Here is a 113,180-nt window from a genome sequence, read left to right on the forward strand (position 1 = left end):
AGGACGGGAAGTAGGAGACGAACGCGTACGGGACGCCCGACTTCTCCGCCGCGGCGCGGGCCGCGGCGGCCGCCGGGAGGAGTCCCGTCGCCACCACCAGGTCGCTGCCCTCGGCCACCGGGGCGACCGTGTCGTACACCGACGCGAACAGCGCGGCGGCACGCTCCCGCATGGTCGGGGGGAGCTTCGTCGGCTTACCGGTCAGGGCGTCCGTCGCCAGTACGCGCACGGACTGACCGATCGCCACCAGTGGGACACCGACCCCGGCCAGCAGCTCCTCGAAGTCGGGCGGCGCGCACACCGACACCTCCACGCCCAGCTCCCGCAACGCCACCGCCAGGCCCGCCATCGGTTCCACGTCCCCGCGCGATCCGTACGTCAGCAGCACAACACGCATCAGCGACTTCCTCGTTTCCGCAGGTCCCGGGCTCAGGCCGACGATTCTGCGGCACGAGGGGGGCCTTGCCGCAAGGCCCCCGGTGCGCTATACATTGAATATGGCAAGGGGTGTCCGGACCTCCTTGCCTTTCGTGTTTCCGGGGCACGTCTCAACCCTGAAGGGATGTCCGGTGGTCGTGTGCCGGGTCCGCGGGGCAGACGAAGACGTTGAACGTTCCGCCCCGGCCCACACTGACGTGCGTGGGGTTGAGGACCTCGTCCTCCAGGGGAATCCAGCTGCGGGTGCCGCCGTGTTCTGTCGGGCGGATCGCCAGCAGGAGTTCCATGGGCGTGCCGCAGGGACAGACCATCGGGTGCGGGCCGGTGACACCCCAGTAGGCGTATCCGCCCACCTTCCAGCCGGCGGCCACCGCGAAGTCGGCGTCGTAGCCCAGGGATTCGTCGGATTCCCCTTCCTCCTCCCAGAGGCTCTCCTCCCACTCCTCGATCCTCGATCCTCGACTGAAGGTCCTCGTCGAGGAGTTCGGGCCACTCGTACTCCACGACCCCCGGCTCGGGGTGCAGTACGCAGGGCTCGGGGACCAGTCCCTCGTAGCCGACCACCGCTGGGAGCGGCGGGTTCGTGAGTACGGCGTCCAGGGCGGCCGTGGAGTCGCGCCGGCGCAGGTGGACGGCAGGGGCGTGCGGGAAGCCGTGGGCCTCGAAGGGGCACCACAGCACCTGGAGGAGGTCGAGGCCGGGCGGGGCCGGGAGGTTCGGCACGTCACGGGCGTACAGCTGGGCCAGCGGGAGCAGCGGGACGGGGTGGGTGGCTTCGATGTCCGGGAGTTTGTGACGCCGTTGCAGTGTCGTCAGCCGCTCGCGTTCCTCGTCGGTGAGGGGGCGGTCCTTCGCCTCCGCGTGGAGACGGCGTTCCTCGTGGATGTCCGCGATCCTGCGGCCCTTGTTCCTGCGGTGCTCCTGCGTGCAGGTCGGCCAGGGCTCGTCGGCGGGCCACAGCAGCGGGCCGCCCACCGAACTGTCGTACGGCGTCGGGGTGCCGGGGCGGGGGTGGAGGCGGGTGCAGGTGCCTCGGTGTGCGGCCAGTTCGGGGAACAGGGTCTCGATGTCGAAGGGGCGGGGCGGGGTCGTGCGGGTCATCGCATCGGCTTGTAGTAGCCGAGGATCGCCTGGAGTCCCGCGAACCACTCGCGCAGGCGGTCCTTGGGCTTCGCCTCCACCGCGCACTCGTAGAACTGGCCGCTGTGCAGGACCACCGCCACGACCAGGGCCTTGCCGTTCGGGGTCGCCTTGTAGTGGACGGTGTGGATCTCGGGCCAGCTGAACTCGGCCTCCGCGCCGCGCATTTCGAAGGCGACGCCGGACATGTCGATGACCACGGAGTTGTGGCGGTCGACGGCCAGGAACTCCGGGCCGGCCGGGACCGGCACAACGGGCTGGGGCTGGGGCGCGTACTGCGGGGGCGGGGGGCCGAAGGCTCCTGGTGGTGGGCCGTAGGGCGGCGGCTGGGTCATCGGTGTCCCCCGGTGGGTGTCTCGTACAACTGTCGTGCGACCTCGGTACCGCAACCTACCCGTGAAACATTTCCCCGGGTCCACCGCATCAGTACAAGTGAGGACGGTGCGCGCCGGGCACCCACGAGCAGGGGGAACACATGAGACAGGTCCTTGCGGACCAGTACGCGGAGTTCGCGGCGGCACGGGCGGGGCATCTGTACCGCTCCGCGTGCCTGCTCACCGCCGGTGACACGCATCTCGCCGAGGATCTGGTGCAGGAGGCCCTGGGCCGGCTGTACATCAGCTGGCAGCGGGTGAGCCGGGTCGGCAACCCGGCCGGGTACGCGCAGACCGTGCTCACCCGGACGTTCCTCGCCCACCAGCGGCGGCGCAGCAGCACCGAGCGGGCCACCGACTCCCTGCCGGACCGGGCCGCCGCCGACCCGCGGGACGTGCCGCTGCGGCTGACGCTGCTGGAGGCGCTGGGGCGGCTGCCCGCCAAGGACCGGGCGGTGGTCGTCCTGCGCTACTGGGAGGACCGTTCGATCGAGGAGACCGCCGACGCGATGAACGTCAGCTCGGCGGCGGTACGGACCCGGTGCACACGGGCCCTCGGGCGGCTGCGGGAGCTGCTGGGCGAGGACCTCGGCGAATACGCCCGCTTCTGACGACGCCCTGGCCCCCTGACGCCCCTTCATTTTCCGTCCCTACGACCTCACTTCACTCAGACCTCGCGGAAACGGTGGTTTGCCATGCCCGTACATCAGCACAGCGATCCCTTCGAGGACCGTGTCGCCGACGAACTGCGCGCCACCGGTGGGCAGTTCCACGCCGACCCGGCCGCGCTCACCTCCGCCGGACTGGCCCGTGGGCGACGGCTGCGGCTGCGGCGCCGGGCGGCCGTCGTGGGCGGCGCGGCGTCGCTCGCGCTCGTCGGGGTGGGCGGGGCGCTGCTGCTGCCCGGCGGGGGTGCGGACGCGGAGAAGGCCTCGGTGGGTTCGACGCCGAGCAGGGCCACGTCCGCCGCGCCGGTGTCCGACCAGGAGCTGATCGGGACGTTGGAGAAGCTCCTCGGACACGGGAAGTTCAGTCAGCAGAGCGGCAGCGGCACGGCGGCCAAGTTCGGCCCGGTGGCGCAGCTCGTGTGGGACGACGGGCACGGGGGTTCCCTCGTCGCCGTGAGTCTGCGCAGGGTCGCGCCGGGCAGCCCGCAGGCCCGCGCGGTGACCGAGTGCCCGGACCCGGTGTACACGAAGCAGGACAGCTGCAAGACCAGTCGGCTGACCGACGGCTCACTGTTCACGTTCTTCCAGGGGTACGTGTACGCCGACAAGAGCGGGAGCCCCAAGCGGTGGACCGCCGACCTGGTGACTCCCAAGGGGGAGCACGTGTCGGTGAGCGAGTACAACTCCGAGTCGGAGAAGGGCTCGCCGGTCACCCGGACCGATCCGCCGCTGAACGCCGGGCAGTTGAAGGAGCTGGCCTCCGCACCGGCGTGGCTGACGGCGATCGCCGCCATTCCCGGCGAGGCGCCCTCGCCCGAGCCGGAGGAGACCGTCTCCTCCCGCAATGTCACCGCGGTCCTCACCGGACTTCTCCCCAAGGGTGTGAAGGTGGTGACGCCGGGTCAGGTGGAGGGGACCGAGTTCGGTTATGTCGTCGTCGACGACGGCCACGGAAAGAGTCTCGTCCAGGTCAACGTCCAGTCGAACATGGGGGACATGGCCTCGACCGAGGCCTTCAGCGGCGCCGAGACGCTCGGTGACGGCACGCTCGTCGCCGAGCGGAAGAGCGGGGGCGACAAGGGCGTCACGGGCCAGGCGATGTGGACCGTCGACACCCTGCGGACCGACGGTTCGCGCGTGGTGATCAGCGCCTTCAACGCGGGCACCCAGCACGAGGCGCCGACCCGCCAGACCCCGGCCCTGTCCATGAAGCAGCTCCGGGCGATCGCTCTGGACCCCACCTGGTTCCAGTAGCCCGCCCGGCGGTCAGAAGAACTCCGACCAGGGCTGATCCCAGATCTGCTTCACGCACAGCACCAGGAACAGCAGCCCGGCGATCACCAGCATCGCGTTGCTGACCAGGCCGTTGCGCCATTCCGTGGGGGTGCGTGAGGAGTTGAGGAGCCAGATCAGGGTGCCGGCGAGGAAGGGGAGGAAGGCCGCGCCCAGGACGCCGTAGAGGATGATCAGGCGGAAGGGCTGGCCCTGGAAGAGCAGGACGATGGGCGGGAAGGTCAGCCACAGCAGGTACGCGCGGAAGGGCCAGGAGCGTTCGCGCGCACCGGAGGCGACCTCCTCGCCCTTCGCCGTCTCCGTCGAGCGGTAGCGGGCCACGAAGTCGGCGAACATCAGGCTCACGCCGTGCCAGACGCCGATGAGGGAGGTGAAGGAGGTGGCGAAGAAGCCGATCAGGAAGAACTTGGCGGTCGCCGCCCCGTACTCCTTCTCCAGGATGTCGGTGAGCTGGATGAGGCCCTTGTCGCCGCTGGCGATGGCCACGTTCGCCGAGTGCAGCAGCTCCGCGCCGACGAAGAGCATCGCGATGACGAAGATGCCGGTGGTGGCGTAGGCGACCCGGTTGTCGAGCCGCATGACCTTCATCCAGCCGGTGTTGGTCCAGCCCTTGGCGTTGACCCAGTAGCCGTACGCGGCGAGCGTGATGGTGCCGCCGACTCCGCCGATCAGACCGAGGGTGTTGAGGATCGAGTCCTTCTCGTCGGGCAGGACGGGGAGCAGGCCCGCGAAGGCGTCGGGCAGGTTCGGGGTGACCCGGATCGCCAGGTACACGGTCACCACGAACATGACGCCGACCAGGACGGTCATGACCTTCTCGAAGACCGCGTACTTGTTGAACCAGACGAAGACCAGGCCGACCAGGCCGCAGGCGATCGCCCACCACTTGAGGTCCATCACGTCCGGGAACAGCGCCTGGAGCGGCAGCGCGCTCGACGACATCGCCGCCGCGCCGTACACGAAGCCCCAGATCACGACGTAGACCACGAAGAACCAGGTGGTCCAGCGGCCCAGGCTCGCCCAGCCGTCGAACAGGGTGCGGCCGGTGGACAGATGCCAGCGGCCGGCGGCCTCGGCGAGGGATATCTTCACGAGGCAGCCGATGACGGCGGCCCACAGCAGGGTGTAGCCGAAGTTGCTGCCGGCGATGAGGGTGGCGACCAGGTCGCCGGCGCCGACGCCGGTGGCCGCGACGACGATGCCGGGGCCGATGTACTTCCAACTGGACTTGCGGGGTGTGGGGGTGGTCGATACCTGGGTGTCAGTGGGGTGTCCCGTGGTGTCCGCCATGAAGGTCAACAAACCGCAAAGATCCAGCACTGACAAGAGGGCGGGCCCGTCCGCCGGCGCACGATTCGCGCCACCGCGTCTTTATTCGCCCTTGACCTGCTCATGCCATGAGTCGACGATGAGCCGCACACCCGCACCACGTACGTCGCACTGAATCGCCACTCCCCACTCCCACAAGGAGACTTCATGCGACTTCGGACACGAGGCTCGGGCGCCCGGGGCGGCAGACGCACCGCCGCCTTCGCCGCCCTGCTCGCCCTGGCGCTCGCCGCGCCGCTCACCTCGATGGACGCCTCCGCCGACAGCGCCGCAAAGGCGGCCCCCTCCGCGGACGACGTCCGGCAGTACGAGATCCACCAGCACACGACTCCGGTGACCCGCACCGCCATTCAGCAGACCGGGGTCACGGTGGACGAGGCCGACGAGGAGACCGTGGTGGTCTCCGGCCGCGCCGACCAGATCAAGAAGCTGCGCCGACTCGGGTACCAGGTCCAGGCGTTGGGCACTGCCCCGGACCGGCTGGCCGAGGACGAGATGCGGCTGTACGACTTCCCGTCGGCCGACTCGCGCTATCACAACTACGCGGAGATGACGAGCGCGATCAACTCCGCCGTCTCGGCCCACCCGGACATCGTGAGCCAGCGCGTGATCGGCACGTCCTACCAGGGCCGGAACATCGTCGCCATCAAGATCAGCGACAACGTGGCGACCGACGAGTCCGAGCCCGAGGTGCTCTTCACGCACCACCAGCACGCGCGCGAGCACCTCACCGTCGAGATGGCGCTCTATCTGCTCGACCAGCTGACCTCGGGCTACGGCACCGACTCACGCGTGACCAACCTGGTCAACAACCGTGAGATCTGGATCGTGCCGGACCTCAACCCCGACGGCGGCGAGTACGACGTGGCCACCGGCTCGTACCGCTCCTGGCGCAAGAACCGGCAGCCCAACTCCGGTTCCTCGTACGTCGGTACGGACCTCAACCGCAACTGGAACTACCGGTGGGGCTGCTGCGGCGGCTCGTCCGGATCGACGTCCTCGGAGACGTACCGCGGGTCGGCCGCCGAGTCGGCTCCCGAGGTCAAGGTCGTCGCGAACTTCGTGCGCAGCCGTGTGGTGGGTGGAGTTCAGCAGATCAAGGCCGGCATCGACTTCCACACCTACAGCGAGCTGGTGCTGTGGCCGTTCGGGTACACGACGGCCGACACGGCGACCGGGATGACCACGGACGACCGGAACGCGTTCGCCACGGTCGGGCAGAAGATGGCCGCCAGCAACGGCTACACGCCGGAGCAGTCCAGCGACCTGTACATCACCGACGGGTCGATCGACGACTGGCTGTGGGGCAACCAGAAGATCTTCGCCTACACCTTCGAGATGTACCCGACGTCCAGTTCCCAGGGTGGGTTCTACCCTCCCGACGAGGTGATCGCTCGGGAGACCGCCAGGAACCGGGACGCCGTGTTGCAGCTGCTGGAGAACGCGGACTGTATGTACCGGTCCATCGGGAAGGAAGCCCAGTACTGCGGCTAGCTAGTCGGACTCCTCGAAGTAGGCGTCGAGGACAGCGTCCAGCTGCTCCTCCCACTCCTTGAAGTCCGCCCTGGCCGCCGCCTCGATCTCGATCGGGTACCAGCGGCGGTCAGGGGTGTGGACCGTGATCGTGAATCGCTTGCCGAAGCGGGGGGACTCCGTCTCGACCGCGCCGATCTCGTCCCACCCGAACTCGCACCGCTCCTCGTCGAGGCTCAGGCGTACGCCCTTCGCGTCGGCGACGATCCTGGCGCGGCGGTCGGCGGCCTCGAAGACGGGGCCGTCGGCCGCCGCGTCCTCGTCCGCCTCGGCCTCTTCGGCCGCCTCCGGTTCCTCGGGGGCGGCCTCGTCCTGTGCGAGGGGCTCCTCGGCGTCCTCCGGCTTGGCGTCCTCGGGCTCGCCGGACACGGGTGAGGTCAGCCCGGGGATGAAGGCCGGGTCGAATCCGGCGCCTTCCAGGGGCTTGCTGCTCGAACCTATGCGCTGCTCCACGGTCGGAAGTATGGCGGACAAAGCTGTGCCGTGGGGCGGCGGGGGCGAATGAGGCCGCCCTCCAGCCAGCTTGCTGAAACTTGCTGCAAGTTCTTGCCAGTCGTCGCGGGCGGCTGCTTGACTCACCAGGCCTTGGCCCCTGAGAGGAACGAGCCGACCTCATGAGCACCGAGACCGACGTCCTCGTCCTGGGCGGCGCGGGCGTGGACACCGTCGTCCATGTCCCGGAGCTGCCGCTCCCCTACGCCGACAGCTACATGATCCGGCCGGGCATCGTGACCCGCGGCGGCCAGAGCGGCGACTTCTTCGCGCTCGGCACGCACTCCCTGGGGCTGCGCACCCACCACATCGACCTGCTCGGCGACGACCCCGAGGGCGACCTGGTCCGGGCACTGCACCGGGACCGTGGCATCGGCCTCACCGAGGTGTTGTCCGCCGCGGGCACCAAGCGCGCGGTCAACCTCGTCTCCCCGGACGGGCGGCGCCTTTCGCTGTACGACGACACCCGCAGCCAGGAGTCCGACCGGCTGCCCGAGGACACCCTGCGCACGCTGGCCGCCGACAGTCGGCACGCCCATGTGGTGATCACCCACCCGTGCTCGTACGCCCTGCCGGTGCTGCGCGAGTCCGGGGTCACCATCTCGACCGACCTGCACAACTGGGACGGCGCGAACCCGTACCACGAGCCGTTCGCGCTCGGCGCCGACCTGGTCTTCCTGTCGACGACCGCGCTCGCCGACCCGGAGGCCACCATGCGGGACATCGTCGCGCGCGGCCGGGCCCGGATCGTCGTCGCCACCGCCGGGGCCGAGGGCGCGTATCTGCTGGTCGACGGGGAGATCACGCACGTGCCCGTGGTGGCGCCGCCGGCCCCCGTGGTCGACTCCAACGGCGCCGGTGACGCCTTCGCCGCCGCGTTCCTGCTGGGCTGGCTGGACGGCGCCGACCCGCTGCGCTGCGCCCGGTACGGGGCGATCGCCGGCGCCCACGCCTGCACGGTGCCCTCGACGCGGGCCGACGCCATCGGACGCGAGGAACTCCTCGCCCGGGTCGCGGAGTTGGACGCCGCCGGGGAACGGAGTTGAGGGAGCGGAGCGGCACCCCTGCCTGAGGGTGCCGTGCCAGACTTCCGGCCATGGGGACGATCTACGCGTTCATGGCGGGCGTCAACGCCTACCCACCGCATATCGCCACACCCCTCTCGGGCTGCGTCAACGACGTGGGCGCGGCCCGGGAGTTGCTGGAGGAGCGGGGCGGGGACAGCGTCGAGGTGCGGACGGTGCTGGACGGCGCGGCGACGGTCTCCGTCGTCGAGGACGGCATCCGCACGTTCCTCGGGTCGGCCGGGGCCGGGGACACGGCGTTGTTCTGGTTCTCGGGGCACGGCAGTGAGCGGGTGGCCACCGGTGCCGAGCTCCTCGTCGAGGCGACGGGTCTGAGCCAGGCGCTGGTCTGCGTGGACGGCCCGCTGTCCGACAAGCGCCTGGGCGTGCTGCTGGACGAGGTGGCGAGGCGCGGGGCGCAGGTGGTGGCGGTCCTGGACTGCTGCTACTCGGGCGGCGCGACCCGCGAGGACCGGATCCCGGCAGATCTGACCGCACGCTGGGCGCCACCCCGCCCGGAGTGGCCCGCCCCCCGCGACGCGGCCCCCGCTCCAGGCACCGCGCGGCATCTCCTGCTGGCCGCGAGCCGGCTCGATCAGCTCTCTTACGAGGGTTGGTTCGACGGCCGTCGGCACGGCGTCTTCACGCACGCCCTGCTGGACGCGGCCCGCACCGCGGGCCCGGACGCCACCTACCGCCAGGTGCTGGCGGCGGCGGACGCGCGGGTACGGCGGTCCGGCGGCCGGCAGCAGCCGGTGCTGTTCCCGGAGACGGCCGAGACCGCCGACCTGCCGTTCCTGGCGGGCGCGGGGGCGACCGCGGTCGGCGACCATCTGCTGCGGTGCGGTCCTGAGGGGTGGGAGGTGGACTGCGGGACGGTGCACGGCCTGCGGGGCGGGGCGGACGCCGGGGGCACGGAGTTCGGGGTCATCGGGGACGGGCGGGTCGTCAGGGCTCGTGCGGTGCGGGCGGACCGGTCGCTGGTGGAGCCGGTGGACTGGACACCGGACCTCGGGCGGGCCTACCCGGTCAGCCCGACGGCGCTGGCCGCACCGCCCGCGACGGTCAGTGTCGAGGGCGCGGACGCACGGCTGCGCGCGGCCGTCACCTCGTACGCCACCCCGTTGCTCCAGGTCGTGGACTCCCCGGAGGACTTCGGCGACCTGCACTTCCGGGTGGTCGCGGCGGGTGGCGGCACGGTGGAGGTGCTGGGGCGGGACGGGACGCGGTTCGTGGATCCGCTGCGGCTCGGCGCGCGGCCGGCCGACCGGGACGGCTCACCGGCGGCCGCGACAGCGTCGTACGACGGCAGGGTGGTCGTCGACTGCCTTGCGCACCTGACCCGTTGGCACCGGCTCCGTGATCTCGGCTCGCGGCCGTCGCTCCTGGACAACCAGGTGCGGGTGGAGATCGTGCCCTGGGGCGGTGGGGGCGCGCTGGTACCGGACGGGCGGGGGGAGATCGTGTGCGCGTACGGGCCGGACGGGGAGCCGCCGTCGGTGTCCGTGCGGCTCACCAACCGTTCTCAGCGGCCTCTTTGGTGCGTGCTGCTCGATCTCACCGACAGCTATGCCAGCGACCCGGTGCTGTTCCCGGGCCACTTCATCGGGCCGGGGCGGACGGGTCACGCCCTGGACGGGGAGCCGGTGCGGCCGGCCCTGCCCGAGTCCAGGGCCGTCAGGTCCGGTGCGGAGGTACGGGACTGGCTCAAACTGATCGTGGCGGAGGGCGAGTTGAACACCGTGCCGTTCCGGATGCGGGCGTGGAACCAGTGGGCGGGCGGCATGGACGAGGACGTCCTGCGCTTCGGCGCACCCTCCGGCGGACGCGACCTCGGACCGGCCGGCCAGGGCGCGGCGGGCCGCTGGGCCACACAGACGATCACCCTCAGGACGGTCGTGCCGTAGCGGGTACCTAGGGCGCCAACTGGACGTAGTACGGCTGGAGTACGGAGTTCAGCCACTCCCGCCCCTCGGCCGTGTCGAAGTCCACGGCGTCCCCCTCCTCGGCGCGCAGCGCGCCCTCCGGGCTGCGGTCGCCGAACAGCACCACCGTGCGGTCGGCCGGCTCCCGCTTGGACGCCCACAGCAACCCCTGGGCCCAGGGGTCGGTGTGGTGGCGGATCCAGTGGGCCCAGTCGCGGGTGTACGGGTACTCGTGGGCCTCGGTGTGCACGAGCCAGGTGTCCTGGTGGACGGCGGCCAGGTCCTGGGCGCTGACCAGCGGCAGGACGTCCACGTCGGCGGCGAGCCGCAGGGTGCTCAGCCGGCGGCCCTCGACGGCACGGCGCGGCAGCAGCCGGGGACCGCCCGCGGGGTCGAAGGGCAGGGAGCGCAGCAGGGTCTCGCAGACGGCGGCCGTGGGGCCGAGGCCGGCGTAGAGATAGCCGTAGGGGTCGCAGGAGGTGGCGTCGAAGCGGCCGCCTCCGTACAGGCAGTGGGAGGGTCTCGGGTTGAAGCCGGCGGCGGGGCGGTGGGAGCCGTGGATGCGGTAGAGCGGGGTGCCGCGGGTGAGCGTGACCTTGCCGGGGGTGCCGGTCAGGGCGTCGGGCGGCCGGTAGTTGGGCACGTTCAGTCACTTCCCATCCGGCTGATCACTTCCCGTCCGGCAGATCGTTTCCCACCCGGCGGCTCACTCTCCACTGCTCATCAAGAACTGGGCGACGTCCGGGAGTTGTCGGTCGTGTTCCGTCCCGAGCAGGCTCACCGGGGTCGTGCCGAGCCAGGCGTTGGCGGACAGCCACCAGTCGGCGGCACCCCACGGGTCGCGGTCGGCGGCGAGGAGGGCGTTGACCTCCAGGACGACCAGCCAGGGCAGGGTGTCCTCGGAGAACTGGAAGCGTGGCAGACGGAGCCGTCCACCGGTGCCGGGCAGCCGGATCAGTTCGGGCGCGAAGGGGGCGCCGCCGCGTCGGAGCAGGGTCTCGGCGTCCAGCGCGGGCTCGGCGAGCAGCCGTTCGCGCACCGGCCCGAGGACCGGGCCGACCATACGGTGTCCGTCGATGAGCAGGACCGCGAGATCCTCGGCGTCGAACCCCTGCACGGTCGGCCGCCCGCTGATCTGCGGTGTGGCCGGCGTGCCGGTGAACCGCGCCCCGGTGTCCGCCCCGAACTCGTCCGGCAGCCACGCCGCGAGCAGATCGGCGGCCTGCCGGGCGGCGGCGTACCGCAGCCGCTCGTCCCGTGTCCGGTCCCGTACGACGGCGACCAGGCCGGTCAGCCGCTCGCGTTCCGCGGTGCCGAGGCGCCCGGAGACCCGGTCCCAGCGGGCCGCGGCGGCGGCGAGGACGACATACGGGTCGTCGGGCGCGCTCATCGGCCGCCCTCCGCGGGGGCGTCGCTGGTCAGCAGCCGTTCCAGGAGGTCGGCGCGGGCGTGGCGGCGTACGACGAAGTGGATCTCCCAGTCGGCGCCGCGGGCGAGTTCGGCCTCGACGGCGGCCCACAGCGCGCCGAAGCTCTCCAGCGGGGTGAGTCCGCCACGCCCGGCGCCCAGCAGGGGCAGACAGACGGACCGCAGCGGCGGGTCGTGCGCGCCGGCCTCCTCGGCGAGCAGCGCGAAGACCCGGGCGACGCCTCGCGTGATGTCGGCGGGCTGGACGTCGTAGTCGTTGGTCTCGGGCCGGGGTACGGCGACGGCGACGTGGTAGATCCGCCGGATGCCCTGGCCCTGAAGGGCGCCCGCCGAGGTGACGGCGACCGTGCCGGGCTGTGCCGCCCGGCCGGGAGACCCGTGCCGGGCGGTCCAGCCCCGTAACTCGTCGTCGATCCTGTCCTCGACGAGTCCCCCGACGGGGTCTCTGCGCGCCCCCGCGCGCCGCAGCGTGGCGGAGACGGACGACTTGTAGGGCGCGGGCAGCGCGAAGTAGGTGTTCGACGGCGAGACGACGACATCGATGTCCCGCAGCAGGTCGACGGAGTGGACGTGCAGCGTGACGGGGACGGTACGGCGGTCGACGCGCGGGCGCAGGGCGCGATGGGCGGCGGGCATGCGTGCGTACGACGGTGAGGGGGTCGGTGTTTCCCCGGCCCCCTGGACGACGAGCTGGACGACCTGTTCGGCGACCTGCCCGAGGACCATGAGCTCGTGGTGCTTGCGGAACCGCTCGACGCTCACCCCGTACACCTGGGCGGCCCGTCTGCGCCGGTCGGCGGCCGGCCAGTCGCGGGTGCCCTGGGCGAGCCCGAGGCTGTACTCGGCGGCGGTCTGGAGCGTGCCGCCGCCGATCCGCGAGACGGCGAGCCGCAGCACCTTCTCCACCGGCCCCCCTGGCGACTCGCCGTCTCCCCGCGGGAGTTCACGGGCGGCCCCGGCGAGCGCCGGTACGTCGAGTGCGCGCAACCTGACGACTCCGGCCCGCCGCACCTTCCGCACCTCCGCCAGCACCGCTCCGTGATCGGGCACGTGAGGAGACGGCGGCATGACGATCAGGATCGCACCGCCGCCGCCAGCCTCACAAGCCCGCCCCGTACACCCATTCCAGCGCACGCCCCGGTCGCGAACGGGTCGCGGCCGGGGCGAACTCAGGTCGTTCTCAAGGCAGTTACGACACCACCAGACTCAACACAGCCGCCATCACGAACCCCACCACCGACAACACCGACTCCAGCACCGTCCATGTCTTCAACGTGTCCCGTTCGCTGATGCCGAAGTACTTCGCGACCATCCAGAAGCCGCCGTCGTTCACGTGCGAGGCGAAGATGGAGCCGGCGGAGATGGCCATGATGACGAGGGCGACGAAGGCCTGGGAGTGGTCGGTCTCGGCGAGGAGGGGGGCGACGATGCCGGCCGTGGTGACGATGGCGACGGTGGCCGAACCCTGGGCGACCCGCAGGACCACCGAGATCAGGTAGGCGAGGACGATGACCGGGAGGCCGACGTCGTTGAAGGTGTCGGACAGGGCCTGGGCGACGCCGCTGGCCTTGAGGACGGCACCGAAGACCCCGCCCGCACCAACGACCAGGAGGATGTTGCCGACCGGCTTGAGCGAGGAGGTCGACACCGTTTCCAGGGACTTGCGGGACCAGCCGCGGCGGATGCCGAGGAGGTAGTACGCGAGGAGCAGGGCGATCGTCAGGGCGACGAAGGGGCTGCCGAAGAACTCGACCACCGAGCGGAGCGTGGACGGGTCGAGGGCGATCGAGGAGAACGTCGCCGCGAGGATCAGGACCAGCGGCGTACCGATGATGCCGAGGACCGTGCCGAGCGGAACGGGGTCCTCGCGGGGCACGACGCCCTGCGCGCGCTGCTCCTCGATCACCGCGAGCCGCGCCTCCGCCGCCGCCTCGACCATGTCCTGCGGTACGGCGACGAAGATGCGCTTGCCGATCCACGCCGAGAACGCCCACGCGGCCAGCACCGCGGGGATGCCACAGACGACGCCCATGAGGATGACCCAGCCGAGGTCGACATGGAGCAGCCCTGCCGCGGCCACCGGACCGGGGTGCGGCGGCAGGAAGGCATGGGTCATCGACAGGCCGGCCAGGAGGGGCAGACAGTAGAGGAGGATCGACTTGCCGCTGCGCTTCGCCGCCGCGTAGACGATGGGCGCCAGGACGAAGATGCCGACGTCGAAGAAGACCGGGATACCGAAGATCAGGCCGGTGAGGCCCATCGCGAGCGGCGCCCTCTTCTCACCGAAGAGGTTGAGCAGCCGGGACGCCAACACCTCGGCCCCGCCGCTGACTTCGAGGATCGCGCCGAGCATGGTGCCGAGGCCGATGATGATCGCGACATGGCCTAGGATGCCGCCCATGCCGGACTCGATGGTGGACACGGCGTCGCTGCGCTGGACGGTGCCGAAGAGTTCGGTGACCGAGAGACCGGCGAGCAGGCCGACGGCTATGGACACGGCCAGCAGCGCCACGAAGGGCTGGATCCTGACCTTGATGATGAGGAACAGCAGCAGCGCGATGCCGAGGGCGGCGACAGTCAGCAGACCGGCGGTGCCGTCGATGAGGAGGAGCAGTCCACCGGTGTGGGGTGGCGCCTCGGTGGGGGTGGTCGCGGCGAGCGGAAGGGACATACGGGGGTCCTCTGCGTAAGAACATGGAGCTTTCGGGCAGGGCGGATCGCGGCATGGCCACCCGTGGGGGGCCATGCCGTCTGCTTACGGCGTGCGGGAGTTGAGAGGGGTCGGCGTCAGCCTCGGCCTCAGCTTCAGCCGAGGACGGCGAGCGCGTCGATCTCGATGAGGAGCCCGGCGGGGAGACCGACGTAGACGGTCGTACGGGCGGCAGGCGGCTGGGTGAGCCCCTGCTCCTCGAAGTAGGTGTTGTAGAGGGCGTTCATCTCGGCGAAGTGGTCGACGTCGGTCAGATAGACGCGGATCATCATCACGTCGTCCCAGGACGCGCCGCCCTCCTCCAGGATCGCCTTGACGTTGGCGAGGGTCTGGAGGGTCTGCTCCCGCAGGGTCGGCCCGGCGGGCGTCGGGGCCTGGCCCGCCACCGCCGGCAGGAATCCGACCTGCCCGGCGACCTGGAGGATGTTGCCCTTGCGCACCCCGTGCGAGAACTTCGCGGGCGGGGTGGTGTGGGTCGTGGGGGTGAGCGCGATCTTCTCGGTCATGGGGTGACTTCCTTGACGGGGGTTCTGCCGGAGTACTCCCCGCTGATCGTGTCCGCCGTGCGGCGGACCAGCGGGAGCAGGGTGAGGAGTTCGTCGGCGGTGACGACGACGTTCGGCGCGGAGACCGACATCGCGGCGACGACCCGGCCGTCGGCGCCGCGGATCGGTGCGGCGACGCAGTTGATGGACTCCTCGTGGCCACCGAGGTCCGTGGCCCAGCCCTGTTCGCGCACCCGCTCCAACTCCTTCAGGAAGGCAGGGGCGTTGGGTGTCGAACGGGCCGTGTACAGGGGGTAGTCGAGCTTGTCGGCGAGAGCGCGGCGCTCGCCCTCCGGGAGGTCGGCGAGCAGCAGCTTCGCCACGGCGGCGACCGTGATGGCGACGGGCTTCCCGATCCGCGAGTACATCCGCACCGGGTAGCGGCTCTCCACCTTGTCGATGTAGAGGACGTCCTCCTCCTCGTACACGGCGAGGTGGACGGTGTGGCCGACCTGTTCGTTGAGGCGTACGAGGTGGGGGTGGGCGATCTCGCGGATGTCGAGGTTCTCCATCGCCTCCTGGGCGAGGGCGATGAGCCGGGCGCCGAGGCGGTAGCGCTGGTCGGACTGGCGGTAGACCATGCCGTGTTCATGGAGCGTGCGCAGCAGCCGCAACGCGGTGGACTTGTGCACGCCGAGCCGGTCGGCGACCTGCCCGAGATCGGCGGGGCCCTCGGCGAGCAGCGGCAGGATGCTGAGCGCGCGGTCGACGGTCTGACTCATGGGGTGCGTACCTCCTCCGGGGCCTGCGCGGCTTGCGTCCAGCCGGGGCCGAGACGAAGTCTCTCCCACGCCGGCTCATCGAGAGCGACCAGCTGATCGGCGTGTGCGCGGGAAGGGGGCGTCGCGAGATCACCGGGCACGGTGAGGGCGGCGGCGGCCCAGAGGTGCCCGGTGCGGAGGCTTGTGCCCACGGGGAGCCCCCGCAGGAGGCCGGACAGGAACCCGGCGGCGAAGGCATCACCGGCGCCGGTGGTGGAGACGACGTCGACGGTGGGGGCGGGTTCGAAGGTGCGGGAGGTGGGGGTTGCGGTGGGGGCCGTTTCGCTCGCCCGCGCTTGCGGGGTGCCGCTGCGCCCACCCGTGCCGCCCCAGCGGCACGACTGCCCGCAGCTGGGCGGATGGGCGGGTGCCGCCCCTGCGGCCTGCGGTGGTGACTCCGGGGCGCTGACCGACCCAAGGGGCGCGGGGAACTGCGCGACCAGCCCCCTTCGGCCCGCAGCCGACACAAAAGCCGTAGCCCCCTCTGCTCCTTGCTTCACCACCAACACCGCCGGCTCCGGCAACACCTCACGGACCGCCGACGGCCCACCCGTGACCCCCCACACCTCCTCCGCCTCGTCCTCCCCCACGAACACCACATCCGCCCCGCGCGCCAGCTCCCGCAGCACCCGAGCCCCGTCGGCGTCGCGCCACAACCCCGACCGGTGGTTCACGTCGAAGGAGACGACCGGACGTCCCTCACGCGGCGCCGTAAGTGATTGCATCAGCTCCAGGCAACCGGAGGACAACGCCGCCGTGATCCCCGACAGGTGCAGCACCCGACCCGCACCCACCTCCACGTTCCCCACCGTCATCGCCGACGCCGCCGACCCCGCCCGGTAATAGGCGACCTCGTGCGCGGCCGTCCCCCGCTCCCCCGCCGTACGGAAGTACACCCCCGTCGGCCGCGAAACGTCCCGTCGCACGCCGCTCACATCCACGCCGTACGACCCGACGGTCTCGACGAGGTGGTCCCCGAACCCGTCCGCGCCGACCCGGCTCACCCACCGCACCGCATGACCGGCGGCGGCCAGCGCACAGGCCACGTTGGACTCCGCGCCCCCGATCGCCCGGTCGAAGGACGGCACGTCGGCGAGGCGGCCCGGCCGCGTGGGCAGGAAGGTGACCATGGACTCGCCGAGCGAGACGACATCCGCGACGTCGGGGGCGTTCACGATGGTCATGGCTCCTCGTCGTCTCGGGCCCGGGCGGCTCCATTGACCCGGCGTTGGCCAGGATGTTAGACACCAGTAAGCGACATACGCAATGGACGTTGCAGAGCATGCAACTGACCTGATCAGGGAGGCCCCGTGTCCCTCGACACCGGTACCGAAGCTCTCGCCCGCCTCGCCGAGGAACGGGTCGACCACCGCTTCAAGGGCCTCCCCCCGGACGCCGACGGCCTCACCGTCGCCGAGCTGGCCGCCCAGCGCCGCAACCTCTTCACCGACGGCTTCACCACCCCGGTGCTGGCCCTCTCCGCCGAGCGGCTCGAACACAACCTCCGGCTCATGGAGACGTACGCGACCCGCCACCACCTCGCCTTCGCCCCGCACGGCAAGACCTCCATGGCGCCCCAGCTCTTCCAGCGGCAGATCGAGCACGGCGCCTGGGGCATCACCCTGGCCGTGCCGCACCAGGTCCGCGTCGCCCGGGCCTACGGCATCCAGCGGATCTTCCTCGCCAACGAACTGACCGACGCCGCCGCCCTGCGCTGGATCGCCGGTGAGCTGGCGACCGACCCCTCCTTCCGGCTCGTCTGCTACGTCGACTCCGTGCGCGGCGTCGAGCTGATGGACGAGGCGCTGCGCGGGACCGTCCGGCCGGTGGACGTCGTCGTGGAACTCGCCGCGGGTGAGGGCGCCCGTACCGGTGTCCGCACCGAGGCGGAGTGCGCGGCGGTCGCCGACGCCGTCGCGGGCACCGACACCCTGCGGCTCGTCGGGGTCGCGGGATACGAGGGCGAGGTGCCCCAGGCCGATCCCGAGCGGGTGCACGCCTGGCTGCGGCGGCTGATCGCGCTCGCCGTCGACTTCGACAAGGCGGACCGCTTCAAGGGCGTGACCGAGATCGTCGTCAGCGCGGGCGGCAGCGCCTGGTTCGACGCGGTGGCGGACGTCTTCGCGCAGATCCCCGAACTCTCCCTCCCCGTACTGAAGTTGCTGCGCTCCGGCGCCTACGTCTCGCACGACGACGGGCACTACCGGAAGATCACCCCCTTCAACCGGGTCCCGGAGGAGGGCGCCCTGGAACCGGCGTTCCGGCTCTGGTCGCAGGTCGTCTCCCGGCCCTCCGCCGAGCAGGCCTTCGTCAACGCGGGCAAGCGGGACGCCGCCTACGACCTGGATCTGCCGTTCGCCCAGGTGGTACGCCGGGAAGGGACGGCGGAGCGGCCCGCGACCGGGATCGAGGTCACCGGACTGTCCGACCAGCACGCCTGGCTGCGCACCGCCCCCGGCGCGGACCTGGAGGTCGGCGACTGGCTGAGCCTCGGCCTCTCCCACCCCTGCACGTCCTTCGACAAGTGGCAGCTGATCCCGGTGGCCGAGGCGGACGGCACGGTGGTCGACTACATCCGTACGTTCTTCTAGGAGGTACGACCGTGGAGGAACTGGTCATCCGGGACGCGGACGTCGTCGACGGCAGCGGTGCGCCCTCGTACCGCGCCGATGTGGTGGTCGACGGCGGCCGGATCGTCTCGATCGTCAAGGAGGCCGCCGACGCCGGGTGCCAACGCCCGACAGCGCGGCGTGAGTTGGACGCTGAGGGGCTCGTCCTCTCCCCCGGCTTCATCGACATGCACGCCCACAGCGATCTCGCCCTGCTGCGCGACCCCGACCACAGCGCGAAGGCCGCGCAGGGCGTCACCCTCGAAGTCCTCGGCCAGGACGGGCTGTCGTACGCCCCCGTCGACGACCGCACGCTCGCCGAGGTGCGCCGCGCCATCACCGGGTGGAACGGGTACGGCGACGACATCGACTTCGACTGGCGGACCGTCGGCGAGTACCTCGACCGGCTGGACCGGGGCATCGCCGTCAACGCGGCCTACCTCATCCCCCAGGGGACGGTCCGGATGCTCGCCGTCGGCTGGGAGGACCGCGAGGCGACCCCGGCCGAGCTGGACCGGATGCGGCGGCTCGTCGCCGAGGGCATGGAGCAGGGCGCGGTCGGCATGTCGTCCGGGCTGACGTACACGCCCGGCATGTACGCCAAGGACGCCGAACTGACCGAGCTGTGCCGGGTGGTGGCGTCGTACGGCGGCTACTACTGCCCGCACCACCGCTCCTACGGGGCGGGCGCCCTTGAGGCGTACGAGGAGATGGTGGCCCTGACCCGGGAGGCGGGCTGCTCGCTCCATCTCGCCCACGCCACCATGAACTTCGGTGTGAACGAGGGCCGGGCGCCGGAGCTGACCGCGCTGCTGGACAAGGCGCTGGCGGACGGTGCCGACATCAGCCTCGACACCTACCCCTACACCCCGGGCAGTACGACTCTGGCCGCGCTGCTGCCGAGTTGGGCGAGCGAGGGCGGCCCGGAGGAGATCCTCGGGCGGCTCGCCGACGACGGCACCGCGGAACGCATCCGTCACCATCTGGAGGTCGTCGGCTCGAACGGCTGTCACGGGGTGCCGGTCGACTGGGAGACGATCGAGATCTCGGGGGTGGCCGATCCCGCGCTGGCGGACCAGGTGGGCCGCCGCCTCGACGGCTGGGCGACCGCCCGCCGGCTGCTGCTCGCCGACCGGCTGGCCCCGTCGATCATCCAGCACGTGGGCCATGAGGAGAACGTCCGGCACATCATGCGCCACCGCGTCCACACCGGCGGCTCGGACGGCATCCTCCAGGGTGCGAAGCCGCACCCGCGGGCGTACGGCACGTTCCCGCACTATCTCGGCCACTACGTACGGGAGTTGGGCGTGCTGTCCCTGGAGGAGTGCGTAGCCCATCTGACCGGCCGCCCGGCCGCCCGGCTCCGCCTCCCCGACCGCGGTCTGGTCCGCGAGGGCTACCGCGCCGACCTCGTCCTGTTCGATCCGGCGACGGTGGCGGCGGGCTCGACCTTCGAGGCCCCCCGCACCCTGCCGACCGGCATCCCGTACGTCCTGGTCGACGGCCGTTTCGTGATCGAGGAGGGCCACCGGACGGACGTCCTCGCGGGACGCTCCGTCCGGCGAACCCCGTAGTACTGCTACGGCTTGGGCAGCGTGCAGCCGCTCGCGCTCAGGTCGAGCTTGTTGTCCACGCCGAAGCAGGCCGGGATCTGGTAGGTCTCCTGGGCGTAGTTGATGCCCTGGCGGACGGTGACGTTGCCGCTCGCGTCGACCTCACAGGGGTTGTTGTCGGTGCAGCGGCCGCCGTCCTCGTTGCCGGTGTTGTTGACGGCGACGACCTTGCCGGTGGCGTTGTCGATGACGGGCGAGCCCGAGGTGCCGCCGATGGTCTGGCAGGCGGAGGTGTAGCGGACCGAGTCCTTCCAGGTCCACTCGCCTTCCTTGAGGCGGTAGGCGAAGCCGTCGACGTTGCAGGCGTACGTGCGCTTCCAGTAGCCGGAGACGACCGTGATGGCGGTGCCGGCCACCGGGTGGGTGTTGTTCAGGGTGAGCGCGTCGATGCCGTACGTGCTCTTGATCGAGGCGTAGGTGCGCGTGAGCTGGTAGATCGACACGTCGGTGTCGGTCATCGTCGCGTAGGCGATCTTGCTGGCGCGGAGCGTTCCGACCCTGGTGCCAGAGGAGTTGAGGAGCCCGAAGCTCCGGGTGGAGGCCTGGTCGACGATGACCTCGCCGGCCGCCGGGAAGCCGGTCTCCAGGCAGTGGCCGTTGGACATGACCAGCGCGGGGTCGTCGGCCTCGGAGTTGGGGAAGCGGATGACGGACCCGGAACAGTTGCTGAGCGAGACGGTGCCGGCGAAGTTGACGGCCTGGAGCTGGGGCGCGAGGGCCTGGTTCAGGCTCGCCGAGGCGGACGTGACCGTGTCCCAGACGGTGGAGACGGCGGTGCTGGTGTCCACCGCGCCCGTGGTGTCCGGGGCCGCGACCGCTGGTGCCGCGCCGACCCCGGCCAACGCCAGGGCGAGCACTACGGCACCGAGAGGCTTCTTCATGTGGGGGTCCCCTCAATTGCGACGAGGGTGACCGGAGAATCTCCGGCCACCCGCCAAGTTGTCATGCGCATTGTCATCTTGGCGGGGCGGCCGGGCAAGGACTTGTTTCGAGTCGTGGGGGTTTCCCTACGAACCTGCGGACTCCTGCCCGGGGTTGGGGACTTCATGCATACATGGCTCAGCGGGGGCGCTTGGTGTTGCCCAGCCCCTTGCCGGGCTTGCCGTCGGAGCCGGAGCCGGAGTCACCCGGGTCGCCGGAACGGGTCGCGGTGGGGGCGGAGGCGCTCGCCGTGGCGGTGGGGGTGACGTCCGCGGGAGCGGCCGACTCCGACGCGGTCCTCGTCGATGCCGGGGACGAGGGCGCGGGCGCCGACGAGGCCACGGACGGGGACCCGCCCCGTGAAGCGTCGGTCACCCCCGGGGTGTCGGTGGCGGAGCCCTCCGTGACGTCCGGCGCCGCGGAACCCGTACGCCGCTCCTTGCCCTCCGAGCCGCCCGGGGCCCCGGACAGGGAGAAACCGGCGACCAGCGCCGCCATCGACACCGCGCCCACCGCACCGGCCGCGACCACGACGCGCCGCGAGCGCCAGGGGCTCGGCTTGGGCTTACGCCGGGAGCGGGGACCGGGGGCGACCGCCGCACCCGGCACGCCCGCGACACCCGGCACGTCTGCGGCACCCGGCACGTCTGTGACACCCGGCAGGGAAGGCAGCTCGGCCGTCTCGTCGTACGCGTTCTGCCACCCGTGCGCGACAGCCGGGTCGGCGTACTCGTCGTAGGAAGGGGGCGGCTCGGCCCGCGGGTGGTACACGTTCGGCGCACCCTGGGGCGCTCCGGCCGCGCCGATGCCGTTCTCGTTCTGGGGTGGCCTGGACATGGCCGCGCATTGTAGGGACGCGGGGGCCGCCGAGACAGCTACCGGCGATAACCACCCAAACCGCCGCGTCTCAAGTGGTGGAAAACACGGCCCGAGCCGCGTTACCGGGCCGTAAGCTCCCTGGCATGCAGGTGATCCAGTCGACCAAGCTCGCCAACGTCTGTTACGAGATCCGGGGCCCGGTTCTCGAGGAGGCCATGCGGCTTGAGGCGGCGGGCCACCGCATCCTCAAGCTGAACACCGGCAACCCGGCCGCCTTCGGGTTCGACTGCCCGCCGGAGATCCTCGAGGACATCCTGCGCAACGTGTCGTCGGCGCACGGCTACGGCGACGCCAAGGGCCTGCTCGCCGCCCGCCGGGCCGTCGTGATGCACAACCAGACCCTCGGCATCGAGACCGACGTCGAGCACGTCTTCATCGGCAACGGCGTCTCCGAGCTGATCGTGATGGCGATGCAGGCGCTGCTGGACGACGGCGACGAGGTGCTCGTCCCGTCCCCCGACTACCCCCTGTGGACCGCCGCCGTGTCCCTGTCCGGCGGCACGGCCGTGCACTACCGGTGCGACGAGCAGTCCGACTGGATGCCGGACCTCGCGGACGTGGAGCGGAAGGTCACCGACCGCACCAAGGCGATCGTCATCATCAACCCGAACAACCCGACGGGTGCGGTGTACGACGAGGCCATGATCCGCGGCCTGACGGACATCGCGCGCCGCCACAACCTGCTCGTCTGCTCCGACGAGATCTACGACAAGATCCTCTACGACGACGCCACCCACACCCCGACCTCGTCCGTCGCGCCCGACCTGCTGACCCTCACCTTCAACGGCATGTCGAAGGCGTACCGGGTGGCCGGCTACCGGGTGGGCTGGATGTCCATCTCCGGCCCGCGAGCGCACGCCGACTCCTACATCGAGGGCCTGACCATCCTGGCCAACATGCGGCTGTGCGCGAACATGCCGGGTCAGCACGGAGTCGTGGCCGCGCTGAGCGGCCGGCAGACCATCAACGACCTGGTGCTGCCGGGTGGGCGGCTGCGCGAGCAGCGGGACGTGGCGTACGAGCTGCTGACGCAGATCCCTGGGGTGAGCTGCGTGAAGCCCAAGGGCGCGCTGTATCTCTTCCCGCGCCTGGACCCCAACGTCTTCAAGATCAAGGACGACCGGCAGATGGTCCTGGACCTGCTGCGGCGCGAGAAGATCATGGTCGTCCAGGGCACCGGGTTCAACTGGGGCGAGCCGGACCACTTCCGGGTCGTGACCCTGCCCAACGCCCGCGATCTGCGGGACGCGATCACGCGGATCGGGAACTTCCTGGACGGCTACAGCCAGCCGTAGCGCTCCGCTGGTGGAGCCGGTTTCGCGATCGCAGCCAACTTTAGAATGAATCTAAGCTAGGATGGTTTCCTGACCGCGACGGAGGCCTTCCCATGTACGAACCGATCCGCACCAAGTCGGTCCACAGCACGATGGCCGACACCACCTCCGACTTCCCCCACCGCACCCGCGAGGAGGAGCTGGACATCCAGCTCGCGGGCCATCTGGCGGCGCTGCTCGCGGTCACGGACTCGCTGCGCTCGATCGAGCCGACCGAGGATCTCGACACCGCCGCCGAGCGGCTCGCCGAGCAGGTGACGCGACTGCGCGGTGGCGGGGCGCCGGTTCGCGCGGTCACCTCCGGTACACGTGATGCCGCGACCCTGCACGAGCGGGCGCATGCCCTCGCGGGCCGGGCGCTGGTCGTGGCCGCGTCGCGCGCCGACACCGCGGTGGCGATCCTCGCCGCCGAGCGGATGGACGCCCACGCGCTGAGCAGCGTCGGCTGACCCCAGGAACGGCCCCGGTCCGCGTGCACCCGCAGCGACGCGCGGACCGGGCGCCATGCACTGCGTTGGCTTGAGCCGGGTGCCTGTTCGCCGTAGGGGTTCACGTTCGTTTGCGGGTGCCGGTTCGTCGTGGCTTGTCGCGCAGTTCCCCGCGCCCCTGGGGGCGTTGCAGCACCGGGGCCGGTAGGACATCCCCCGTTCACTCCGGCCCACCGGGAATGTTTCGTTCCGCGAGCACTCTCCTCCTGTGAGACGAATCATCGGAATCGTCCTCGCGGTCCTGCTGGTCGGCGGCGTGGTGGTAGCCGTCGTGGCGGGCCGGGAATCCGGGGACAACGGCACGGCAACGAAGACCGTGCAAGGAGTGATCGGATCGGAGAAGGCGGAGTTCTTCGCCGATCCCGACGTGGTGAAGGCCCTCGCCGCCAAGGGCTACACCGTGCAGGCCGAGACCTCCGGATCATGGGCCATGGAGGGGATGGACCTCAAGGGCTACGACTTCGCCCTGCCGTCCAGCCAGGCGCCGGCCGTCGAGCTGGCCGCGAAGTACAAGGTACGGGGGACGCTGCCCCGCCCGTTCTACTCGCCCCTCGTCGTCGTGGCGCACCGAAGCGCCGCCGAGGTGCTCGCGGGCAACGGGCTCGCGAAGCTGGACGGGAAGAGCCGCGGCACCCTGGACATGGCCGCGTATCTCGACGCGGCCCGCGCCGGCCGGACCTGGCAACAGCTCAAGGGGGCAGGGAAGTACGGGGAGTTGGGCGGCACGCTCTACATCTCCAGCACCGACCCCGAGTCCTCCAACTCAGGCGCCCTCTATCTCGCCGCCACCTCCTATGTCGCCAACGGCGGCAAGGTGGTCGCGAGCGACGCCGACGTGGAGCGCACGGCACCGCTGCTGAAGAAGCTCGTCAGCGTCCAGGGCACCCAGCAGACCAGTACCGACGCGTCCTTCCGGGACTTCGTCAGCGGGGTCGGCAATCCGCTGGTTCTCGTGTACGAGTCACAGGTCGCCTCGCTTCTCGTGGGCGGGCAGCAGCCCGGTGACCTGGTCGTCCTCTACCCGGACACCACGGTCAACAGCGACCACACCGTCGTACCGCTCACCGAGGACGGGCGCGCGCTCGCCGAACTCCTCTCCACCGACCAGGAGTTGCGCAGGCTGCTGGTCCGGCACGGGTTCCGGCCGCAGGGGGCGGCCACCGCGTTCGGCTCGGCCGACGCGCATCTCAAGCAGGAACTGACCGGCGTCCGCCAGGCTCCCGTGCCCACCTCCGCGGTGCTGCACGAGCTGGCCCGCCGAGCGACGGGGGACGACAAGTGACCGACTACACAAACGACTTCACCCTTACGCCGCCCGAGGCGGTCGCTCCCGTACCGCGGGAGCGGGCCGGTGGGCTCGTGCCCGTCGACGAGTCCGTCCGTACGGGGATGGCGCAGAAGGCCGCCGACTATGTGGCCGGGCTCGCGGCGCTCGACGCCCGCTCCCCCGAGTTCGCGGGCAAGGTCGGCGAGATCACCGGACTGGGCGCCGGGGACATGCGCAGTGCCGCCGCGCAGTCCAACCGGATGCTGGAGCGGACCGTGCGCAGCCTGCCCGACAAGGGCGGCGACGCACAGGCGCAGGTCGCCGGGTCGCTCGTCGAACTGCGGCGGGTGGTCGAGGACCTGGACCCGCGTGACCTGGCCGCCACCAAGGGACGGAAGTTCCTGTCCCGGCTGCCCGGCGGCAACAAGGTACGCGACCATCTCGCCAAGTACGCCTCCGCACAGGGGACGCTGAACCGGATCGTGGGCGCGCTGCGTGGCGGGCAGGACGAACTGCGGCGGGACAACGCGGCGTTGCAGACCGAGCGGGCACGGCTGTGGGAGACCATGGGCAAGCTCCAGGAGTACGTCGTGCTCACCGAGGCCCTGGACACGGCCGTCGAGCTCCACATCGACGGGATCGGTGACCCGCAGCAGGCCGACGGTCTGCGGGCCGACGTGCTCTTCCCGGTCCGGCAGAAGCACCAGGACCTGCTGACCCAACTCGCGGTGTGCGCCCAGGGCTACCTCGCCATGGACGTCGTACGCCGCAACAACGAGGAACTGATCAAGGGCGTCGACCGGGCCGCGACCACGACCGTGTCGGCGCTGCGGATCTCCGTGATGCTGGCCTCCGCGCTGGACCACCAGAAGAAGGTCGTCGAGCAGGTCAACGCGTTGCGCGGGACGACCGAGGACCTCATCCGGGGCAACGCCGAGATGCTCGCCACGCAGAGCGGGGAGATCCAGCGCATCGCCGCCGACCCGGCCGTGGGCGCGGAGACCCTGCGGTCGGCGTTCCAGCAGATCTATCGCACCCTCGACGCCATCGACACCTACAAGGTGCAGGCCACCGAGGCCATGGCGTCGACCGTGGAGTCCCTGACCGCCGAACTCCAGCACGCGGGCGCCTACTTGGAGCGCAGCCGGACGCAGGGCGCGCTGGAAGGGGGCCTCGGATGAGACGGGTACTGACCGGCGCCCTCGCCGCCGTCGCCCTGCTGTCGGGCTGTACGGCGACGACGGAGAAGAAGGACGGGCCGACCGAGGGCGCGGTACGGATCCTGGCCTCCAGCGAACTCCGCGACATGGAACCGATCATCGAACGGGTCGGTACCGACATCGGCGTCGACGTGTCCCTGTCCTACACGGGCACCCTCGACGCGGTGGACACGCTCGCCAAGGGGAAGGCGGACCACCGGTACCAGGCGGTGTGGCTGTCCTCCAACGACTATCTGCGGCTGCGCCCCGAAGCCGCCCGGCGGGTGGTGTCGGAGACCGAGGTGATGGCCAGCCCGGTCGCCATCGGCGTCAAGCCGGCCACCCTCGGGGAACTGGGCTGGCAGCCCGACGACGTCACCTGGGCACAGGTCGCCGAGGCCGTGCGGGACGACGCGCTGACGTACGGCATGACCGACCCCACGGTCTCCAACTCCGGTTTCTCCACACTGATCGCGGTCGCCTCGGCGCTCTCCGGCGCGCAGTCCGCCCTCACGGACGAGGACGTCACGAAGGCGACACCGAGGCTGAAGGAGTTCTTCCGGGGGCAGCAGCTGACCTCGGGATCGTCGGGCTGGCTGGCCTCGGCGTACGAGCGGCGCGGGAACGTCGACGCGCTCATCAACTACGAGTCCGTCCTCAAGGGCATCCCGGAACTGACCGTGATCCGCCCCCGCGACGGGGTCGTCACCGCCGACTACCCGCTCTCCACGCTCACCACCGCCGACGCCGCACAGCGCGACGCCGTCCGCCGGCTGACCGAGGCCCTGCGCACACCGGAGAACCAGCGCGAGATCACCGAGCGCACCCATCGCCGCCCGGTGGTCCCCGCAGTCACCCCCGCGGCCGGCCTCGGCACCGACCGACGGCGTGAACTCCCCTTCCCGGGCAGCCGGTCGATCGCGGACGGGCTGCTCGACGCGTACGACAACGAGCTGCGCCGGCCGTCCCGGACCGTGTACGTCCTCGACACCTCGGGCTCGATGGAGGGTGACCGGCTGAAGCGGCTGAAGAAGGCGCTCACCGACGTCAGCGCCGATTTCCGGGGCCGTGAGGAGGTCACGCTGATGCCGTTCGGCTCGGCGGTGAAGGACGTGCGGGGCCTGACCATGGGTGCCGACCCCCGGGGCGGCATCGAGGACATCCGTGCGGACATCCGGGCGCTCACCGCCGAGGGTGACACCGCGATCTACTCCTCGCTGGAGGAGGCCTACGAGCAACTCCGGGGTGAGCGGGACATGTTCACCTCGATCGTGCTGATGACGGACGGTGAGAACACCACGGGCAGCACGGCCGCGGAGTTCGAGGCGTTCTACCGCGCCCTCAGCCCCGCCCAACGCCAGATACCCGTCTTCCCCATCCTCTTCGGCGACTCCGACCGCTCCGAACTGGAACACCTCGCCGACCTGACCGGCGGCCGTCTCTTCGACGCCCAGAAGGGGTCGCTGGACGGTGCCTTCGAGGAGATCCGTGGCTATCAGTAGATATCTGGAGTCCCGCAAGAACATCGCGGGCAGCGTGTGCGGGCTCGTCGGGGTCGGGCTCACACTCGCGGGGGTGGCGGGCGCGTACTGGCCGGTGGTCGTGGCGGGGCTGTACGGCGCCGGGGCGCTGGTCGCCCCGCCGGAGCGGCCCGCGCTGCCGGCCTTCCCCGACCCGTCGGCCCAGCTGGACGCCCTGCGGGACGACTTCGGGAAACTGTGCGCCTATCTGGCGGAGGTCGAGCTGCCCCCGGCCGCCGCAGGCCGCCTCACCGAACTGACCGACCTGCTGACGGCGTTGCTGGACCCCGGCTGGGCCACGGAACTCCTCTCCCAGGACCCGGAGGGCGTCCACACGCTCGCCCGGGCCGTACGGCAGGACGTTCCCGAGGCCGTCGACACCTTCGTACGCACCAGGTGGTGGACCCGCCTCGCGCCGGGCCAGGAAGCCCCGGAACGCCATCTGGAACGACAGTTGACCCTGCTCCAGGAGGAGGCGGAACGGCTGGCGGCAGCGCTGCGGGAGACGGAGGCCAGGCGGCAGGAGTCGCACACCCGCTATCTGGAGGACCGGGGCCGGGCGAACTGACCCAGCCACACGAAGCGCCACAAGAAGACGAAGGCCTGGCGTCGCCTCCCGTCGGGGCGGACGGGAGGCGACGCCAGGCCTTAGGCCGTGTCTTTCGGATCATCCCGGGGCCCCGGGGCTTGGCACGCACATCTGCCGCGTTGTCGTCGGTCGCCGACGCTCCGAGTCGGGCTGATCCGAAAGACACGGCCTGATCCCGCACGCCGTTGTACGGAACCTCGTCGGCTGTCACCGCGGTCGGCCGTGACGATACAGCTGGTCAGGGCACGATCGGAGCCGACCGCGGCGGTCTGTGCGGGGACTCAGCCGAGGCGCTGCACCAGCGCCCGGTACTCGTCCCACAGTTCCTTCGGGGTGTGGTCGCCGAAGGTGTTGAGGTGCTCGGGGATCAGCGCGGCCTCCTCGCGCCAGACCTCCTTGTCGACGGTGAGGAGGAAGTCGAGGTCGGTGTCGGCCAGTTCGAGGCCGGCCGTGTCGAGGGCCTCCCGCGTCGGCAGGATGCCGATCGGGGTCTCCACGCCCTCCGCCTTGCCGTCGAGGCGCTCGACGATCCACTTCAGGACACGGCTGTTCTCGCCGAACCCGGGCCAGACGAACTTGCCCTCGTCGTTCTTGCGGAACCAGTTGACGTAATAGATCTTGGGGAGCTTCGCGGCGTCCTTGTCCTTCGCGACATCGACCCAGTGGCCCATGTAGTCGCCCATGTTGTAGCCGCAGAACGGCAGCATGGCGAAGGGGTCGCGGCGCAGTTCGCCGACCTTGCCCTCGGCGGCGGCGGTCTTCTCGGAGGCCACGTTGGCGCCGAGGAAGACGCCGTGGTTCCAGTCGAAGGACTCCGTCACCAGCGGCACCGCGGAGGCACGGCGGCCACCGAAGAGGATCGCCGAGATCGGCACGCCCTTGGGGTCCTCCCACTCGGGCGCGATGATCGGGCACTGCGAGGCCGGGACGGTGAAGCGGGCGTTGGGGTGGGCGGCCGGGGTCTGTGACTCCGGCGTCCAGTCGTTGCCCTTCCAGTCGGTGAGGTGCGCCGGAGTCTCCTCCGTCATCCCCTCCCACCAGATGTCGTTGTCGTCGGTCAGCGCCACGTTGGTGAAGACGGAGTTGCCCCACAGGGTCTTCATCGCGTTGGCGTTGGTGTGCTCGCCGGTGCCGGGCGCGACGCCGAAGAAGCCGGCCTCGGGGTTGATGGCGTAGAGGCGGCCGTCCTCGCCGAAGCGCATCCAGGCGATGTCGTCGCCGATCGTCTCGACCGTCCAGCCGGAGATCGTGGGCTCCAGCATGGCGAGGTTGGTCTTGCCGCAGGCGGACGGGAAGGCGGCGGCGACGTACTTCGACTCGCCCTGCGGGGGCGTCAGTTTGAGGATCAGCATGTGCTCGGCCAGCCAGCCCTCGTCGCGCGCCATGACGGAGGCGATGCGCAGGGCGTAGCACTTCTTGCCGAGCAGGGCGTTGCCGCCGTAGCCGGAGCCGTAGGACCAGATCTCGCGGCTCTCGGGGAAGTGCGAGATGTACTTGGTGCTGTTGCACGGCCAGGGGACGTCCGCCTCGCCCTCCGCGAGGGGCGCGCCGAGGGTGTGCACGGCCTTCACGAAGAAGCCGTCGGTGCCGAGCTCGTCGAGGACCGCCTGTCCCATGCGGGTCATGGTGCGCATGGAGACCGCGACGTAGGCGGAGTCGGTGATCTCGACGCCGATCGCGGAGAGGTCCGAGCCGAGGGGGCCCATGCAGAACGGGACGACGTACATCGTCCGGCCCTTCATGGAGCCGCGGAAGACGCCCTTCTCGCCCTGGAAGATGTCCCGCATCTCGGCGGGGGCCTTCCAGTGGTTGGTCGGGCCCGCGTCCTCCTCCTTCTCGGAGCAGATGAAGGTGCGGTCCTCGACGCGCGCGACGTCGGTCGGGTCGGAGGCCGCGTAGTAGGAGTTGGGGCGCTTGATCGGGTCGAGCCTCTTGAAGGTGCCCTTCGCCACGAGCTCCTCGCTCAGGCGCTCGTACTCCGCCTCGGATCCGTCACACCAGACCACGTTGTCCGGCTGGGTCAGTTCGGCGATCTCGTTCACCCACGAGATCAGTTCCTTGTGCTGGGTGGGGATGACGGGGGGAGCCGCGATGTCGCGCGCCACGATTGCTCCTTGATGAGGGATTTTTTGTTTGGAGGCCCCGTGGGGGCTGCGACCCGGATGCTTCTCGGTGGTGACCTTGGCGCTCATCCGGTGCCGACCGCACTCATTTGATCATCCGACGCTACCGCCCATCTGTCCAGAGGGCATCACAGGTGAGCGGAGTGAGGATTGCCACGTGACGCGCTGTTGCCGGAGCGCTTCTTTGCGTGCACGTTGGGTTGACTTGAGGGTTCTTTACCAAGGCCTCCGGCGCGTCAACTGCCGTGAGATGATGGCCACTCTCGGCCGGTTATCAGCTCCTCCTCATCCGCGACTTACGGGTCCGTAGGTACGATGCCGGACATGACTGCGTCCGCCTCCGACGCGCATCTGGACCCCTCGGCCGCCGGCCGCGGTCCTGTAGCGCTCTCCCTGTCGCAAGAGATCAAGCCGAAGCTCAGGGGCTGGCTGCATCTCGGCATGTTTCCGGCCGTACTCATCGCGGGTCTGGTACTCACCGCTCTCGCGGACTCGACCCGGGGCCGGATCGCCTGCGGGATCTTCGCCCTGACGGCCTGCCTGCTGTTCGGCGTCAGCGCCCTCTACCACCGGGGCAACTGGAGTCCGCGCATGGACGGCGTCCTGCGCAGACTCGATCACGCCAACATCTTTCTGATCATCGCGGGCACCTACACCCCGCTGACCATGCTGCTCCTGCCGGGAAGCAAGGGACAGTGGCTGCTCTGGGGCATCTGGGGCGCGGCACTGGCCGGAATCGCCTTCCGGGTCTTCTGGGTCGGCGCCCCGCGCTGGCTGTACACCCCCTGCTACATCGCGATGGGCTGGGCGGCGGTCTTCTTCCTGCCCGACTTCATGCGCACCGGCGGCATCGCGGTACTGGTCCTGGTGATCGTCGGCGGACTGCTCTACAGCGCGGGCGGTGTCATCTACGGCATCAAGCGCCCCAACCCGTCACCGCGCTTCTTCGGCTTCCACGAGGTCTTCCACTCCCTGACGCTGGCGGCGTTCGTCGTCCACTACGTGGGGATCTCGCTGGTGGCGTACCAGCACGCGTAACGCCCGTCCCACACCCCTCCGAGGGCCACGGCTTCAAGCCGTGGCCCTTTTTGATGGCTGTTTCCAGTTGACAGACACTCTATTTTGAGAGCTACTCTCATTTCATGGAGACTTCCACTTCCGACCCTCGCCGCTGGTGGGCCCTGGCCGCCCTGGTCGCCAGCATGCTGACGCTCGGCTTCGACACGACGATCCTCAATGTGGCGCTGCCGACCATGGCCGCCGACCTCGGCGCCTCCACCGGCCAGCAGCAGTGGATGGCGGACGCGTACGTCGTCGTCTTCGCCGCGCTGATGCTGCCCGCTGGCCTGCTGGGCGACCGGTTCGGCCGCCGCAGGATGCTGATCACCGGCCTCGTGATCTTCCTCGCCGGTTCACTGATCGGCGCCCTCGCCGGGGACGTGAACTGGGTCATCGCCGCCCGTGCCGTGATGGGTGTCGGCGCGGCCCTGGTCACCCCGCTCGCGCTCTCGGTGCTGCCCACGCTGTTCAGCCGCGACGAGCAGCCCAAGGCGACCGCCATCGTCTCCGCCGCCTCCGCGCTCGGTCTGCCGCTCGGCCCGATCATCGGCGGCTGGCTGCTCAACCACTTCTGGTGGGGCTCGGTCTTCCTGGTCAACGTCCCGATGGCCGCGATCGGCATAGCCGCCTGTGTCTTCCTGCTCCCCGAGACCCGCGACCCCGCCTCGCCCAGGGTCGACGCCCTCGCCACCGCGCTCACCGCGACCGGCCTCGGCGCTCTGGTCTACGCGATCATCGAGGCCCCCGCCCGCGGCTGGGGCGACCCGCTGGTCGTCGCCACGCTGGTCGCGTCCGTCGCCCTGATCACCGCCCTCGTCCTGCGCGAACGCCGGGCCGAGCGCCCCATGCTCGACATGACACTGCTCGCCCACCGCGGCTTCCTCTTCAACACGATCGCCGCGACCCTGGTGATGTTCGTCCTGTCCGGACTGCTGTTCGTACTGCCGCCCTACCTCCAGGCGGTCCTCGGCAGCGACGCCTTCGGCACCGGTCTGCGGCTGCTGCCGATGATGGGCGGCATCCTGATCGCCTCCCGTACCGCCCCACAGGCCGCCGTACGCTTCGGCGGACGCGCCACGGTCAGCGCCGGACTGGTGGTCCTCGCCTTCGCCGCGTTCCTCGGCAGCCGTACGACGGTCGACTCCGGCTACGGCTACACCGCGCTCTGGCTCTCCGTCACCGGCCTCGGCTTCGGCTTCGCGCTCATGCCGGCGATGGGCAACGCGCTCGGCGCCCTCCCCCGCGACCGCGCCGGCAGCGGCTCGGGGCTCCTCATGACCCTGCGCCAGGTCGGCGGCGCGATCGGCATCGCCCTGCTCGGCAGCCTGCTCGCCGGCACCTTCCAGGACCGCCTCGACGTCACAGGGCTGCCTGACCGGGCCGCCGACACCGCCGGGGAGTCGGTGGTCGCGGCCCACCTGGTCGCCGAGCGGACCGGCTCCGCCGACCTGGCGGCCTCCGCGAACAGCGCCTACGTCCACGGCATGGGCGTCGTCCTGCTGGTCTGCGGAGTCGCCGCCCTCGTCTCGGCCCTGCTCGCGGCGGCGTTCCTGCCGGGAGCGCGGAAGGCCGACGAGACCGCGGGCACCCCGGACATGGTGGCGCCGCCGGCCGATGCCCGACAATGACCTCATGACGCCCGCACGCCCCCTCCCGCTCACCGACGCCCCCCAACTGGGACTTCGTGAGCGGAAGAAGATCAAGACCCGGACGGCGATCCGCGACGCGACGTACGCCCTCATCGAGGAGCAGGGCTACGAGGCCACCACGATCGAGCAGATCGCCGACCGCGCCGAGGTGTCGCCGTCCACGGTCTTCCGCTACTTCCCCACCAAGGAGGACATCGTCCTCACGGACGAGTACGACCCGGTGATGCTGGAGGAGCTGCGGACCCGGCCCGTGGACGAGCCCTGGATGGACTCCGTGCGGCACATCATGCACAAGGCCATCGACGTCTCCGACGAGATGGTCCGGATCACCCGGGTGCGCGCCCATCTGATGGTCCAGGTCCCCGCCGTGCGCGCCCGGATGATGGAGAGCATGTCCGTCACCGGCAAACTGCTGTCGCAGGCGGTCGCGGAACGCACCGGCCGGGACCCGGAGGACCTGGAGGTACGGGTCTACACGATGTCCCTGATCGGCGGCCTCTCGGAGATCTACCAGTACTGGGCGGAGAACGACATGGAGGAGGACCTGCACACCCTCCTCGAACGCGCCCTGACCGTCCTGGACCGCGGCCTCCCCACGAAAAACAGCTGAGCCCGGCTCCCCCGCCCGTGACATCCTGACCGGGTGAACGGACCGGAGATCCACCTCGAAGTCGCCCCTGAACTGGCCCTGTTCGTCCCGCACGGACGCCGGTCCGGAGCCACCCCGGTGACCACCGACGGTGTCTCCACCCTCGGCCATGTCGTCGAGTCCCTCGGCGTCCCACTGCCCGAGGCCGGCTCGCTGGTGGTCAACGGCCGGGAGGTACCCACCTCGTACGTCCCCGTGGCGGGCGACCAGGTGGAGGTACGGCCCGTCGCCCGGCCCCAGCGGGTCCCCGGCGCCCCGCTCCGCTTCCTCCTCGACGTCCACCTCGGCACCCTCGCCCGCCGGCTGCGCCTGCTCGGCGTGGACACGGCGTACGAGTCCACGGACCTCGGCGACCCCGCCCTCGCCGCGCTCTCCGCCGCCGAGCGACGCGTCATGCTCAGCCGCGACCGGGGGCTGCTGCGGCGCCGCGAGCTGTGGGCCGGCGCCTATGTCTACAGCACCCGCCCCGAGGAGCAGCTCCAGGACATCCTCGACCGCTTCCGCCCCGAGCTGCGCCCCTGGACCCGCTGCACCGCCTGCAACGGCCTGCTGAAGGAGGCCACGAAGGACGAGGTCGCGGACCAGCTGGCCAGCGGTACGCACCGGTCGTACGACGTCTTCGCGCAGTGCGCCGAGTGCGGGCGGGCGTACTGGAAGGGCGCGCACCACGACCAGCTGGAGGCCATCGTGGAGCGCGCCCTGAAGGAATTCCCTAACGCTTCCTGACGTCCGCCTTTCCGCAGGCGATGCCGTCCTTGTTCCGGTCCAGGCCCAGCGGGTCGTCCTTGCCGTTGACCTTCAGGCGGCCGTAGTCGTTCTTCTTCAGCCAGGTGCAGCGGGCCGCCGCCGTCGCCTTCACCTCCTTCGGGAACGCCGTCGGCACGCAGACGTTGAGCGAGCCGTAGTGGCGGTCACAGCCGGAGAGGGTCGGGCTGACCTTCTGCGAGGTGCGCTTCTTGCCCGGCCCGGTGACCTTGCCGGAGAGATCGTCGGCGAAGGCGTGGACGTGGGCGGAGGCGTCCGTGGCGCTCAGCGCGGCGGGGCCCTGCAAGTGCACCCACTTCGCCACCGACGGCACGCCGTTGGCGTCCACCGCGAACAGCATGTACCAACCGGGGGGCGCCAGGTTGGGGTTGCTCGTCACGTTCAGGTCGACGTTGTTGCCGTCCACCGCGAGCGGCAGGTCCACGAACCGCTGGTTGGGGTCGGAGGAGTGCGTCACCGCGGCCGGGCGGATCAACTCGGCCTTGGCGATGGGCCGGTCGACGGTGATGCGCTGGGTGTCGCCGTAGGTCCACTCGGTGTCGATGACCGAAGTGATCGACGGACGCGGGCCCTTGAGGAGATAGGGCGGGGTGTAGATCGACACGTTGTGGTTCCAGGTGCCGTTGCCCGGGTTGTCGCCGGTGGCCATGACCCGGCCGTCCGGCAGCAGGAACGCGGAGGAGTGGTAGCCGCGCGCCTCGGGGTCGGCGGCCACCGGGTCGAAGGTGCCGGTGTCGGGATCGTAGAGCGAGGACTCGTGGACGGGGTTGGCCCGGTTGTGCAGACCGCCGCCCGTCTCCAGCACCTTGCCGTCGGGCAGCAGCACGGCGGAGACGTACATCTTGCCCTGGTTGCCGGTCTCCGGCTGCGGTCCGTTGCCGAGGTCGACGGTGCCCTGCGGGAGCGGCGGCCCGGCGACGTACGCCGGATTGGGCTGCTTGAGGTCGATGACGTCGGTCAGCCGGTTCGCCTCCGGGTTGGAGTCGATGTTGCCGCCGCCGAGGGTGAGGACCTTCTGGTCCTGCGCCGGGGGCAGCAGCACGCTCGCGGACTGGTCCCGCTCGTCCTTGTTCTGGAGGCCGGGAACCTGGGTGACCGTGTTGGCGCCGTAGTCGTAGATCGCGCTGCCGGTGCCCGGGATGTTGTTGCCGAAGACATGGCTGCCCGAGTAGAAGAGGCGGCCGTCCTGCATCAGGATCATCGACGGGTACAGGCCCCAGTACGACCAGGTCTGGTTGACCTTCCACAGCGGCTGCCACTGCTGCTCCGCCTGGGAGAACAGCTCGGCGGTCACCGACCCGGTCGAGTCCTCGCGCAGCCCGCCGAAGGAGATGACGTCACCGTTGCCGAGGACGGTCGCCGACGGGTACCAGTGGCCGTCGTTCATGTCGTTCGTCTTGCTGTACGTCTCGGTGACCGGGTCGAAGATGTACGAGTCCTTGAACCCCTCGTAGCCGTGCCCGCCGACGACCGGGTACGCCTTGTTGCCGCTCATCACGAGCACGCGCCCGTCCTGGAGCTGGACGTGCCCGGCGCAGAACATGTCCTTCGGGGTGGGGATGACCTTGTAGGCGCCGGTGGCCGGGTTGTAGACGGCCGAGGTGAAGGTCCCCGCGTTGAACTGCTCCTCGCTGTTCCCGGAGCCCGCGATCAGCAGCACCTTGCCGTTGTTGAGGACGACGGAGTGCATGGAGCGCACCGGGTTCTGCGTGGGCAGCACGTCCCAGCGGCCGTTGGCGCACTGGTCGGCCGTGCCGGTGCACTGCGCCGGCGGGACCGGGTCGGCGACCTGCTCCATGGTGTAGTCGTCGGTGGTCGCGGAGCCGGTGCCGTAGACGGAGACGCCCCAGGTGATCCGGTCGGTGCCGGTGGGCACTTCGGGGGTGCGGACGCTCGCCTGCGTCCAACTGCCGGCCATATCCAGCGTCTTCAGGTCCGTCCAGTACTGCCAGCCGGCGGTGGCGTCGTGCCGGAAGAGGGTGACGGCGGTGTCGGGGGTGGTCGACTTGTACCAGAGGCTCAGGTCGTACTGCTTGCCCGGTGTCACCACCGGCGCGCACTCGGTCGACTCGGTGATCAGGGCCTTGCGGTCGCCCTCGACGCGGCGGGTGAGCTCGACCTTCATGGCCTTGGTGCCGGAATGGGCGTCGGCGGTGGTGCTGAAGGTGAAGTCGTTGTCCCCCCATCCCGACTTCTCCCAGCAGTACGGCATGTCGCCGCCGGCGGTCTCGAAGCCGGGGTTCTTGATGAGGTTGGCGGCGGAGGCGGGTTGCGGAGTGGCGAGGAGGAGACCGGCGGTGAGGGCGGTCACCCCCAACAGGGCTTGTCTACGGCGGTTTTTCATGTGGTGCGGCTCCTACGGCGTGGGAGATAGACCAGCGCTTCGGTCCCGACGAAGCGCAGGACGAACGTGATGACGAGGGCCAGGGCCGTGGCGGGCAGCGCCGCCAGCCCGAAGTGCGTGACCAGCAGCGCGATCAGCGGGATCCGCAGCACCAGGTCCGCGTTGGCGAGCAGCGCGAACCGGACCGTGCGGTCGGCCCAGTGCCGGTGGCGGCGCCGGTCGCGGAAGAGCACCTTCTCGATGAGGAGGAAGTTCCAGGCCACGCCGAACTGGTTGGCGACGATCTCGGCGGGGAGATAGTGCAGGCCCGCGTGGGTGAGCGCCCACAGGGCGGCCAGGTTGGGCACGAAACCGGTGAGCCCGATCAGCCCGAACACCACCATGCGGGCCAGCGGGGTCGCCGTGCGCAGTCCGGCGAGGTGCCGCAGGAAGCGGCGCCCCTCCTCGGCCGTGGACTTGGACTCGCCCGCGAACCGCTCCTGGAACACGAACGGCACCTCGGTGACCGCGCGCGGCCGGCTCCGCACCGCCAGTTCCAGCAGGATCTTGTAGCCGAGCGGCTTCAGCGCCTCCGCCGCGATGTCGCTGCGCCGGATCGCGAAGAAGCCGCTCATCGGATCGCTGATGCCGTGCAGCCTGCGGGGAAAGAGGGACTTGGTCAGCCAGGTCGCCCCGCGGGAGACGGCGACGCGGTAGCTGCCCGCGAGCCCGGCCCGGCTGCCGCCCTTGATGTAGCGGGAGGCGACGACGAGCCCGGCGTTCGCCCGCTGTCCGGTCGCCACCAACTCCGGTACCAGGGACGGCGGATGCTGGCAGTCGCCGTCCATGACGACGATCCAGTCCGACCCCGCCGCCTTCATCCCCTCCACGACCGCCCCGCCGAGCCCGCCCACCGGCTCGTCCCGGTGCAGGACGGTCACCGGGAAGGGGCAGTCCTTCGCGGTCTCGCGGATCACCTCGGGGGTGTCGTCGGTGGAGTCGTCCACGAAGACGACCTCGCAGGGCAGCCGGGCGGGCACGGACGCGGTGATCTGGTGCAGGAGTTCACGGATGTTCGCCGACTCGTTGTACGTCGGTACGACGATGGTGACGGCGGCCGGTTCGGGGACCTCGGCGGTCTCGACGCGCGGGACGGGCGCGGTGTACTCATGGCTCATCGGACGCCTCCAGGGGCGGTCTGTACCTGCCGGATCTCGATCCGGTCCGCGCCGGTGCCGAAGACGGCGACGGGCGTCGAGTGCTGGACGGCGGCCCTGACGTTGGGCAGGTCGACCGCGTCGCGCCGTACGGTCGGCGAGGCCACGACGTAGTCGAGGTCCCTCCAGCCGCGCGGCATCGTCTTCGTGACCGCCGGGTCGAGGTCGGCCTTGTAGAACCAGATGGCGCCGAGGCCGGGCCGGTACCCGGAGTGCACCAGGTCCAGCCAGAGCGCGTCGTCGACGAGTACCCGCGTCTTCTCCGGCTGCGCCACCTCGGTCGCCAGCCACTTCGCGGCGGCCCGGTAGGGGGCGTTGGCGTCGGCGGTGAGGGCGGTGCGGTCACCGTCGTACCAGCGCGGTACGACATACACGCAGGCGGCGACGGCGAGGAGGACGGCGATGCCGTAACGGCCCACCCAGCGCAGCCTGTTGAGGACGGCGTGGGCGATGGAGGCGGTGCCGCCGGCGAGGACGAGGGCGAGGAACGGCAGCGCCTGGATGATGTACATCGCGGGCAGATAGCCGCTGGGCCGCATGGCGACCAGGGCGAGGATGCCCACGGCCAGCGAGGGCCCGGCGAGCGCGCGGGCGGTGACGGACCAGCGCCAGGTGGCCAGGAGCAGAAGCGCGCCCGCGAGTCCGCCGAGGGGCAGGACCCGGTCGTAGTAGAGCCAGGACGTGAGCACCCCGTGCGAGCCGGAGCCGGCGTCGAGGATGAAGCCCGAACCGGGCCTGGTCATCTGGTACTTGACCCCGTCCCACAGTGAGACATGTCCGCTGCCGGGCAGCAGCTCGCCCTTCAGGAGGGCGAAGAGGGGGTACGACAGGCCGATCAGCGCGCAGGCGGTGATCGCGCCGGTCAGGGCGAACTTGCGGGTCTCGCGGTGGCTGTGCCGCCACATGGTGACGAAGACCGCCGGGAGGACGAAGAGCATCGTCTCCTTGGTCAGCACGGCCGTCGCCGCCGCGATGCCCGCGCCGAAGTGGTGCCAGAGGTGGCGGCTCGGGGAGGCGGCCAGCGTGAACGCCAGCAGGGTCCACATGACCGCGAGGTTGTCGAGGAAGATCTCGCGTTGGAGGACGACGGAGAGCGGCGAGAGCCCGAACAGGGCCATGCCGAGCCCGGCCGCCCAGCGGGGCAGGGAGAGCCGGCGCCCGAGGACGTACACGAGGACCGCGCTGATGCCGCTGATCAGCAGCATCATGACCCGCATCGAGCCGACGGTCATCGAGTCGGGGCTCAGCAGCTTCGGTATCCAGGTGAGCAGGGCGAGCTGGATCCAGCCGAGCGGTGGGTGGTCGTACCAGTAGGTGTAATGGGCGAGGCCCTTGCCCTCCTGGACGGCCCAGGCCTGGGCGAGGTAGGTGCCCTCGTCGTCGCTGAGGGTCGGGTAGTCGGCGATGTTCCAGCCCTGGACGACGAGGATCGCGAGGAGGAGGGCACCGCAGAGGAGGAGATCGGGGCGCTTCGACTTCGATGTTGTTCGATCGGTCGAACGCGCTTCAGGCACAGGCTGCCGCTGCGCGGGGACCTTCGGAGCGGTCACCGCGGGAAGGGTGGAGGTCACGCAGGGACGTCCTCTCGGATTACCGCTGTGGTGTTCAGATGGGCGCCGACGTGACTGGTCAACTCCCATTCGTTCCGGCCGCGTTGCTCACGCCAGACGGCGCGGATCGCGGCCCCGGCGAGGAGGACCTGGTAGAAGGGGCCGCCCACGATCAGCTTGAGGTAGTGCACGAAGCGCACCCGCAGTCCGTACTGCTTGCCGAAGTCATGCAGTCCGACGAGCTCGAAGACGAAGGTGACGAGCGCGGTGACGGCCGGCAGGAAGGTGATGAAGGCGATCCCGACGGGCACGTCGAGGAAGAGCGCGACGGCCGCGTTGAGCGGGATGATCACACCGGAGAACGCCTGAAGGAACGGTGTCATCAGGGTGTACCGGGCGAGCAGCCGCTGCCCGAAGCCCGGGAGCTGCTTCCAGTCCTTCTTGCGGTAGACCTGGAGGAAGCCCTGGTTCCAGCGGGTGCGCTGCTTGAGCAGGGACATCAGCGAGCCCGGGGTCTCCTCCCGCGTCACCATGTCGGAGTCGTAGGCGACGACGACCTTCTTGCCGACGGACGACAGCCGCACCCCCAGGTCGCAGTCCTCGGCGAGGCAGTCGGGGTCCCAGCCCCCGGCCTCCTTGAGGGTGCCGGTGCGCACGAAGACGGTGTTGCCGCCGAGCGGGATGAACCCCTTCTGCGCGTGCAGGTGCAGCCGGGAGCGGAACCAGAAGAAATACTCCAGGCAGTTGCGCAGGGAGTACCAGCTGGAGTGGAAGTTGATGAGCTGGACGCCGCCCTGCACGACGTCCGCCCCGGTGGTCCTGAAGGCGTGGTCGACATGGGCGAGGAGCTCCGGATGGACCTGGTCCTCGGCGTCGAAGACCCCGACGACATCGCCGCGGCAGTGCGGCAGCGCCGTGTTCATCGCCTTCGGCTTGTTCTTCTTCTCGTGGGTGTCGACGACGACCCGGACGCGCGGATCACGCTCGGCGGCCGCCTCGGCGACCGCCGTGGTCTCCGGGTCGTCGTGTCCGACGATGACGATGATCTCGAAGTCGGTGTGGCTGGACTCCAGCAGTCGCTGGATGGTGTGGTCGAGCACGGCCTGCTCGTGCCGCGCGGGCAGCAGCAGCGAGAACGAGACGTGTTCGCCCCCGTCCGGTCTGCTGAACCGGGTGGAGGCGAGCACCTCGGGCGTACGCCACGCGTGCATCTGCCACCACAGCGTGAACGCCGCCATCCAGAACAGGGCCAGTGAAACGGCAGCGATGAGCACAGACGTCAGCAAAGATCCCCCCAGATCCTGAAAACCCCCGGTCGCGGCAGGCCTGTTGCTCCTGCCGCGTCACTGTGGAGAGGTTATGGGTGATCTGTGAAGTGCGAGGGATCTTCCGATAAATACTATGTTTCGTAGGGGTGTGGTGACTTCACCCGTTCAGCGATGATCGAAGCCGTTCAACCTCGGTCGTCGGTGCGTCACAGGTGAAGTTACGGCAGACGTACGCGGCCGGTTCACCGCCGACGAGCGGCCGGTCGGCCAGCAGGGGAAGTTCGTCACTCCCGACGACCCCCACGGCGACGACGGCACCGGGTGCGGTGCCGAGAAGTGCCGCGCGATGCAGGGCCTTTGTGGCCGCATCGTTGATGGCGGGCCCCACGACGGCCACCTCCCGCGGCCCGTCGAGCAGCGCCTCCGCGACCGCGAGCCCCCACCCGATGAACCGCGGCACCCGCGGCCCGAGCGCCTTCACCACACCCAACGCCCGTTCCGCGGACGTGCGATGAGGCTCGGCACCGGTCTGCGCGGCATAGCTCAGCAGCGCCCCCGCGGCGGCGGTCCAACCGGACGGCACGGCGTTGTCGGTCGGGTCCTGAGGCCGCCGGATGAGCTGCTCGGCGTCGGAGGCGGTGTCGAACAGCGCACCCGACTCCGGGTCCACGAACCGCGCGAGCACATGGTCGAGCAGGAACCCGGCGAACTCCAGCCACACCCCCTCCCCCGTCACGGACGTGAGCGCGAGGAACCCCTCCGCGACATCCGCGTAGTCCTCCAACACCCCGGCGTTGGCGCCGACATGACCGTCCTTGCTGGTCCGGGCGAGCCGCGCGTGCTCGTCCAGATGCAGCCGTACGAGGAGATCTGCGGCGGCGACGGCGGCCTCGACCAGGTCGGGCCGGTCGAAGTAGGCGCCGGTCTCGGCCAGCGCGGCGATCGCGAGCCCGTTCCAGGCGGCGACGACCTTGTCGTCCCGCCCGGGAGCGGGCCGCTCGGCGCGGGCGTCGAGCAGCCGCCGCTTGACGGACTCGACCTTCTCGGCGTCGAAGACCCCTTCGTGCTGCGGCAGTTGAAGAACGGAGGCCCCTTCCTCGAAGGTCCCCTCCTCGGTCACCCCGAAGTACTGCGCGGCGAGCTCGGCATCCTCCTCGCCCAACACCTCGACGAGCTGCGCGGGCGTCCACACGTAGTACGCCCCCTCGACATGCTTCCCGCTCCCGTCATCACTGTCGGCGTCCAGCGCGGAGGCGAACCCGCCCTCGGCGGTCCGCAGCTCCCGCACCATGAAGTCGGCGGTCTCCAGCGCGACCCGGCGGGCGAGCTCGGAGCCGGTGGCCCGCCAGAGGTGAGCGTAGACACGGCACAGCAGCGCGTTGTCGTAGAGCATCTTCTCGAAGTGGGGCACGACCCACTCCCGATCGACGGAGTACCGCGCGAACCCGCCCCCCAGCTGGTCGTAGATCCCGCCCCGCGCCATCCGCTCACACGTGTCCGCCGCCATCTGCAGGGCGCCCTCGGCCCCGGTCCGGGCATGATGCCGCAGCAGGAACTCCACGACCATGGAAGGCGGGAACTTGGGCGCCCCGCCGAACCCGCCGCGCTGCGGGTCGTACTCCCGCGTCAGCCCGAGCAGCGCCCCCGCCAGCTCCTCCTCGCCGGGCGCCTGCGCGTCGCCGTACGAGATCTCCCGCCCGGCGAGGTCCCGCACGATCTTCTCCGCCACCTCGGCGACCTCGTCCCGCCGGTCGGTCCACGCCCCGCGCACCCCCTCCAGCACCTGCCGGAACGACGGCATCCCGTGCCGGGGCGCGGGCGGGAAGTAGGTACCGAAGTAGAAGGGCTCGGCGTCCGGCGTCAGAAACACGGTCATCGGCCACCCACCCTGCCCGGTGGCGGCCTGCACGGCCTCCATGTAGACGGCGTCCACGTCGGGGCGTTCCTCACGGTCGACCTTGATGTTGACGAAGTGGGCGTTGAGGTAGTCGGCGGTCTCCTGATCCTCGAAGGACTCGTGAGCCATCACATGACACCAGTGGCAGCTGGAGTACCCGACGCTGAGCAGTACGGGTTTGCCGCTCTTGCGCGCCTCCTCGAAGGCCTCGCCTGACCACGGCCACCAGTCGACGGGGTTGTCCGCGTGCTGGAGGAGGTAGGGGGACGTCTCTTGGGCCAGTCGGTTCGGCATGGGGTCCATCCTGCCGCAGTACCCCGGCCGTCACGCGGCAGGCGTGTCGCAGAAGGTGATCCTCCGGCCCTCTCCCCACAGCGCCCCGACGGCAGCACACTTGACCAAGAACACCGTTGTCGTCGGAGGGGGACGAGACATGCGGGACAGCCATCGGGTGGAAGCCGAGCGGCTGGTGGCTCGGGCCGTGGAAGAGGAGGTGCGGCGGTCGGGCGGGCGCATCGACGGGGGTGTGCTGCTGTCACGGGCGCGCGGCGCACTGGACTCCATGGCCGAGACGGCCACCGAGGAGTACGAGGCGTACACGCGCGCGCTGGACGAGGCGGCGGCCGGGCAGCTGACGTTCGGGCAGCGGTACGCGAAGGAGGGCGGCGGAACTCCGTTGCTGGTGGCCGGGGTTGCCGCGACAGCCGCCGTCGTCGCCGACCTGGTGCTGGGGACCGGCGCGGGGACGGCCCTCGGTGCCGGGGTGACCGTCGGGGTGGTGGGGGCGGCGGCGACCGTGGTGAAGGTCGCCGGGTCACATCTGCCGGCCGCGCACCACCAGGCGGGCGCGGCGAGTCAGCCGGGCGGGCCCGAGCAGCTCAGGCTGTCGTGGCTGACCGCCCTCGAGGTGCGGGGCATCAGGCCGTTCCTGGATCAGCAGCGGGTGCGGAGCGCGTCGACCGGGCCGAAGAAGACGGGGCCGCGGCTGAAGGGCGCCGACAAGAGCGCGGCGGCCCGCGGGCGGAACGTGCTGGAGCAGTCGTTCGGCCAACTTCCGGATCCGGTGGCCGCGTTCGCGGGCCGACGGCAGGAGGTGGGCCGGATCAGACACTGGGTGCAGTCGGCGCGGGCGAGCACGGAGACCCGCCCGACGGTGGTGGTGCTGCACGGTCCGTCCGGCAGCGGCCGTTCGACGCTCGCGCTGCACGCCGCGCACGATCTGCGGGACCACTTCCGGGGCGCGTGTGTGGTGGACCTGCGCGGCGACAGCCCGGAGGAGCCGCCGCTGCCCACCCGTGACGCGCTGCTGCATCTGCTGAACCGGCTCGGCGCGCCCCGCGAGCAGCTGCTGTTCCGGGAGCGTTCCTCCCCCGACCAGCAGGTCAAGCGGCTGAGCGAGCTGTACCACCAGCATCTGACGGGTCTGCCGGTGACGGTCGTCCTGGACGACGCCTCGGACCCCGAGCAGGTCCGCACGCTCGTCCCCGAGCGTTCCGACAGCCTGGTCCTGGTCACCAGCCGGGTTCCGCTGAAGCTGCCCGCCGACCTTCCGGCCTGGGTGCACCACCTCCCGGTGGAGGCGCTGGATCCGGCGGGCGGGGAGGAGCTGCTCGCCGCGTCCGCGCAGGACAAGACCGCGCCGTACGACGCCGAGTCCGCCGACCGGATCAGGGAACTGTGCGGCGGTCTGCCGCTCGCGCTGCGCATCGCGGGTTCGTCGCTCGGCCCGCGTTCACCGCGTCAACTGGCCTCGGACCTGGGCGCGTACGGCCCGGTGGAGCCGATCGAGCGGGTGCTGTGGCTGCGCTACACCGACCAGTCCGAGCCGGCCCGCCGGCTGCTGCGCCGCCTGGCGCTGGCGGGCCGGGCCTCCCTGGGCGCGGCGGCCGCCGCGGCGCTGCTCGCCACGGACCAGGCGGAGGCGACCCGGCAGCTCGTCGCGCTCTCCCGCGCGGGTCTGCTCGACCATGTCCGCGGTGACCGCTACCGCCTGCACGACCTGGTCCGCGCCTTCGCCCAGGCCCGCCTTCTGGACGAGGAGGAACCGGCGGAGCGTACGGCGGCGCAGGAACGTCTCATCGTGAACTACGCCGAGCTCGCCGACTCGGTGCTGCGCCTGGTCGACGGCAATATGTCGACCCGCTCGGACCGTTTCTCCCCGCACGGCTTCACCTCGCTGGACGAGGCGCTGCGCTGGCTGGACGACGAGTCGAGCTTCATCACCTCGACGCTGCGGCACGCGGAGGGCGTGAACCAGGCGGCGGTGCTGAATCTCCTGGGCGCGCTGTGCGACTACTGCCTGCTGCGCGGCGATCTCTACCGCCTGGGTGAGATCAGTGAGCTGGCGCAGGCGGTCGACCAGGGTCTCCTGGTCCGTTCCGTCCAGTGGCGCACGGGTATCGCGGCGCGTCAGCTGGGCGAGCTGGACAAGGCGCGCACGACGCTGACCTCGGTGGTCGACCTGTACATGGAGGCCCACCACGACGCGGGCGCCGCACGAGCCCTCTGCTCCCTCGGCATCACCCTGCACCACCAGGGCAACCTGACGGAGGCGGCGGCCCGGCTGCACGAGGCCCTGGACCTCCAGGCGGCCCCCGAGCTGGCGACGGACCGGGCCTGGACGATGCACGCTCTGGCGGCCGTGGAACGCGACCGGGCCCATCTGACCGAGGCCATGGACCTGCTCACCCAGTCCCTGGTCCTGCACCACGCGGGCGAGTCCGTGCACGGCGAGGCCTGGGCCCACTTCCAGCTCGGCCAGCTGGCCCTGCGCATGGGCGACGTACCGCGAGCCGAACAGGAACTGCGCACCGCCCTGGATCTCTACGGCCGCACCCGCGACGCCCGCGGCGAGGCCTGGGCCCTGACCCAGCTGGCGCGCGCCCGGCTGGTCGCCGGTGATCCCTCGCCGGCGGTGGACGGTCTGCGCCAGGCGGCGTCCCGGCACCGCGAGAACGAGGACGCGCGCGGTGAGGCCTGGTCCGTCTACTACCTGGGCCAGGCCCTGGAGGAGACCGGCAACCTGGATCTGGCGGTGCGCGAGCTGGAACGCTCCCGGACGATGTTCTCCCGCATCCGCGACGTCTATGGTCTGGCCTGCGCCCGGCATCACTCGGCGCGCGCCACGAGGGACCAGCGCGCGGCCCAGACCGGCTCCCTGCGCAACTCCGGCTTCGCCCGTCAGCTCCTGGTCGACGCGCGCGCGGACTTCCAGCGGATCGGCGTCGCCCACGGCGAGGCGTGGACCTGTCTGGAGCTGGCCGTGGTGGACGCGGGCAACGCCCGCACCCCGCAGGCGCTCGCCCTGTGCGACGAGGCGATCGGCCTGTTCACCTCGTACGGCGACCGCCGCGGCGAGGACTGGGCCCGCTTCCTGCGCTGCACCCTGCTCCCCTACGCGGCCCCGGGCGGCATGGAGATCGGCACGGCGGTCGCGCAGGAGGAGCTGTCCCAGCTGTCCCGAGGCGGCCATCCGTCCCGGGACGAGAAGCTCGACGACTACATCGAGGCGTATCTGCTCCTGCTGGAGCGGGGGGTGAGCCTGGAGTCCGGCTGGCAGGCATGGCGGCTGGGCATGGTCCCGAACCGGCATGCGCGGGAGGTCATGGGGGTGGCGGTGGCGGCCAGGAACTGACCGCCACCCCGCCGGACCGTGGTCAGCTCTGGCCGGGCTTGGCCGAGGCCGTCTCGGACACGGTCTCGGCCTCCGGGTCCGGGGTCTCCTTGAAGTCGACCTTCCCCAGCTGCCGGCTCATCGACTTCATCAGGCCCCACACCGCCAGGGCCATCACCGCGAAGACGATGAAGCCGAGGACGCCGGGGGTGACCTTGTTCTCGTCCACCTCCTTGGCGAGGGGGACGAGATGCGTCATTGCCAGGCTCACGCTTGCGCTCATGTCAGGCATTGTCCCGGATGCCCGCGAAGAGGTCGTCCTCGGGGAGGGAGGTATCGACGAGGGACTTCGCGAGCTCGTACTCCTCCGTCGGCCAGACCTCCTTCTGGATCTCCATCGGGACCTTGAACCAGCCCCCGTCGGGGTCGATCTGCGTGGCGTGCGCGATCAGCGCCTTGTCGCGGATCTCGTAGTACTCGGCGCACGGGATGTGCGTGGTCAGCGTGCGCTCGGCGCGCTCGATCTCGCTCCAGCGCTTGAGCCACTCCCCGTACGGCGACTCCAGGCCGCGGTCCAGCATCGCCTGGTGCAGCGCCTCGGTGCGGGGACGGTTGAAGCCCTGGTTGTAGTAGAGCTTCTGCGCCTGGTAGGCGGGGCCGAACTCGGCCTCGGGGTACTTCTCGGTGTCCGCCGCGCCCTCGAACGCCACCATCGAGATCTTGTGGGTCATGATGTGGTCGGGGTGCGGGTAGCCGCCGTTCTCGTCGTACGTGGTGATCACCTGGGGACGGAACGCGCGGATCTTGCGCACCAGCTCACCGGCCGCCTTGTCGACGTCCTCCAGGGCGAAGCAGCCCTCGGGAAGCGGCGGCAGCGGGTCGCCCTCGGGCAGACCGGAGTCGACGAAGCCGAGCCACTCCTGCTTCACGCCGAGGATCTCGCGGGCCTCGTCCATCTCCTTCTTGCGTACCTCGTGGATGTGCTCCTCGATGTACCTGTCCCCCTGCAGCTTCGGATTGAGGATGGAGCCGCGCTCCCCTCCCGTGCAGGTCACGACCAGCACGTCCACCCCCTCGGACACGTACTTCGCCATGGTGGCCGCGCCCTTGCTCGACTCGTCGTCGGGGTGCGCGTGAACGGCCATCAGTCGCAACTGGTCAGTCAAGACTCAATCCTCAGTAAGTCGGCGCCCCGGTGTCTTCGGGTGCGATCGGCGCTTCTATAGTGACCGAATCGGAGGGCGAATAATTCCGGGGCCGGTACGAGGCCCGGTATCCGTCCGGTTTCTGCCGAGAGGACGATCATGAGCGCGTCGACCACGCGACTGCCCGAGGGCCGCTACGGCCGTTCCTCGGACGAGCGCGCCGACCACAAGCTCAGGATCGCCGCCGTCGTCCTCGGGGCCCTGCTGGTCGCGATGATGGGTTATTTCGCCTGGCACTACGTCGCCAAGAACGAGATCAGCGCCGAAGTGATCACCTTCGAGCCGCAGCAGGACGCGGTGCGGGTGCATCTGGAGGTCCGCAAGGACGCCGGCGCCAGCGGCTACTGCACGATCCGCTCCCAGGCGGAGAACGGCGCCGAGGTCGGCCGGGCCGACTTCCGCTTCTCCGGGGACGCCACCCGCATCGACAAGGTCGTCACGCTCCGTACGACGTCGCAGGGCACCACCGCCGAGCTCCTGGGCTGTCACGCCGACTGAGTTCATCTGCATTACGTACTGGCTGACCTGCGTTGACGTGAATCTGGTGGGTTATGTCCTCCCCCTTGGGCCGTTGAATTGTTAGGCTCGTGGTTTCGCCCTTCCGTGAAGGAACATTCTTCTGGGTAGGGCGATGCTTTGTATTCCCAGTACCTACGAGGAGCACCTGTGACCCAGACCAGCGAAGACGTCACCTGGCTTACGCAGGAGGCGTACACCAAGCTCAAGGAAGAGCTGGCGTACCTGTCTGGTCCCGCGCGCGAGGAAGTCACCGCGAAGATCGCGGCCGCGCGCGAGGAGGGCGACCTGCGCGAGAACGGCGGGTACCACGCGGCCAAGGAAGAGCAGGGCAAGCAGGAGCTCCGCATCCGCCAGCTGACCCAGCTCCTGGAGAAGGCCAAGGTCGGCGAGGCCCCGGCGTCCGCCGACGGCACGGTCGCGCCCGGCATGGTCGTCACCATCGCCTTCGACGGCGACGAGGACGACACGATGACCTTCCTGCTCGCCTCCCGCGAGTACGCCAGCTCCGACATCGAGACCTACTCGCCGCAGTCCCCGCTGGGCTCCGGCGTGATCGGCCACAAGGTCGGCGAGGACGCGCAGTACGAGCTGCCCAACGGCAAGAAGGCGTCCGTGAAGATCCTCACGGCCGAGCCCTACAGCGGCTGAGCCGTTCGCTTCGACGAGCCCCCGGCGCCTCCCGGCGCCGGGGGCTCTGTCATGCCTGCGCGGTCATACCGCCATGGTCATGCCTTCGCGGTCACGCCGTCGCCGAGCGGTACTTCCTGACCGACAGGGTCCTGAACACCACGATGATCAGCACCGAGTAGATCAGTGAGGCCCATACCGAGTGCTGCATCGGCCAGGCCTCGGAGGTCGAGACCCCCGGGTTGCCGAACAGCTCCCGGCTCGCCTGGACCGTCGCGCTGAACGGGTTCCAGTCGGCGATATGGCGCAGCCACGGCGTCATATGGCTGGTGTCCACGAACGCGTTGGAGATGAACGTGACCGGGAAGAGCCAGATCAGCCCGCTGGACGTGGCCGCCTCGGGGGTACGGACGGACATGCCGATCAGGGCGCCGATCCAGGTGAAGGCGTACCCGAGCAGGAGCAGCAGCCCGAAGGCGCCCAGCACCTTGCCGACGTTGGTGTCCGCGTCCGACCCGACTCGCCAGCCGACCAGGAGGGCGACCACCGCGAGGACTATCAGGGTGAGCGCGGTCTGCACGAGGTCGGCGAAGGTGCGCCCGGTGAGCACGGCGCCTCTTGCCATGGGCAGCGAGCGGAAGCGGTCGATGAGGCCCTTGTGCATGTCGTCGGCGATGCCCGCGCCGGAGCTGGCGGTGGCGAACGTGACGGTCTGCGCGAAGATGCCGGCCATCAGGAAGTTCTTGTAGTCGACGGCGCTGGTGCTGCCGCCGATCTGCATGGAACCGCCGAAGACATAGGTGAAGAGCACCACGAACATGATGGGCTGGATCAGCCCGTAGATGATCATCTCCGGGATCCGGGACATCCGGATCAGATTGCGCTTGGCGACGACCAGGGAGTCCCGGACGGACTGGCTGACCGGGTTGCCGGCCGGTGCGATGCGTGCGGCGTCGGTGACAGCACTCATTTGTTGACGGCCTCCTTGCCGCCGGCCTTGCCGCTCGCCTCGCCCTTCGCCTCGTCCTTCTCCTCGGCCACATGGCCGGTCAGGGAGAGGAAGACGTCGTCGAGGGTGGGGCGGCGCAGGCCGATGTCGTCGATCTCGATGCCCCGGGTGTCGAGCTCGCGGATGACCTCGGCGAGGAGCTTGGCGCCGCCGGTGACGGGGACGGTGAGCTTGCGGGTGTGCTCCTCGACCGTGGTGTCGCCCTTGCCGAAGCCGCGCAGGACCTCGGAGGCGGTCCGTATGTCCTCGCGCTCATGGACCACCACCTCGACGCGCTCACCGCCGGTGCGGGCCTTGAGCTGGTCGGAGGTGCCCTGGGCGATGAGACGGCCGTGGTCGACGACGGCGATGTCATGGGCCAGGTGGTCGGCCTCCTCGAGGTACTGCGTGGTCAGCAGCAGGGTGGTGCCGCCGGAGACGAGCCGCTTGATGACCTCCCACAGCAGCTGGCGGTTGCGCGGGTCCAGGCCGGTCGTCGGTTCGTCCATGAACATCACGGGCGGGGAGACGACCAGGGCGGCCGCGAGGTCGAGTCGGCGGCGCATACCGCCGGAGTAGGTCTTGGTGGGGCGGTCGGCGGCGTCCGCGAGGTCGAACTGCTCCAGCAGCTCGACCGCCCGGGCCTTCGCCGCCTTGGCCCTCATCTGGTAGAGCTGGCCGACCATCTGGAGGTTCTCGCGGCCGGTCAGATACTCGTCGACCGCGGCGAACTGGCCGGAGAGCCCGATGGAACGGCGTACCGCGTCGGGGTGCTTGAGGACGTCGATGCCCGCGACGACCGCCGAGCCGCTGTCGGGGCGCAGCAGGGTCGTGAGGCAGCGGACGGTCGTCGTCTTGCCCGCGCCGTTCGGCCCGAGCAGGCCCAGGACGGTGCCTTCCGGCACGTCGAGGTCGACGCCGTCCAGAGCCTTTACGTCACCGAAGGTCTTGACCAGGCCTTCGGCATAGATGGCGCCTGGCATATGAGTCTCCACGTCGTCGGGGATTCTTCGAAAAGCCTAGGTTTGCGCTGGTTCTGCCGCCTGTCCTTTTCTCGCAACACACCATAACGCGATGTATCGCGAGTCTCAATGGACTTTCACGAAAGGGTGAATCCAAGCCGCTGACCTCGGACGATGAGCCGGGCGGACCTCAGTCGATGACCGTGTAACCCGCGTTCCGCAGGGCGTGGCCGACCTCGGCGCAGTGCTCGGGGCCCTTCGTCTCCAGATGCAGCTCGACCTCCGCCTCCGTGAGCCCGAGCCGTGGATCGGTCCGCACATGGCTCACGTCGAGGACGTTAGCGTCCACCACTGACAACACCCCGAGAAGCGTGGCGAGAGCGCCGGGACGGTCCGTCAGCCGCAGGCGTACGGCCAGGTAGCGGCCCTGCGCGGCCATGCCGTGCCGCAGCACGCGTTGCAACAGCACCGGGTCGACGTTGCCGCCGGACAGCACGGCGACGACCGGTCCCTCGAAGGCCCGGGGGTCGCTCAGCAGCGCCGCGACGGGGCTCGCGCCGGCCGGCTCGACGACCAGCTTGGCCCGCTCCAGGCTCAGCAGCAGCGCCGCGGACAGCTCGTCCTCGCTGACCGTACGCACCTCGTCGACCAGTTCGCCGACGATCCCGAACGGCACATCGCCGGGCCGCCCGACCTTCATGCCGTCGGCCATCGTCGCCGGGTTCTCGATCGACACCGGCCGCCCGGCCGCCAGCGAGGGCGGATACGCCGCCGCGCCGGCCGCCTGGACGCCCACGATCCGCACGTCGGGCCGCAGCGACTTCACCGCGACCGCGACGCCGGCCGCGAGACCGCCGCCGCCGATGCCGAGGACGATCGTGCGCACCTCCGGGCACTGCTCCAGGATCTCCAGACCGACCGTGCCCTGGCCCGCGATGACGTCGGGGTGGTCGAAGGGGTGGATGAACACCGCGCCCGTCCGCTCCGCGTACTCCTGCGCGGCGGCCAGCGTCTCGTCGACCACCTGCCCGTGCAGTCTCACCTCGGCGCCGTAGTCCCGGGTCGCGCTGATCTTCGGCAGCGGGGCGCCCTTCGGCATGAACACCGTCGACCGCACGCCCAGCAGCGCCGACGCCAGCGCGACACCCTGCGCGTGGTTGCCCGCGCTCGCGGCGACGACCCCGGCGGCCCGCTCCTCGGGCAGCAGCCCGGCGATCCGGACGTAGGCACCGCGCAGCTTGAACGACCCGGTGCGCTGCAGGTTCTCGCACTTGAAGTGCACCGGCGCGCCGACCAGCTGGGAGAGGTGCCGGCTGCCCTCCATCGCGGTCACCCGGGCCACTCCCGTGAGCATCTTCTGGGCACCCTTCACATCGTCGAGGGTGACGGACCGCAGGGAGTGCAAGGAGTCAGCCGTGCCGTAGCTCATGACACAAGCATCGCAGTTCACAGGCGCGAGCGACCGCTGTGACCAACCTCCGAGACCGGTTTGCGCAGCGCCGGTACGGCCCGCCTTCCAGCCGCGTACCCTGTCCCCCAACCCAGCACCCCTTATCTGAAGTGAGCCCCCGGCCATGCCCACAACACCTGAAATGTCGATGGACATGACGACCGTCGGTGACACCGGTCTCCTCGACACGCTGCAGCACGAGGTGGCGGTCTTCGCCCGCCGTGCCGAACAGACCCGGCTCGGCGGGGTCGGGCAGGTGCGCAACTCCATGGACCGCGCCGCATACCTGCTGCTCAACCGCCTCGACAAGGAAGGCCCGATGGGCGTCAAGGCGCTCGCCGCGAGCATGGGCATCGACTCGTCGACGGTGACCCGGCAGGTGGCGCCGCTCGTGGACACCGGGCTCGTCAAGCGCACCTCGCACCCGGAGGACGGGCGGGCCGTGGTGCTCCAGCTGTCCCCGCGCGGGTTGTCGCGACTGGAGGAAGTGCGCTCCTCGCGGCGTCAGTTGATGGCCGAGCTGACACACGACTGGGCGCCGGAGGAGCGCGAGGCGTTCTGCACGCTCCTCACGCGCTTCAACACCGCGCTCTCCTCCCGGATGGCGGCACAGGGACTGCCGGGGGCGGACTCCCCGTCGGCTTCCTGAGGGGTCGGCTTCCGGAAACAGCCGCCGACCCGAGCGGTCTGTCGGCTTCCTCAACGGCTGATGTGTCCGCGCGCGGCTCTTGACCGAAAGGCCACCCCTGGCCTCATATGAGACCGGGTCCCGAGTCGCACACGGTTGCGTATCGCGTACGCGACTTGGAGGCCGGTTCCCTCACACGGTCGGTCTGCGGCGGGAGGCGCGGTGGGACAACGGCATGCGTCTCAGGACGCCCGCCGTGCCCGGGAGTTCAAGGCGTTCGTCGCGGGCGCGGCCGGGCGGCTGCTGCATGCCGCGACCCTCCTCACCGCGGAGGCCCCGGACGACAACCCGCGCGCGCGGCGCCTGCTGACGCTGGCGCTCGCCCACACGTACGCGTGCTGGGACGGGCTGCACGGCGAGGACCCGTACGACCGCACCCGTCAGTACCTGGCCACCCGGTTCGCCCGCGGCGCCTGGCACCAGTACGGCGGTCTGGCCGGCGCCCGTCCCCGTCCCGCCAGCCCCCTGGCCGGTCTGGCTCCGCAGGAGCGGCTCGTCCTCGTCCTCAGGCTCTACGAGGGTGTCGCCGAGGAGCAGACGGCGGCTCTCCTCGGCCTGCCGACGGAGCGCGTCCACACGATTTGCGACCGGGCGACAGCGACCCTGCTGCACCCGCCACGGGGCCCGGCGCCCGCGGTGGGCGGGGCGAAGATGGCGCCGTCATGAACGGGCCGGGGCTGACCGGCGGGAGGTGGCCGTGAACCGGCCCGAGCGTGAGGCCGCCGTACGGCGGATCATGGACCAGGCGCCGCCGCCCGTGCCCCCGGAACTGCACGCGGAGGTGGTGCGCCGGGGCGCCCGCATGCTGCGGCGCAGGCGGGCGGCCCGCCGCGTGATGTGGTCCCTGCTCTTCGCGGCGAGCGTCGCCTTCATCGTGTGGGCGGTCCTGGCCCGCCCCTGGGTGGAGCCGCCGTCGCAGACGACCCCACCGCTCACCGACTGGTGAGCCCTCGGGCTCCTTGGAACTACCGGCCCAGCGCCTGCTGGAGGTCTTCCAGCAGGTCGTCGACGTTCTCGATGCCCACGGAGAGGCGCACCAGGTCGGCGGGCACCTCCAGGGCGCTGCCCGCGGCGGACGCGTGCGTCATGCGGCCGGGGTGCTCGATGAGGGACTCGACGCCGCCGAGGGACTCGCCCAGCGTGAACACCTTGGCGCGGTTGCAGACCTCGACGGCCGCCTCCTCGCCGCCCTCGACCTGGAAGGACACCATGCCACCGAAGGCCCGCATCTGCTTGGCGGCGACCTCGTGCCCGGGGTGGTCCTCCAGGCCCGGGTAGAGGACCTTCGTCACGCGCGCGTGCCGGGTCAGCATGTCGGCGACCTTGGTGGCGTTCTCGCTGTGCCGGTCCATACGCACGGAGAGTGTCTTGGTGCCGCGCAGCACGAGCCAGGAGTCGAAGGGCCCGGCGACCGCGCCCATCGCGTTCTGGTGGTACGCCAGTTCCTCGCCGAGCGCCTCGTCACCGACGATGAGCGCACCGCCGACGACGTCGGAGTGGCCGCCCATGTACTTGGTCAGGGAGTGCACGACGACGTCCGCGCCGAGCGCGAGCGGCTGCTGGAGGTAGGGCGTGGCGAAGGTGTTGTCGACGACGAGCTTCGCGCCCGCGTCCCGGGCGATCTGCGCGACGGCGGCGATGTCGGTGATGCCGAGCAGCGGGTTGGAGGGGGTCTCCACCCACACGGCCTTGGTCTTCGGGGTGATGGCGGCCCGTACGGCGGCGGGGTCGCTGGTGTCGGCGACCGACCACTCCACGCCCCAGCGGGCGACGACCTTGGCGAAGAGGCGGAACGTGCCGCCGTACGCGTCGTTGGGGATGACCACGTGGTCGCCGGGGCTGAGCAGCGTACGCAACAGGCAGTCCTCGGCCGCCAGTCCGGACGCGAACGCGAGACCTCGGCGACCGCCTTCGAGGGCGGCGAGGTTCTCCTCCAGGGCGGTGCGGGTCGGGTTGGCGCTGCGGCTGTACTCGTAGCCGCCGCGCAGACCGCCGACGCCGTCCTGCTTGTACGTGGAGACCTGGTAGATCGGCGGGACGACCGCGCCGGTGAGGGGATCGGCGGTGTTGCCCGCGTGGATCGCGAGGGTCTCGAAGTGCTGACTGATGTGCCTGTCGCTCATGGGCCCCGAGCGTAGTCCGCATTCCGGACCGATGTCGGCGATGAGGTGTACATGCCGCTGGCTGCGGAGCTGTCCGTCCCCGGTTGTCCACAGGCCGGGGCCCTGGTTGGCCAATTGTCGGCGGCGTCTGGAACGCTTGTGGCATGGAGATTCTGTGGGTCCTGATGGCGCTGGTCATGCTGGGCTTCGTGGTGCTGCCCGTCCTGCGGCGCAGGAGGGGCATGATCGAGCGGGTCCCGCCGGGCCACCCCGACGCCGCGGACCCGGCGGAGTACGGCTTCGTACGGCAGGAGGAGCTGGACGTCCGGATGCCCGGACCCGACCAGGACCTGCTGGACGTACTGGACCTGGTGCAGCGCACCCAGGACTACCGCGCGGCCTCCCAGCTCCTCGCCGGCACCGGGGCGGAGGGCGAGCCGCGCTGGCAGCGTGTGCAGGCCTTCGCGGGTGCGGCCTCCCTGGAGCTGGCGCAGCGGCCGGGCGGGGTGAGCGAGACGCCGGGCGGGCAGTGGCTGCGGGTGTGGCGGGCCGAGGCGCCCAAGGACGCGGGCGGTGCGGCCGTGCACGCGGAGTTCCTGGTGCAGCAGGCGTGGCGGACGGCGACGCCGGGCACGGACGACTTCCGGATCATCATGGAGGAGGCGAGGGCGGCGTGCGGCGAGGCCGCGCTGCTGGCGCCCGGTGACCCGATCCCGTACATCGTCGAGCTGTCGGTGGCCCGCGGTCTCGCGTACTCCCGCGAGGAGTTCGAGCAGCTCTGGCTGAAGATCCTGGACCGCGCCCCGGCGCACATGGGAGCGCATCTGGCGGCGCTGCACTACTGGTGCGAGAAGTGGCACGGCTCGCGCGAGCAGGCGATGTCCTTCGCGGAGGCGGCCGCGGCCCGCGCGCCCCAGGGCTCGCTGCTGGCGGCGATGCCGCTGTTCGCGGTCTTCGAGCACCTGCCCGAGGTCAACCTGGTCGCCGGTTTCTATCAGAGCGAGGTGGTGACGAAGGCGATCCACGGCGCGCTGCACGCCGTGCACTCGGCCCGCGCGGACGACCCGATGCTGGCGCACGTCCGGCACATGCTGGTCTTCTTCCTGGTCCGCGGCGAGCGCTGGGCGGAGGCCATGAACCAGCTCATACACATCGACGGCCACGTGGGCGCCCTGCCGTGGACCCTGTCCCCGGATCCGGCGGCGGAGTTCGCGGTCTACCGCGCGCTGGCGGTGGCGGGCTACGAGGCGAACGGCGGCAGCCCGGCGACACTGCCGCACTGAGGCGGGGCGGCGGGATACGGGGTGGGGCGCCGGAATGCGGGGTGAGGCGCCTGAATGCAGGGTGGGGCGCCGGAATGCGGGGCGGCGGGCCGGTGTTGACGGCCGTGCCGCCCTCCCCGCGTCCCCGCCTCCCCGCCTCCCCGACGAAGGAGCCGCCATGCTGTTCGGCCGTACGCCGGTCCTCCCCACCCCCGAACAAGCACTGAAGGGCCGCCCCGAACCGATATTCACCGTCCCCGACCGCCACACCGTCCTCGGCACCCCGCTCCTCGGCCCCTACCCGGAGGGCCTGGAGATCGCCGACTTCGGCCTGGGCTGCTTCTGGGGCGCCGAGCGCAAGTTCTGGCAGCTCCCGGCCGGTGTGTACACCACGCTGGTCGGCTACCAGGGCGGCCACACCGAGAACCCCACGTACGAGGAGGTCTGTTCGGGCCTCACCGGCCACGCGGAGATGGTCCGCGTGGTCTTCGACCCCGCCGTCGTCTCGTACGACCGCCTCCTGCGGACCTTCTGGGAATCCCACAACCCCACCCAGGGCTTCCGCCAGGGCAACGACGTGGGCACCCAGTACCGCTCCGCGATCCACACCCACACGCCGGCCCAGGCCGAGACGGCGGCCGCCTCCCGAGCCGCCTACCAAAAGGCCCTGACGGCCTCCGGCCACACCGGCAGCATCACCACGGAGATCCTCCCGGCGGAGAGCCGCCCCTTCTATGCCGCCGAGGGATACCACCAGCAGTACCTCGACAAGAACCCGGCGGGTTACTGCGGGCTGGACGGCACCGGGGTGTCCTGCCCGATCGGCGTCGCCAAGGCCGAGGGCTGACCTGTCCGGGTGCGCGGGCCCGGCACTCCCCACCGAGGGGCCTTGCCGGGCCAACTGAAAATCAGTGGTCGACTGAAGCCGGCCGCCCCCACGCTGTACGTCATGGAACAGCCCCACCGTGAGATCCGCGCGGCCCATGCGGACGCCACGATCACCGTCTACCAGGCGTACTCCCCGCACATCGGTCTGCCCGCCGTCCGCGAGGGCCGTTTCCCCGCTGCGTGGAAGCGCGACAGGATGACGTGGATCAAGCCGTCGTTCCTGTGGATGATGTACCGCTGCGGGTGGGGTGCCAAGGAGGGGCAGGAGACCGTTCTGGCCGTCGAGATCAGCCGCGAAGGCTTCGACTGGGCGCTGCGCAACGCGTGTCTGTCGAGCTACGTCCGCGAGGTGCATCCCGACCGCGCCACCTGGCAGCGCCAGTTGAAGCGTGCGCCCGCTCGTGTGCAGTGGGACCCGGAGCGGGATCTGCGCCTGCGGCCCCTGCCGTACCGGTCGTTGCAACTCGGCCTCTCCGGTGAGGCCGCACGCCGTTACGCGGACGAGTGGACGGTCGCCATCCGCGACGTGACACCACTCGCCCACGAGATCCACGCCCTCGTCGAAAGGGGTGACCTGGACGAAGCCGCCCGGTTGCTGCCCCAGGAACGCCCCTACCCGCTTGGAGACGCACCCCTCGCCCACCTGCACGGATGACGCGACGTTCGCGGCTCTCGAAGGCAGACAATGCGGATCTCGGCATCCGAACCCGGCCGTGGACGCCGGGCCGGGGCACCTCACCCGCGCCGGTCGTGGATCATTGCGGCGTGAAGAAGCGTGCCGCGAAGGCCCAGTCGGCGGAGCAGCCGACGGAGCCGCCGCTCGGCTCCGTGCTCACCCCGTACCAGCAGGCCCTGCGCGACCGTATGCTCGCCGCACCCGTGCTCCCCGCACCCGAGCCCTGGCGGCCGGTCTTCGCCTCGTGCGCCCCCGTCGGTGGGCTGCTCGGGATCGGGTTCGCCACGCATCCCGACAGTCATCCCGACAGTGGCAACGGCAGAGGCAACGACAGTGGCAACGACCTGGTCATGGTCGTCTCGCACGACGGGCACGGTCTCTTCGACGCCGTCACCGGCGAGAAGATCGCCCGGGAGCGGGACCCCGATCCCGAGGACGCCACCCCCGACTCCACCGCCGACCTGACGTGCCCGGGGCTGGGTCCGATCGCCGGGACCAGGGTGCGCATCGCCGGGCTCTACGGCGGCGGGCTCCATCTGACCGCCTTCGGCGGCTGGGGCCTGGAGGTCGTCCACCCGGTCTGGCCCCACGAACGCGTCCTGCTCACCCACGGAAGCGGCATGCCCCACCGTGAGCCGCACGGCGAGGGGTGGTGGCACATCTTCAACTCCCACTACAGCGAGCTGCGAACCGTCGGCTTCTCCCCCTCCGGCCACACCCTCGCCGTCGCCACCAGCAGCGACCTCACCCTCTGGACCCGCGCCGGCCGAAGGTAGTATCCGCCGACACTTCCGGTCTCTCGTCGAGGGCCGCTGAATCATGTGGGTGGGGGCACCTCGATGACGTTCCGACTGCGCGCTATGCGCGCGTTCGCGCTGCTGGTCGGCTTCTTTCTCATGGGCGTGGTTCTGTTGGCGGCCATGGCGGTGCTCGACTGGCTGGTGTTGACGAAGCTGTACAGCGCACGGGCGGCCTGGGTCGAAGGCGGACTGCTGACCGTCACCTTCCTGCTGGCGGTGGCGATTCTGCGCGGCATGTTCGCGTTTCTGCGGGCCGGGCGGCTGCCGCCGGTGACCGACGCGGTGGCGGTCACCCCGCAGGACCAGCCCGAGCTGTGGGAACAGATACGGGCCGCCGCCGAAGCGACAGGACAGCAGCCGCCGGACGAGCTCTACCTGGTCACCGAGGTCAACGCGGGGGTCGCCGAACAGAGCCGGTGGCTGGGGCTGCTGCCAGGACGACGCCGCATGTTCCTGGGCCTGCCGCTGCTGGCCGGGTTGACCCCCGCCCAGCTGCGCGCCGTCCTCGTCCATGAGTTCGGGCACGTCAGCAACCTCGACACCCGGCTCGGCGCCGTCACGATGCGCGGCCGGACAGCCCTGATCCACACGGTGGAGGCCTTTCGCGACGGCAGCACCCACTTCCACTATCTGATCGGCGTCCTGTACGTCGGCTACGCCCGGATGTTCCTGCGCACCACGCAGTCGGTGGCCCGCCACCAGGAACTCGCCGCGGACCGGATGGCCGCCCGCCACGCGGGGCGGGACGCGACGGCCTCCGCGCTACGGGCCCTTCCGGTACTCGCGAGCGCATACGCCCACTACCTGGAGACGTACGCCTCCATGGGCGGTTCGCAGGAGACGGAAGAGGGAGCAGGAGGAGTAGCGGGAACCGACGGAGCAGAAGCAGCGGGGCAAGCGCTGCCGCCCGTGGGCGAGGTGTACGGCGGTTTCCGCCGGTTGCTCGCGGCCCGTACCGGGGAGGGGCTCACCGCACTCGCCGCGGGCCAACGGCCGCCGCGGCCACACCCGTACGACTCACATCCGCCTCTGGCCGAACGCATCGCCCTGATCGAGGAACTCCCCACCGACGCCGAACGCGACCCGCACAGCAACACCCCGCATCAGCCCACCCCCGCACTGGCCCTCCTACGCGACACGGACCACGTGTTCGCCGCCCTGGAAGCCAGGACGCTCCCACCGGCGGTCGCGCAACTGCCACGCAAGAGCTGGGACGAGCTCACCATGGCCCGCGCGATCGCCGACGCCGAGAGCTGGTCCCGACCGCTGCAAGTCGCCGTGGCCAGGACACTTCGCTCAGCAGAGCAGAAGGCTGAGCAGAAGGCTGAGCAGACGACAGAGCAGAAGACAGACGGCCCGGCGCCCGTACGCCGGGGCACCACACCCTCGGGCCCGCTCAACCCGGCCAACACGCCCCGCACGCCCAACTCCCCCTTGCCCGGCCTGGAGGAGACACTCGACGCCTTCGACCGCGGCCTGCTGTGGATGGAGGTCGCCGACCGGATGCCCAAGCCGTATCAGGCGGCGCGACTCATCGGCCCGTCCGCCCGCAACTTCATCCGCCCCCGGATCTTCGACGGGCTCGCCGGCCTGATCCATCTGCGGCTCGCCGAGTCCGGCCAGGCCCAGCCGGACATCGCCTGGTCGGGCCGGCCAGGCCTCGTCCTGCCCGACTCATGGGAGAAGGGCATGGACGACGCCCTCGACGCGGCCGTGGCCGACACACCCGACACCGCTCCCCTGCGCGCCCTGCTCGCCGCCCCTCACCCTCTGGCCAAGGCGACGTGACCCGGCGCCCCGCGTAGCGGTGACAGCACGCGGGAAGCGCGCTCAGCGTCATCCCCACCGCCCCACCCCCAACGCCCCCGACCGGCCAGGGGACCTCGCTCGGGCAGGACGACGACCGGGGTTCCCTCTGTGAGCGCCAACGGCCCCCAGGACCAGGAGAGTTGGACGGGCCGGCCGTCGGTGAGGAACTCGTAGTGCGTGGTGACGCAGAGGTCCCCGGGGGAGATGGCAAGGCGCTCGGCGATGCCTTTGGGCGCGGGGACGCCCGCCTCACTCTGCGCGTCCCAGGAGGTGGCCCTGCCGCGCTCCTGCGAGGCGCCGCCCGGGCGGTCGCGGTGCCGGGAGCGGACGATCCGCAGGCGTTCGCGCGGTGTGCGGACGTACGTTCCGGAGCCCGTCCGGCCTTCCAACAGCCCCTCGACGATCAGCCGGTCCACGGCCCGCTGGGTGACGTTGCGCCCGACGCCGTACTCCTCGGCGAGCCGCGCCCGCGACGGAAGCCGCGCCCCCGACTCCCCATTCCCCACTCCCCACTCCCCACTGCCCCAGCAGCGGGCGTGCGCCTTCTGCTCCTGCGGCCGGGCGTCGCCCCCCTCACACCCGCTCCGCCAGGAACTCCTCCCAGGTCCGCTCCCCCGTCTCCGCCCCCTCCAGCGTCAGGTTCGCGCCCGCGCGGTACGCCTTTCCGGCCTTGCCCGGAATGCGCACCGGCATCCTCAACCGGCTCTTCCTGCCCAGCAGTTCGAGGTAGGGGCGGGCCAGCTCGGCGATGTCGTACACCGCCGGTCCCGCCATGTCGGGTACCCGGCCCGCCGGTTCACCCAGCGCCAACTCGACCATCCGCGCCGCCACTTCGGCCGAGTCGACCGGCTGGAGGCGCAGCCCGCCCGGTACCGGCAGGACGGGGAGCTTCGTCATCTTCTCGACCATCGTCAGGGTCAGGTCGTGGAACTGGGCCGCTCGCAGTGTCGTCCACGGGATGCCCGAGTCGGCGATGGCCCGCTCCGCGTCCCGCTTGGTCCGCAGCCAGGCCAGCGGGACGCGGTCCGCGCCGATGACCGAGATGTAGACGAGGTGGCGTACGCCCGCCGCGCGGGCCGCCCGGACGAGGGTGCGGGTCGCCTCGTCGTCGCCCTTGGGGCCGCCCGCAAGGTGGAGGACCGTCCCGACCCCGGCCAGCGCCGCGTCGACGCCCTCGCCCGTCATCAGGTCGCCGGTGACGTATTCGACCCCGTCCGTGTCCTCGCGGCCCCGGCGGCTGAGGACCCGTACCGTGCGGCCCGCCGCCCGCAGCAGCGGTACGGCGTGGCCGCCCAGGGTGCCCGTACCGCCGGTGACGAGGACGGTCTCCGTCTGGTCCGTCCGGTCCATCTGGTCCGTCCGGTTCGCCTGATCCCTGTGCTTCATGACCGCTCCCGTTTCATCTCGCCGAAGTGTCTTCGCGGGTATGACGGAGCGGTCCGGAGCGATGTGACAGGTGGTGCGGATTCTTTTCGGAGCTCAGATGGTCGCGGTGTCGATCACGAAGCGGTAGCGGACGTCGCTGGCGAGGACGCGCTCGTAGGCCTCGTTGATCTCCGAGGCGCTGATCAGCTCGATCTCGGCGCCGAATCCGTGCTCCGCGCAGAAGTCCAGCATCTCCTGGGTCTCCTGGATGCCGCCGATGCCGGAGCCGGCGAGGGTCTTGCGGCCGCCGATGAGCGAGAAGAGGTTGAGCTTGACCGGCTCCTCGGGGGCGCCGACGTTCACGAAGGCGCCGTCCGTCCTCAGGAGGGACAGGTAGGCGTCCAGGTTCAGCGGGGCCGAGACCGTCGACAGGATCAGGTCGAAGGTGCCCGCGAGCTCCTTGAAGGTGTTCTCGTCGCTGGTGGCGTAGTAGTGGTCGGCGCCCAGCTTCAGGCCGTCGTCCTTCTTGCGCAGGGACTGGGAGAGGACGGTGACCTCGGCGCCCAGCGCGTGCGCGATCTTGACGCCCATGTGGCCGAGGCCGCCCATGCCGAGGATCGCGACCTTCTTGCCGGGACCGGCGTTCCAGTGCTTGAGCGGGGAGTACGTGGTGATGCCGGCGCACAGCAGCGGCGCGGCCTCGTCGAGGGAGAGGCCGTCGGGGATGCGGACGACGAAGTTCTCGTCGACGACGACCTTCTCCGAGTAGCCCCCGTAGGTGGGCTCGCCGTCCTTGCCGACGCCGTTGTACGTGGGGACACTGCCGCCGGTGCAGTACTGCTCCAGGCCGGCCTTGCAGTTGTCGCACTCCCGGCAGGAGTCGACGAGGCAGCCGACGCCCACCCGGTCGCCGACGGTGTACTTGGTGACGCCGGGGCCGACCTCGGAGACGACGCCGGCGATCTCGTGGCCGGGGACCATCGGGAAGATGGCCTGGCCCCAGCCCTCGGTGGCCTGGTGGATGTCGGAGTGGCAGATGCCGGCGAACTTGATGTCGATCAGGACGTCGAACTCGCCGACCGGGCGTCGCTCGATGGTGGTCCGCTCCAGCGGGGCCTTGGCGGCGGGGGCGGCGTAAGCGGCAACGGTGGTCATGCCGGGGTTCTCCTAGCAAAGGGGGGTCGTGCCCGGCTGCCTTCCGGCCGGGCACGATGTCCAGCGTGCCCGAACGGACACTGTTCACCCAGGCCACAGCTTTGCGTACGTTCGCTGGTCCTACCACTGGCGGGGACAGGATGGTGGACGTACGACCGTGAATACTTGACGTATGGACGACATGGCCGAGACGGCGGAGGAGCGGGGCGGAGCCGGTGGCGCTCTGGACCGGCGGGCCGAGCTCAGCGAGTTCCTGCGTACCCGGCGGGCCCGGCTGAAGCCGGAGGACGTGGGGCTGCCCGACTTCGGGCGGCACCGGCGGGTGCCGGGGCTGCGGCGCGAGGAGCTGGCGCAGCTGGCGGGTGTCTCGGTGGCGTACTACACCCGCCTGGAACAGGGCAACGGGCGCAACGTGTCGGCGGAGGTCCTCGACGCCATCGCCCGCGCGCTGCGGCTGAGCGACGCCGAGCACGCGCACCTCTCCCATCTCGCGAAGCCGAAGCAGCACAAGAAGAAGCCGGCCGCCCGGACCGAGCAGGTGCGCGGGCCGCTGCGGCAGCTGCTGGACACGATGGACGGCGTCCCGGCGTACATCTCGGGCCGGCGCTCCGACATCCTCGTCTGGAACCGGATGGCGGCGGCCGTCTTCGGTGACTGGTCGGAGCTGCCGCCGCAGGAGCGGAACTGGGCGCGGCTGGTGTTCCTCCAGCCCGAGTACCGCGACCTGTTCGTGGAGTGGGACCAGAAGGCGTACGACATGGTCAGCTTCCTGCGCATGGCCGCGGGCTGCCACCCCGACGACCCGCGCCTCGCCGCGCTCGTGGGTGAACTCTCCCTCAAGAGCGAGGAGTTCAGACGGCTGTGGGCCACGCACGACGTCAAGGAGAAGAGCTACGGCGTCAAGCGTCTGATGCATCCGCTGGTCGGCGAACTCGCCCTGAACTTCGAGTCGTTCCGCCTGACCGACGGCACCGAGCAGACCCTGATCACCTACTCCGCCGAGCCCGGCTCCCCGTCCGCCGAGGCCCTGCGCCTGCTGGCCAGTTGGGGCGCGGACGCGACGCGGGCGGGCAAGGACGCCACGACGCCCAAGGCCTGACGGCTGACGCCCAAGGCCTGACGGCTCACCCTCGGTACGGCGGCGCCACCCCCCACCCCCACTGCGGCACCGGCTGCTCGGCGGGCGGCTTGGCGTCCGGGCCGGAGAAGTACACGGCGAGCCGTGTGCCCCACTCCACGTACGCCAGGAACGCCGAACGGAACTCGGCGTCCGTCGGCAGGCCCGCCTCGTCGGCGGCGTCCTGGATCAGGTTCACCCAGCGGCGGCGCTGTGGCTCGGTGATGCCGCGGCCCATGTGCTTGGCCACCATGTGGCCGTGGCCTCCCTGGGTCTCGGAGTACGTCGCCGGGCCGCCGAAGACCTCGGCGAGCCACATCGCCACATGCGAGGCGTGCTCGGGGGCCAGCCCGGCGAAGACGGGGGCGAGGAGGTCGTCCTTCAGCACCTTCTCGTAGAAGACCGAGGTCAGCCGGGCGAAGGCTTCCGCGCCGCCCGCCCACGCGTACAGGGTGGGCACGGCGGCCCCCCGCCCCCGTACCGCCGTCGGCTTGTAGTGCCGCATCTCCTCGATGTCACCGACGTAGGGCCGGATCTCGGCGAGGAAGTCGGCGAACAGCTCGGACTTGCGGAAGCCCTCGATGTGGTCCTCCGTCGAGGTCCAGGTGATGCGCAGGACGAAGTGCTCGAAGTCCTCCTCGCAGCGGGCGAGTTCGTAGTCGACGCATTGCGGGGCCGCCGCCAGCTGGGCCGCCGCTCGCGTGTAGGCGGACAGGAACTCGGCCGAACGGTCTTCCGGGATGCGGTAACGGATGTATTCGACGGTCTCTGCGGTCATGCCCCCACACTCACACGCCGGACGAGCTGGAAGCTGCTCCTCCGCCTGACAGGTCCGTACGGGCTGTTTCCTGGGCCAGGGACAGCCTTCTCATCGTTCTCTTATTTCAGCCTTATCCAGCCATCACGCGCCGTACCTAGCTTGCGGCCATGTTCTTCACCTACCTGAGGCGCGAACTGCGCCGCCGCAGAAAGGCGGCCCTCGTCGTCGCCTCCGGGCTCGCGCTCGGTATCGCGCTGGTCATCGTGGTCAGCTCCGTGTCCTCGGGCATGGGCAAGGCCCAGGACAAGGTCCTCCAGTCGCTGTACGGCCTCGGCACCGACATGACGGTCACCAAGGCCGCCGCCGCTCCCTCCGCCAACAGCTCCGAGCGCCCGCGCTTCAACTTCGACGCGCAGGACAGCGACTCCGACGAGGAGCAGAGCAGCGACCGCGTCATGGTCCAGGGCTTCCAGACGCTGGCGACCTCGACCGTCACCAAGGTCGGCGACCAGAAGGGCGTCTCGGACGCCGTGGGCGGCCTCAGCCTCCAGGTCATCAAGGTCAGCGGTCAGTTCACCCGCGGCCAGTTCCAGCAGAACGGCAACGGCGGCGGCCAGCAGCAGGGCGGCCCCGGCGGTGGCGGCACCGGCCAGCCGCAGGGTGAAGTGCAGGGCGGCGGCGCCGACTTCGACGTCAACAACTACTCCGTCTTCGGCACCGACGTCACCGAGCCGGCCCTCGGCCCGCTGACCTCCTCGGAGATCACCAGCGGCCGCACCTTCAAGACCTCCGAGACGAACGCCAAGGTCGTGGTCGTCGACTCGGCGTACGCCAAGGAGAAGAAGTACAAGGTCGGCTCGACGATCACCATCAAGGGCACCAAGTACAAGGCGATCGGTGTCGCGACCGCGAGCAGCGGTGACGCGGCGGCCAACCTCTACATCCCGCTGAAGCAGGCGCAGACCCTCAGCGACTCCAAGAACAAGGTCACCACGATCTACGTCAAGGCGACCGACTCCCAGCAGATCGACTCGGTCAAGTCGACGATCCAGAAGAACATCTCGGGTACGACGGTGACGACCTCCGCCGACCTCGCCGACACCGTCTCCGGCTCCCTCTCCACGGCGTCCTCCCTCGCGACGAACGTCGGCAAGTGGCTGTCGATCGCGGTCCTGGTCGCCGCGTTCCTGGTCGCCGGTCTGCTCACCTCCTCCGCGGTCTCCCGCCGCGTCCGCGAGTTCGGCACGCTCAAGGCGCTGGGCTGGCGTTCGGGCCGGGTGACCCGGCAGGTCGTCGGCGAGGCGATGGTCAACGGCCTCCTCGGCGGCGCCCTCGGCATCGGCCTGGGCCTGGCGGGCGCGTATGTCGTCACGGCCATCAGCCCCACCCTGGAAGCCCAGCTGGGCGGCGGCACCGGCGGCGGTGGCGGCATGGGCGGCCCCGGCGGAGGCGGCGGCTTCGGCGGCCCCGGACGTCAGACGGCTTCCAAGACCCTGGAGGTCGCCCTGACGGCCCCGGTGAGCGCGACGACGGTGGCGATAGCGGTGGGCCTCGCGGTGGCGGGCGGCCTGATAGCGGGCGCGTTCGGCGGCTGGCGAGCGTCGAGGCTGCGCCCGGCGGACGCGCTGAGGCGAGTCGAGTAGCGATCACTTTTCAGGCGAACGGGAGCTCGAAGGCTGTTCAGGGGCGCGGGGCTGCATCTGATATGCGGCTCCGCCGCGTGAGCGCGACCAGCCACAACGAACCCGCACCCGGACAACAACCAGGAGCCACCCAAAATGTACGAACTCAAAAGCGTCACCAAGCGCTACACCCGAGGCAAGGACACCGTGGACGCCCTCGCCGGCGTCGACCTCACCATCGCCGACGGGGACCGCCTGGTCATCCAGGGCCCCACCGGCGGCGGCAAGTCCACCCTCCTCCAGATGCTCGGCGCCCTGGACAAGCCCACGTCCGGCGAAGTCGTCCTGGACGGCACGGACCTGGCGAAACTGTCCGAGGCCAAGCTCACCAAGGTCCGCAGCGAGAACATCGGCTTCGTCTTCCAGAGCTTCAACCTCATCCCCACCCTCACCGCCCAGGAGAACGTGGAGACCGCCCTCGTCCCCCTGGGCGTCAAGGTGAAGGACCGCCGCGAACGAGCCGCGGAGGCCCTGAAGTCGGTCGGCCTGGGCGAACGCCTCGGCCACCTCCCCTCCGAGATGTCCGGAGGACAGCAGCAGCGCGTCGCCATCGCCCGCGCCCTCGTCAAGCAGCCGAAGGTGCTGCTCGCCGACGAGCCGACCGGCAACCTCGACGAGTCGATGCGCGACGAGATCATGGACGTACTCGAACGCATGTGGAAGGAGCTCGGGCTGACCTTCATCATGGTCACGCACGACTCCGCGATCGCGAAGAAGGCCCCACGGCTGGCCACCATTCGCAAGGGAAAGATCACGGTGAAGGAGAACGCGAGCTCCTGAGTGCGAGAGCGTGTGCTCCTGAGTACGAGAACTCGTCCCCTCCTGAGTATGAGCAACGCGTAACAGTCCGATGCTGTGCGTCACCTGTCTCTTGAGGCGTCTGATCACCCCCCGGCATACTGCGTGTTCCGGGGGGTGCACGCTTGTCTGTGCAGGACCACCCCCGGCCGGGTGAACGGGGAATTCGCCCGGACCTTCAGCAAGGGGGAGTCTTGCGCAGACAAGTGAAAAGAGTTTGTGCTGCCACCGTGGCCACGGGGGCGGCGGTCGCTCTCGCCGCGGGCATGACCAGCCCGGCAGCGGCGAAGTCAGAGGCTCAGGCACAGCCGGCGGGCTGGTCGAGCCAGCCGTTCAGTGCCCCTCACCACATCACCCTGATCACGGGTGACCGGGTCGCCGTCGACGCCAAGGGGCGGGTCGTCGGCGTGGAGCGGGCGAAGGGGCGGGAGCAGATACCGTTCCAGGTCCGCAAGGCCGACGGACACACCCTGGTCATACCCGGGGACGCGGCCCGTCTGGTCGCCGCCGGCAAGCTGGACCAGCGGCTGTTCGACATCACCGAGCTCAACAAGTCAGCGACCCGCAAGTCTCAGGCCAAGGGCCTGAAGGTGATCGTCGGGTACAAGGGCGCCGCCACCGCCGCGAAGGACGACGTCCGGGACGCGGGCACCCTGCGGCAGTCCCTGAAGACGCTCAACGCCGACGCGGTGCAGACCCCGACCGCCGACGCGCCCGAGCTGTGGGACGCGGTCACCAACGGCGACAGGACGGCGGCCGGTGTCGCGCACGTCTGGCTGGACGGCGTCCGCACCGCCAGCCTCGACAAGTCCGTCCCGCAGATCGGCGCCCCCAAGGCGTGGGCCGCGGGCTACGACGGCAAGGGCGTCAAGATCGCCGTCCTGGACACGGGTGTCGACGCGAGCCACCCGGACCTCAAGGACCAGGTGATCGAGGCCAAGAACTTCTCCACGGCCACCGACGCCACCGACCACTTCGGTCACGGCACGCACGTCGCGTCCATCGCGGCGGGCACCGGCGCCAAGTCGAACGGCAAGTACAAGGGTGTCGCGCCGGGTGCCAAGATCCTGAGCGGCAAGGTCCTCGACGACACCGGTTCAGGTGACGACTCCGGCATCCTCGCCGGCATGGAGTGGGCGGCCGCCGAGGGCGCCGACGTCGTCAACCTGAGCCTCGGCGGCCAGGACACCCCGGAGGTCGACCCGCTGGAGGCGGCGGTCAACAAGCTGTCCGCCGAGAAGGGCATCCTCTTCGCGATCGCGGCGGGCAACTCCGGTCCCGAGTCGGTCGGTTCGCCGGGCAGCGCGGACGCCGCGCTCACCGTCGGCGCCATCGACGACAAGGACGTCCTCGCCCCGTTCTCCTCCACCGGCCCGCGCGTCGGCGACGGCGCCATCAAGCCGGACGTGACCGCGCCGGGCGTGGACATCACGGCCGCCTCGGCCAAGGGCAGCGTCATCGAGCAGGAGGTCGGCGAGAAGCCGGCCGGCTATCTGACCATCTCGGGTACGTCGATGGCGACACCGCATGTGGCGGGCGCGGCGGCGATCCTGAAGCAGGAGCACCCGGACTGGACGTACGCCGAACTGAAGGGCGCCCTGACGGGCTCCGCGAAGGGCGGCAAGTACAACCCGTTCGAGCAGGGTTCGGGCCGCATCCAGGTCGACAAGGCCATCAAGCAGACCGTGATCGCCGACCCGGTGTCGGTGAGCTTCGGTACGCAGGCGTGGCCGCACACCGACGACAAGCCGGTCGCCAAGAAGCTGACGTACCGCAACCTCGGTACGGCGGACGTCACGCTGAAGCTGTCCTCGACGGCCACCAACCCCAAGGGCGCGGCGGCTCCGGCGGGCTTCTTCAAGCTCGGCGCGACCTCGGTGAAGGTCCCGGCGGGCGGCACGGCCTCCGTGGACTTCACCGTCAACACCAAGCTGGGCGGCACGGTCGACGGCGCGTACTCCGCGTACGTGACGGCGACGGGCGGCGGCCAGACGGTCCGTACGGCGGCTGCCGTGCAGCGTGAGATGGAGTCGTACGACCTCACGATCAAGCACATCGACAAGGACGGCAAGCCGACCGCGGACTACAACACCGTCGCGTTCGGCTACACCGGCCTGGCCAAGGACCGCGCCTACCAGGTGACGATCGACGAGTCCGGCACCACCAAGATGCGGCTGCCCAAGGGCACCTACGTGCTGGACGCCTGGATCGCCAAGGACTGGGTCACCTTCGAGGGCGGCCTCGACTGGGTGATGCAGCCGAAGCTGAGCCTGACCAAGAACCGCACGGTGACGATCGACGCCCGCAAGACCAAGGCGGCCGACATCACGGTGCCGGACGCCTCGGCCAAGCCGCTGTCCGCGATGATCAGCTACTTCTACGAGCCCGCGCTGCTGCCGGTCGGCGTCAACATGGACTCCTTCGCGAACATCCGGATCGCGGCCCTCGGTGCCGATGTCTCCGGCGGCCTGACCCAGACCTGGTACGGGCAGTGGGCCAAGGGTGCGAACGCCGAGTACGACGTGGCGACCCAGGCCAAGGTCAAGCACCTGGTGGGCGACAAGGTCAAGCACTACAAGGCGAGCGACTTCGCCACGGTCAAGGCCGACATGGGTGCTGCGGCGAGCGGCAAGACCGGTGCGCTCAGCCCGTGGGGCGAACTGCCCGAGGACGGTGTCTTCGGTACCGTCGTCGAGCAGAAGCTGCCGAGTACCCGCACCATGCTGCTGTCGACGGGCGACCAGATCAAGTGGGGCCTGGACTTCCTGCAGTACGGGGGAGCCAAGGACGAGCAGGGCAACTCGATCCCGGAGGCCGGCTACACGCTGGGGAACCCGCAGACCTTCAAGGCGGGCACCACGTACAAGAAGACCTTCAACACCGCGGTCTTCGGCCCGCACATCAACAAGGACTACGGCGTCTTCCGCGAGGGCAACTACCTCTACGGGTCGCTGCCGTTGTTCGCGGACGGGGCGCAGCACGCGGGATCGTCGGACTTCACCTCGGTGAAGACGGAGCTGTACCGCAACGGCACGAAGATCGGCTCCAACCAGGACCCGCTCTTCGGTGATGTGTTCACGGTTCCCGCGGCGGACGCCGAGTACAAGCTGACGTCGTCCGTGAAGCGGAGCGTCAAGCTGGCGGCGGCCTCGACGCGGATCGACGTGAGCTTCACGTTCCGCTCGAAGAAGGCCTCCTCCGAGGACTCGGTCACGCTGCCGGCCTCCACGGTCCGCTTCAACGCCAAGACGGGGCTCGACAGCCGCGTCAAGGCCGGCGAGACGGTGAAGATCCCGGTCAGCGTCGAGGGCGCGGCCAAGGGCTCGAACCTCAAGTCCCTCACGGTGTACGTGTCCTACGACTACGGCCAGACCTGGAAGAAGGTCACGGTCAAGGACGGCAAGATCACCGTGAAGAACCCGGACAAGGGCAAGGGCATCTCGTTCCACGCCAAGATCACCGACAAGAAGAACAACAAGTCGACGGTCTCGATCTACAACGCGTACTACGGCAAGTAGTCCGCGGGGCACCGGATCGAACTGAACACCGACGGCGTCCTCCGGTTGCGGAGGGCGCCGTCGGTGTACTTTCCTGGTAGCAAGAAGCCCCCGCCACGGCCGGAATCCGTGACAGGGGCTCCAGCTCAGCCAGGAGCTACGGGGAGGTCCCTAGTGGGTATAGGGATCTACCGCTACCTGCCGAGCCACCATAGCCACCACCGCCTCACGTGCTTGGCCCACGCTTCCGGCAGACACCGGGTGAGCCGACACACGAGAGTCGGTTTCGGCCTGGCATGACGTCCCATAGGGTGCGCCTCCCTTTCCATAGGGAGGCGCACCCGAGGCGCGTCACGTGCCGGGCATTACCGGCAACGCCCTTACGCGAGGCAAAAGTTGAGGGCGGTCGCCCCATCGGGTGACCGCCCTCGCTCAGTTGGTGTCAGGCCCGGCTCAGACCGCCGAACCCGCCTTCCAGTCCGCCCAGTTCAGGTTCCAGCCGTTGAGGCCGTTGTCCGGGGACACCGTCTTGTCGCCGGTGTTCTGGACGATCACGACGTCGCCGATGATCGAGTTGTTGTAGAACCAGTAGCCGGCCGTGCCCTTGTCGTTGGCGCCCTTGGTGTCGGAGAGGCCGACGCAGCCGTGGCTGGTGTTGACGCTGCCGAAGATGGACTTCGCGCCCCAGTAGTTGCCGTGCACGAAGGTGCCGGAGTTGGTGAGGCGGATGGCGTGCGGCACGTCCTTGATGTCGTACTCGCCCTTGCCGTCGTCGTCGGTGAAGCCCACGGTCGCGCCGTTCATGCGCGTCTCCTTGAACTTCTCGGACATCACCATGATGCCCTCGTACGTCTTGTTCTCCGGGGAGCCCGCCGAGATCGGGATGGTCTTGATCGTCTTGCCGTCCTGCGTGACCTTCATCTGCTTGGTCTTCGCGTCGACGTACGTGATCTGGTTACGGCCGATCTTGAAGGTGACCGTCTTCTGCTGGACGCCGTAGACACCGTCCGCGCCCTCGACACCGTCCAGCGCGAGCTTCAGCGTGACGGTGGAGTTCTCGGTCCAGTAGTCCTCGGGACGGAAGTCGATGCGGTTGGCATTGAACCAGTGGCCGACGACCTCCTGGCCGCTGGACGAGGAGACCGTGATGCCCTTCTGGACGGCCGCCTTGTTGGTGATCGCCTTGTCGAAGTTGATCGACACCGGCATACCGACGCCGACCGTGGAGCCGTCGTCCGGCGTGAAGTAGCCGAGGAAGCTGTTGGACGGGGAGACCGTGGTGAAGGACGCGTTCTCGTGGGCCACGCGGCCGTCGGAGTCCTTCGCCTCGGCGTTGACCTTGTAGGTCGTCGACCGCTCCAGCTGGGCGCTGGGCTTCCAGCTGGTCTTGTCCGCGGATATCGCGCCGCTGACCGCCGCGCCGTCGGCGGTGGTCATCGTGACCTCGGTGAGCATGCCCTTGCTCACGGTCACGGCCGCCGAGTTGTTGATGGAGGCGTTCTCGGAGCCGTCCTTGGGCGTGATCTTGATGTCGGCCTCGGACGTCTTCTTGGCCGCCGCCTCGTCGGCCTTGGCCTGCGAGGTGTCCTTGCTGCCGCTGCCGGAGGCGTCGTCGTCGCCACCGGAACACGCCGAGAGCACCAGCACACCGCCGAGCAGTGCGGACGCGACCGCCAGGCCCCTGCGCCGCTTACTGACCGTCATCACACGCTTCTCCATCGTTGCCGATTCCCCAAAGACCCGAGAGCCCCCCGTCAAACCCGAGAGTCCCGTCAATGAAACCTAAACGCTACGACCGGTTCGTCCCGTTCCACATTCTTCGAACGTGTGGGGCACACCACGTCCGCCGTGGCGGGTGGTGCGACTGTCGACCGTGCGCCCCCTGAGACGACGAAACCCCGGACGGCGGTTGCCACCCGGGGTCACGATTTCCCCAAGGGAGTTCAGCCGGCCGCCTCTTCCTCGTCCTCCGCGTCCTCATCATCCTCGTCGAGGTCCCAGTCCGGCGAATCCGGGTCGTAGTCGATCCGCTCGCTGGACCAGGAGGCCTGCACCAGCTCGACCCCGGGCACCTCGCTGACCAGGTCGAACGGGTCGACGAGATAGGCGAGGGCCTCCGCGGTGTCTTCCGTCACAGCCCCCTCGGCATGCGCCTGCTCATCGGCCGGCATCTCCACATCGTCGGCGATCCGCTCCAGCGCGGCCTTGGTGACGGCGTCCTCCTGCTCGACCTCCACCACCAATTCCACCCGAAGCCGCACAAACCGTGAAGTCTCTTCAGTGCTCATGCCCCGGAGAGTACGGCCCTTTTCTCCCGTGACTTTCCCGTGACCCGCGCCTTTCACTAACATCTGCCCACACGGCCAATTCGCCAGCGCCACAAGGGGATCGATATTCCGTGTCATCCGCTCGCCGTTCGTTGCTGACCGCCACCGCCGCGGGCACGCTCCTGTGTGCCCTGTGGTTCGTCCCGTCCGCCAACGCGACCCAGGACGAACCGGCGAGATCGCAGGTCACGCAGCAGGCCAGGGTGTCCACCGTCAGCACCGAGGGCACCGTCGAGGACACGCGTCTCGCCGACACCGGAAGCTTCGACACCACCCCGTACGTCGTCGGCGGTACGGCCTTCCTCGCGCTCGGTGCCGGATTCGTCACCTACTCCGTACGCCGGGAACGTCACGGTTTTTGAATCGACTTGACGGACCTTTGACCAAAACCTCATAGTCCGCTCATGAAGAGATCATCGGGGGCCCGCATAGCGGCCACGCTCACCGTGAGCGCGCTGTCGCTCGCCCTCATCACCGGCTGCTCCGACAAGGGTTCGGACGACACCAAGGGCAGCGACGCCAAGGAGTCGGCCGCCGCCTCGTCGGCGCCGGCCGCGAAGGCGCTGACCTCCGCCGAGCTGGAGAAGCTGCTGCTCGCCAAGGGCGACATCAAGGGCTTCGAGGCCGAGTCGGGCGACGACACCCTCCCGAAGTCCAAGAGCGACGTGAAGACCGACAAGGCGGAGTGCGACCCGCTGGCCTGGGCCACCGCCGCGCTCGCCCCGGGCGACACGGACGCGAACGCCAGCAACACGCTCACCGCGGAGACCTCTGCGGCCTCCAAGGACCCGTCGGACCTCAGCGAGTCCGACATCGAGAACGCCTTCGACGTGAGCATCACGTTCGTCGGTCTGTCCTCGTACGACGGCGACGGCGCCGAGAAGGCCGTGAAGGCCGTCTCCGACGGTGTGACGGCCTGCTCCGGCGGTTACGGCATCAAGGCCGAGGGCGAGAACTCCAAGGTCGTCAAGGTCGCCACGGCGAAGAGCTCCGGCGCCGGTGACGAGTCGGTGGCGTTCTCCGAGGACGTCGACATGGACGGCGAGGGCACGGCCACGTTCCTCACCGAGGTGGTCCGCAAGGGCAACACCGTCGCGACGTTCTACTCCGTCAACCTGGCCGCGCTGGGCAAGGGCGGCAAGACCGAGATCCCGGCCGAGGTCGTCACGGCCCAGGTCGCCAAGCTCAAGTAAGCACGCGTACAAGCACTCGTAAGAAGAGGGGCCCTGTCACCTGACAGGGCCCCTTTCGACTGCCTGCGGCCTACTGGAGCGGCCCCGTCACCGACTCCGCCGCCGCCACCAACTGCCCGCCGCGCACGAACGCGTCCGCCGCGGCCAGGTCCGGGGCCAGGAAGCGGTCGGGGCCCGGCCCCTGCACACCGGCCTTGCGTACGGCCTCGATGACCGCGCGCGAGGCGGGCGCCGGGGTGAGTCCCTCGCGCAGTTCCACGGCGCGTGTGGCGGCGTACAGCTCGACGGCGACGACCCGGGTGAGGTTGTCGACGGCGGTGCGCAGCTTGCGCGCGGCGGACCAGCCCATGGAGACGTGGTCCTCCTGCATGGCGGAGGACGGGATGGAGTCCGCCGACGCCGGTACGGCCAGCCGCTTCAGCTCGCTGACCAGCGCGGCCTGGGTGTACTGGGCGATCATCAGCCCCGAGTCCACGCCGGCGTCGTCGGCGAGGAACGGCGGCAGCCCGTGGCTGCGGTTCTTGTCGAGCAGCCGGTCGGTGCGCCGCTCCGCGATGGACGCGAGGTCGGCGGCGGCGATGGCGAGGAAGTCCAGGACGTAGGCCACGGGCGCGCCGTGGAAGTTGCCGTTGGACTCGACCCGCCCGTCGGGCAGTACGACGGGGTTGTCGACGGCGGAGGCAAGCTCCCGCTCGGCGACGAGCCGGGCGTGTGCCATCGTGTCGCGTCCGGCGCCCGCGACCTGCGGGGCGCAGCGCACCGAGTAGGCGTCCTGGACGCGCGGGGCGTCGTCCTGGTGGTGGCCGGTGAGCTGGGAGTCCTTCAGCACGGCGAGCATGTTGGCGGCGCTGGCGGCCTGCCCCGGGTGGGGGCGGATGGCGTGCAACTCGGGCGCGAGGACCTTGTCCGTGCCGAGGAGGCCCTCCAGGGACAGCGCGGCGGTGATGTCGGCCGACTTGTAGAGCATCTCCAGGTCGGCGAGGGCCATGACCAGCATGCCGAGCATGCCGTCGGTGCCGTTGAGGAGCGCGAGGCCCTCCTTCTCGCGCAGTTCGACGGGCGCGATGCCGTGCTCGGCGAGCAGCTCACCGGCGGGCCGCACGACCCCGTCCGGGCCTTCCGCGTCGCCCTCCCCCATCAGCGTCAGGGCGCAGTGGGACAGCGGCGCGAGGTCGCCGGAGCAGCCGAGGGAGCCGTACTCGTGCACGACGGGGGTGATCCCGGCGTTCAGCACGTCGGCCATGGTCTGCGCGACCTCGGGCCGCACACCGGTGTGGCCGGAGCAGACGGTCTTCAGCCGCAGGAACATCAGGGCCCGGACGACCTCCCGCTCGACGCGCGGCCCCATGCCGGCGGCGTGCGAGCGGACGATGTTGCGCTGCAGCTGAGCGCGGAGCTCGGTGCTGATGTGCCGGGTCGCCAGGGCGCCGAAGCCGGTGCTGACGCCGTAGACCGGGTCGGGCTTGGCGGCCAGCGCGTCCACGATCTCGCGGGCGGCGGCGAGGGCCGCGACCGCCTCCCCGGAGAGCTCGATGCGGGCGCCGTCGCGCGCCACGGCGAGAACGTCGGACGCGGTCACCCCGGACGTCCCCACCACCACAGTGTGCATATCCATATTCAGGAGCGTACGCAGTGAAGACGAAGATGTCACGAGTGGGGACGGGGTTCGCCCCTTACTGACCCGTCACCAGTCCGCCAAGGGTCCCGTACGTCACAGTCGGCGCCCGCGGAAGCGACGGCGCTCCCCGTGCGCCTCACGCTCCCCCGCGGGCGCGTCCGCGAGCCGTACGACGGGATCGTCCGGCCCCTCCCGCCCCGCGACGACCGGTTTGGCGGCGCGCTCCGCCTTGGCCTGGTACTGGGCGGCGTCGGCCAGCCGGAACAGCCGCCGGGCCGACCGCACCGGCCCGATGGGGTCCTCGGTGGAGGCGACCCCGCAGGCCACCCCCTCCCCGAGCTCCAACTCCGCGGCGCGGCGGCAGAGTTCGTCGGCCGCCTTGACGACCTCGTCGGCGGGCGGCCCGACCGCGAGCAGACAGAACTCGTCCCCGCCGAGCCGCGCGGCCAGCGTCCCCGGCAGCATCGCGCCGCACAGCGACAGCACGGACCCGAACCGTTCCAGGAGCCGGTCGCCGACGGCGTGCCCGAGGGTGTCGTTGACCCGCTTGAGCCCGTTGAGGTCGCAGACGACGAGGCTGACGACGACGCCCTCCCGCTTGTGCCGGTCGATGGCCTCGTCGAGCCGTACGTCCACGGCACGGCGGTTGGCCAGCCCGGTGAGGGCGTCGGTGAACGCCAGCCGCCGGGCCTCCTCCAACCGCTCCGCCTGCGCGATCCCGGCGGCGACGACGGCGGCCAGGACGGTGGCGAAATCGGCGTCGGCCCGGTCGAAGACGGGCTCACCGGCCGGGCGGGCGACGTACAGCTCACCCCAGGCCCGGCCGTTCAGCACGATCGGCGCGACGACACAACATCCGCGGCCTCTCCTGCGGAGGGCGGCGACGCGCTGATGGACATACCCCGGACGGCGCCCCGCGGCGGGCCCCTCGGCCGTCTCCACCCACGCGTTGGGCTCACCGCCGCCCGCCCAGCGCTCGTGCAGGAACTCGGTGATCTCCGGGAACTGGTGCACCGGGTAGGCCTCGGCGTCGGGGAACTCGTCCTCGTCGGGGGCGCGGTCCCCGACGTTGACGAGGACGCGGAGCCGGCCCAGCTCGCGTTCCCATACCGACAGGGCGGCGAAGCTGCCGCTCAGGGCGCGGCAGGCGCCGGTCGCTGCCGCGCGCCAGGCCTCGCGTGAGCCGTGGGCTGCGGCCATGCCCTGCGCCAGCGCGACGACTGCCGTGAGCCGCGTGTCCTCCGCCATTGCTCCAGGTTAGGGAGGTTTTGGGGGAAAAGGTGCGTTGGATGGGCGCCTGGGGTGACAGGGGCAGCGGCTTGTGGGGCGACTGACGGCCGGTGGGGGCTTGTCGCGCAGTTCCCCGCGCCCCTGAAAAGCCTTCTACTCGCCCGGCCATTCGGGCTTCCGCTTCTCATTGAATGCCGCTACGCCCTCCGCCCGATCCCCCGAGAACGCCACCGAGCGCCAGGCCGCGTCCTCCACCTCCAGGCCCGCGCGCAGGTCCAGCCCATGCCCCAGCCTCAGTGCCTTCTTCGCCGCCCTCAGGCCCACCGGGGAGTTCGCGGCGATCCGGGCGCCCAGCGCCAGTGCCTCCTCCCTGTCTCGACCCTCCTCCACCAACACATCCACCAGGCCCAGCTCCCGTGCCTCCGCGGCCTCCACTCGCCTCGCCGTGAAGATGAGTTCCGCCGCTCGGGACGCACCCACCCTGCGCGGCAGGAGCTGCGTTCCCCCGCCGCCCGGGATGACCCCGATCGACACCTCCGGCAGCCCTACCACCGCCGTACCGTCCGCCACGATCAGGTCGCAGGACAGGGCCAGCTCGAAGCCTCCGCCGAGCGCGAAGCCGTGGACGGCGGCGATGGTCGGGACGGGCAGTTCCAGTACGCCGGTGTAGGCGCCGCGCGCGACGGGTCGCTGTCGGACCAGATCGGCGTCCGTGAAGGAGTTCCGCTCCTTCAGGTCGGCGCCGACGCAGAACGCCCGCTCATGGGTGGACGTCACCACGACGGCCCGTACGTCCCTGTCGTCGCCCAGCGCGGCGCAGGCGGCGGCGACCGAGCGGGCCATCTCCGTCGACACGGCGTTCATGGCCTTCGGCCGGTCCAGGGCGAGTTCCGCAACGTGCCCGTGCCGCCGTACCAGCACGAACTCCCCGTACCGTTCCTCGCTCATGACACCCTCCAGTTAACGCGGGTTAACAGACTTCACCGGGCCCGATCATCGCAGCCCGGCCGGAGCGGCGGAAGAGCGGTCGGTTCCTGTATCGCCGCCCGACACCCCGTTCGAGTGACATCCCGCCCAACTCGGGCCCCTTCGCCCACGAGAGCGCATAGCGTGCGCTCCGCCACGGCGCATCGGGGGCGCGAGGGCATTGGGAGGGGTCGCCATGACGACGATGACGGACATGCACAAGGAGGCCACGGCTGCCGGGCTGTCGGTTCCCGACGCCGTACCGCAGCGTCTCTTCGGCTCACGCGGCCGGCACCGCCGTCCCCGGCCCCGCAAGATCCTGCTCGCCGTCGGAGGGCTGGCCGTCGCTGCCGGGGCGCTGAGCCTCGTCCGCATGGCTCCGGAGGGCGCCCTGGGCGGCGGCGGGCTCGGCACCGCGGAGGCCGAACCCCGCCTCGACGACCCGCACGCCGGTTCCGGCACGGACCGCGCGACCAACGCCGCGGCCACGCTCCCGGCGGCCCCGAAGGTGAGCCCGTCGGCGACCACGCCCATGGGTGGCGTGAGCCAAGTGCCGCTGCGGCCGTCGACACCGGCGCGGGTCGTGGCGTCGACCCCGGGCCCCACGACCATCCCGGACGCCCCGAACCCGACGACCGCGACCCCACAGCCGACGCCGACACCGACACCGACACCGTCTCCGGCACCGAGTCAGAACACGAGCACACCGCCACCGGCCCCGGCGACACCGACGCCGAGCCAGCCCACTGGCGGCGGTGGGGTGTGCGTTCCGGTGATCGGCCTGTGTGTAGGTCCGCTGGGTCGATAAACGCCCCAAGGGGCGCGGGGAACTGCGCGACCGGCCCCCACCCGCCCGCACTCGCCCGACAAGCCCCGGCGGCACATCCTCAGGCGGTCGCCTCACTCCGCCGAGTAAGCAACCAAGGCTCCACAACCCCAAGCCCTCGCACCGGCCGCTGCCACATCGGCTGGAGCGCGAAGCGGTACACCGGCGGCTCCTCGCCCTCCTTCTCCGCGGCGGCCGCCGCCTCGGCCGCCTCCGCCTCGGAGGCCGGCGCCTCGGCGGTACGGATCAGCTCCTGGGCGAAGTCGGTGTCGACGAGGACGGCGTCACGGGGAGCTATGGAGGTCAGCCGCGAGGCCAGATTCACGGTCGTACCGAACACATCGCCCATCCGGGTGGTGACCGTGCCGAAGGCGATGCCGACGCGCAGCTCGGGCATGGTCTCGTCGTTCGCCATGGTCTCGATGAGGCGCAGCGCGATCTCCGCGGCGACCCCCGCGTCGTCCGCGGCGTAGAGCACCTCGTCACCGAGGGTCTTGATGAGGCGCCCGCCGTGCGCGGCGACCAGGTCGGCGGCGGTGGTCTCGAAGGCCTCGACGAGCTCGCCGAGCTCCTCCTCCTCCATGCGCCGGGTCAGGCGCGTGAAGCCGACGAGGTCGGCGAAGCCGACCGCCAGGCGCCGGTCGACCATCTCCTCGTCGTCGGCCGCCTGCACCACCCGCCCCGCGGACGCGGCGAGCTGCCGGCGCCAGACGTAGACCAGGAACTCCTCCAGCTCGGGCAGGAGCAGCTCGATGATCGGGTACGTCACCTCGGTGCGGGTCATACCGGGCTCGGGCGGCTCGGTCAGCCCCTCCAGGAACGAGTCGATCTGCCACTCGGCCAGCCGGGCCGTGGTCTGCCCGGTGGACCGGGCCACCTGCACGGCCATCGCCTCACTGAGCAGCCCGGCCTCGACGAGACCGGCGAGGCGCCGCAGGGCGAGGACGTCCGCCTCGGTGAAGGCCTTGGCCTGTCCGACGTCGGCGAAGCCCATGGCCCGCCAGAAGCGGGTGGCCAGCTCCATGGAGACACCGGCGGTACGGGCCGCCTGAAAGGGCGTGTAACGCCGCTCCGCACCGAGGATCAGCGCTTCGAGACGCACGGCGAGCGGGTGCGGGTCCCCTCCGGGGTCGGCGCCGTTCGTGTCCGCGCCGGAACCCGTGTCGTCGACGGTCACGCCAGCTGCCCTTCCGATCTGTCACGGTCAGGTATCGACCGGCCTTCACTTTACGGCAGGTGTGCGGTAGCTCACTCCCGTGGAGCCGAAGGAGGGGGTGGTTGGGGGTGCGTGGTCGGCTGCGGCGCCATCGTGGCTGGTCGCGCCCCGCGGCGGAGCCGCTCATGTCACAGCCCCGCGCCCCTAAAAGCCTTCACGCTCACGCCGGCCGCAAGTGGACGATGTCTCCCGCACCCACCGGTTCCTGTACCCCGTTCTCCGTCGCGATCACAAGCCTGCCGTCCCCATCGACGGCCACCGCCTCTCCCGTGATCGAGCGATCGCCCGGCAGCTCGGCCCGTACCGTTCTCCCCAGCGTCGCGCATCCCGCCGCGTACGTCTCCTGGAGCCCGCTCACCGCCGGATCACCGCCGGCCGCCCGCCACCGCCCGTACCACTCCTCAAGGGCCCGCAGCACGCCCCGCAGCAGCGGATCCCGGTCCGTGCTCACGGCCCCCGCCAGTGCCAGCGAACCGGCCGCCGGCACCGGCAGCTCGTCCTCGCGCAGGGTGACGTTGATGCCGACGCCCACCACCACCCCGTCCTCCCCGGCCCGCTCGGCGAGAATCCCGCCCGCCTTGCGCTCCTGGCCCCCCACGGTCACCAGCAGGTCGTTCGGCCACTTGAGTGCCGTATCCACCCCCGCGGCCCGCGACAGCCCCGTGGCGACGGCCACGCCGGTCAGCAGCGGCAGCCAGCCCCAGCGGGACACCGGCACCTCCGCCGGCTTCAGCAGGACGGAGAAGAACAGCCCGGAGCGGGCCGGCGCGGTCCACTGGCGGTCGAGACGCCCCCGCCCGGCGGTCTGCTCCTCGGCGACGAGGACCGAGCCCTCCGCCGCCGCCCCCTTCGCGGCCAGGTTCACCAGGTCGTTGTTGGTGGATCCGGTGCTCTGCACCACGTCCACCTCGCGCCACAGCCCGCCCTCCCGCACCAGCCCACGCCGCAGCGCGGTGACGTTGAGCGGCGGACGGTCGAGGTCGGACCAGCGGTTGTCGTCTGAAGCATCGCGCGGCGTCATGCAAGCCACCCTAGGTGTGTCCTACGCCGCACTGCTGATGAGGAGGCCCCGCACTACTCTACGGATGAGTAACCGTCCCCCCTTTTGAGCAGGCAGGGAGCCGCGACCCGATGTCCGAGCCGGAAGAGATCGACATCCACACCACCGCGGGCAAGCTCGCGGACCTCCAGCGTCGTATCGACGAGGCGACGCACGCCGGCTCCGCACGTGCCGTGGAGAAGCAGCACGCCAAGGGCAAGTTGACGGCCCGTGAGCGGATCGAGCTGCTGCTCGACGAGGGCTCCTTCGTGGAGTTGGACGAGTTCGCGCGGCACCGCTCCACCAACTTCGGTCTGGAGAACAACCGCCCCTACGGGGACGGGGTCGTCACCGGGTACGGCACCGTCGACGGACGTCCTGTCGCCGTGTTCTCGCAGGACTTCACCGTCTTCGGCGGCGCCCTCGGCGAGGTCTACGGCCAGAAGATCGTCAAGGTCATGGACTTCGCGCTGAAGACCGGCTGTCCGGTCATCGGCATCAACGACTCCGGTGGCGCCCGGATCCAGGAGGGCGTCGCCTCGCTCGGCGCCTACGGCGAGATCTTCCGCCGCAACACCCACGCGTCCGGTGTGATCCCGCAGATCAGCCTGGTCGTGGGCCCGTGTGCGGGCGGCGCGGTCTACTCCCCCGCGATCACCGACTTCACCGTCATGGTCGACCAGACCTCGCACATGTTCATCACCGGCCCGGACGTCATCAAGACGGTCACCGGCGAGGACGTCGGCTTCGAGGAGCTGGGCGGGGCCAGGACCCACAACTCCGTCTCCGGCGTGGCCCATCACATGGCCGGCGACGAGAAGGACGCCATCGAGTACGTCAAGCAGCTGCTGTCGTACCTGCCGTCCAACAACCTCTCCGAGGCGCCGGTCTACCCGGAGGAGGCGGACCTCGACCTCAACGACGAGGACCGCGAGCTGGACACGATCGTGCCGGACAGCGCGAACCAGCCGTACGACATGCACACGGTGATCGAACACATCCTGGACGACGCCGAGTTCTTCGAGACGCAGGCGCTGTTCGCCCCGAACATCCTCACCGGCTTCGGGCGGGTGGAGGGCCACCCGGTCGGCATCGTCGCCAACCAGCCGATGCAGTTCGCCGGCTGCCTCGACATCACCGCGTCCGAGAAGGCCGCGCGCTTCGTGCGCACCTGCGACGCCTTCAACATCCCCGTCATCACCTTCGTCGACGTCCCCGGCTTCCTGCCGGGCGTCGACCAGGAGCACGACGGCATCATCCGCCGCGGCGCCAAGCTGATCTACGCCTACGCGGAGGCGACGGTCCCGCTGATCACCGTCATCACCCGCAAGGCCTTCGGTGGCGCCTACGACGTCATGGGCTCCAAGCACCTCGGCGCGGACATCAACCTCGCCTGGCCGACCGCGCAGATCGCCGTCATGGGCGCCCAGGGCGCGGTCAACATCCTGCACCGGCGCACCATCGCCGAGGCGGAGGCGGGCGGCGAGGACCTGGAGGTGGTGCGCGCCCGGCTGATCCGCGAGTACGAGGACACGCTCCTCAACCCCTACATCGCGGCCGAGCGCGGCTACGTCGACTCCGTGATCATGCCGTCCGACACCCGCCGCCATGTGGTCCGCGGCCTGCGCCAGCTGCGCACCAAGCGGGAGTCCCTGCCCCCGAAGAAGCACGGCAACATCCCCCTGTAAGGAGACGCTGTGAACATCAAGGTCGTACGGGGCAACCCCACCCCCGAGGAGCTCGCCGCCGCCCTGGCGGTGGTCCGAGCCCGCGCCGCGGCGGCAGCGCAGACGCCGTCCGGCGCCCCCGAACAGCGGGACGGGTGGTCGGACCCGTCCCGCATCGCGACACGCCGCCTGCCCCAGCCTGGGCCCAGTACGTGGGCCCGCACTTACTGGCCGAGCTAGCTGCACCCACCCAGGGGCGCGGGGCTGTATCGATATGCGGCTCCGCCGCGTGGCCGCGACCAGCCCCCACGGCCCGCAGCTACAAACAACCCAACACGGCTTCGGCCATCACCGCATACCCCTCGTCATTGGGGTGCAGATGATCACCGAAGTCATACGCGGGGTGCAGCCGATCCGGATCCCCCGGATCGGCCATCACCCGTTGCAGATCCACCACCTCACTGAACTCCCCCGCGCCCCGAATCCACTCGTTGACCTCGTGACTCACCTTCGCCGCACGCTCCCCCCAGTGGTCCGAGCCCCCGAACGGCAGCAAGGTCCCCCCGACGACCCTCAGCCCCCGCGCCTGCCGTATCAACTCCCGATACCCGGCGATGAGTTCATCCGCCTCCACCACCGGCGAGGGCTTGTACGTAGGCTGCTCGTCCGTCTCGCTGAACCCGATGTCGTTCAGCCCGAGCAGCACCACGACCGTGTCCACGCCGGTCAGCCCGAGGACATCCCGCCCGAACCGCCGGACCCCCCTCTCCCCGTACCACGCGGAGTCGTTGAGCAGGAGGTTCCCGCCGATCCCGGCGTTGAGCACGGGCCGCCCGGTCAGCCGGGCCAGCGCGTCCGACCACCGCCGGTCCGCGTCCACGGTCGACCCGAACCCGTCGGTGAGGGAGTCCCCGAACAGCACCACCCCGTCACTGCGACCGGCGTCGACCTCCACGGCGCTCAGGAAGTACCAGGACTCGCTCACGGCATCGAAGCCCTCGGCACTGTCCAGCAGATCCCCCTCGCCCCGCCGGCTCGTCGCGAAGGCCTGCGCATGGAACGTAGCCGGTCCGGTCACCGCCTCGAAGTACAGCGTGACGGCCACCGACTCCCCCGCGCCGACGGCCAGTTGAGCGGGGTCGCTGACGACCTCGCTCCGCGCCGGGATCGCCACGTCACGGGCGCCCCCGAAGCTCAGCCGCCGCCCGCCGACGCTCGCCCCGGCGACCCGCACGGGCGAGGTGCCGTACGCGTTCGACAGCCGTATCCGCACCCGTTCCCCGCCCCCGCTCAGCCGCACGACCTGGCGCAGGGACTGGCGCCAGAAGCCCTCGCGGGACCAGTTGGGGGTGAAGCCTTCGCTCGGGAGCTGGGGGGAAGCAGCCCAGACAGTGGTGAACACAGCGGCACGACCCTTCAAACGGGACCATAGTTCCTTTAACAACAGACACACTAACGGAACCGCAGACCCTTTTGGTGAAGTTGAGTACGCGTACTCAGGCGCCGCCCCACCCCCGCGGCGCACGCTGGACCCATGCTCTGGTCCGACCCCGAGAACGAACCGCCCAAGGAACTGCGCGACATGCAGGACATGTTGCGGAGACTGGGACTGTTCCTGGCGTTGGCCATGGTGCTGGCGATGATCGTGCTCGGCACGAAGTGACGGGCGCCGATACCCTGACCGCATGACTGCTCAGCCACGCCGCCGACTCGTCCTCGCCTCCCAGTCCCCCGCCCGGCTGAATCTGCTGCGGCAGGCCGGACTGGCGCCCGAGGTGATCGTGAGCGGTGTCGACGAGGACGCCGTCAGCGCCCCCACCCCGGCCGAACTGGCACTCGCGCTCGCCGAGGCGAAGGCCTCCGTGGTGTCGGCGAAGCCCGAGGTCAAGGGCGCGATCGTGATCGGCTGCGACTCGGTGCTCGACCTCGACGGCGAGGCGCTCGGCAAGCCCGCGGACGCCGAGGAGGCCACCGCCCGCTGGAAGGCCATGCGCGGGCGCGCGGGCACGCTCCAGACCGGCCACTGCGTCTACGACACCGTCTCCGGCCGGTATGTCTCCGCCGTCGCCTCGACCGTCGTCCGCTTCGGCGAGCCCAGCGACGAGGAGATCGCCGCCTACGTCGCCTCCGGCGAACCCCTCTACGTCGCCGGGGCGTTCACCCTCGACGGCCGCAGCGCGCCGTTCATCGACGGCATCGACGGCGACCACGGCAACGTGATCGGCATCAGCCTGCCCCTCGTCCGGAAGCTGCTGGCCGAACTGGGCGTCGGGATCACGGAGTTGTGGGCGCCGGCGGAGAACTGACCGGAACGGCGTCCTCCTTGGGCTGCTGAGGACGGTCGTACGTCATCAGGAGCAGCACGATCAGTGCCAGTACGACGACCATGAACCCGAACTGGGCCGGGCCCAGCAGACCCCACGCGAACGCGCCCAGCAGGGCGTGCACCACGGCCGCGCTGATCAGCAGGATGCGCCCGAAGCCGGCCGGGGCGCGGTCGCGCAGGGCGACCAGCAGCGCCACCAGTCCGCAGAAGGCGAAGTAGAGGCCGAAGACGACGCCGCCGATCTTCGAGGAGATCGACATCATGTCGGGGTCGAGGCCGGCCAGGGACATGTCCTGACGGTCGACGACCACCCCGAGGAACCAGTTGACCGCCGCGATCCCGAGTGCCTCCGCGAAGAGGACTATCGCCACGATCCACGCCACCGGCCTGCGCACCACCGGCCCCCACCCACTCTCAAGCCGAGCCCTGGTTACTCCAAGTACGTTCGATACAGCCCGAACGCTACTAACGGGTAAACCGTGGGACAAGGGTTCTGCGGACGGCAAAGAATCATTGGGCCATTCGTAGGGACTCCACAAAGAAACGGAGTGGCCCGCAGCACGTGGTGACAGAGACCTTGACCACAAGGGAGGGCTAGGGTTTCCCGGAGGAGTCCTGCGTACCGAAGCGCGACAAGGGATTTCACGGGTCGAGCGAGCCTCGAATCACGCTCCGTGTGGGCAAGCTCACCATTGGGGACGGGTCGAAGTGCCGTGTCGGCAGTCCCTAAACTCGGCTTGTTTCAAGGAGGGAGCCTCAATCGTGCGCAAGGTGCTCATCGCCAACCGTGGCGAAATCGCTGTCCGCGTGGCCCGGGCCTGCCGGGATGCCGGTATCGCGAGCGTGGCCGTATACGCCGACCCGGACCGGGACGCTCTGCATGTCCGCGCCGCGGATGAGGCGTTCGCCCTGGGCGGTGACACCCCGGCGACCAGTTATCTGGTGATCGACAAGATCCTGAACGCGGCCCGGGAGTCCGGGGCCGACGCCATCCACCCCGGCTACGGCTTCCTGTCCGAGAACGCCGAGTTCGCGCAGGCGGTCCTGGACGCGGGCCTGATCTGGATCGGCCCGCCGCCGCAGGCCATCCGCGACCTCGGTGACAAGGTCGCCGCCCGGCACATCGCCCAGCGCGCGGGCGCGCCGCTGGTCGCCGGTACGCCGGACCCCGTCTCCGGGGCCGACGAGGTCGTGGCGTTCGCCGAGCAGCACGGCCTGCCGATCGCCATCAAGGCCGCCTTCGGTGGCGGTGGCCGTGGTCTGAAGGTCGCCCGGACGCTGGAAGAGGTCCCGGAGCTGTACGAGTCGGCGGTCCGTGAGGCCGTCGCCGCGTTCGGCCGGGGCGAGTGCTTCGTCGAGCGCTACCTCGACAAGCCGCGGCACGTGGAGACGCAGTGCCTGGCCGACAGCCACGGCAACGTGGTCGTCGTGTCCACGCGTGACTGCTCGCTCCAGCGCCGCCACCAGAAGCTGGTCGAGGAGGCGCCCGCGCCGTTCCTCTCCGACGCCCAGGTCGCCGAGCTGTACGCGTCGTCGAAGGCCATCCTCAAGGAGGCCGGGTACGTCGGGGCGGGCACGGTCGAGTTCCTGGTCGGCATGGACGGCACGATCTCCTTCCTGGAGGTCAACACCCGTCTCCAGGTGGAGCACCCGGTCACCGAGGAGGTCGCCGGCATCGACCTGGTGCGCGAGATGTTCCGTATCGCCGACGGCGAGGAGCTCGGCTACGGCGACCCGGAGCTGCGCGGCCATTCCTTCGAGTTCCGCATCAACGGCGAGGACCCGGGCCGCAACTTCCTCCCGGCCCCCGGCACGGTCACCACGTTCGCCCCGCCGACCGGCCCGGGCGTCCGCCTGGACGCGGGCGTCGAGTCCGGCAGCGTGATCGGCCCGGCGTGGGACTCCCTGCTGGCCAAGCTGATCGTCACCGGTGCCACCCGTGAGCAGGCGCTCCAGCGAGCCGCCCGCGCCCTGGAGGAGTTCCAGGTCGAGGGCATGGCGACGGCGATCCCGTTCCACCGCGCAGTGGTCAAGGACCCGGCGTTCGCCCCCGAACTCACCGGCTCCGCCGACCCGTTCACGGTCCACACCCGCTGGATCGAGACCGAGTTCGTCAACGAGATCAAGCCCTTCGCCGCCCCCACCGACGCGGAGGCGGACGAGGACGACAAGGACCGCGAGACGATCGTGGTCGAGGTCGGCGGCAAGCGCCTCGAGGTCTCCCTGCCGTCCTCGCTCGGCATGACGCTGGCCCGCACCGGTCTCGCGGCGGGCGCCAAGCCCAAGCGCCGCGCGGCCAAGAAGTCCGGCCCCGTCGCCTCCGGCGACACCCTCGCCTCCCCGATGCAGGGCACGATCGTCAAGATCGCCGTCGAGGAGGGCCAGGAGGTCAAGGAGGGCGACCTGGTCGTCGTCCTGGAGGCCATGAAGATGGAGCAGCCGCTCAACGCGCACCGCTCCGGCACCATCAAGGGCCTGTCCGCCGAGGTCGGCGCGTCGATCACGTCCGGCGCGGCGATCTGCGAGATCAAGGACTGAGCAGGTCCTCACGGCATACCGGGGCGCCCGGCGGACTGGAGCAGTCAGTCCGCCGGGCGCCCCGTTTCCTTCTCCCCCGAGGCAGTGGTCTACGAGGGGCTGCGGACCCATCCCGTGCCATGGCACACGAAGGCGAGGGCCGCGTAGCCGAAGGCCACGGCGAGCATCACGAACGACAGCACGGTCACCGGGCCGACGCCGGTCGCGTAGCCAGCGACGTTGAACGGCATGGACAGGATCAGCAGCCAGGCGGCCCACGCCGGGACGGTCCGGCCGCGCAGCAGCGCGACGCCGAGCAGGACGGCGCCGACGACATGGGCGGCGATGAAGTAGAGGACGGGGACACCCACCGCGGGCAGATCGTTGGTCCCCGTGGCCACCTTCGCGAGGGTGGCCACGTCGACTCCCTTGTCGAACGCGCCGAGGGCGACGGTGTCCAGCGACGGGGTCGCGGTGATCGCGAGCAGCCCGGTGCCGAAGAGGACCGAGCCCCACAGGCCGAGCCGGGCGGACCGCGCGGTGGCCAGCATCCCGACGGCGACCAGACCGGGGGCAAGGACGACGGTCCCGACCGTCCACAGCCACACGGACACCTCGGTGGCGCCCTGGTGGGCGGCGATCACCCGGGCGATCTCGTCGGCGTCGGCGTTGGTGTCGTACGGGCTGATCAGGAACGCCGCCGCGAACAGCAGCGGCCCCAGTACGGCCGCGACCGCCGCGAGCCGCCGTGCGGTCCCGGCGGGCGCCGGCTCGGTGGTGGTGGGCGGGTGTGACGACGTAGTGGCCATGGAAGTCCCCCTGAGGTCGCGTCTTTTCACAGCGCCTCAGGCCAGTGAACCGAGCGGACCCGGCCGGTGACCATCCGTCAATTCTGAGGGTTGCGGCGGCCGGTCCTCGGGCGGTCAGTCGGTCAGCAGCCCCAGGTCCCGCCCTCGCCGCAGTAGCGCCGCCGTGTGCCCCGCCTCCAACTTCCGGTGCAGGGAGGCGATATAGCCGCGCACGGTGGTCGGCGAGAGCCCCATCCGCCGGGCCGCCTCCGTCGCCGTACGGCCGTCATGGAGGTGGCGCAGGGTCCGGTGCTCCTGCTCGGTCACACCGAACAGTCGGGCGGCGGCCCGGCCTCGGGCGAGGTCGCGGAGAAGCACCAACGCGGGCGACTCGGGCGCGGCCGGCGGCACGGGCCACACCTCGACGTCCCGGACGGTGAAACGGTGCTCGTGGCCGAGCCGGGGATCGTCGCGTACGACGGTCAGCAGGTCGGCGGCGAGCGCGTTCAGCGGCTGGGCCCGCCCGTCCTCACCCCGTACCGCGACACCCCACCCATGACTCGCGGCGAGGGCCAGCGCGGCGGCGGAGAACGCGAGCAGCCGCTGCCGGTCGGCCAAGCGCCGCTCCACTCCGGCGAGTTGCAGCTGGGCGAAGCCGAGCAGATCGCGTTCCCGTTCACTGAAGTCGGCGCCGGACCTGACCAGCGCGTACCCCTCGACCGCGCCCTCCCCGGCACCGGCCGTCGCCACCAGATGCCGGCGCAGCCCGAAGGGCCGGAAGTCCAGATTGAAGCAGTGGGTACGCCGCCACTGCCGGTCCCCGGCGACATCGCTGACCCGCCAGGCCGCCGACGTGGGCGTCTCCAGCATGATCTCGGTGAGCGGGTGGTCCAGGGGATGGTCGTAGATCACCCTCGGGTCGGCATGGAAGGAGTTTTCGGGCACGGACAGGGCGGACACCCCGGCCCCGTCGACGGAGAGCCGGTACGCCTGCCCCGCGTCCGCCGGGATCAACTCCATCAGCGCCCCCAGCGCCCGCCCCCGCAACTCCCGCTCCGACCCGGCGTCTTCCAGCTCACCCGCGATCCCGAGCACCCGCCGCACATCCGCACCGGCGATCTCCATACGCACTCTCCCGGCGCCGCTCTCGCCCTGAGAAGTCCTGAGATGTCAGGGGAAACCCCGAGAAAGGCTCTCCCGAGAAGAAGGTACGGCCTCAGCGCACCCCGGCAAGCCCGGTCGGCCGTCTCCGATGGCATCCTGGGGGCATACCGGGGGCGTGCGAGAGGGCAGGTGGGAGCCATGGTGAGCGCGATCTCAGGGGAGACCGCGGAGAACCGGGAGGCCACGGCGGCCCCCGCACCGACCCGCGCCATGCGCGCCGACGCCCGCCGCAACTACGAGCGCCTCCTCACCGAGGCCCGCTCGGCCTTCGCCACGCACGGCGCGGAGGCGTCCCTGGAGGACGTGGCAAGACGCGCGGGCGTCGGCATCGGCACCCTCTACCGCCACTTCCCCAACCGCAACGCCCTGCTGAGCGCGGTCTTCGAGGACGCGGTGGCCGATCTGCTGGCGCGCTCACGCGAGCTGCTGGCCGACCCCAACCCTTGCGCGGCCCTGGTGACCTGGCTGCGCGAGATCGTCACGCATGCGAGCGAATACCGGGGCCTGGCAAGGCAGTTGATGTCGGTGACATCCGACGACACGTCGGCACTGGCACGGTGCAGCGACCCGATCAGGGAGGCGGGCAGCGCGCTACTGGCGAGAGCACAGGAGGCGGGCGCGGTACGCGGAGACGTGGCCATCACCGACCTCCTCCAACTGACCCATGCGATCGCACTGGCGGCGGAGGAGAGCCCGGGGGACGAGGACTTGGCGGACAGGTTGTTGCAACTAACGCTGCGGGGACTTACTTAGGGGCGCGGGGAACTGCGCGACCAGCCACATACGGCCTGCACTCGCGCACTCACACGAACCCCTACGGCGACTAGGCATCGGCCCTTCAACGCCGCCGCATATCCGCAACCCGCGCCCGCTGCTGCTCAGCCCCCGGCGCCTCAGACGTCAACGTCCGAAGCCCCGCCCCCGGAACCTGCCCCCGCCGAGGCCCCGGCAGGGCCACGTCACGGCGAGCTTGGCGCGGGGGGACGGAATCACCCGAGCCCCCCGAACCCCCCGAGTTTCCCGACGCCCCCGCGACAGCGATCTGCACACCCTGATCGGCCAGCGCCTGCAACTCCGTGCCGGCGCGGTCGTCATGAGCCGGCGGCTCATCCGTCACCAGCCGCGTGATCACATCGGTGGGCACGGTCTGGAACATGGTGTCCGCACCGAGCTTGGTGTGATCGGCGAGCACCACGACCTCCGCAGCGGCCTGCACCAACGCCCGGTCGACGGACGCCGACAGCATGTTGGACGTGGACAGCCCGCGCTCGGCGGTGAGACCACTGCCGGACAGGAAGGCCCGCGACACCCGCAGCCCCTGCAGGGACTGCTCCGCGCCGGAACCGACCAGCGCGTAGTTGGAGCCCCGCAGCGTGCCGCCGGTCATCACTACTTCCACCCGGTTGGCATGGGCCAACGCCTGAGCCACCAACAGGGAGTTGGTGACGACGGTCAGCCCGGGTACGCGAGCGAGCCGGCGGGCCAGCTCCTGTGTCGTCGTACCCGCCCCGACCACGATGGCTTCGCCTTCTTCGACGAAGTTCGCGGCGAGGTCGGCGATGGCCGTCTTCTCGGCGGTCGCGAGATGCGATTTCTGCGGAAAGCCGGACTCCCGCGTGAACCCGCCCGGCAATACCGCACCGCCATGTCGGCGGTCGAGGAGTCCTTCTGCCTCCAGTGCGCGCACGTCCCGCCGTACGGTCACTTCGGAGGTCTGGACGACGCGGGCGAGCTCACGGAGCGACACGGCCCCGTTCGCTCGCACCATTTCGAGGATCAATTGGCGACGTTCTGCAGCGAACACGAAACTGACAGTAACGCGGACGACCGTCTGCTTTCAGCAGTATGCGCCGAATAAACGAAGTTGTTCGCACGGCAGAGTCGGAAGTGGTATAGGGCCTAATCGCCCCGACTATGCCGCACGAATGGTCGACAACTCCCTGTGACCAGCGGGGAGTCGGTTTCGGCCGTCAGGCGCCGCCGGTTTCCTTCCGGGTGTGGAGCTGTCGCGCCACCTCGGCGATCGACCCCGAAAGGGAGGGGTACACGGTGAACGCGTTCGCGATCTGTTCGACGGTCAGGTTGTTGTCGACCGCGATCGAGATCGGATGGATCAGTTCCGAAGCGCGCGGCGCGACGACCACACCGCCGACCACGATGCCCGTGCCGGGGCGGCAGAAGATCTTGACGAAGCCGTCGCGGATGCCCTGCATCTTGGCGCGCGGGTTGCGCAGCAGGGGCAGCTTCACGACCCGGGCGTCGATCTTGCCCGCGTCGACGTCGGCCTGGGTGTAGCCGACGGTCGCGATCTCCGGGTCGGTGAAGACGTTGGAGGAGACGGTCTTGAGGTTCAGCGGGGCCACCGCGTCGCCCAGGAAGTGGTACATGGCGATACGGCCCTGCATGGCGGCGACGGACGCGAGGGCGAAGACGCCGGTCACGTCGCCGGCGGCGTACACACCGGGAGCCGTCGTCCTGGAGACCTTGTCGGTCCAGATGTGCCCGGAGTCGCGCAGCCTGACGCCGGCCTCCTCCAGACCGAGGCCCGCGCTGTTGGGGATGGCGCCGACGGCCATGAGGCAGTGGGTGCCGGAGATGACACGGCCGTCGGAGAGGGTGACCTCGACCCGGTCGCCGACCCGCTTGGCGGCGGCGGCGCGGGAGCGGGCCATGACGTTCATGCCGCGGCGGCGGAAGACGTCCTCCAGGACGGCGGCGGCGTCCGGGTCCTCGCCGGGCAGCACGCGGTCGCGCGAGGAGACGAGCGTGACCTTGGACCCCAGCGCCTGATAGGCGCCGGCGAACTCGGCGCCCGTCACACCGGAACCGACCACGATGAGCTCTTCCGGCAGCTCGGTGAGGTCGTAGACCTGCGTCCAGTTGAAGATGCGCTCGCCGTCGGGCAGCGCGTCGGGCACCTCGCGGGGGTGGCCGCCGGTCGCGATGAGGACGGCGTCGGCGACGAGGGTCTCCTCGGTGCCGTCGGCGGTGCTGACGATCACCTTGCGGGAGCCGTCGAGGCCCTGCATGCCCTCCAGACGGCCACGGCCGCGCATGACCCGGGCGCCGGCGCGGGTGACGGAGGCGGTGATGTCGTGGGACTGGGCGAGGGCGAGCCGCTTGACTCGCCGGTTGACCTTCCCCAGGTCCACCCCCACGACCCGGGCGGCCTGCTCCAGGGGCGGGGTGTCGTCGGCCACGATGATGCCGAGCTCTTCGTACGACGAGTCGAAGGTGGTCATCACCTCGGCCGTAGCGATAAGGGTCTTCGACGGCACGCAGTCGGTCAGCACCGACGCTCCGCCCAGACCGTCGCAGTCGACGACGGTCACCTCCGCGCCGAGCTGCGCCGCGACCAGCGCCGCTTCGTATCCGCCGGGTCCGCCACCGATGATCACGATCCGAGTCACGTACTCCATTGTCCCGCACGCTTCAAGGTGCTACTGCCCGGGGGGCCGCCCGAGACGGCACTGTTACGGGAGTGACGCCGGATGCCGCTGCCGTACCCTCTCCTGCATGTCGCTCTACGCCGCCTACGCCGGCAATCTCGACGCCCGGCTGATGACGCGCCGCGCTCCGCACTCGCCGCTGCGCGCCACGGGCTGGCTGAACGGCTGGCGGCTCACCTTCGGCGGCGAGCAGATGGGCTGGGAGGGCGCCCTCGCCACCCTCGTCGAGGACCCCCTCTCCCAGGTCTTCGTCGCGCTGTACGACCTCGCCCCGCCGGACGAGGAGTCCATGGACCGGTGGGAGGGCGTCGGTCTCGGCATCTACCGCCGAATGCGGGTACGGGTGCACACGCTCGACACCGAGGAGTCGGCGTGGGTGTACGTCCTCGACGCCTACGAGGGCGGGCTGCCCTCGGCCCGGTACCTCGGCGAGATCGCGGACGCGGCCGAATCGGCGGGCGCGCCGCACGACTATGTGATGGAACTGCGCAAGCGTCCCTGCTGAAGCGCGCGTCACCGCTCTCGTTGGAAACGACAAGACAACGATCGCCATCCCGTTCGCTCTGTCATCTACGCGCGTAGGCCCAGACCAGCTACGCTCATCCGCGTGAACGCATCTCTTCTTCCGGACGACATCCAGGGCGACCCGCACGCCGCCGCCGACGCCGCCGCCGCGCGCCTGCGCGAACTGACCGGCGCCGAGACCCACGACGTCGCCCTCGTGATGGGCTCCGGCTGGGCGCCGGCCGTGGACGCCCTCGGCGCTCCCGACGCCGAGTTCCAGGTCACCGAGCTGCCCGGGTTCCCGCCGCCGGCGGTCGAGGGCCACGGCGGCAAGATCCGCTCGTACCAGATGGGCGAGAAGCGGGCGCTGGTCTTCCTGGGCCGCACGCACTACTACGAGGGCCGCGGCGTGGCGGCGGTCGCGCACGGCGTCCGTACGGCGGTGGCGGCGGGCTGCAAGACCATCGTCCTCACCAACGGCTGCGGTGGTCTGCGCGAGGGCATGCGCCCCGGTCAGCCGGTCCTGATCAGCGACCACATCAACCTCACGGCTACCTCCCCGATCGTCGGCGCGAACTTCGTCGACCTGACGGACCTCTACTCGCCTCGGCTGCGCGCCCTGTGCAAGGAGATCGACCCCACCCTCGAAGAGGGCGTGTACGCCCAGTTCCCCGGCCCGCACTACGAGACCCCGGCCGAGATCCGCATGGCCCGCGTGATCGGCGCGGACCTGGTCGGCATGTCGACGGTGCTGGAAGCCATCGCGGCGCGTGAGGCCGGCGCGGAGGTGCTCGGCATCTCCCTGGTGACGAACCTCGCGGCGGGCATGACGGGCGAGCCCCTGAACCACGAAGAGGTCCTCCAGGCGGGCCGGGATTCGGCGACCCAGATGGGCGCCCTCCTGGCCCAGGTGCTGGGCCGCATCTGACCGTCCCAGGGGGCTCCGCCCCCTGGACCCCCGACTGCCCACCACACCCACGCGTCTCGGTCGGCTGAAAGGCTGGACCATCCAGTTGGCCGAGACGGGTGGGCGGCTGGGAAACGGGGGTCTGGAGGCGGAGCCCCCAGGGCCGCGAACCCCACGCACCCGCACCCGCACAACCGACGAGAGGCTCACCCCGGTGCACGACGACCTCATCACCCAGGCCCGGACATGGCTCGCCGAGGACCCCGACTCCGAGACCCGTGACGAACTCGGCAAGCTCATCGAGGCCGGGGACGTCACCGAGCTCACCGCCCGCTTCAGCGGCACCCTCCAGTTCGGCACCGCGGGCCTCAGAGGCGAACTCGGCGCCGGCCCCATGCGCATGAACCGCACCGTGGTCATCCGTGCCGCGGCCGGCCTCGCGGCGTACCTGAAGAAGCAGGGAAGGACCGGCGGCCTCGTCGTCATCGGCTACGACGCCCGCCACAAGTCCGCGGACTTCGCCCGCGACACCGCCGCGGTGATGACGGGCGCCGGACTCCGCGCCGCCGTCCTCCCCCGCCCCCTGCCCACCCCCGTCCTCGCGTACGCCATAAGGCACCTCGGCGCGGTCGCCGGTGTGGAGGTCACCGCCAGCCACAACCCGCCCCGCGACAACGGCTACAAGGTCTATCTCGGCGACGGCTCCCAGATCGTCCCGCCCGCCGACGCGGAGATCGCGGCGGAGATCGACGCGATCGCGAGCCTCAACGACGTCCCTCGCCCGGACGCCGGCTGGGAGACCCTCGACGACGCCGTCCTCGACGCCTACCTGGCCCGCACGGACGCCGTACTCGCGCAGGACTCCCCCCGCACCGCCCGCACCGTCTACACGGCGATGCACGGCGTCGGCAAGGACGTCCTGCTGGCGGCCTTCGCCCGCGCCGGCTTCCCCGCCCCGGAACTCGTCGCCGAACAGGCCGAACCCGACCCGGACTTCCCGACCGTCGCCTTCCCCAACCCGGAGGAGCCCGGCGCGATGGACCTCGCCTTCGCGAAGGCCCGCGCCACGGACCCGGACCTGGTCATCGCCAACGACCCGGACGCCGACCGCTGTGCCGTCGCCGTCAAGGCGGACGGCGACTGGCGGATGCTGCGCGGCGACGAGGTCGGCGCGCTGCTCGCCGCGCACCTGGTGAACCGCGGGGCACAGGGCACGTTCGCCGAGTCGATCGTCTCCTCCTCGCTGCTCGGCCGGATCGCCGAGAAGGCGGGTCTGCCGTACGAGGAGACCCTGACCGGCTTCAAGTGGATCGCCCGCGTCGACGGTCTGCGGTACGGCTACGAGGAGGCCCTCGGCTACTGCGTGGACCCGGAGGGCGTGCGGGACAAGGACGGCATCACGGCCGCCCTGCTCATCACCGAACTGGCCTCCGAGCTCAAGGAGGAGGGGCGCACGCTCCTCGACCTCCTCGACGACCTCGCCGTACAGCACGGCCTGCACGCCACCGACCAGCTCTCGGTGCGCGTCGAGGACCTGTCGGTCATCGCCGACGCCATGCGCCGCCTGCGTGAGCAGCCGCCCACCGAGCTGGCCGGTCTCGCGATCACCAGGGCCGAGGACCTCACCCAGGGCACGGACCGGCTCCCGCCCACCGACGGTCTGCGGTACACCCTCGACGGCGCCCGGGTCATCGTCCGTCCCAGCGGCACCGAGCCGAAGCTGAAGTGCTACCTGGAGGTCGTCGTCCCCGTCGCGACGCACGCCGACCTCCCGGCGGCCCACGCCAGGGCGACGGACGTACTGGAGACGATCAAGCGGGACCTGTCGGCGGCGGCCGGCATCTGACCCACCGGCCCGTTGGGGTGTCCCGACCCGTCCCGACCCGTCGGGGCACCCCAACGGGTGATTTCCCGCCCCCTGCCCCCATACCTCCACCCCCTGACCGGCTCCCCGGGAAACGGTGAGCGGACGACCCGTCCGCCGCACGCCCCGGAGCCGCCCCGTGTCCTCGACCGCCCCCAGCATCCCGGGCAGCCGGCGACCCGACACCGCGCCCACGGCCCGCCCCGCCGCGCCCGTCCTGCACCGGGCCGCCCCCGCGCTCCTCGCCTACGTCGCCGTACGTGTCCTGGGCCTGGTGTTCCTCTCCTTCTGGGCGCACCACCAGGGCCACGGCGTCTGGCCGATCCTGGCGACGCAGTGGGACGCGGACTGGTATCTGGGCATCGCCGACCACGGCTACGCGCACGAGCTGGGCACCGCGTACGACGCGAACAACCTGGCGTTCTTCCCGCTCTACCCGGTGCTGGTGAAGGCGGTCGCGGCCGTCACCCCCGGCACCCGGGCCACCACGGGCCTGCTGATCGCCGTGCTCGCCTCGCTCGGCGCGGCCTGGGGCGTGTTCGCGGTGGGCGACCGTCTGCACGGCCGCCGCGCCGGCATCCTGCTCACCACCCTCTGGGCCGCGTTCCCGGTGGGCCTGGTGCAGTGGATGGGTTACACGGAGTCCCTGTTCACGGCGTTCGCCGCCTGGGCCGTGTACGCCCTGCTCGCCGACCGTCCGCTCACCGCGGCCTGGCTCGCGGTCCTGGCCGGCCTGACCCGCCCGACGGGCGTCGCGGTCGCCGCGGCGGTGACGGTGACGTGTCTGCTCGCCCTGCGCCGCGGGTTCTCCGTACGCGCTCTCGCCGCCGCCCTGATCGCCCCGCTCGGCTGGTGCGGGTACGTCGGCTGGGTGGGGCTTCGTCTGGGCCGCTGGGACGGCTACTTCGCCGTACAGGCGCTGTGGCGCAACGAGGTGGACGGCGGCCGCGAGACCCTGCGGCGGTTCCGGGAACTGCTGGTGCGCGACTCGACGCCGGAGCTGTTCCTCGTCCTGGTGACGTGCACGCTGCTGGTGTCGGTGGCGCTGTTCGCGCTGAGCCTGCGGGACCGCCAGCCGCTTCCGCTGCTCGTGTTCACCGGCGTGCTGCTGGCGATCGTCCTGGCCAGCGGCGGTGTCTACTTCCCGCGCGCCCGCTTCCTCCTGCCGGCGTTCCCGCTCCTGCTCCCCCTCACCGTCCGCCTCCTCCGCCTCCCCGCCCACTACCGCGCACTGGTGCTGACGGGGGCGGTGCTGGGGTCGGCGTACTGGGGGGCGTACATGGTGCTGGTGTGGCCGAGCGCGCCGTAGGGCACCGGCCTACGGCATGAGGTAGAGGGCCGCCGCCCAGGCGAGGAGCAGGGCGAGCGTCACCGGCCACAGGCGGCGGTCCCGCTCCCGTGCGTCGATCTCGCCGGTCGGCCGGGCCGACGGGTCCTTCCACATGGCGGTGATCTCGGCGGCGACCTGTTCGTAGGGGTGGACGAAGCCGAGTTTCCGCTCCAGCCATCGCCAGCGCAGGCTGAACGCCTTCCACTCCGAGAAGGTGGCCCGCCGGCTGTCGATCCTCAGCTCGGTGCCCTTGCAGCGGACGATCCGGATGTGGTCCCACGCGATGTGCCGGGTGCGCCGCACCCCGTTGAACCAGAGCCCGGCGCTGTCCGCCGTGATGCGCCAGCCGACCCAGTAGGTCAGCACCCAGGCTCCGCAGAGGGCGAGGACGCCGCCGGCGCCCCACCGCCACACCCCGGTCTCGCCCCACAGGTTCTGGCCGGCCCACAGCACCACCGCCGTGGCGGTGAGCCGGTCGGGCCATCCGGCATGCCAGCGCCCCAGGGTCACCGGCATCGGTACGGCAGCGGCCTGGCTCCGCCCCTCCTCCGCCGCGGCTCGCTTCTCCTTGACGAGCGCGCGGTTCACAGCGCGGTCGGAGAGCGGCCGTACGGGCCCGGTCGAGTACTCGGCGACGGGCGGCTCGTCCGGGTCCTCGTCGGCGGCGAGGAGCACGATCTCGGCACCGTCGTAGGGGGTCCCGTACAGGACGGCCTCGCGCAGCGGCCCGGGAGCGTCGTCGTCGAGCCGGTCGAGGAGGGCGTTCAGCTCCTCCTCGTCGAGCTCGTCGTCGTCCTCGGTATCGGAACCGTCGGCCTCGTTCTCCTCCTCGTCCAGCTCCAGCGTGGAGACGGTGAACAGCGGCCGCAGCGCGCCCAGGTCATCGGCGGCGAAGACCTCCGCGTCCACGTCCGCGTTCTCCCGCACCAGCACCCGCAGCACCGGCACCGGCTCCCGGCGCAGTGCGACGGCCCGGCGGCGGCCCAGCGCGGCGGAGAGCAGGACGGTCAGCCCGAGACCGGCCCCGTAGAGGCCCGCGGTCGCGGCCCCCTCCCGGTCGACGACGTCGTCCCAGACCCCGGAGGTGACACGCACCGCGACACCGGCCGCCAGCACGGCGGAGCCGAACCAGGCCAGCCCCTTCCCGCGGGTCACCGGCAGCTCGGCGTACGGCACGGGCGCGGTGACGCCCCCGGCCGCCGAGAGAGCCGCCGCGCGCTGCCGATTCCGGGCGGCGAGCCGTGTCTCGGCGGCCCGTGCGCACAGCCCCGCGAGGACGGCGCAGGCCAGGAAGAGCGGCCAGGAGGGCTCCAGTGCCACGGCCATGACGACCGCCGTCGGCGCGGTGAACCGTACGACCTCGGGCCGGGTCACCAGCCAGACCGCTTGGAGGGCCATGAACGCGGCGGCCACAGGCGGTACGCCCCCGTCCGTGACGGCGACCAGCGTCAGCGCGGCGCCGAGGCCCAGCAGCACCACCGCCATCACGGCCTCGGTCCGCGGCCGCGAGGGCACCCGGCGCGACGGAAGCGCCCGCGTCCAGTGCCGCGCCTCTTCCCCGCTCCAGGGCGCGCAGCCGTCGGGTATCGCGTGGGCGGGCAGCGGCAGGGGCAGCTGAGGATTCGTACTCATCGTCTTCCAGACACTCGGACCACGCCGGTGGTTGCGGTCCTCGGATCCGGCACGGCCGAGGCGGGGCAGATCATCACCCCGGAAGCTGTGAACCCGTGGGTCAGCCCGTCGCGATCAGGATCGCCAGCAGCACCGCACCGGCCACCATCGGCGCCAGCACCTCGTACGCCCAGCGCACCGACACCTCACCCTGCGCGCTCTCCGCCTTCTCCCGCGCCTCCCACAGCTCGCGCAGCTCGTCCATGACCTTGTCGGTCTCGGCGCGCAGCGGACCGTCGGCGGCATCGGCGGCGGCAGCGGTGGAACCGGCGCCGGGGAAGCCGAGCCCGCCCGTCCCCCGGGAACGCCCGCCGCCCGACTCCGCCCGGGCCGTGCGCCGCGCCGCCTTCTTGCGGGCGCGCAGGGAGACCGGGATGGACCAGAGCTGGTACTTGGTGCCGGAGGCGGCGACGACCTCGTTGGAGTAGCTGGAGCGGAAGGCGGCGACCTGGCCCCAGGGCAGCACGATCACGCGGAACGGGTTGCGGACCCGCATCCGGTCCTCGCCGGCGAAGACGGCCGGGCGCAGGGTGAAGGCGGCGACCAGCGGGATCACCAGGATCATCGCGGCGAGCGCCAGCCAGGGCGTCCGGCCCGTGCCCTGGACCAGGGCGTCGATGCCGAGCCACACGGCGATGGCGAGCAGCAGCACGCCTCCGGCGATGGCCGCGGGTGAGCGGTAGATCCGGTCCTTGGTCGTCATGGGCCCGATTGTGCCCGACGGGTACGGCGGCGCTCGTCAGTGGTGGGGCCCGATGCGATGAGCACGCGGGGCTGTACAGCCGCTACGCGCGTAGATATGCTCGGCTGGTGACCATGCCCACCACTGCATCTCCCGCACACGCTCTTACGGACGTGACCGCGTCCGACAGCACGCTGCGTCGCTTCCTCCACGGGCTGCCCGGCGTCGACACGGTCGGCCTGGAGGCGCGCGCCGCGTCCCTCGGCACCCGTTCCATCAAGACCACCGCGAAGGCGTACGCCATCGACCTCGCCATCTCGATGGTCGATCTGACGACGCTGGAAGGCGCGGACACCCCGGGCAAGGTCCGGGCGCTCGGCGCCAAGGCGGTCCGCCCCGACCCGACCGACCGGACGACCCCCGCGACGGCGGCCGTCTGCGTCTATCCCGACATGGTGGCCGCCGCCAAGGAGGCCGTCGCCGGTTCGACCGTGAAGGTCGCCTCGGTCGCCACGGCCTTCCCGGCGGGTCGCGCGGCCCTGGCGGTGAAGCTCGCCGACGTGCGCGACGCGGTCGCCGCGGGCGCCGACGAGATCGACATGGTCATCGACCGCGGGGCGTTCCTCGCGGGCCACTACATGAAGGTGTACGACGAGATCGTCGCCGTGCAGGAGGCCTGCGGGACCAGCGCCCGCCTCAAGGTCATCTTCGAGACCGGCGAGCTGTCGACGTACGACAACATCCGGCGGGCGAGCTGGCTCGGCATGCTGGCCGGCGCCGACTTCATCAAGACGTCCACCGGCAAGGTCGCGGTGAACGCGACCCCCGCGAACACCCTCCTGATGCTGGAGGCGGTCCGCGACTTCCGCGCCCAGACCGGGGTACAGGTGGGCGTGAAGCCCGCCGGCGGCATCAGGACGACGAAGGACGCCGTGAAGTTCCTCGTCCTGGTCAACGAGACCGTGGGCGAGGACTGGCTGGACAACCACTGGTTCCGCTTCGGCGCCTCCTCGCTCCTGAACGACCTGCTGATGCAGCGTCAGAAGCTGGCCACCGGCCGCTACTCCGGCCCCGACTACGTGACGGTGGACTGATCCACATGGCATCTGCATTCGAGTACGCACCGGCACCCGAGTCCCGCTCGGTCGTCGACATCGCGCCGTCCTACGGCCTGTTCATCGACGGCGAGTTCGTGGAGGCGGCCGACGGCAAGGTCTTCAAGACCGTCTCGCCGTCGACCGAGGAGGTCCTGTCGGAGATCGCCCAGGCGGGCGAGGCGGACGTCGACCGTGCGGTGGGGGCCGCCCGCAAGGCCTTCGAGAAGTGGTCGGCGCTGCCCGGCGCCGAGCGCGCCAAGTACCTGTTCCGCATCGCCCGGATCATCCAGGAGCGCAGCCGTGAGCTGGCCGTCCTGGAGACCCTGGACAACGGCAAGCCCATCAAGGAGACCCGCGACGCGGACCTGCCCCTGGTCGCCGCGCACTTCTTCTACTACGCGGGCTGGGCCGACAAGCTCGACCATGCCGGCTTCGGCGCGAACCCGCGTCCGCTGGGTGTGGCCGGTCAGGTCATCCCCTGGAACTTCCCGCTCCTGATGCTGGCGTGGAAGATCGCCCCCGCGCTCGCCACCGGCAACACGGTCGTCCTGAAGCCGGCGGAGACCACGCCCCTGTCGGCGCTGTTCTTCGCGGACATCTGCCGTCAGGCCGGTCTCCCCAAGGGCGTCGTCAACATCCTTCCGGGATACGGCGACACGGGCGCCGCGCTGGTGGCCCACCCCGACGTCAACAAGGTCGCCTTCACCGGCTCCACGGCCGTCGGCAAGCAGATCGCCCGCACGGTCGCGGGTACGTCGAAGAAGCTGACCCTGGAACTGGGCGGCAAGGGCGCGAACATCGTCTTCGACGACGCACCGATCGACCAGGCGGTGGAGGGGATCGTCAACGGCATCTTCTTCAACCAGGGCCAGGTCTGCTGCGCGGGCTCCCGCCTCCTCGTCCAGGAGTCGATCCAGGACGAGCTGCTGGACTCCCTCAAGCGCCGTCTGTCCACGCTCCGTCTCGGCGACCCGCTGGACAAGAACACGGACATCGGCGCGATCAACTCCGAGGAGCAGCTGACCCGGATCACCTCGCTCGTCGAGGCGGGCGAGGCGGAGGGCGCCGAGCGCTGGTCGCCGGCCTGTGAACTGCCCACCTCCGGCTACTGGTTCGCCCCGACGCTGTTCACGAACGTCACCCAGGCGCACACCATCGCGCGGGACGAGATCTTCGGCCCGGTGCTGTCGGTGCTGACCTTCCGTACCCCCGACGAGGCGGTGGCGAAGGCCAACAACAGCCAGTACGGCCTCTCCGCCGGCATCTGGACGGAGAAGGGTTCGCGGATCCTCGCCGTGGCCAACAAGCTGCGCGCGGGCGTCATCTGGTCCAACACGTTCAACAAGTTCGACCCGACCTCGCCGTTCGGCGGTTACAAGGAGTCGGGCTTCGGCCGCGAGGGCGGTCGGCACGGCCTGGAGGCGTACCTCGATGTCTGAGCGACTTTCTGTCTTCAAGACCTACAAGCTGTACGTCGGGGGCAAGTTCCCGCGTTCCGAGAGCGGCCGGGTGTACGAGGTGACCGACTCCAAGGGCAACTGGCTGGCGAACGCACCGCTTTCGTCCCGCAAGGACGCCCGTGACGCCGTGGTCGCCGCCCGTAAGGCGTTCGGCGGCTGGGCAGGCGCGACGGCGTACAACCGCGGCCAGATCCTGTACCGGATCGCGGAGATGCTGGAGGGCCGCAAGGCGCAGTTCGTGCGCGAAGTGGCCGACGCCGAGGGCCTGTCCAAGTCCAAGGCCGCCGACCAGGTCGACGCGGCGATCGACCGCTGGGTCTGGTACGCGGGCTGGACCGACAAGATCGCCCAGGTGATCGGCGGCGCCAACCCGGTGGCGGGCCCGTACTTCAACCTCTCCTCGCCGGAGCCGACGGGTGTCGTCACCGTGCTGGCCCCGCAGGAGTCGTCCTTCCTGGGCCTGGTCTCGGTCGTCGCCCCGGTCATCGCGACCGGCAACACGGCGATCGTGATCGCCTCCGAGAAGGCCCCGCTGCCCGCCCTGTCCCTGGGCGAGGTGCTCGCCACCTCCGACCTGCCCGGCGGTGTGGTCAACGTCCTGTCCGGCCGTACGGCGGAGATCTCGACGCCGCTCGCCGCGCACCAGGACGTCAACGCGATCGATCTGGCCGGCGCCGACGCCGTACTGGCGAAGGAGCTGGAGATCGCGGCGGCGGACAACCTGAAGCGGGTTCTGCGTCCACAGCCTGTGGACGACTGGGTCGCGACTCCGGGCATCGACCGCATGACGGCGTTCCTGGAGACGAAGACGGTCTGGCACCCGACGGGTTCGCTGGGCGCGTCGGGTTCGTCGTACTGACGGGCTGCCGAGCCGTACTGACGGGCTTCTGAGACCGGAGAGCCGCGTCTCCCCTCCGTCCGGGGGAGACGCGGCTCTCCGCTGCGCCCGGCGGTGGTCTCAGCCGTTGCCCAACAGGCCCGTGACCTGCCCGACCACCGGCATGCTCCCGATGGACTGGGCCTGTGCCACCGGCGCCGTGAGCATCTGCGAGGTCATGGGCTGGAAGTCGGCGACCTGCGTGCCGAGTCCGTTGTCGAGGGGGTCGACGCCGGTACCGGCGAGGGGGTTGGGCTTGAGGCCGGCGACCGGGCCGGTGACATAGCCGACCGTGTTCGTCAGGCCCTGGAGGCCGGCCTGCGGGTCGATCCGGCCCAGCGAGGTGGGGCGGGTGTGCACCAGCTCGTCGACGGGCTGGGTGTCCGCGGCGGCCGACGCGGCGCCTGCGCCCAGGGCCACGCCCGCGGTCGCGAGGGCGGCCAGCGCGCGCTGGGCGGTGGGAGTGGAGGAGGACGCGTGTCGGGCCATTGCTGCTGCCACCTTCGACTTGCACAGGGTAATCAGGTCGACACGAAGGGTAGTTGACGTGTGACGCGCGCTTCAAAGCCGACCCGCGGGGTCGTTGAACAGCAGGTGAATGCCGCACACTGGTGTCCCGTGAGTTCCCCTTCGTCCATACCGACGCGAGTCGTGCTGCTCTGCGGCCCCTCCGGCTCCGGCAAGTCCCTTCTCGCGGCCCGCTCCGGCCTGCCGGTGCTGCGCCTCGACGACTTCTACAAGGAGGGCGACGACCCGACGCTGCCGCTGGTGGCGGGGAGTTCCGACATCGACTGGGACCACCCGCAGTCGTGGGACGCGGACGCGGCGGTGGCGGCCATCGCCGAACTGTGCCGCACGGGCCGTACGGACGTCCCGCAGTACGACATCTCGCTGAGCGGCATCACCGGCGCCGAGACCGTCGACATCGGCCGGACCCCGCTGTTCATCGCGGAGGGCATCTTCGCCGCCGAGATCGTCACCCGCTGCCGGGAGGCCGGCGTCCTCGCCGACGCGCTGTGCCTGAGCCGCGGTCCCTTGCAGACGTTCCGCCGCCGCTTCCTGCGGGACCTCAAGGAGGGCCGCAAGTCGGTGCCGTTCCTGCTCCGCCGCGGCTGGCGGCTGATGCGCCTGGAGCGCACGATCATCACCCGGCAGACCGCCCTCGGCGCCCACGCCTGCGACAAGGACGAGGCGCTGGGCCGGCTGGCGGCAGCGGCGGCGGGACGCCGTCCGGCGGCTTCGACACAGGCGGGCTGAACGACCGCGGCGCCTCCACCGTCGTAGGACCATGACGACGATCAGATGTGGAGCACTGCTGGTGACGGCCGCGATGCTGGCCCTGACCGGATGCACGGAGTCAGGCGGCGGCTCGGCCTCCTGCTCGGGACTGGTGACCTATGACGGGCGGGGCTATCTGCCCACCGAGAAGTCCGTCTTCACCGTCGGCGCGCGGCTCGGCACCGCCACGGTCGAGGCCTGCGACGACACCGGGGACGGCGTGGACAACGGCTCCGCCGAGCGACGGACGGGCGCGTACGCGATCGAGGGCGTGGACCCCGCCGAGAGCGTCGCCGTGGGGGACACCCCCGCCGACGCGGCTCCCATGACGGCCCGCTGACCGCACACCAAAGCGGGACTGGACGGACCCCCCGGCCCTCCAGCCCCGCTTCTTGGTGCTCCCCCGTACTTTCCCCCGTACTTTCCCCCGTGGTGCTTCCCCCGTGCGGCGACCCCCCGGTCACCGCTCCCCCGTGTTACCGCGCCACCCCGCTACCGCTTCCCCCGTGGTGGCGCTCCCCCCAACCCTCAGGCGACAAGCTCCCCGAAGGCGTTCTGCTCGTCACGGTCGTGGCTGAGGACCTCGTCCTCGCGCAGCCGGCGGAGCGACCGCCAGATGCTGCTCTTGACCGTGCCGACACTGATGTCGAGGATCTCGGCGATCTCCGGGTCGGTGCGGCCCTCGTAGTAGCGCAGGACCAGCATCGTGCGCTGGAGTTCGGGCAGCCGGGCCAGCGCCTGCCACAGGACGGCGCGCAGTTCGGTGCCGCGCATCGCGTCCGTGTCGCCGGGCGTCTCCGGCAGTTCCTCGGTCGGGTACTCGTTCAGCTTGCGGCGGCGCCACGCGCTGATGTGCAGATTGGTCATGGTGCGGCGGAGGTAGCCCCCGACCGCGGCCTTGTCACTGATCCGGTCCCATGCCTTGTACGTCGAGAACAGCGCGCTCTGCAGCAGGTCCTCGGCCTCGAAGCGGTCACCGGTGAGGTGGTAGGCGGTTGCGTACAGGGAGGCGCGGCGCTCCTGGACGTAGGCGGTGAACTCCGCCTCCGACAGCGAACGACGCTCCCCCGAGCCCTCCCCGTACGCGGCTCCCCCGTGCGTTTCCCCCGTGAAACCGTCAACCACCGTCATGTACGCGGTGTGCTGACGCCCGGCGCCGCGAGCGCACCCCCGCCCGCTCACGGCACCGGACTTCTCGGAACCCCGGCCCCCGTTCACGTCGTGCAGACGCGTGATCACTGCGCTGGTGCTGTTGCTGTGCAGCGTGTTCATCTCGCGCCCCCCGTCGTGGACTTCCGGTGTTCGGCTTGTTGCGTGGTGCTCGGCGTCTTGCTTCCTTGCCTGTGCCGAGAAGCTTGCCCTCGCACCTTCATGGCCGTGTCCGCCGACTGTCACAGACCTGTCACAGGGGCTTGTCTCAGGAATCGCACAGGCCGATCACCGAGAGCAGCGGTATGTGCACGTACCCGTACAGGTGTCGAAACCCCACCCCACCATGGGCCAGAATGAGCCCCGTGCCTTCCCTGTTGCTGATCGAGGACGACGACGCCATCCGTACGGCCCTGGAGCTGTCTCTGACGCGCCAGGGTCACCGGGTTGCCACGGCTGCCACCGGTGAGGACGGTCTGAAGCTGCTGCGCGAGCAACGGCCGGACCTGATCGTGCTGGATGTGATGCTGCCCGGCATCGACGGGTTCGAGGTGTGCCGGCGCATCCGGCGCACGGACCAGTTGCCGATCATTCTGCTGACCGCGCGCAGCGACGACATCGACGTGGTCGTCGGCCTGGAGTCCGGCGCCGACGACTATGTCGTCAAACCCGTGCAGGGTCGGGTGCTCGACGCCCGTATCCGTGCCGTGCTGCGGCGCGGCGAGCGCGAGGCGAACGACGCGGCGACGTTCGGCAGTCTGGTCATCGACCGTGCCGCCATGACCGTCACCAAGAACGGCGAGGACCTTCAGCTCACGCCGACCGAGCTGCGGCTGCTCCTGGAGCTGAGCCGGCGGCCCGGTCAGGCCCTCTCCCGGCAGCAACTCCTGCGCCTGGTCTGGGAACACGACTACCTCGGTGACTCGCGGCTCGTCGACGCGTGTGTGCAGCGGCTGCGCGCCAAGGTCGAGGACGTGCCGTCCTCCCCGACCCTGATCCGTACGGTCCGCGGTGTCGGCTACCGGCTGGACTCGCCTCAGTGACAGCACCGCAAGGGGGGGTCCGCGGCTGGGCCGCGGCTCGCAAGGGACATCTGTCGCGGCTGCGTTTCACCAGTCTGCGGCTCCGGCTCGTCGTCGTCTTCGGTCTCGTCGCGCTCACCGCCGCCGTGTCCGCGTCCGGGATCGCGTACTGGCTCAACCGCGAGGCCGTCCTCACCCGCACCCAGGACGCGGTGCTGCGGGACTTCCAGCAGGAGATGCAGAACCGCGCGGGCCTGCTGCGCGCCCGTCCGGAACAGTACGAACTCCAGCGCACCGCCCGGGAGATGGCGACCAGCAGTCAGCGCTTCAGCGTGCTGCTCGTCGCGCAGAACGCGGCCGGCGAGGACGTGTCCGCCAACTCCGGTGCCCTGAACGGCTTCTCGCTCCAGGACGTGCCCAAGTCGCTGCGTACGGCGGTGGGCGAGGAGCAGAAGGTCGACTCCAACAACAAGTACGCGTACCACCTGTACTGGCAGCGGGTGGTGGAGGACGGCACCCCGTATCTGGTGGCCGGTACGAAGGTCATCAACGGCGGCACCACCGGGTACATGCTCAAGTCCCTGGAGCCGGAGGCGAAGGACCTCAACTCGCTCGCCTGGTCGCTCGGTATCGCCACCGGTCTCGCGCTGATCGGCTCGGCGCTGCTCGCGCAGGCCGCCGCCACGACCGTACTGAAGCCGGTGCACCGGCTCGGTGTCGCCGCGCGCAGGCTTGGCGAGGGCAAGCTCGACACGCGCCTGAGGGTGTCGGGCACGGACGAACTCGCCGATCTGTCACGGACGTTCAACGACGCGGCCGAGGCGCTGGAGAAACGGGTCGACGACATGGCCGCGCGGGACGAGGCGTCCCGGCGGTTCGTGGCGGACATGAGCCATGAACTCCGTACGCCGCTCACCGCGATCACCGCCGTGACGGAGATCCTGGAGGAGGAGCTGGAGGCGGAGTCGGGGTCGATGGACCCGATGATCGAGCCGGCCGTCCGGCTCGTCGTCAGTGAGACGCGGCGCCTCAACGACCTGGTCGAGAACCTCATGGAGGTGACCCGCTTCGACGCGGGCACCGCCCGTCTGGTCCTCGACGACGTCGACGTGGCCGACCAGATCACCGCCTGCATCGACGCCCGGGCCTGGCTGGACGCGGTCGACCTGGACGCCGAGCGCGGCATCCACGCCCGTCTCGACCCACGCCGGCTCGACGTCATCCTCGCCAACCTCATCGGCAACGCCCTCAAGCACGGCGGCTCGCCGGTGCGGGTCGCGGTGCGGACCGCGGACTCCGAGGTCGTCATCGAGGTGCGCGACCACGGGCCCGGCATCCCCGAGGACGTCCTGCCGCACGTCTTCGACCGCTTCTACAAGGCGAGCGCCTCCCGCCCCCGTTCCGAGGGCAGCGGACTCGGCCTCTCCATCGCCCTGGAGAACGCCCACATCCACGGCGGCGAGATCACCGCCGCCAACTCCTCCGAGGGCGGAGCGGTGTTCACCCTGCACCTGCCCAGGGACGCGTCGGAACTGGCGCGGGAGGGCGAGGAGAAGAAGAGTTGACGAACCTACGACGCCTCCTCGCGCTGCCGGCGCTGGCCGCGCTGCTCACCGGATGCGGCATCCGGGCCACCGAGGTCCCGACGGACTTCGGTCCCGCCCCGTCCCGGGTGGCCTGTTCCGCCTCCTCGCCGGACATCTCGACGCAGTCCTCGCGCGGGCTGCCCGTGCAGGTGTTCCTGCTGTGCGGTTCGTCGCTGGTGGCCGTCGACCGGACGGTGAGCGTCGAGGACGGTACGCCGGACTCGCGGCGCCGGGTCCAGGTCGCGCAGGAGCTGCTCAACCAGCTCGCGACGGCGCCCTCGACCGCCGAGCGGGAGGCCGGGTACACCACCACGGTCCGCGACGGCATGACGGTGAGCGGACCGCACCCCGACGACCCCGAGGACACCCTGAGGCTCAGCTTCCCGCCGGACGCGCTCACGGGCTCCGCCCTCGCCCAGATCGTCTGCACGTTCTCCGACTCCGCGGCGGCCGAGGGCGACGGCTCGGTCATCCTCGGCGGCCCGGACAAGACCCCCCTGCGCGCCTACGAGTGCACAGACGACGTCCGCACCGACCCGAACCACGAGAAGCCCCCGTCGTCGGAGGTCACGGAGGGCTGACCAACGCACGAGGACGGCCGGTCGAGGTCGGCGGTCGGCCAGCGGCGGCGGCGGTGGTTCGCGGCGGGTCGGCGGAACGGCACCGGCGGGCGAGGGACGGGCAAGATGCCTGCGGATGGAGCCCCCTCGCGAGCGGACTGACGAGCGGCTGACGCACGGCACCTCGCGGCGGCCGATGAGCGACGGCTGACGGCTGGGCGGACCGGCGTCGGGCGGCTCACGGCGGGCGGTCGGCGGGCCCTCGAGGGACGGGCAGGCGGTCTGCGGGTGAGGTGGCTCGTGGGCCGGCTCGTGTCAGGGGGCGGCGTGGAGCTGTGGCGCACGCCTCACCCAGGCGCTTCGGGGGGTTCCGGAACCGATCGCGCCGGGAGCGGCGTCTTGGGGGGCGTGCAGCGTCAAGGCTTCATCGGCGGCAACGCCGCGATCCGTGTCCGTGCGGCAGGGGGTGTCCTCCTGGCCGCACATCTCGCGTTCGTCGCCTGGTTCACGCTGCGTCCGCTGGACGTGCCCTGGGTGATGCCGCCCAATCTGACGCCGCTCGCCGGCATCCGGGCCGACTGGGCCCTGGGGTGGCCCGGGGCGGCCCGGCGGATCGCCGAGGGCCTGGTCCTGCTGGCCCCGCTGGGCGTCCTGCTCCCGGCGGCCCACGGCAGGCTGGAGGCGTCTCCGCTGGGGTCCCTGATCCGTACGGCGGCCGCCGGTTCCCTGGTCTCCCTGGGCGTCCTGCTCCTCCAGACCGGTGTGCCCGGCCGGGTCCCGGACGTCGACTCCCTGCTCCTCAACACGGTCGGCGTGATGCTCGCCCACCTCGCCGTCGTGCCCGCGTCCCGTTCCTGGCTGCGCCGCCGCTCCGAGCGCCACGCGCGGGCCGCCGTCCCGCAGGAGGAAGCGGCTCAGGGTCGAACCCCGACGTTTCCCAGGGTCGGGATCGCACCGTAGAGCGACGCTTTGCCCCCTTCGTCTCCGTAGCGTTGATGGCAGATGAGGCGACCGGAAGAACCCGGACGAGAAGCCTCTGACCCGACGCTCACGAAGGAGCAGCTGATGAACCGCCTCGCCCGCCCCACCCACGGCCGCATGATCGGCGGAGTGTGCGCCGCGCTGGCTCGGCGCTTCGGCACCTCGGCGACCACGATGCGGGTGATCTTCCTGCTCTCGTGTCTGCTGCCCGGCCCGCAGTTCCTGCTCTACATAGCCCTGTGGATCCTGTTCCCGTCCGAGGGCAAGGCCGACCGGACGCAGGCCGCCTGGTAACTCCCGTCCGTACGTACGCCGGTGGGGCGCACCCTCGAAACAACGGGGTGCGCCCCACCGGCGCGTACGAGGAGCAACGGGGTTCAGCCGAGCGGCAGGCCGTTCAGGCCGGTGCCGCTGCCGCCGGGCAGAACCTTGCCGACCGGCAGACCGCCGAGCAGACCGGCGACCGGCGCGGTCGGACCGTCGGCGAGCACCCGCTCGGCGGCCGGCTGCGCTGCGGCCAGCCCCGCTCCCAGCGCCGGCTGCGCCTGCGACAGGGCCTCACCGGCACCGGGCAGCGCCTGGGCGACGTTCTCCGCCGGGAGCGTCTTGGTGACGGTGTCCAGGGCCTGGGAGGCGTCCGGGACGGCCGGGGCGGCGCTGGCGGCACCCGCACCGGCGGCGGCGAAGGCGGCACCGAGGGCGGCGACACCGAGGGTCTTGGCAGCAGACTGCTTCATGAAATTGCGTCCTCGAAATGGGATGACGGGGTGTGAGCGGTCCACGACCGTAAACACGCCAGGCCACCCGCCGCAAACATCGAAATGCGGACGGATTGTGAATACCCGCCCGCATTCCGAGGCGCGCAATATCCCCCGATCAGCCCTCTTCCGCTACAGAACCGCTGGTGGAGGCGGTCTGCTGGAACAGCCATTCGGACTTCAGCTCGGCATATCCGGGCTTGATGACGTCATTGATCATCGCCAGTCGTTCATCGAAAGGAATGAACGCTGATTTCATCGCATTGACGGAGAACCACTGCATGTCGTCGAGCGTGTAGCCGAACGCCCCGACCAGGTGCTCGAATTCCCGGCTCATGCTGGTGCCGGACATCAGCCGGTTGTCGGTGTTCACGGTGGCCCGGAAGTGCAGCCGCCGCAGCAGCCCGATGGGGTGCTCGGCATAGGAGGCGGCGGCCCCGGTCTGGAGGTTGGAGCTCGGGCACAGCTCCAGCGGGATCCGCTTGTCGCGGACGTAAGAGGCGAGCCGGCCGAGCTTCACGCTCCCGTCGTCCCGCACCTCGATGTCGTCGATGATCCGCACCCCGTGCCCGAGCCGGTCGGCACCGCACCACTGGAGCGCCTGCCAGATCGACGGCAGCCCGAAGGCCTCTCCGGCGTGGATGGTGAAGTGGTTGTTCTCCCGCTTGAGGTACTCGAAGGCGTCGAGGTGCCGGGTGGGCGGGAACCCGGCCTCCGCGCCCGCGATGTCGAAGCCGACGACGCCCAGGTCGCGGTAACGGTTGGCGAGTTCGGCGATCTCCAGCGCACGGGCGGCGTGCCGCATGGCGGTGAGCAGAGCGCCGACGCGGATGCGGTACCCGTCCTCCCGGGCCCGCCGCTCGCCTTCCCGGAAGCCCTCGTTGACGGCCTCGACGACCTCTTCGAGGGTCAGCCCCTTCTCCAGGTGCTGCTCGGGCGCGTACCGCACCTCGGCGTAGACGACCCCGTCCGCGGCGAGGTCCTCGGCGCACTCGGCAGCGACCCGCACCAGCGCGTCCCGCGTCTGCATGACACCGACGGTGTGCGAGAAGGTCTCCAAGTACCGTTCCAGCGAACCGGAGTCGGCGGCCTCACGGAACCAGATGCCGAGCTTGTCGGCGTCGTGCTCGGGGAGTTGGCCGTACCCGGTCTCCCGGGCGAGCTCGACGATCGTGCCGGGACGCAGCCCGCCGTCGAGGTGATCGTGCAGCAGAACCTTGGGCGCTCGGCGGATCTGGTCCGAGCTCGGGGTGTTCCCCATCCGGTCAGTCTGGCTCGTCATTTCCGCACTCTAACTCCTACGCGCGTAGATCGCGCGGTGTACAACACCGCCGATACGTAACGGTGACCGCCCCGCAGGGTGGCGTACACCCTTGCTTCTGACACTGTTCTGTCATGGCACAGCAATCGACGCCGGTTCGCACGGCCCGGCTGGGGCGGGCACCGGGTCCGGAACCGACGGCGGTGAGCGGGGTGGTGCTGCTGCTCCCCGGCGGCGAGGAGACCTCCGAGCGCCGACCGTCCCCCATGCTGGCGAACGCCTCCGTCCGCGCCCTCGGCCGCCGGCTGACCCGCGCGGGCCGCGAGGACGGTCTGGCCACGCATGTCGTCCACTACCGCTATCGCGGCTGGAACGGCTCCGAGGCCCATCTGGCGCGGGACGCCGCATGGGCCGCGGACGAGGTCGTACGACGCTACGGCGATGTCTCCGTGTGCCTCGCCGGGGTCGGCATGGGCGGACGGGCGGCGCTCCACGCGGGCGGGCACGAAGCCGTCAACTCCGTGGTGGCGCTGGCTCCTTGGCTGCCGGAGGAGGATGTGGCGGCGGCACCCGAACCGGTGAAGCAGCTCGTGGGGCGGCGGGTGCTGGTCGTGCACGGCACGCATGACGAACGTACGGACCCGGAGCTGTCGTTCCGGCTCGCGTCACGGGCGAAGAAGGCGAACCGGGATGTGTGCCGGTTCGAAGTGCACGCCGATGGCCACGGGTTGCGGCAGTACCGGGACGAAGTGCTGGCGCTGGCGGAGGACTTCGTGATGGGGGCGTTGTTCGGGAGGCCGTTGTCGCGTCCGGTGGAGGACGCGTTGGCCGCGCCGCCGCCGTTGGGGTTGCGGATGCCGTTGGCTTCTGGGTTCGGGCGGTCTTTGCGGCGGTAGAGCTAGGTCAACAGGCTTCCCCTCTTGGAGAGCAGGAACTTCTTGAAGGCGGCCACTGGGGGTGTGTCCGGGTGGCCGTCGAGCCAGGCAACGCCGATTTCCCTCGCCGCCCTCGGTGCCGTGACCGTCAGTTCCGCCACCCCCGGGCGCGCCACGGCCGGCGGGGGGAGGAGTGCCACCCCCAGGCCCGCCGCCACCAGGCCCCTCAGTGTTTCCGCCTCCTCCCCCTCGAAGGCCACCCTCGGGCGGAAGCCCGCCTCCTTGCACAGGTCGTCGGTGATGCGGCGCAGGCCGTAGCCCGGCTCCAGGGTCACGAAGGTCTCGTCGGCGGCCTCGGCGAGGCGGACGCGTTTGCGGGAGGCGAGCGGGTGGTCGGCGGGGACGACGAG

At 70.7% G+C, this 113,180-nt stretch carries 105 protein-coding genes and 1 pseudogene (2 of these 106 only partly in view); 56 read left to right on the plus strand and 50 right to left on the minus strand.

The features are described from left to right. The 3 genes from OG885_RS16900 to OG885_RS16910 form a co-directional block, all read right to left on the minus strand. Positions 1 to 397, minus strand: partial view of a glycosyltransferase gene (locus OG885_RS16900; protein ID WP_405731906.1) — the start only. 839 nt of this gene lie to the left of the window's left edge; only the first 397 of its 1,236 coding nucleotides appear in the window; it begins with the start codon at positions 395 to 397; its stop codon lies beyond the left edge, outside the window. 151 nt (positions 398 to 548) lie between these two features. Then, complete coding sequence (locus tag OG885_RS16905) at positions 549 to 809, minus strand: hypothetical protein (protein WP_405731909.1); 261 nt, start codon at positions 807 to 809, stop codon at positions 549 to 551. Positions 810 to 1,535: 726 nt separating this feature from the next. Further along, the gene (locus OG885_RS16910) at positions 1,536 to 1,913 is read right to left on the minus strand and encodes a hypothetical protein (protein WP_405731912.1); all 378 of its coding nucleotides are present in this window, start codon (positions 1,911 to 1,913) and stop codon (positions 1,536 to 1,538) included. 140 nt (positions 1,914 to 2,053) lie between these two features. Between OG885_RS16910 and OG885_RS16915 the strand changes: the two genes are divergently transcribed. Together OG885_RS16915 and OG885_RS16920 are read left to right on the plus strand one after the other, a co-directional pair. Beyond that, positions 2,054 to 2,563: a SigE family RNA polymerase sigma factor gene (locus tag OG885_RS16915; protein WP_405731915.1), complete on the plus strand. Its 510-nt coding sequence runs from the start codon at positions 2,054 to 2,056 to the stop codon at positions 2,561 to 2,563. Positions 2,564 to 2,647: 84 nt separating this feature from the next. Then, a complete protein-coding gene (locus tag OG885_RS16920; RefSeq protein WP_405731918.1) occupies positions 2,648 to 3,874 on the plus strand; it encodes a hypothetical protein in 1,227 nt (408 codons plus the stop codon). Between the two features lie 12 nt (positions 3,875 to 3,886). On the opposite strand, the gene OG885_RS16925 is transcribed toward OG885_RS16920, so the two are convergent. Continuing rightward, positions 3,887 to 5,203, minus strand: coding sequence for an Nramp family divalent metal transporter (locus OG885_RS16925; RefSeq protein ID WP_405731921.1), 1,317 nt, complete (start codon positions 5,201 to 5,203; stop codon positions 3,887 to 3,889). A 186-nt stretch (positions 5,204 to 5,389) separates the two neighbouring features. Between OG885_RS16925 and OG885_RS16930 the strand changes: the two genes are divergently transcribed. Further along, complete coding sequence (locus OG885_RS16930) at positions 5,390 to 6,736, plus strand: M14 family metallopeptidase (protein WP_405731924.1); 1,347 nt, start codon at positions 5,390 to 5,392, stop codon at positions 6,734 to 6,736. Here the strand turns inward: OG885_RS16930 and OG885_RS16935 are convergent, their stop codons facing one another. Next, positions 6,737 to 7,228, minus strand: a complete 492-nt coding sequence (locus tag OG885_RS16935; RefSeq protein ID WP_405731927.1) for a hypothetical protein — start codon at positions 7,226 to 7,228, stop codon at positions 6,737 to 6,739. It abuts the gene before it with no gap. Positions 7,229 to 7,389: 161 nt separating this feature from the next. Between OG885_RS16935 and OG885_RS16940 the strand changes: the two genes are divergently transcribed. Next, on the plus strand, positions 7,390 to 8,313 hold the full coding sequence (locus OG885_RS16940; RefSeq protein WP_405731930.1) for a PfkB family carbohydrate kinase: 924 nt from the start codon (positions 7,390 to 7,392) through the stop codon (positions 8,311 to 8,313). Positions 8,314 to 8,363: 50 nt separating this feature from the next. Then, positions 8,364 to 10,238, plus strand: coding sequence for a caspase domain-containing protein (locus OG885_RS16945; RefSeq protein ID WP_405731933.1), 1,875 nt, complete (start codon positions 8,364 to 8,366; stop codon positions 10,236 to 10,238). Between the two features lie 7 nt (positions 10,239 to 10,245). Here OG885_RS16945 and OG885_RS16950 read toward each other — a convergent pair whose 3' ends face one another. The 7 genes from OG885_RS16950 to OG885_RS16980 form a co-directional block, all read right to left on the minus strand. Then, complete coding sequence (locus OG885_RS16950; RefSeq protein ID WP_405731936.1) at positions 10,246 to 10,899, minus strand: RES family NAD+ phosphorylase; 654 nt, start codon at positions 10,897 to 10,899, stop codon at positions 10,246 to 10,248. A 63-nt stretch (positions 10,900 to 10,962) separates the two neighbouring features. Beyond that, positions 10,963 to 11,646 (minus strand): hypothetical protein, encoded by a 684-nt coding sequence (locus OG885_RS16955; RefSeq protein WP_405731939.1) that lies wholly within the window; start codon positions 11,644 to 11,646, stop codon positions 10,963 to 10,965. Beyond that, a complete protein-coding gene (locus tag OG885_RS16960) occupies positions 11,643 to 12,752 on the minus strand; it encodes a hypothetical protein (protein WP_405731942.1) in 1,110 nt (369 codons plus the stop codon). The genes OG885_RS16955 and OG885_RS16960 overlap by 4 nt, the downstream gene beginning before the upstream one ends. A gap of 121 nt (positions 12,753 to 12,873) precedes the next feature. Next, positions 12,874 to 14,355, minus strand: a complete 1,482-nt coding sequence (locus OG885_RS16965; RefSeq protein ID WP_405731945.1) for a GntP family permease — start codon at positions 14,353 to 14,355, stop codon at positions 12,874 to 12,876. Positions 14,356 to 14,489: 134 nt separating this feature from the next. After that, a complete protein-coding gene (locus tag OG885_RS16970) occupies positions 14,490 to 14,900 on the minus strand; it encodes a RidA family protein (RefSeq protein WP_399948897.1) in 411 nt (136 codons plus the stop codon). Continuing rightward, entirely contained in the window at positions 14,897 to 15,661 is a 765-nt protein-coding gene (locus OG885_RS16975; protein WP_399948899.1) for an IclR family transcriptional regulator, read from the minus strand. The genes OG885_RS16970 and OG885_RS16975 overlap by 4 nt, the downstream gene beginning before the upstream one ends. Then, positions 15,658 to 16,884, minus strand: coding sequence for a sugar kinase (locus OG885_RS16980; protein ID WP_405731950.1), 1,227 nt, complete (start codon positions 16,882 to 16,884; stop codon positions 15,658 to 15,660). The genes OG885_RS16975 and OG885_RS16980 overlap by 4 nt, the downstream gene beginning before the upstream one ends. 126 nt (positions 16,885 to 17,010) lie before the next feature. On the opposite strand from OG885_RS16980, the gene OG885_RS16985 reads away from it, so the two are divergent. Beyond that, positions 17,011 to 18,291 (plus strand): amino acid deaminase, encoded by a 1,281-nt coding sequence (locus OG885_RS16985; protein ID WP_405731953.1) that lies wholly within the window; start codon positions 17,011 to 17,013, stop codon positions 18,289 to 18,291. A gap of 11 nt (positions 18,292 to 18,302) precedes the next feature. Then, a complete protein-coding gene (locus tag OG885_RS16990; protein ID WP_405731956.1) occupies positions 18,303 to 19,883 on the plus strand; it encodes an amidohydrolase family protein in 1,581 nt (526 codons plus the stop codon). Between the two features lie 5 nt (positions 19,884 to 19,888). Here the strand turns inward: OG885_RS16990 and OG885_RS16995 are convergent, their stop codons facing one another. Further along, positions 19,889 to 20,803 (minus strand): serine protease, encoded by a 915-nt coding sequence (locus OG885_RS16995; RefSeq protein WP_405731959.1) that lies wholly within the window; start codon positions 20,801 to 20,803, stop codon positions 19,889 to 19,891. A gap of 178 nt (positions 20,804 to 20,981) precedes the next feature. Next, entirely contained in the window at positions 20,982 to 21,680 is a 699-nt protein-coding gene (locus OG885_RS17000; RefSeq protein WP_405731962.1) for a hypothetical protein, read from the minus strand. 125 nt (positions 21,681 to 21,805) lie between these two features. On the opposite strand from OG885_RS17000, the gene OG885_RS17005 reads away from it, so the two are divergent. The 6 genes from OG885_RS17005 (at position 21,806) to OG885_RS17030 (ending at position 28,098) form a co-directional block, all read left to right on the plus strand. After that, on the plus strand, positions 21,806 to 23,017 hold the full coding sequence (locus OG885_RS17005; protein ID WP_405731965.1) for a pyridoxal phosphate-dependent aminotransferase: 1,212 nt from the start codon (positions 21,806 to 21,808) through the stop codon (positions 23,015 to 23,017). 92 nt (positions 23,018 to 23,109) lie between these two features. Further along, entirely contained in the window at positions 23,110 to 23,505 is a 396-nt protein-coding gene (locus tag OG885_RS17010) for a hypothetical protein (RefSeq protein ID WP_405731968.1), read from the plus strand. 247 nt (positions 23,506 to 23,752) lie between these two features. Continuing rightward, positions 23,753 to 24,826: a hypothetical protein gene (locus tag OG885_RS17015; protein ID WP_405731971.1), complete on the plus strand. Its 1,074-nt coding sequence runs from the start codon at positions 23,753 to 23,755 to the stop codon at positions 24,824 to 24,826. Next, positions 24,823 to 25,992, plus strand: coding sequence for a toxic anion resistance protein (locus OG885_RS17020; RefSeq protein WP_405731974.1), 1,170 nt, complete (start codon positions 24,823 to 24,825; stop codon positions 25,990 to 25,992). The genes OG885_RS17015 and OG885_RS17020 overlap by 4 nt, the downstream gene beginning before the upstream one ends. Beyond that, the gene (locus tag OG885_RS17025; RefSeq protein ID WP_405731976.1) at positions 25,989 to 27,512 is read left to right on the plus strand and encodes a substrate-binding domain-containing protein; all 1,524 of its coding nucleotides are present in this window, start codon (positions 25,989 to 25,991) and stop codon (positions 27,510 to 27,512) included. Before OG885_RS17020 ends, OG885_RS17025 begins: the two co-directional genes overlap by 4 nt. Then, positions 27,499 to 28,098 carry a hypothetical protein gene (locus OG885_RS17030; RefSeq protein WP_405731979.1) on the plus strand — a complete coding sequence of 200 codons (600 nt, stop codon included), beginning with the start codon at positions 27,499 to 27,501 and terminating at the stop codon, positions 28,096 to 28,098. The genes OG885_RS17025 and OG885_RS17030 overlap by 14 nt, the downstream gene beginning before the upstream one ends. Before the next feature lie 302 nt (positions 28,099 to 28,400). Here OG885_RS17030 and OG885_RS17035 read toward each other — a convergent pair whose 3' ends face one another. Continuing rightward, positions 28,401 to 30,224 carry a phosphoenolpyruvate carboxykinase (GTP) gene (locus tag OG885_RS17035; protein ID WP_405731981.1) on the minus strand — a complete coding sequence of 608 codons (1,824 nt, stop codon included), beginning with the start codon at positions 30,222 to 30,224 and terminating at the stop codon, positions 28,401 to 28,403. A gap of 342 nt (positions 30,225 to 30,566) precedes the next feature. On the opposite strand from OG885_RS17035, the gene OG885_RS17040 reads away from it, so the two are divergent. The 4 genes from OG885_RS17040 (at position 30,567) to OG885_RS17055 (ending at position 34,325) form a co-directional block, all read left to right on the plus strand. Continuing rightward, complete coding sequence (locus tag OG885_RS17040) at positions 30,567 to 31,280, plus strand: hemolysin III family protein (protein WP_399948924.1); 714 nt, start codon at positions 30,567 to 30,569, stop codon at positions 31,278 to 31,280. 104 nt (positions 31,281 to 31,384) lie between these two features. Beyond that, positions 31,385 to 32,929: a DHA2 family efflux MFS transporter permease subunit gene (locus OG885_RS17045; protein WP_405731986.1), complete on the plus strand. Its 1,545-nt coding sequence runs from the start codon at positions 31,385 to 31,387 to the stop codon at positions 32,927 to 32,929. 4 nt (positions 32,930 to 32,933) lie between these two features. Beyond that, a complete protein-coding gene (locus tag OG885_RS17050; protein ID WP_405731989.1) occupies positions 32,934 to 33,560 on the plus strand; it encodes a TetR/AcrR family transcriptional regulator in 627 nt (208 codons plus the stop codon). A 33-nt stretch (positions 33,561 to 33,593) separates the two neighbouring features. Next, complete coding sequence (locus OG885_RS17055) at positions 33,594 to 34,325, plus strand: Mut7-C RNAse domain-containing protein (RefSeq protein WP_405731992.1); 732 nt, start codon at positions 33,594 to 33,596, stop codon at positions 34,323 to 34,325. On the opposite strand, the gene OG885_RS17060 is transcribed toward OG885_RS17055, so the two are convergent. The 5 genes from OG885_RS17060 to OG885_RS17080 form a co-directional block, all read right to left on the minus strand. Next, positions 34,312 to 36,708, minus strand: coding sequence for a galactose oxidase-like domain-containing protein (locus OG885_RS17060; RefSeq protein WP_405731995.1), 2,397 nt, complete (start codon positions 36,706 to 36,708; stop codon positions 34,312 to 34,314). The two genes, OG885_RS17055 and OG885_RS17060, sit on opposite strands and share 14 nt — an antisense overlap. Further along, positions 36,705 to 37,865 (minus strand): glycosyltransferase, encoded by a 1,161-nt coding sequence (locus OG885_RS17065; protein WP_405731998.1) that lies wholly within the window; start codon positions 37,863 to 37,865, stop codon positions 36,705 to 36,707. Before OG885_RS17065 ends, OG885_RS17060 begins: the two co-directional genes overlap by 4 nt. Then, complete coding sequence (locus OG885_RS17070) at positions 37,862 to 39,475, minus strand: ArnT family glycosyltransferase (protein WP_405732000.1); 1,614 nt, start codon at positions 39,473 to 39,475, stop codon at positions 37,862 to 37,864. Before OG885_RS17070 ends, OG885_RS17065 begins: the two co-directional genes overlap by 4 nt. Then, positions 39,472 to 40,740 (minus strand): glycosyltransferase, encoded by a 1,269-nt coding sequence (locus OG885_RS17075; RefSeq protein ID WP_405732003.1) that lies wholly within the window; start codon positions 40,738 to 40,740, stop codon positions 39,472 to 39,474. Before OG885_RS17075 ends, OG885_RS17070 begins: the two co-directional genes overlap by 4 nt. Positions 40,741 to 40,879: 139 nt before the next feature. Further along, positions 40,880 to 42,913, minus strand: a complete 2,034-nt coding sequence (locus OG885_RS17080) for a thioredoxin domain-containing protein (protein ID WP_405732006.1) — start codon at positions 42,911 to 42,913, stop codon at positions 40,880 to 40,882. A gap of 139 nt (positions 42,914 to 43,052) precedes the next feature. On the opposite strand from OG885_RS17080, the gene OG885_RS17085 reads away from it, so the two are divergent. After that, a complete protein-coding gene (locus OG885_RS17085; protein ID WP_405732009.1) occupies positions 43,053 to 46,253 on the plus strand; it encodes a tetratricopeptide repeat protein in 3,201 nt (1,066 codons plus the stop codon). A 22-nt stretch (positions 46,254 to 46,275) separates the two neighbouring features. Here the strand turns inward: OG885_RS17085 and OG885_RS17090 are convergent, their stop codons facing one another. Together OG885_RS17090 and mca are read right to left on the minus strand one after the other, a co-directional pair. Further along, positions 46,276 to 46,524 carry a hypothetical protein gene (locus OG885_RS17090; protein ID WP_405732012.1) on the minus strand — a complete coding sequence of 83 codons (249 nt, stop codon included), beginning with the start codon at positions 46,522 to 46,524 and terminating at the stop codon, positions 46,276 to 46,278. Beyond that, the gene (mca, locus tag OG885_RS17095) at positions 46,517 to 47,398 is read right to left on the minus strand and encodes a mycothiol conjugate amidase Mca (protein WP_399948945.1); all 882 of its coding nucleotides are present in this window, start codon (positions 47,396 to 47,398) and stop codon (positions 46,517 to 46,519) included. The genes OG885_RS17090 and mca overlap by 8 nt, the downstream gene beginning before the upstream one ends. A 138-nt stretch (positions 47,399 to 47,536) precedes the next feature. Here mca and OG885_RS17100 point away from each other — a divergent pair, with 138 nt between their 5' ends. After that, entirely contained in the window at positions 47,537 to 47,935 is a 399-nt protein-coding gene (locus OG885_RS17100) for a DUF4307 domain-containing protein (protein ID WP_405732015.1), read from the plus strand. Between the two features lie 168 nt (positions 47,936 to 48,103). Continuing rightward, the gene (greA, locus tag OG885_RS17105; RefSeq protein ID WP_405732017.1) at positions 48,104 to 48,604 is read left to right on the plus strand and encodes a transcription elongation factor GreA; all 501 of its coding nucleotides are present in this window, start codon (positions 48,104 to 48,106) and stop codon (positions 48,602 to 48,604) included. Positions 48,605 to 48,695: 91 nt separating this feature from the next. On the opposite strand, the gene OG885_RS17110 is transcribed toward greA, so the two are convergent. The 3 genes from OG885_RS17110 to ilvA form a co-directional block, all read right to left on the minus strand. Further along, positions 48,696 to 49,553 carry an ABC transporter permease gene (locus OG885_RS17110; protein WP_405732020.1) on the minus strand — a complete coding sequence of 286 codons (858 nt, stop codon included), beginning with the start codon at positions 49,551 to 49,553 and terminating at the stop codon, positions 48,696 to 48,698. Beyond that, the gene (locus OG885_RS17115) at positions 49,550 to 50,554 is read right to left on the minus strand and encodes an ATP-binding cassette domain-containing protein (protein ID WP_405732023.1); all 1,005 of its coding nucleotides are present in this window, start codon (positions 50,552 to 50,554) and stop codon (positions 49,550 to 49,552) included. The genes OG885_RS17110 and OG885_RS17115 overlap by 4 nt, the downstream gene beginning before the upstream one ends. 169 nt (positions 50,555 to 50,723) lie before the next feature. Then, positions 50,724 to 51,962, minus strand: coding sequence for a threonine ammonia-lyase (ilvA, locus tag OG885_RS17120; protein WP_405732026.1), 1,239 nt, complete (start codon positions 51,960 to 51,962; stop codon positions 50,724 to 50,726). A gap of 163 nt (positions 51,963 to 52,125) precedes the next feature. Here ilvA and OG885_RS17125 point away from each other — a divergent pair, with 163 nt between their 5' ends. The 3 genes from OG885_RS17125 to OG885_RS17135 all read left to right on the plus strand — a co-directional run bounded on the left by OG885_RS17125 (position 52,126) and on the right by OG885_RS17135 (position 53,617). Beyond that, positions 52,126 to 52,632 carry a MarR family transcriptional regulator gene (locus OG885_RS17125; protein ID WP_329344124.1) on the plus strand — a complete coding sequence of 169 codons (507 nt, stop codon included), beginning with the start codon at positions 52,126 to 52,128 and terminating at the stop codon, positions 52,630 to 52,632. A 201-nt stretch (positions 52,633 to 52,833) separates the two neighbouring features. After that, a complete protein-coding gene (locus OG885_RS17130; RefSeq protein ID WP_405732029.1) occupies positions 52,834 to 53,337 on the plus strand; it encodes a sigma factor-like helix-turn-helix DNA-binding protein in 504 nt (167 codons plus the stop codon). Between the two features lie 31 nt (positions 53,338 to 53,368). Continuing rightward, complete coding sequence (locus tag OG885_RS17135) at positions 53,369 to 53,617, plus strand: hypothetical protein (RefSeq protein ID WP_405732032.1); 249 nt, start codon at positions 53,369 to 53,371, stop codon at positions 53,615 to 53,617. A gap of 19 nt (positions 53,618 to 53,636) precedes the next feature. Here the strand turns inward: OG885_RS17135 and OG885_RS17140 are convergent, their stop codons facing one another. Further along, a complete protein-coding gene (locus OG885_RS17140) occupies positions 53,637 to 54,794 on the minus strand; it encodes a cystathionine gamma-synthase (RefSeq protein ID WP_405732035.1) in 1,158 nt (385 codons plus the stop codon). A 143-nt stretch (positions 54,795 to 54,937) separates the two neighbouring features. Here OG885_RS17140 and OG885_RS17145 point away from each other — a divergent pair, with 143 nt between their 5' ends. The 5 genes from OG885_RS17145 (at position 54,938) to OG885_RS17165 (ending at position 60,187) form a co-directional block, all read left to right on the plus strand. Continuing rightward, entirely contained in the window at positions 54,938 to 56,056 is a 1,119-nt protein-coding gene (locus OG885_RS17145; protein ID WP_405732037.1) for a hypothetical protein, read from the plus strand. A gap of 157 nt (positions 56,057 to 56,213) precedes the next feature. Continuing rightward, positions 56,214 to 56,882 carry a peptide-methionine (S)-S-oxide reductase MsrA gene (gene msrA, locus OG885_RS17150; RefSeq protein ID WP_405732040.1) on the plus strand — a complete coding sequence of 223 codons (669 nt, stop codon included), beginning with the start codon at positions 56,214 to 56,216 and terminating at the stop codon, positions 56,880 to 56,882. 102 nt (positions 56,883 to 56,984) lie between these two features. After that, complete coding sequence (locus tag OG885_RS17155; RefSeq protein WP_405732043.1) at positions 56,985 to 57,578, plus strand: DUF4291 domain-containing protein; 594 nt, start codon at positions 56,985 to 56,987, stop codon at positions 57,576 to 57,578. A 173-nt stretch (positions 57,579 to 57,751) separates the two neighbouring features. After that, positions 57,752 to 58,375 carry a hypothetical protein gene (locus OG885_RS17160; protein WP_405742761.1) on the plus strand — a complete coding sequence of 208 codons (624 nt, stop codon included), beginning with the start codon at positions 57,752 to 57,754 and terminating at the stop codon, positions 58,373 to 58,375. Between the two features lie 63 nt (positions 58,376 to 58,438). Beyond that, positions 58,439 to 60,187, plus strand: coding sequence for a M48 family metalloprotease (locus tag OG885_RS17165; RefSeq protein ID WP_405732046.1), 1,749 nt, complete (start codon positions 58,439 to 58,441; stop codon positions 60,185 to 60,187). 74 nt (positions 60,188 to 60,261) lie between these two features. Here OG885_RS17165 and OG885_RS17170 read toward each other — a convergent pair. The 3 genes and pseudogenes from OG885_RS17170 to OG885_RS17180 all read right to left on the minus strand — a co-directional run. Then, positions 60,262 to 60,714: pseudogene (locus OG885_RS17170) on the minus strand (GntR family transcriptional regulator); the annotation flags it as partial. Between the two features lie 67 nt (positions 60,715 to 60,781). Continuing rightward, a complete protein-coding gene (locus tag OG885_RS17175; protein WP_405742763.1) occupies positions 60,782 to 61,558 on the minus strand; it encodes an SDR family oxidoreductase in 777 nt (258 codons plus the stop codon). A 129-nt stretch (positions 61,559 to 61,687) separates the two neighbouring features. Then, complete coding sequence (locus OG885_RS17180) at positions 61,688 to 62,728, minus strand: NAD(P)-dependent alcohol dehydrogenase (RefSeq protein WP_405732049.1); 1,041 nt, start codon at positions 62,726 to 62,728, stop codon at positions 61,688 to 61,690. Positions 62,729 to 62,900: 172 nt separating this feature from the next. Between OG885_RS17180 and OG885_RS17185 the strand changes: the two genes are divergently transcribed. Further along, the gene (locus OG885_RS17185) at positions 62,901 to 63,827 is read left to right on the plus strand and encodes a helix-turn-helix domain-containing protein (RefSeq protein ID WP_405732052.1); all 927 of its coding nucleotides are present in this window, start codon (positions 62,901 to 62,903) and stop codon (positions 63,825 to 63,827) included. Positions 63,828 to 63,852: 25 nt separating this feature from the next. Here OG885_RS17185 and OG885_RS17190 read toward each other — a convergent pair whose 3' ends face one another. Beyond that, positions 63,853 to 64,623, minus strand: coding sequence for a group II truncated hemoglobin (locus tag OG885_RS17190; protein ID WP_405732055.1), 771 nt, complete (start codon positions 64,621 to 64,623; stop codon positions 63,853 to 63,855). A gap of 149 nt (positions 64,624 to 64,772) precedes the next feature. Here OG885_RS17190 and OG885_RS17195 point away from each other — a divergent pair, with 149 nt between their 5' ends. The 3 genes from OG885_RS17195 to OG885_RS17205 all read left to right on the plus strand — a co-directional run bounded on the left by OG885_RS17195 (position 64,773) and on the right by OG885_RS17205 (position 70,603). Beyond that, a complete protein-coding gene (locus OG885_RS17195; protein ID WP_405732058.1) occupies positions 64,773 to 66,248 on the plus strand; it encodes an ABC transporter permease in 1,476 nt (491 codons plus the stop codon). 135 nt (positions 66,249 to 66,383) lie between these two features. After that, positions 66,384 to 67,067 (plus strand): ABC transporter ATP-binding protein, encoded by a 684-nt coding sequence (locus OG885_RS17200; protein ID WP_405732061.1) that lies wholly within the window; start codon positions 66,384 to 66,386, stop codon positions 67,065 to 67,067. Between the two features lie 284 nt (positions 67,068 to 67,351). After that, positions 67,352 to 70,603 carry a S8 family peptidase gene (locus OG885_RS17205; RefSeq protein ID WP_405742765.1) on the plus strand — a complete coding sequence of 1,084 codons (3,252 nt, stop codon included), beginning with the start codon at positions 67,352 to 67,354 and terminating at the stop codon, positions 70,601 to 70,603. Positions 70,604 to 71,035: 432 nt separating this feature from the next. Here OG885_RS17205 and OG885_RS17210 read toward each other — a convergent pair whose 3' ends face one another. Further along, positions 71,036 to 72,301, minus strand: coding sequence for an Ig-like domain-containing protein (locus tag OG885_RS17210; protein ID WP_405732064.1), 1,266 nt, complete (start codon positions 72,299 to 72,301; stop codon positions 71,036 to 71,038). Between the two features lie 224 nt (positions 72,302 to 72,525). Continuing rightward, on the minus strand, positions 72,526 to 72,870 hold the full coding sequence (locus OG885_RS17215) for a hypothetical protein (protein WP_405732067.1): 345 nt from the start codon (positions 72,868 to 72,870) through the stop codon (positions 72,526 to 72,528). A gap of 110 nt (positions 72,871 to 72,980) precedes the next feature. Between OG885_RS17215 and OG885_RS17220 the strand changes: the two genes are divergently transcribed. Further along, positions 72,981 to 73,271, plus strand: coding sequence for a hypothetical protein (locus OG885_RS17220; RefSeq protein WP_399948987.1), 291 nt, complete (start codon positions 72,981 to 72,983; stop codon positions 73,269 to 73,271). 42 nt (positions 73,272 to 73,313) lie between these two features. Beyond that, positions 73,314 to 74,102, plus strand: a complete 789-nt coding sequence (locus tag OG885_RS17225) for a hypothetical protein (protein ID WP_405732070.1) — start codon at positions 73,314 to 73,316, stop codon at positions 74,100 to 74,102. A gap of 70 nt (positions 74,103 to 74,172) precedes the next feature. Here the strand turns inward: OG885_RS17225 and hutH are convergent, their stop codons facing one another. The 3 genes from hutH to OG885_RS17240 all read right to left on the minus strand — a co-directional run bounded on the left by hutH (position 74,173) and on the right by OG885_RS17240 (position 77,898). Then, positions 74,173 to 75,711 carry a histidine ammonia-lyase gene (gene hutH, locus OG885_RS17230; protein WP_405742766.1) on the minus strand — a complete coding sequence of 513 codons (1,539 nt, stop codon included), beginning with the start codon at positions 75,709 to 75,711 and terminating at the stop codon, positions 74,173 to 74,175. A 102-nt stretch (positions 75,712 to 75,813) separates the two neighbouring features. Beyond that, positions 75,814 to 76,968 carry a diguanylate cyclase domain-containing protein gene (locus OG885_RS17235; protein ID WP_405732073.1) on the minus strand — a complete coding sequence of 385 codons (1,155 nt, stop codon included), beginning with the start codon at positions 76,966 to 76,968 and terminating at the stop codon, positions 75,814 to 75,816. A 135-nt stretch (positions 76,969 to 77,103) separates the two neighbouring features. Beyond that, positions 77,104 to 77,898, minus strand: a complete 795-nt coding sequence (locus OG885_RS17240; RefSeq protein ID WP_405732076.1) for an enoyl-CoA hydratase/isomerase family protein — start codon at positions 77,896 to 77,898, stop codon at positions 77,104 to 77,106. A gap of 214 nt (positions 77,899 to 78,112) precedes the next feature. Here OG885_RS17240 and OG885_RS17245 point away from each other — a divergent pair, with 214 nt between their 5' ends. Further along, entirely contained in the window at positions 78,113 to 78,724 is a 612-nt protein-coding gene (locus OG885_RS17245) for a hypothetical protein (RefSeq protein ID WP_405732079.1), read from the plus strand. Positions 78,725 to 78,803: 79 nt separating this feature from the next. On the opposite strand, the gene OG885_RS17250 is transcribed toward OG885_RS17245, so the two are convergent. Both OG885_RS17250 and OG885_RS17255 read right to left on the minus strand, forming a co-directional pair. After that, on the minus strand, positions 78,804 to 79,919 hold the full coding sequence (locus OG885_RS17250) for an adenylate/guanylate cyclase domain-containing protein (protein ID WP_405732082.1): 1,116 nt from the start codon (positions 79,917 to 79,919) through the stop codon (positions 78,804 to 78,806). A 199-nt stretch (positions 79,920 to 80,118) separates the two neighbouring features. Next, on the minus strand, positions 80,119 to 80,979 hold the full coding sequence (locus tag OG885_RS17255; protein ID WP_405732085.1) for a biotin--[acetyl-CoA-carboxylase] ligase: 861 nt from the start codon (positions 80,977 to 80,979) through the stop codon (positions 80,119 to 80,121). A gap of 110 nt (positions 80,980 to 81,089) precedes the next feature. Between OG885_RS17255 and OG885_RS17260 the strand changes: the two genes are divergently transcribed. Together OG885_RS17260 and OG885_RS17265 are read left to right on the plus strand one after the other, a co-directional pair. Beyond that, positions 81,090 to 82,685 (plus strand): acyl-CoA carboxylase subunit beta, encoded by a 1,596-nt coding sequence (locus OG885_RS17260; RefSeq protein WP_405732088.1) that lies wholly within the window; start codon positions 81,090 to 81,092, stop codon positions 82,683 to 82,685. A gap of 9 nt (positions 82,686 to 82,694) precedes the next feature. After that, positions 82,695 to 82,904 carry an acyl-CoA carboxylase subunit epsilon gene (locus OG885_RS17265; RefSeq protein WP_399949002.1) on the plus strand — a complete coding sequence of 70 codons (210 nt, stop codon included), beginning with the start codon at positions 82,695 to 82,697 and terminating at the stop codon, positions 82,902 to 82,904. Between the two features lie 79 nt (positions 82,905 to 82,983). Here the strand turns inward: OG885_RS17265 and OG885_RS17270 are convergent, their stop codons facing one another. Beyond that, a complete protein-coding gene (locus tag OG885_RS17270; protein ID WP_405732092.1) occupies positions 82,984 to 84,066 on the minus strand; it encodes an SGNH/GDSL hydrolase family protein in 1,083 nt (360 codons plus the stop codon). Between the two features lie 132 nt (positions 84,067 to 84,198). On the opposite strand from OG885_RS17270, the gene mmpB reads away from it, so the two are divergent. Together mmpB and OG885_RS17280 are read left to right on the plus strand one after the other, a co-directional pair. Further along, positions 84,199 to 84,327 (plus strand): morphogenic membrane protein MmpB, encoded by a 129-nt coding sequence (mmpB, locus tag OG885_RS17275; RefSeq protein ID WP_405732095.1) that lies wholly within the window; start codon positions 84,199 to 84,201, stop codon positions 84,325 to 84,327. A gap of 22 nt (positions 84,328 to 84,349) precedes the next feature. Further along, on the plus strand, positions 84,350 to 84,970 hold the full coding sequence (locus OG885_RS17280; RefSeq protein WP_405732097.1) for a Maf family protein: 621 nt from the start codon (positions 84,350 to 84,352) through the stop codon (positions 84,968 to 84,970). Here the strand turns inward: OG885_RS17280 and OG885_RS17285 are convergent. Then, the gene (locus OG885_RS17285; protein ID WP_405732100.1) at positions 84,939 to 85,388 is read right to left on the minus strand and encodes a hypothetical protein; all 450 of its coding nucleotides are present in this window, start codon (positions 85,386 to 85,388) and stop codon (positions 84,939 to 84,941) included. The genes OG885_RS17280 and OG885_RS17285 overlap by 32 nt on opposite strands. Positions 85,389 to 85,752: 364 nt before the next feature. Here OG885_RS17285 and OG885_RS17290 point away from each other — a divergent pair, with 364 nt between their 5' ends. Further along, the gene (locus OG885_RS17290; protein ID WP_405732103.1) at positions 85,753 to 87,528 is read left to right on the plus strand and encodes an acetyl/propionyl/methylcrotonyl-CoA carboxylase subunit alpha; all 1,776 of its coding nucleotides are present in this window, start codon (positions 85,753 to 85,755) and stop codon (positions 87,526 to 87,528) included. Positions 87,529 to 87,617: 89 nt separating this feature from the next. Here the strand turns inward: OG885_RS17290 and OG885_RS17295 are convergent, their stop codons facing one another. Both OG885_RS17295 and OG885_RS17300 read right to left on the minus strand, forming a co-directional pair. Further along, positions 87,618 to 88,316: a hypothetical protein gene (locus tag OG885_RS17295; RefSeq protein WP_405732106.1), complete on the minus strand. Its 699-nt coding sequence runs from the start codon at positions 88,314 to 88,316 to the stop codon at positions 87,618 to 87,620. 114 nt (positions 88,317 to 88,430) lie between these two features. After that, positions 88,431 to 89,420: a response regulator transcription factor gene (locus OG885_RS17300; protein WP_405732109.1), complete on the minus strand. Its 990-nt coding sequence runs from the start codon at positions 89,418 to 89,420 to the stop codon at positions 88,431 to 88,433. A 177-nt stretch (positions 89,421 to 89,597) separates the two neighbouring features. On the opposite strand from OG885_RS17300, the gene OG885_RS17305 reads away from it, so the two are divergent. Beyond that, positions 89,598 to 90,212: a TetR/AcrR family transcriptional regulator gene (locus OG885_RS17305; protein ID WP_405732112.1), complete on the plus strand. Its 615-nt coding sequence runs from the start codon at positions 89,598 to 89,600 to the stop codon at positions 90,210 to 90,212. 85 nt (positions 90,213 to 90,297) lie between these two features. On the opposite strand, the gene OG885_RS17310 is transcribed toward OG885_RS17305, so the two are convergent. Together OG885_RS17310 and OG885_RS17315 are read right to left on the minus strand one after the other, a co-directional pair. Further along, positions 90,298 to 91,263, minus strand: a complete 966-nt coding sequence (locus OG885_RS17310) for a DeoR/GlpR family DNA-binding transcription regulator (RefSeq protein ID WP_405732115.1) — start codon at positions 91,261 to 91,263, stop codon at positions 90,298 to 90,300. Positions 91,264 to 91,429: 166 nt separating this feature from the next. Then, positions 91,430 to 92,878 (minus strand): NAD(P)H-quinone dehydrogenase, encoded by a 1,449-nt coding sequence (locus tag OG885_RS17315; protein ID WP_399949014.1) that lies wholly within the window; start codon positions 92,876 to 92,878, stop codon positions 91,430 to 91,432. A 97-nt stretch (positions 92,879 to 92,975) separates the two neighbouring features. On the opposite strand from OG885_RS17315, the gene OG885_RS17320 reads away from it, so the two are divergent. The 4 genes from OG885_RS17320 (at position 92,976) to OG885_RS17335 (ending at position 97,492) form a co-directional block, all read left to right on the plus strand. Then, complete coding sequence (locus tag OG885_RS17320) at positions 92,976 to 93,413, plus strand: gamma-glutamylcyclotransferase (RefSeq protein ID WP_405732118.1); 438 nt, start codon at positions 92,976 to 92,978, stop codon at positions 93,411 to 93,413. Between the two features lie 102 nt (positions 93,414 to 93,515). Next, complete coding sequence (locus OG885_RS17325) at positions 93,516 to 94,340, plus strand: purine-nucleoside phosphorylase (protein WP_329335416.1); 825 nt, start codon at positions 93,516 to 93,518, stop codon at positions 94,338 to 94,340. A gap of 193 nt (positions 94,341 to 94,533) precedes the next feature. Then, a complete protein-coding gene (locus tag OG885_RS17330) occupies positions 94,534 to 96,165 on the plus strand; it encodes a phospho-sugar mutase (RefSeq protein WP_405732122.1) in 1,632 nt (543 codons plus the stop codon). Between the two features lie 157 nt (positions 96,166 to 96,322). Next, positions 96,323 to 97,492, plus strand: coding sequence for a hypothetical protein (locus OG885_RS17335; RefSeq protein WP_405732125.1), 1,170 nt, complete (start codon positions 96,323 to 96,325; stop codon positions 97,490 to 97,492). Positions 97,493 to 97,501: 9 nt separating this feature from the next. Here the strand turns inward: OG885_RS17335 and OG885_RS17340 are convergent, their stop codons facing one another. Together OG885_RS17340 and OG885_RS17345 are read right to left on the minus strand one after the other, a co-directional pair. Next, positions 97,502 to 99,145: a hypothetical protein gene (locus OG885_RS17340; protein WP_405732128.1), complete on the minus strand. Its 1,644-nt coding sequence runs from the start codon at positions 99,143 to 99,145 to the stop codon at positions 97,502 to 97,504. A gap of 100 nt (positions 99,146 to 99,245) precedes the next feature. Continuing rightward, positions 99,246 to 99,887 (minus strand): PH domain-containing protein, encoded by a 642-nt coding sequence (locus OG885_RS17345; protein ID WP_405732131.1) that lies wholly within the window; start codon positions 99,885 to 99,887, stop codon positions 99,246 to 99,248. 107 nt (positions 99,888 to 99,994) lie between these two features. Here OG885_RS17345 and deoC point away from each other — a divergent pair, with 107 nt between their 5' ends. Genes deoC through OG885_RS17360 form a run of 3 tightly spaced genes read left to right on the plus strand, consistent with a single transcriptional unit; the run spans position 99,995 to position 103,282 of the window. Beyond that, positions 99,995 to 100,960, plus strand: coding sequence for a deoxyribose-phosphate aldolase (gene deoC, locus OG885_RS17350; protein WP_405732133.1), 966 nt, complete (start codon positions 99,995 to 99,997; stop codon positions 100,958 to 100,960). 5 nt (positions 100,961 to 100,965) lie between these two features. Beyond that, positions 100,966 to 102,402 (plus strand): aldehyde dehydrogenase family protein, encoded by a 1,437-nt coding sequence (locus OG885_RS17355; RefSeq protein ID WP_405732136.1) that lies wholly within the window; start codon positions 100,966 to 100,968, stop codon positions 102,400 to 102,402. Beyond that, positions 102,395 to 103,282: an aldehyde dehydrogenase family protein gene (locus OG885_RS17360; protein ID WP_405732139.1), complete on the plus strand. Its 888-nt coding sequence runs from the start codon at positions 102,395 to 102,397 to the stop codon at positions 103,280 to 103,282. The genes OG885_RS17355 and OG885_RS17360 overlap by 8 nt, the downstream gene beginning before the upstream one ends. A gap of 99 nt (positions 103,283 to 103,381) precedes the next feature. Here OG885_RS17360 and OG885_RS17365 read toward each other — a convergent pair whose 3' ends face one another. Then, positions 103,382 to 103,789, minus strand: coding sequence for a hypothetical protein (locus tag OG885_RS17365; protein ID WP_405732142.1), 408 nt, complete (start codon positions 103,787 to 103,789; stop codon positions 103,382 to 103,384). A 60-nt stretch (positions 103,790 to 103,849) separates the two neighbouring features. Here OG885_RS17365 and OG885_RS17370 point away from each other — a divergent pair, with 60 nt between their 5' ends. Continuing rightward, entirely contained in the window at positions 103,850 to 104,557 is a 708-nt protein-coding gene (locus tag OG885_RS17370) for a uridine kinase (RefSeq protein ID WP_405732145.1), read from the plus strand. Between the two features lie 31 nt (positions 104,558 to 104,588). Further along, positions 104,589 to 104,918, plus strand: a complete 330-nt coding sequence (locus OG885_RS17375) for a DUF6281 family protein (protein ID WP_405732147.1) — start codon at positions 104,589 to 104,591, stop codon at positions 104,916 to 104,918. 188 nt (positions 104,919 to 105,106) lie between these two features. Here the strand turns inward: OG885_RS17375 and OG885_RS17380 are convergent, their stop codons facing one another. Continuing rightward, positions 105,107 to 105,850, minus strand: coding sequence for a SigE family RNA polymerase sigma factor (locus tag OG885_RS17380; protein WP_399949037.1), 744 nt, complete (start codon positions 105,848 to 105,850; stop codon positions 105,107 to 105,109). Positions 105,851 to 106,092: 242 nt separating this feature from the next. Between OG885_RS17380 and afsQ1 the strand changes: the two genes are divergently transcribed. From afsQ1 to OG885_RS17405, 5 genes are all read left to right on the plus strand, one after another. Beyond that, the gene (gene afsQ1, locus OG885_RS17385) at positions 106,093 to 106,770 is read left to right on the plus strand and encodes a two-component system response regulator AfsQ1 (RefSeq protein WP_055611283.1); all 678 of its coding nucleotides are present in this window, start codon (positions 106,093 to 106,095) and stop codon (positions 106,768 to 106,770) included. Continuing rightward, positions 106,767 to 108,314, plus strand: a complete 1,548-nt coding sequence (locus OG885_RS17390; protein ID WP_405732151.1) for an ATP-binding protein — start codon at positions 106,767 to 106,769, stop codon at positions 108,312 to 108,314. The genes afsQ1 and OG885_RS17390 overlap by 4 nt, the downstream gene beginning before the upstream one ends. Continuing rightward, complete coding sequence (locus OG885_RS17395; RefSeq protein ID WP_405732154.1) at positions 108,311 to 108,916, plus strand: hypothetical protein; 606 nt, start codon at positions 108,311 to 108,313, stop codon at positions 108,914 to 108,916. Before OG885_RS17390 ends, OG885_RS17395 begins: the two co-directional genes overlap by 4 nt. Positions 108,917 to 109,303: 387 nt before the next feature. Beyond that, positions 109,304 to 109,855, plus strand: a complete 552-nt coding sequence (locus OG885_RS17400; RefSeq protein ID WP_405732157.1) for a VanZ family protein — start codon at positions 109,304 to 109,306, stop codon at positions 109,853 to 109,855. Between the two features lie 105 nt (positions 109,856 to 109,960). Further along, complete coding sequence (locus tag OG885_RS17405; protein WP_059193179.1) at positions 109,961 to 110,170, plus strand: PspC domain-containing protein; 210 nt, start codon at positions 109,961 to 109,963, stop codon at positions 110,168 to 110,170. Positions 110,171 to 110,253: 83 nt separating this feature from the next. Here the strand turns inward: OG885_RS17405 and OG885_RS17410 are convergent, their stop codons facing one another. Together OG885_RS17410 and OG885_RS17415 are read right to left on the minus strand one after the other, a co-directional pair. Further along, positions 110,254 to 110,613 (minus strand): ATP-binding protein, encoded by a 360-nt coding sequence (locus OG885_RS17410; protein WP_405732160.1) that lies wholly within the window; start codon positions 110,611 to 110,613, stop codon positions 110,254 to 110,256. Between the two features lie 139 nt (positions 110,614 to 110,752). Further along, on the minus strand, positions 110,753 to 111,916 hold the full coding sequence (locus OG885_RS17415; protein WP_399949047.1) for an adenosine deaminase: 1,164 nt from the start codon (positions 111,914 to 111,916) through the stop codon (positions 110,753 to 110,755). Between the two features lie 113 nt (positions 111,917 to 112,029). Here OG885_RS17415 and OG885_RS17420 point away from each other — a divergent pair, with 113 nt between their 5' ends. Beyond that, positions 112,030 to 112,791: an alpha/beta hydrolase gene (locus OG885_RS17420; RefSeq protein ID WP_399949049.1), complete on the plus strand. Its 762-nt coding sequence runs from the start codon at positions 112,030 to 112,032 to the stop codon at positions 112,789 to 112,791. Between the two features lie 2 nt (positions 112,792 to 112,793). Here the strand turns inward: OG885_RS17420 and OG885_RS17425 are convergent, their stop codons facing one another. Beyond that, positions 112,794 to 113,180: the 3' end of a LysR family transcriptional regulator gene (locus OG885_RS17425; RefSeq protein ID WP_405732165.1), read on the minus strand. 573 nt of this gene lie beyond the right edge of the window; 387 of the gene's 960 nt are visible here — the last part of the coding sequence; its start codon lies beyond the right edge, outside the window; the stop codon is at positions 112,794 to 112,796.

Source organism: Streptomyces sp. NBC_00028, assembly GCF_045041065.1.
Taxonomy (GTDB): Bacteria; Actinomycetota; Actinomycetes; order Streptomycetales; family Streptomycetaceae; genus Streptomyces.

What these genes read in the sequence shown, in the direction of transcription:
- OG885_RS16910 (WP_405731912.1), bottom strand. Translation starts at nt 1,913, where the DNA reads ATGACCCAGCCGCCGCCCTACGGCCCACCACCAGGAGCCTTCGGCCCC.
- OG885_RS16915 (WP_405731915.1), top strand. Translation starts at nt 2,054, where the DNA reads ATGAGACAGGTCCTTGCGGACCAGTACGCGGAGTTCGCGGCGGCACGG.
- OG885_RS16920 (WP_405731918.1), top strand. Translation starts at nt 2,648, where the DNA reads ATGCCCGTACATCAGCACAGCGATCCCTTCGAGGACCGTGTCGCCGAC.
- OG885_RS16925 (WP_405731921.1), bottom strand. Translation starts at nt 5,203, where the DNA reads ATGGCGGACACCACGGGACACCCCACTGACACCCAGGTATCGACCACC.
- OG885_RS16930 (WP_405731924.1), top strand. Translation starts at nt 5,390, where the DNA reads ATGCGACTTCGGACACGAGGCTCGGGCGCCCGGGGCGGCAGACGCACC.
- OG885_RS16940 (WP_405731930.1), top strand. Translation starts at nt 7,390, where the DNA reads ATGAGCACCGAGACCGACGTCCTCGTCCTGGGCGGCGCGGGCGTGGAC.
- OG885_RS16945 (WP_405731933.1), top strand. Translation starts at nt 8,364, where the DNA reads ATGGGGACGATCTACGCGTTCATGGCGGGCGTCAACGCCTACCCACCG.
- OG885_RS16955 (WP_405731939.1), bottom strand. Translation starts at nt 11,646, where the DNA reads ATGAGCGCGCCCGACGACCCGTATGTCGTCCTCGCCGCCGCCGCGGCC.
- OG885_RS16960 (WP_405731942.1), bottom strand. Translation starts at nt 12,752, where the DNA reads ATGCCGCCGTCTCCTCACGTGCCCGATCACGGAGCGGTGCTGGCGGAG.
- OG885_RS16965 (WP_405731945.1), bottom strand. Translation starts at nt 14,355, where the DNA reads ATGTCCCTTCCGCTCGCCGCGACCACCCCCACCGAGGCGCCACCCCAC.
- OG885_RS16970 (WP_399948897.1), bottom strand. Translation starts at nt 14,900, where the DNA reads ATGACCGAGAAGATCGCGCTCACCCCCACGACCCACACCACCCCGCCC.
- OG885_RS16975 (WP_399948899.1), bottom strand. Translation starts at nt 15,661, where the DNA reads ATGAGTCAGACCGTCGACCGCGCGCTCAGCATCCTGCCGCTGCTCGCC.
- OG885_RS16980 (WP_405731950.1), bottom strand. Translation starts at nt 16,884, where the DNA reads ATGACCATCGTGAACGCCCCCGACGTCGCGGATGTCGTCTCGCTCGGC.
- OG885_RS16995 (WP_405731959.1), bottom strand. Translation starts at nt 20,803, where the DNA reads ATGAAGAAGCCTCTCGGTGCCGTAGTGCTCGCCCTGGCGTTGGCCGGG.
- OG885_RS17000 (WP_405731962.1), bottom strand. Translation starts at nt 21,680, where the DNA reads ATGTCCAGGCCACCCCAGAACGAGAACGGCATCGGCGCGGCCGGAGCG.
- OG885_RS17005 (WP_405731965.1), top strand. Translation starts at nt 21,806, where the DNA reads ATGCAGGTGATCCAGTCGACCAAGCTCGCCAACGTCTGTTACGAGATC.
- OG885_RS17010 (WP_405731968.1), top strand. Translation starts at nt 23,110, where the DNA reads ATGTACGAACCGATCCGCACCAAGTCGGTCCACAGCACGATGGCCGAC.
- OG885_RS17025 (WP_405731976.1), top strand. Translation starts at nt 25,989, where the DNA reads ATGAGACGGGTACTGACCGGCGCCCTCGCCGCCGTCGCCCTGCTGTCG.
- OG885_RS17040 (WP_399948924.1), top strand. Translation starts at nt 30,567, where the DNA reads ATGACTGCGTCCGCCTCCGACGCGCATCTGGACCCCTCGGCCGCCGGC.
- OG885_RS17045 (WP_405731986.1), top strand. Translation starts at nt 31,385, where the DNA reads ATGGAGACTTCCACTTCCGACCCTCGCCGCTGGTGGGCCCTGGCCGCC.
- OG885_RS17050 (WP_405731989.1), top strand. Translation starts at nt 32,934, where the DNA reads ATGACGCCCGCACGCCCCCTCCCGCTCACCGACGCCCCCCAACTGGGA.
- OG885_RS17060 (WP_405731995.1), bottom strand. Translation starts at nt 36,708, where the DNA reads ATGAAAAACCGCCGTAGACAAGCCCTGTTGGGGGTGACCGCCCTCACC.
- OG885_RS17065 (WP_405731998.1), bottom strand. Translation starts at nt 37,865, where the DNA reads ATGAGCCATGAGTACACCGCGCCCGTCCCGCGCGTCGAGACCGCCGAG.
- OG885_RS17080 (WP_405732006.1), bottom strand. Translation starts at nt 42,913, where the DNA reads ATGCCGAACCGACTGGCCCAAGAGACGTCCCCCTACCTCCTCCAGCAC.
- OG885_RS17085 (WP_405732009.1), top strand. Translation starts at nt 43,053, where the DNA reads ATGCGGGACAGCCATCGGGTGGAAGCCGAGCGGCTGGTGGCTCGGGCC.
- OG885_RS17090 (WP_405732012.1), bottom strand. Translation starts at nt 46,524, where the DNA reads ATGCCTGACATGAGCGCAAGCGTGAGCCTGGCAATGACGCATCTCGTC.
- OG885_RS17100 (WP_405732015.1), top strand. Translation starts at nt 47,537, where the DNA reads ATGAGCGCGTCGACCACGCGACTGCCCGAGGGCCGCTACGGCCGTTCC.
- OG885_RS17110 (WP_405732020.1), bottom strand. Translation starts at nt 49,553, where the DNA reads ATGAGTGCTGTCACCGACGCCGCACGCATCGCACCGGCCGGCAACCCG.
- OG885_RS17115 (WP_405732023.1), bottom strand. Translation starts at nt 50,554, where the DNA reads ATGCCAGGCGCCATCTATGCCGAAGGCCTGGTCAAGACCTTCGGTGAC.
- ilvA (WP_405732026.1), bottom strand. Translation starts at nt 51,962, where the DNA reads ATGAGCTACGGCACGGCTGACTCCTTGCACTCCCTGCGGTCCGTCACC.
- OG885_RS17125 (WP_329344124.1), top strand. Translation starts at nt 52,126, where the DNA reads ATGTCGATGGACATGACGACCGTCGGTGACACCGGTCTCCTCGACACG.
- OG885_RS17140 (WP_405732035.1), bottom strand. Translation starts at nt 54,794, where the DNA reads ATGAGCGACAGGCACATCAGTCAGCACTTCGAGACCCTCGCGATCCAC.
- OG885_RS17145 (WP_405732037.1), top strand. Translation starts at nt 54,938, where the DNA reads ATGGAGATTCTGTGGGTCCTGATGGCGCTGGTCATGCTGGGCTTCGTG.
- msrA (WP_405732040.1), top strand. Translation starts at nt 56,214, where the DNA reads ATGCTGTTCGGCCGTACGCCGGTCCTCCCCACCCCCGAACAAGCACTG.
- OG885_RS17155 (WP_405732043.1), top strand. Translation starts at nt 56,985, where the DNA reads ATGGAACAGCCCCACCGTGAGATCCGCGCGGCCCATGCGGACGCCACG.
- OG885_RS17165 (WP_405732046.1), top strand. Translation starts at nt 58,439, where the DNA reads ATGACGTTCCGACTGCGCGCTATGCGCGCGTTCGCGCTGCTGGTCGGC.
- OG885_RS17175 (WP_405742763.1), bottom strand. Translation starts at nt 61,558, where the DNA reads ATGGACCGGACGGACCAGACGGAGACCGTCCTCGTCACCGGCGGTACG.
- OG885_RS17180 (WP_405732049.1), bottom strand. Translation starts at nt 62,728, where the DNA reads ATGACCACCGTTGCCGCTTACGCCGCCCCCGCCGCCAAGGCCCCGCTG.
- OG885_RS17185 (WP_405732052.1), top strand. Translation starts at nt 62,901, where the DNA reads ATGGACGACATGGCCGAGACGGCGGAGGAGCGGGGCGGAGCCGGTGGC.
- OG885_RS17190 (WP_405732055.1), bottom strand. Translation starts at nt 64,623, where the DNA reads ATGACCGCAGAGACCGTCGAATACATCCGTTACCGCATCCCGGAAGAC.
- OG885_RS17195 (WP_405732058.1), top strand. Translation starts at nt 64,773, where the DNA reads ATGTTCTTCACCTACCTGAGGCGCGAACTGCGCCGCCGCAGAAAGGCG.
- OG885_RS17200 (WP_405732061.1), top strand. Translation starts at nt 66,384, where the DNA reads ATGTACGAACTCAAAAGCGTCACCAAGCGCTACACCCGAGGCAAGGAC.
- OG885_RS17205 (WP_405742765.1), top strand. Translation starts at nt 67,352, where the DNA reads ATGACCAGCCCGGCAGCGGCGAAGTCAGAGGCTCAGGCACAGCCGGCG.
- OG885_RS17210 (WP_405732064.1), bottom strand. Translation starts at nt 72,301, where the DNA reads ATGGAGAAGCGTGTGATGACGGTCAGTAAGCGGCGCAGGGGCCTGGCG.
- OG885_RS17215 (WP_405732067.1), bottom strand. Translation starts at nt 72,870, where the DNA reads ATGAGCACTGAAGAGACTTCACGGTTTGTGCGGCTTCGGGTGGAATTG.
- OG885_RS17225 (WP_405732070.1), top strand. Translation starts at nt 73,314, where the DNA reads ATGAAGAGATCATCGGGGGCCCGCATAGCGGCCACGCTCACCGTGAGC.
- hutH (WP_405742766.1), bottom strand. Translation starts at nt 75,711, where the DNA reads ATGCACACTGTGGTGGTGGGGACGTCCGGGGTGACCGCGTCCGACGTT.
- OG885_RS17235 (WP_405732073.1), bottom strand. Translation starts at nt 76,968, where the DNA reads ATGGCGGAGGACACGCGGCTCACGGCAGTCGTCGCGCTGGCGCAGGGC.
- OG885_RS17240 (WP_405732076.1), bottom strand. Translation starts at nt 77,898, where the DNA reads ATGAGCGAGGAACGGTACGGGGAGTTCGTGCTGGTACGGCGGCACGGG.
- OG885_RS17245 (WP_405732079.1), top strand. Translation starts at nt 78,113, where the DNA reads ATGACGACGATGACGGACATGCACAAGGAGGCCACGGCTGCCGGGCTG.
- OG885_RS17255 (WP_405732085.1), bottom strand. Translation starts at nt 80,979, where the DNA reads ATGACGCCGCGCGATGCTTCAGACGACAACCGCTGGTCCGACCTCGAC.
- OG885_RS17260 (WP_405732088.1), top strand. Translation starts at nt 81,090, where the DNA reads ATGTCCGAGCCGGAAGAGATCGACATCCACACCACCGCGGGCAAGCTC.
- mmpB (WP_405732095.1), top strand. Translation starts at nt 84,199, where the DNA reads ATGCTCTGGTCCGACCCCGAGAACGAACCGCCCAAGGAACTGCGCGAC.
- OG885_RS17280 (WP_405732097.1), top strand. Translation starts at nt 84,350, where the DNA reads ATGACTGCTCAGCCACGCCGCCGACTCGTCCTCGCCTCCCAGTCCCCC.
- OG885_RS17295 (WP_405732106.1), bottom strand. Translation starts at nt 88,316, where the DNA reads ATGGCCACTACGTCGTCACACCCGCCCACCACCACCGAGCCGGCGCCC.
- OG885_RS17300 (WP_405732109.1), bottom strand. Translation starts at nt 89,420, where the DNA reads ATGGAGATCGCCGGTGCGGATGTGCGGCGGGTGCTCGGGATCGCGGGT.
- OG885_RS17305 (WP_405732112.1), top strand. Translation starts at nt 89,598, where the DNA reads ATGGTGAGCGCGATCTCAGGGGAGACCGCGGAGAACCGGGAGGCCACG.
- OG885_RS17315 (WP_399949014.1), bottom strand. Translation starts at nt 92,878, where the DNA reads ATGGAGTACGTGACTCGGATCGTGATCATCGGTGGCGGACCCGGCGGA.
- OG885_RS17320 (WP_405732118.1), top strand. Translation starts at nt 92,976, where the DNA reads ATGTCGCTCTACGCCGCCTACGCCGGCAATCTCGACGCCCGGCTGATG.
- OG885_RS17340 (WP_405732128.1), bottom strand. Translation starts at nt 99,145, where the DNA reads ATGAGTACGAATCCTCAGCTGCCCCTGCCGCTGCCCGCCCACGCGATA.
- OG885_RS17345 (WP_405732131.1), bottom strand. Translation starts at nt 99,887, where the DNA reads ATGACGACCAAGGACCGGATCTACCGCTCACCCGCGGCCATCGCCGGA.
- OG885_RS17355 (WP_405732136.1), top strand. Translation starts at nt 100,966, where the DNA reads ATGGCATCTGCATTCGAGTACGCACCGGCACCCGAGTCCCGCTCGGTC.
- OG885_RS17360 (WP_405732139.1), top strand. Translation starts at nt 102,395, where the DNA reads ATGTCTGAGCGACTTTCTGTCTTCAAGACCTACAAGCTGTACGTCGGG.
- OG885_RS17365 (WP_405732142.1), bottom strand. Translation starts at nt 103,789, where the DNA reads ATGGCCCGACACGCGTCCTCCTCCACTCCCACCGCCCAGCGCGCGCTG.
- OG885_RS17375 (WP_405732147.1), top strand. Translation starts at nt 104,589, where the DNA reads ATGACGACGATCAGATGTGGAGCACTGCTGGTGACGGCCGCGATGCTG.
- OG885_RS17380 (WP_399949037.1), bottom strand. Translation starts at nt 105,850, where the DNA reads ATGAACACGCTGCACAGCAACAGCACCAGCGCAGTGATCACGCGTCTG.
- OG885_RS17405 (WP_059193179.1), top strand. Translation starts at nt 109,961, where the DNA reads ATGAACCGCCTCGCCCGCCCCACCCACGGCCGCATGATCGGCGGAGTG.
- OG885_RS17410 (WP_405732160.1), bottom strand. Translation starts at nt 110,613, where the DNA reads ATGAAGCAGTCTGCTGCCAAGACCCTCGGTGTCGCCGCCCTCGGTGCC.
- OG885_RS17415 (WP_399949047.1), bottom strand. Translation starts at nt 111,916, where the DNA reads ATGACGAGCCAGACTGACCGGATGGGGAACACCCCGAGCTCGGACCAG.
- OG885_RS17420 (WP_399949049.1), top strand. Translation starts at nt 112,030, where the DNA reads ATGGCACAGCAATCGACGCCGGTTCGCACGGCCCGGCTGGGGCGGGCA.